The 98,515-nt window shown below is 65.2% G+C and carries 99 protein-coding genes, 6 tRNA genes and 3 rRNA genes (2 of these 108 running past the window's edge); 100 read left to right on the top strand and 8 right to left on the bottom strand.

Going from position 1 to position 98,515, the window contains the following annotated elements:
* The 24 genes from RALTA_RS14500 to rpsJ all read left to right on the top strand — a co-directional run.
* Positions 1 to 101 (top strand): 16S ribosomal RNA (locus RALTA_RS14500); it begins 1,433 nt to the left of the window's first position.
* 62 nt (positions 102 to 163) lie between these two features.
* Positions 164 to 240: transfer RNA gene (locus tag RALTA_RS14495), tRNA-Ile, on the top strand.
* Between the two features lie 10 nt (positions 241 to 250).
* Positions 251 to 326, top strand: a tRNA-Ala gene (locus RALTA_RS14490).
* A 299-nt stretch (positions 327 to 625) separates the two neighbouring features.
* Positions 626 to 3,504, top strand: a 23S ribosomal RNA gene (locus tag RALTA_RS14485).
* Positions 3,505 to 3,618: 114 nt separating this feature from the next.
* Positions 3,619 to 3,732, top strand: a 5S ribosomal RNA gene (rrf, locus tag RALTA_RS14480).
* The 16S, 23S and 5S rRNA genes sit together here with 5 tRNA genes alongside, the layout of an rRNA operon.
* Positions 3,733 to 4,025: 293 nt before the next feature.
* Positions 4,026 to 4,111, top strand: a tRNA-Tyr gene (locus RALTA_RS14475).
* A 51-nt stretch (positions 4,112 to 4,162) separates the two neighbouring features.
* Positions 4,163 to 4,236, top strand: a tRNA-Gly gene (locus RALTA_RS14470).
* Positions 4,237 to 4,275: 39 nt separating this feature from the next.
* Positions 4,276 to 4,350, top strand: a tRNA-Thr gene (locus RALTA_RS14465).
* Between the two features lie 45 nt (positions 4,351 to 4,395).
* Complete coding sequence (tuf, locus tag RALTA_RS14460; RefSeq protein ID WP_012354145.1) at positions 4,396 to 5,586, top strand: elongation factor Tu; 1,191 nt, start codon at positions 4,396 to 4,398, stop codon at positions 5,584 to 5,586.
* Between the two features lie 83 nt (positions 5,587 to 5,669).
* Positions 5,670 to 5,745, top strand: a tRNA-Trp gene (locus RALTA_RS14455).
* Positions 5,746 to 5,804: 59 nt separating this feature from the next.
* Positions 5,805 to 6,185, top strand: coding sequence for a preprotein translocase subunit SecE (gene secE / locus RALTA_RS14450; RefSeq protein WP_012354155.1), 381 nt, complete (start codon positions 5,805 to 5,807; stop codon positions 6,183 to 6,185).
* 10 nt (positions 6,186 to 6,195) lie between these two features.
* Complete coding sequence (nusG, locus tag RALTA_RS14445) at positions 6,196 to 6,777, top strand: transcription termination/antitermination protein NusG (RefSeq protein ID WP_012354154.1); 582 nt, start codon at positions 6,196 to 6,198, stop codon at positions 6,775 to 6,777.
* Between the two features lie 162 nt (positions 6,778 to 6,939).
* Positions 6,940 to 7,371: a 50S ribosomal protein L11 gene (gene rplK / locus RALTA_RS14440; RefSeq protein WP_010810467.1), complete on the top strand. Its 432-nt coding sequence runs from the start codon at positions 6,940 to 6,942 to the stop codon at positions 7,369 to 7,371.
* Positions 7,372 to 8,067, top strand: coding sequence for a 50S ribosomal protein L1 (gene rplA, locus RALTA_RS14435; protein ID WP_012354153.1), 696 nt, complete (start codon positions 7,372 to 7,374; stop codon positions 8,065 to 8,067).
* A 409-nt stretch (positions 8,068 to 8,476) separates the two neighbouring features.
* Positions 8,477 to 9,004 (top strand): 50S ribosomal protein L10, encoded by a 528-nt coding sequence (gene rplJ, locus RALTA_RS14430; protein WP_012354152.1) that lies wholly within the window; start codon positions 8,477 to 8,479, stop codon positions 9,002 to 9,004.
* 69 nt (positions 9,005 to 9,073) lie between these two features.
* Entirely contained in the window at positions 9,074 to 9,448 is a 375-nt protein-coding gene (gene rplL, locus RALTA_RS14425) for a 50S ribosomal protein L7/L12 (RefSeq protein WP_012354151.1), read from the top strand.
* Positions 9,449 to 9,876: 428 nt separating this feature from the next.
* Positions 9,877 to 13,983, top strand: a complete 4,107-nt coding sequence (gene rpoB / locus RALTA_RS14420) for a DNA-directed RNA polymerase subunit beta (protein ID WP_012354150.1) — start codon at positions 9,877 to 9,879, stop codon at positions 13,981 to 13,983.
* A 114-nt stretch (positions 13,984 to 14,097) separates the two neighbouring features.
* On the top strand, positions 14,098 to 18,342 hold the full coding sequence (gene rpoC, locus RALTA_RS14415; protein ID WP_012354149.1) for a DNA-directed RNA polymerase subunit beta': 4,245 nt from the start codon (positions 14,098 to 14,100) through the stop codon (positions 18,340 to 18,342).
* Between the two features lie 185 nt (positions 18,343 to 18,527).
* Positions 18,528 to 20,375, top strand: coding sequence for a DNA helicase RecQ (gene recQ, locus RALTA_RS14410; RefSeq protein ID WP_012354148.1), 1,848 nt, complete (start codon positions 18,528 to 18,530; stop codon positions 20,373 to 20,375).
* 345 nt (positions 20,376 to 20,720) lie between these two features.
* A complete protein-coding gene (gene rpsL / locus RALTA_RS14405; protein WP_010810460.1) occupies positions 20,721 to 21,098 on the top strand; it encodes a 30S ribosomal protein S12 in 378 nt (125 codons plus the stop codon).
* 224 nt (positions 21,099 to 21,322) lie between these two features.
* On the top strand, positions 21,323 to 21,793 hold the full coding sequence (gene rpsG / locus RALTA_RS14400; protein WP_012354147.1) for a 30S ribosomal protein S7: 471 nt from the start codon (positions 21,323 to 21,325) through the stop codon (positions 21,791 to 21,793).
* Between the two features lie 117 nt (positions 21,794 to 21,910).
* Positions 21,911 to 24,019, top strand: a complete 2,109-nt coding sequence (gene fusA / locus RALTA_RS14395) for an elongation factor G (protein ID WP_012354146.1) — start codon at positions 21,911 to 21,913, stop codon at positions 24,017 to 24,019.
* 83 nt (positions 24,020 to 24,102) lie between these two features.
* Positions 24,103 to 25,293 carry an elongation factor Tu gene (gene tuf, locus RALTA_RS14390; protein ID WP_012354145.1) on the top strand — a complete coding sequence of 397 codons (1,191 nt, stop codon included), beginning with the start codon at positions 24,103 to 24,105 and terminating at the stop codon, positions 25,291 to 25,293.
* A gap of 77 nt (positions 25,294 to 25,370) precedes the next feature.
* Positions 25,371 to 25,679 carry a 30S ribosomal protein S10 gene (gene rpsJ, locus RALTA_RS14385; protein WP_006160488.1) on the top strand — a complete coding sequence of 103 codons (309 nt, stop codon included), beginning with the start codon at positions 25,371 to 25,373 and terminating at the stop codon, positions 25,677 to 25,679.
* Between the two features lie 97 nt (positions 25,680 to 25,776).
* On the opposite strand, the gene RALTA_RS14380 is transcribed toward rpsJ, so the two are convergent.
* Complete coding sequence (locus RALTA_RS14380; protein WP_041232219.1) at positions 25,777 to 26,790, bottom strand: AraC family transcriptional regulator; 1,014 nt, start codon at positions 26,788 to 26,790, stop codon at positions 25,777 to 25,779.
* Between the two features lie 279 nt (positions 26,791 to 27,069).
* Here RALTA_RS14380 and RALTA_RS14375 point away from each other — a divergent pair, with 279 nt between their 5' ends.
* From RALTA_RS14375 to dsbD, 34 genes are all read left to right on the top strand, one after another.
* The gene (locus tag RALTA_RS14375) at positions 27,070 to 28,299 is read left to right on the top strand and encodes a dienelactone hydrolase family protein (protein ID WP_012354143.1); all 1,230 of its coding nucleotides are present in this window, start codon (positions 27,070 to 27,072) and stop codon (positions 28,297 to 28,299) included.
* 75 nt (positions 28,300 to 28,374) lie between these two features.
* Positions 28,375 to 29,163, top strand: a complete 789-nt coding sequence (locus RALTA_RS14370) for an SDR family oxidoreductase (RefSeq protein WP_012354142.1) — start codon at positions 28,375 to 28,377, stop codon at positions 29,161 to 29,163.
* Between the two features lie 33 nt (positions 29,164 to 29,196).
* A complete protein-coding gene (locus RALTA_RS14365) occupies positions 29,197 to 30,438 on the top strand; it encodes a styrene monooxygenase/indole monooxygenase family protein (protein ID WP_012354141.1) in 1,242 nt (413 codons plus the stop codon).
* A 1-nt stretch (position 30,439) separates the two neighbouring features.
* On the top strand, positions 30,440 to 30,940 hold the full coding sequence (locus tag RALTA_RS14360) for a flavin reductase family protein (protein WP_012354140.1): 501 nt from the start codon (positions 30,440 to 30,442) through the stop codon (positions 30,938 to 30,940).
* 290 nt (positions 30,941 to 31,230) lie between these two features.
* A complete protein-coding gene (gene rplC, locus RALTA_RS14355; RefSeq protein ID WP_010812397.1) occupies positions 31,231 to 31,881 on the top strand; it encodes a 50S ribosomal protein L3 in 651 nt (216 codons plus the stop codon).
* A gap of 12 nt (positions 31,882 to 31,893) precedes the next feature.
* Positions 31,894 to 32,514, top strand: a complete 621-nt coding sequence (gene rplD / locus RALTA_RS14350) for a 50S ribosomal protein L4 (protein ID WP_011299311.1) — start codon at positions 31,894 to 31,896, stop codon at positions 32,512 to 32,514.
* The gene (rplW, locus tag RALTA_RS14345; RefSeq protein WP_006576245.1) at positions 32,511 to 32,825 is read left to right on the top strand and encodes a 50S ribosomal protein L23; all 315 of its coding nucleotides are present in this window, start codon (positions 32,511 to 32,513) and stop codon (positions 32,823 to 32,825) included. Before rplD ends, rplW begins: the two co-directional genes overlap by 4 nt.
* Before the next feature lie 2 nt (positions 32,826 to 32,827).
* Positions 32,828 to 33,658 (top strand): 50S ribosomal protein L2, encoded by an 831-nt coding sequence (gene rplB, locus RALTA_RS14340; RefSeq protein WP_012354139.1) that lies wholly within the window; start codon positions 32,828 to 32,830, stop codon positions 33,656 to 33,658.
* Between the two features lie 22 nt (positions 33,659 to 33,680).
* Positions 33,681 to 33,956, top strand: coding sequence for a 30S ribosomal protein S19 (rpsS, locus tag RALTA_RS14335; protein ID WP_012354138.1), 276 nt, complete (start codon positions 33,681 to 33,683; stop codon positions 33,954 to 33,956).
* A 9-nt stretch (positions 33,957 to 33,965) separates the two neighbouring features.
* Positions 33,966 to 34,295, top strand: a complete 330-nt coding sequence (gene rplV / locus RALTA_RS14330; protein WP_003271370.1) for a 50S ribosomal protein L22 — start codon at positions 33,966 to 33,968, stop codon at positions 34,293 to 34,295.
* Between the two features lie 9 nt (positions 34,296 to 34,304).
* A complete protein-coding gene (gene rpsC / locus RALTA_RS14325; RefSeq protein ID WP_010812392.1) occupies positions 34,305 to 35,102 on the top strand; it encodes a 30S ribosomal protein S3 in 798 nt (265 codons plus the stop codon).
* 2 nt (positions 35,103 to 35,104) lie between these two features.
* Positions 35,105 to 35,521, top strand: a complete 417-nt coding sequence (gene rplP, locus RALTA_RS14320; protein WP_010812391.1) for a 50S ribosomal protein L16 — start codon at positions 35,105 to 35,107, stop codon at positions 35,519 to 35,521.
* Between the two features lie 11 nt (positions 35,522 to 35,532).
* Complete coding sequence (gene rpmC, locus RALTA_RS14315; RefSeq protein WP_008642937.1) at positions 35,533 to 35,727, top strand: 50S ribosomal protein L29; 195 nt, start codon at positions 35,533 to 35,535, stop codon at positions 35,725 to 35,727.
* Entirely contained in the window at positions 35,724 to 36,002 is a 279-nt protein-coding gene (gene rpsQ, locus RALTA_RS14310; RefSeq protein ID WP_010812389.1) for a 30S ribosomal protein S17, read from the top strand. The genes rpmC and rpsQ overlap by 4 nt, the downstream gene beginning before the upstream one ends.
* A gap of 282 nt (positions 36,003 to 36,284) precedes the next feature.
* A complete protein-coding gene (rplN, locus tag RALTA_RS14305; protein WP_010812388.1) occupies positions 36,285 to 36,653 on the top strand; it encodes a 50S ribosomal protein L14 in 369 nt (122 codons plus the stop codon).
* A 9-nt stretch (positions 36,654 to 36,662) separates the two neighbouring features.
* Entirely contained in the window at positions 36,663 to 36,971 is a 309-nt protein-coding gene (gene rplX / locus RALTA_RS14300) for a 50S ribosomal protein L24 (RefSeq protein WP_010812387.1), read from the top strand.
* 25 nt (positions 36,972 to 36,996) lie between these two features.
* Positions 36,997 to 37,539 (top strand): 50S ribosomal protein L5, encoded by a 543-nt coding sequence (gene rplE, locus RALTA_RS14295; protein WP_010812386.1) that lies wholly within the window; start codon positions 36,997 to 36,999, stop codon positions 37,537 to 37,539.
* A gap of 9 nt (positions 37,540 to 37,548) precedes the next feature.
* Positions 37,549 to 37,854, top strand: coding sequence for a 30S ribosomal protein S14 (gene rpsN / locus RALTA_RS14290; RefSeq protein WP_010812385.1), 306 nt, complete (start codon positions 37,549 to 37,551; stop codon positions 37,852 to 37,854).
* Between the two features lie 27 nt (positions 37,855 to 37,881).
* Complete coding sequence (gene rpsH, locus RALTA_RS14285) at positions 37,882 to 38,277, top strand: 30S ribosomal protein S8 (protein WP_010812384.1); 396 nt, start codon at positions 37,882 to 37,884, stop codon at positions 38,275 to 38,277.
* Positions 38,278 to 38,287: 10 nt separating this feature from the next.
* The gene (rplF, locus tag RALTA_RS14280; protein WP_012354137.1) at positions 38,288 to 38,821 is read left to right on the top strand and encodes a 50S ribosomal protein L6; all 534 of its coding nucleotides are present in this window, start codon (positions 38,288 to 38,290) and stop codon (positions 38,819 to 38,821) included.
* An 11-nt stretch (positions 38,822 to 38,832) separates the two neighbouring features.
* Positions 38,833 to 39,189 (top strand): 50S ribosomal protein L18, encoded by a 357-nt coding sequence (gene rplR, locus RALTA_RS14275; RefSeq protein ID WP_025585851.1) that lies wholly within the window; start codon positions 38,833 to 38,835, stop codon positions 39,187 to 39,189.
* A 21-nt stretch (positions 39,190 to 39,210) separates the two neighbouring features.
* Positions 39,211 to 39,729, top strand: a complete 519-nt coding sequence (gene rpsE, locus RALTA_RS14270) for a 30S ribosomal protein S5 (RefSeq protein ID WP_006160449.1) — start codon at positions 39,211 to 39,213, stop codon at positions 39,727 to 39,729.
* Between the two features lie 10 nt (positions 39,730 to 39,739).
* Complete coding sequence (rpmD, locus tag RALTA_RS14265) at positions 39,740 to 39,922, top strand: 50S ribosomal protein L30 (RefSeq protein ID WP_010812381.1); 183 nt, start codon at positions 39,740 to 39,742, stop codon at positions 39,920 to 39,922.
* Positions 39,923 to 39,941: 19 nt separating this feature from the next.
* On the top strand, positions 39,942 to 40,376 hold the full coding sequence (gene rplO, locus RALTA_RS14260) for a 50S ribosomal protein L15 (protein WP_012354135.1): 435 nt from the start codon (positions 39,942 to 39,944) through the stop codon (positions 40,374 to 40,376).
* A 47-nt stretch (positions 40,377 to 40,423) separates the two neighbouring features.
* On the top strand, positions 40,424 to 41,767 hold the full coding sequence (gene secY, locus RALTA_RS14255) for a preprotein translocase subunit SecY (protein WP_012354134.1): 1,344 nt from the start codon (positions 40,424 to 40,426) through the stop codon (positions 41,765 to 41,767).
* Between the two features lie 23 nt (positions 41,768 to 41,790).
* Complete coding sequence (gene infA, locus RALTA_RS14250) at positions 41,791 to 42,009, top strand: translation initiation factor IF-1 (RefSeq protein WP_010812378.1); 219 nt, start codon at positions 41,791 to 41,793, stop codon at positions 42,007 to 42,009.
* 30 nt (positions 42,010 to 42,039) lie between these two features.
* Positions 42,040 to 42,156 carry a 50S ribosomal protein L36 gene (rpmJ, locus tag RALTA_RS14245; protein WP_008642959.1) on the top strand — a complete coding sequence of 39 codons (117 nt, stop codon included), beginning with the start codon at positions 42,040 to 42,042 and terminating at the stop codon, positions 42,154 to 42,156.
* 19 nt (positions 42,157 to 42,175) lie between these two features.
* A complete protein-coding gene (gene rpsM / locus RALTA_RS14240) occupies positions 42,176 to 42,541 on the top strand; it encodes a 30S ribosomal protein S13 (RefSeq protein ID WP_008642961.1) in 366 nt (121 codons plus the stop codon).
* Positions 42,542 to 42,565: 24 nt separating this feature from the next.
* On the top strand, positions 42,566 to 42,964 hold the full coding sequence (gene rpsK / locus RALTA_RS14235) for a 30S ribosomal protein S11 (RefSeq protein ID WP_010812376.1): 399 nt from the start codon (positions 42,566 to 42,568) through the stop codon (positions 42,962 to 42,964).
* A 302-nt stretch (positions 42,965 to 43,266) separates the two neighbouring features.
* The gene (rpsD, locus tag RALTA_RS14230) at positions 43,267 to 43,890 is read left to right on the top strand and encodes a 30S ribosomal protein S4 (RefSeq protein WP_012354133.1); all 624 of its coding nucleotides are present in this window, start codon (positions 43,267 to 43,269) and stop codon (positions 43,888 to 43,890) included.
* A gap of 165 nt (positions 43,891 to 44,055) precedes the next feature.
* Entirely contained in the window at positions 44,056 to 45,036 is a 981-nt protein-coding gene (locus tag RALTA_RS14225) for a DNA-directed RNA polymerase subunit alpha (protein ID WP_010812374.1), read from the top strand.
* A gap of 135 nt (positions 45,037 to 45,171) precedes the next feature.
* Complete coding sequence (gene rplQ, locus RALTA_RS14220; RefSeq protein WP_010812373.1) at positions 45,172 to 45,567, top strand: 50S ribosomal protein L17; 396 nt, start codon at positions 45,172 to 45,174, stop codon at positions 45,565 to 45,567.
* Between the two features lie 125 nt (positions 45,568 to 45,692).
* Positions 45,693 to 46,103: a divalent-cation tolerance protein CutA gene (gene cutA / locus RALTA_RS14215; protein ID WP_012354132.1), complete on the top strand. Its 411-nt coding sequence runs from the start codon at positions 45,693 to 45,695 to the stop codon at positions 46,101 to 46,103.
* Positions 46,100 to 48,016, top strand: coding sequence for a protein-disulfide reductase DsbD (dsbD, locus tag RALTA_RS14210; RefSeq protein WP_012354131.1), 1,917 nt, complete (start codon positions 46,100 to 46,102; stop codon positions 48,014 to 48,016). The genes cutA and dsbD overlap by 4 nt, the downstream gene beginning before the upstream one ends.
* A 30-nt stretch (positions 48,017 to 48,046) precedes the next feature.
* On the opposite strand, the gene RALTA_RS14205 is transcribed toward dsbD, so the two are convergent.
* The 3 genes from RALTA_RS14205 to yihA all read right to left on the bottom strand — a co-directional run bounded on the left by RALTA_RS14205 (position 48,047) and on the right by yihA (position 51,244).
* Complete coding sequence (locus RALTA_RS14205) at positions 48,047 to 49,270, bottom strand: magnesium transporter CorA family protein (protein WP_012354130.1); 1,224 nt, start codon at positions 49,268 to 49,270, stop codon at positions 48,047 to 48,049.
* A 16-nt stretch (positions 49,271 to 49,286) separates the two neighbouring features.
* Positions 49,287 to 50,279, bottom strand: coding sequence for a porphobilinogen synthase (gene hemB, locus RALTA_RS14200; protein WP_012354129.1), 993 nt, complete (start codon positions 50,277 to 50,279; stop codon positions 49,287 to 49,289).
* 251 nt (positions 50,280 to 50,530) lie between these two features.
* Positions 50,531 to 51,244: a ribosome biogenesis GTP-binding protein YihA/YsxC gene (gene yihA / locus RALTA_RS14195; RefSeq protein ID WP_012354128.1), complete on the bottom strand. Its 714-nt coding sequence runs from the start codon at positions 51,242 to 51,244 to the stop codon at positions 50,531 to 50,533.
* A gap of 497 nt (positions 51,245 to 51,741) precedes the next feature.
* On the opposite strand from yihA, the gene RALTA_RS14190 reads away from it, so the two are divergent.
* From RALTA_RS14190 to msrQ, 8 genes are all read left to right on the top strand, one after another.
* Positions 51,742 to 52,401 (top strand): c-type cytochrome, encoded by a 660-nt coding sequence (locus RALTA_RS14190; RefSeq protein WP_012354127.1) that lies wholly within the window; start codon positions 51,742 to 51,744, stop codon positions 52,399 to 52,401.
* Positions 52,402 to 52,589: 188 nt separating this feature from the next.
* Positions 52,590 to 54,797, top strand: coding sequence for a cytochrome c biogenesis protein ResB (locus RALTA_RS14185; RefSeq protein ID WP_012354126.1), 2,208 nt, complete (start codon positions 52,590 to 52,592; stop codon positions 54,795 to 54,797).
* A 49-nt stretch (positions 54,798 to 54,846) separates the two neighbouring features.
* Positions 54,847 to 56,013, top strand: coding sequence for a c-type cytochrome biogenesis protein CcsB (gene ccsB / locus RALTA_RS14180; RefSeq protein WP_085960205.1), 1,167 nt, complete (start codon positions 54,847 to 54,849; stop codon positions 56,011 to 56,013).
* A gap of 161 nt (positions 56,014 to 56,174) precedes the next feature.
* Positions 56,175 to 56,612, top strand: coding sequence for a COG4315 family predicted lipoprotein (locus tag RALTA_RS14175; RefSeq protein ID WP_012354124.1), 438 nt, complete (start codon positions 56,175 to 56,177; stop codon positions 56,610 to 56,612).
* A gap of 51 nt (positions 56,613 to 56,663) precedes the next feature.
* Positions 56,664 to 57,203, top strand: coding sequence for an RNA polymerase sigma factor (locus RALTA_RS14170; RefSeq protein WP_012354123.1), 540 nt, complete (start codon positions 56,664 to 56,666; stop codon positions 57,201 to 57,203).
* A complete protein-coding gene (locus tag RALTA_RS14165) occupies positions 57,200 to 58,063 on the top strand; it encodes an anti-sigma factor family protein (protein WP_012354122.1) in 864 nt (287 codons plus the stop codon). The genes RALTA_RS14170 and RALTA_RS14165 overlap by 4 nt, the downstream gene beginning before the upstream one ends.
* Before the next feature lie 176 nt (positions 58,064 to 58,239).
* Positions 58,240 to 59,241: a protein-methionine-sulfoxide reductase catalytic subunit MsrP gene (gene msrP, locus RALTA_RS14160; protein ID WP_012354121.1), complete on the top strand. Its 1,002-nt coding sequence runs from the start codon at positions 58,240 to 58,242 to the stop codon at positions 59,239 to 59,241.
* A complete protein-coding gene (msrQ, locus tag RALTA_RS14155; RefSeq protein WP_041232218.1) occupies positions 59,241 to 59,939 on the top strand; it encodes a protein-methionine-sulfoxide reductase heme-binding subunit MsrQ in 699 nt (232 codons plus the stop codon). Before msrP ends, msrQ begins: the two co-directional genes overlap by 1 nt.
* 26 nt (positions 59,940 to 59,965) lie before the next feature.
* Here the strand turns inward: msrQ and lysA are convergent, their stop codons facing one another.
* Positions 59,966 to 61,225, bottom strand: coding sequence for a diaminopimelate decarboxylase (gene lysA / locus RALTA_RS14150; protein WP_012354119.1), 1,260 nt, complete (start codon positions 61,223 to 61,225; stop codon positions 59,966 to 59,968).
* Between the two features lie 2 nt (positions 61,226 to 61,227).
* Positions 61,228 to 61,449 (bottom strand): hypothetical protein, encoded by a 222-nt coding sequence (locus RALTA_RS14145; protein WP_012354118.1) that lies wholly within the window; start codon positions 61,447 to 61,449, stop codon positions 61,228 to 61,230.
* Positions 61,450 to 61,594: 145 nt separating this feature from the next.
* Between RALTA_RS14145 and cyaY the strand changes: the two genes are divergently transcribed.
* Positions 61,595 to 61,930, top strand: a complete 336-nt coding sequence (gene cyaY, locus RALTA_RS14140; protein WP_012354117.1) for an iron donor protein CyaY — start codon at positions 61,595 to 61,597, stop codon at positions 61,928 to 61,930.
* An 81-nt stretch (positions 61,931 to 62,011) separates the two neighbouring features.
* Here the strand turns inward: cyaY and RALTA_RS14135 are convergent, their stop codons facing one another.
* Entirely contained in the window at positions 62,012 to 64,387 is a 2,376-nt protein-coding gene (locus RALTA_RS14135; protein WP_012354116.1) for a penicillin-binding protein 1A, read from the bottom strand.
* 399 nt (positions 64,388 to 64,786) lie between these two features.
* On the opposite strand from RALTA_RS14135, the gene pilM reads away from it, so the two are divergent.
* From pilM to RALTA_RS14080, 11 genes are all read left to right on the top strand, one after another.
* A complete protein-coding gene (gene pilM / locus RALTA_RS14130) occupies positions 64,787 to 65,857 on the top strand; it encodes a type IV pilus assembly protein PilM (RefSeq protein WP_012354115.1) in 1,071 nt (356 codons plus the stop codon).
* 17 nt (positions 65,858 to 65,874) lie between these two features.
* On the top strand, positions 65,875 to 66,540 hold the full coding sequence (locus tag RALTA_RS14125; protein WP_012354114.1) for a PilN domain-containing protein: 666 nt from the start codon (positions 65,875 to 65,877) through the stop codon (positions 66,538 to 66,540).
* Between the two features lie 2 nt (positions 66,541 to 66,542).
* A complete protein-coding gene (locus RALTA_RS14120) occupies positions 66,543 to 67,214 on the top strand; it encodes a type IV pilus inner membrane component PilO (RefSeq protein ID WP_012354113.1) in 672 nt (223 codons plus the stop codon).
* Positions 67,211 to 67,759, top strand: coding sequence for a pilus assembly protein PilP (locus RALTA_RS14115; RefSeq protein WP_012354112.1), 549 nt, complete (start codon positions 67,211 to 67,213; stop codon positions 67,757 to 67,759). Before RALTA_RS14120 ends, RALTA_RS14115 begins: the two co-directional genes overlap by 4 nt.
* Positions 67,756 to 69,888 carry a type IV pilus secretin PilQ gene (gene pilQ / locus RALTA_RS14110; RefSeq protein WP_012354111.1) on the top strand — a complete coding sequence of 711 codons (2,133 nt, stop codon included), beginning with the start codon at positions 67,756 to 67,758 and terminating at the stop codon, positions 69,886 to 69,888. The genes RALTA_RS14115 and pilQ overlap by 4 nt, the downstream gene beginning before the upstream one ends.
* 165 nt (positions 69,889 to 70,053) lie before the next feature.
* Complete coding sequence (locus RALTA_RS14105; RefSeq protein ID WP_407637495.1) at positions 70,054 to 70,794, top strand: shikimate kinase; 741 nt, start codon at positions 70,054 to 70,056, stop codon at positions 70,792 to 70,794.
* Positions 70,791 to 71,897: a 3-dehydroquinate synthase gene (aroB, locus tag RALTA_RS14100; protein ID WP_012354109.1), complete on the top strand. Its 1,107-nt coding sequence runs from the start codon at positions 70,791 to 70,793 to the stop codon at positions 71,895 to 71,897. Before RALTA_RS14105 ends, aroB begins: the two co-directional genes overlap by 4 nt.
* 48 nt (positions 71,898 to 71,945) lie before the next feature.
* Positions 71,946 to 73,088 (top strand): deoxyguanosinetriphosphate triphosphohydrolase, encoded by a 1,143-nt coding sequence (locus RALTA_RS14095; protein ID WP_012354108.1) that lies wholly within the window; start codon positions 71,946 to 71,948, stop codon positions 73,086 to 73,088.
* Between the two features lie 54 nt (positions 73,089 to 73,142).
* Complete coding sequence (locus RALTA_RS14090) at positions 73,143 to 73,862, top strand: transposase (protein WP_012354107.1); 720 nt, start codon at positions 73,143 to 73,145, stop codon at positions 73,860 to 73,862.
* Positions 73,863 to 74,249: 387 nt separating this feature from the next.
* Complete coding sequence (locus RALTA_RS14085) at positions 74,250 to 78,959, top strand: glutamate synthase-related protein (protein WP_157877169.1); 4,710 nt, start codon at positions 74,250 to 74,252, stop codon at positions 78,957 to 78,959.
* Between the two features lie 129 nt (positions 78,960 to 79,088).
* A complete protein-coding gene (locus RALTA_RS14080; protein WP_012354105.1) occupies positions 79,089 to 80,552 on the top strand; it encodes a glutamate synthase subunit beta in 1,464 nt (487 codons plus the stop codon).
* Positions 80,553 to 80,633: 81 nt separating this feature from the next.
* Here the strand turns inward: RALTA_RS14080 and RALTA_RS14075 are convergent, their stop codons facing one another.
* On the bottom strand, positions 80,634 to 81,173 hold the full coding sequence (locus tag RALTA_RS14075; RefSeq protein ID WP_012354104.1) for a GNAT family N-acetyltransferase: 540 nt from the start codon (positions 81,171 to 81,173) through the stop codon (positions 80,634 to 80,636).
* A gap of 219 nt (positions 81,174 to 81,392) precedes the next feature.
* Between RALTA_RS14075 and RALTA_RS14070 the strand changes: the two genes are divergently transcribed.
* The 22 genes from RALTA_RS14070 to RALTA_RS13965 all read left to right on the top strand — a co-directional run.
* On the top strand, positions 81,393 to 82,484 hold the full coding sequence (locus RALTA_RS14070) for a tripartite tricarboxylate transporter substrate binding protein (RefSeq protein WP_012354103.1): 1,092 nt from the start codon (positions 81,393 to 81,395) through the stop codon (positions 82,482 to 82,484).
* 178 nt (positions 82,485 to 82,662) lie between these two features.
* Positions 82,663 to 83,481, top strand: coding sequence for an ABC transporter ATP-binding protein (locus RALTA_RS14065; RefSeq protein ID WP_012354102.1), 819 nt, complete (start codon positions 82,663 to 82,665; stop codon positions 83,479 to 83,481).
* An 8-nt stretch (positions 83,482 to 83,489) separates the two neighbouring features.
* Positions 83,490 to 84,269: a lipid asymmetry maintenance ABC transporter permease subunit MlaE gene (mlaE, locus tag RALTA_RS14060; protein WP_012354101.1), complete on the top strand. Its 780-nt coding sequence runs from the start codon at positions 83,490 to 83,492 to the stop codon at positions 84,267 to 84,269.
* A gap of 93 nt (positions 84,270 to 84,362) precedes the next feature.
* Positions 84,363 to 84,875 carry an outer membrane lipid asymmetry maintenance protein MlaD gene (gene mlaD, locus RALTA_RS14055; protein WP_012354100.1) on the top strand — a complete coding sequence of 171 codons (513 nt, stop codon included), beginning with the start codon at positions 84,363 to 84,365 and terminating at the stop codon, positions 84,873 to 84,875.
* Positions 84,872 to 85,795 (top strand): MlaA family lipoprotein, encoded by a 924-nt coding sequence (locus RALTA_RS14050; protein ID WP_012354099.1) that lies wholly within the window; start codon positions 84,872 to 84,874, stop codon positions 85,793 to 85,795. Before mlaD ends, RALTA_RS14050 begins: the two co-directional genes overlap by 4 nt.
* A 199-nt stretch (positions 85,796 to 85,994) precedes the next feature.
* Entirely contained in the window at positions 85,995 to 86,624 is a 630-nt protein-coding gene (locus RALTA_RS14045) for an MlaC/ttg2D family ABC transporter substrate-binding protein (protein WP_012354098.1), read from the top strand.
* 145 nt (positions 86,625 to 86,769) lie between these two features.
* Positions 86,770 to 87,078 (top strand): STAS domain-containing protein, encoded by a 309-nt coding sequence (locus RALTA_RS14040; protein ID WP_012354097.1) that lies wholly within the window; start codon positions 86,770 to 86,772, stop codon positions 87,076 to 87,078.
* 260 nt (positions 87,079 to 87,338) lie between these two features.
* Positions 87,339 to 88,289, top strand: coding sequence for an ABC transporter ATP-binding protein (locus tag RALTA_RS14035; protein WP_012354096.1), 951 nt, complete (start codon positions 87,339 to 87,341; stop codon positions 88,287 to 88,289).
* On the top strand, positions 88,286 to 89,107 hold the full coding sequence (locus RALTA_RS14030) for an ABC transporter permease (RefSeq protein ID WP_012354095.1): 822 nt from the start codon (positions 88,286 to 88,288) through the stop codon (positions 89,105 to 89,107). Before RALTA_RS14035 ends, RALTA_RS14030 begins: the two co-directional genes overlap by 4 nt.
* Positions 89,108 to 89,158: 51 nt before the next feature.
* Positions 89,159 to 89,407 (top strand): BolA family protein, encoded by a 249-nt coding sequence (locus RALTA_RS14025; RefSeq protein ID WP_012354094.1) that lies wholly within the window; start codon positions 89,159 to 89,161, stop codon positions 89,405 to 89,407.
* A 74-nt stretch (positions 89,408 to 89,481) separates the two neighbouring features.
* A complete protein-coding gene (gene murA, locus RALTA_RS14020) occupies positions 89,482 to 90,732 on the top strand; it encodes a UDP-N-acetylglucosamine 1-carboxyvinyltransferase (RefSeq protein ID WP_012354093.1) in 1,251 nt (416 codons plus the stop codon).
* A 20-nt stretch (positions 90,733 to 90,752) separates the two neighbouring features.
* Positions 90,753 to 91,427, top strand: a complete 675-nt coding sequence (hisG, locus tag RALTA_RS14015; RefSeq protein ID WP_012354092.1) for an ATP phosphoribosyltransferase — start codon at positions 90,753 to 90,755, stop codon at positions 91,425 to 91,427.
* Between the two features lie 31 nt (positions 91,428 to 91,458).
* On the top strand, positions 91,459 to 92,796 hold the full coding sequence (gene hisD, locus RALTA_RS14010; RefSeq protein ID WP_012354091.1) for a histidinol dehydrogenase: 1,338 nt from the start codon (positions 91,459 to 91,461) through the stop codon (positions 92,794 to 92,796).
* 28 nt (positions 92,797 to 92,824) lie between these two features.
* Positions 92,825 to 93,925, top strand: a complete 1,101-nt coding sequence (gene hisC, locus RALTA_RS14005; protein ID WP_012354090.1) for a histidinol-phosphate transaminase — start codon at positions 92,825 to 92,827, stop codon at positions 93,923 to 93,925.
* 4 nt (positions 93,926 to 93,929) lie between these two features.
* Positions 93,930 to 94,517 (top strand): imidazoleglycerol-phosphate dehydratase HisB, encoded by a 588-nt coding sequence (gene hisB / locus RALTA_RS14000; RefSeq protein ID WP_010812330.1) that lies wholly within the window; start codon positions 93,930 to 93,932, stop codon positions 94,515 to 94,517.
* A gap of 92 nt (positions 94,518 to 94,609) precedes the next feature.
* Positions 94,610 to 95,233: a YchE family NAAT transporter gene (locus RALTA_RS13995; RefSeq protein WP_012354089.1), complete on the top strand. Its 624-nt coding sequence runs from the start codon at positions 94,610 to 94,612 to the stop codon at positions 95,231 to 95,233.
* Positions 95,230 to 95,883: an imidazole glycerol phosphate synthase subunit HisH gene (gene hisH / locus RALTA_RS13990; protein ID WP_012354088.1), complete on the top strand. Its 654-nt coding sequence runs from the start codon at positions 95,230 to 95,232 to the stop codon at positions 95,881 to 95,883. Before RALTA_RS13995 ends, hisH begins: the two co-directional genes overlap by 4 nt.
* A gap of 157 nt (positions 95,884 to 96,040) precedes the next feature.
* Positions 96,041 to 96,787 carry a 1-(5-phosphoribosyl)-5-[(5-phosphoribosylamino)methylideneamino]imidazole-4-carboxamide isomerase gene (hisA, locus tag RALTA_RS13985; protein ID WP_012354087.1) on the top strand — a complete coding sequence of 249 codons (747 nt, stop codon included), beginning with the start codon at positions 96,041 to 96,043 and terminating at the stop codon, positions 96,785 to 96,787.
* Positions 96,788 to 96,856: 69 nt separating this feature from the next.
* Complete coding sequence (gene hisF / locus RALTA_RS13980) at positions 96,857 to 97,627, top strand: imidazole glycerol phosphate synthase subunit HisF (protein ID WP_012354086.1); 771 nt, start codon at positions 96,857 to 96,859, stop codon at positions 97,625 to 97,627.
* Positions 97,628 to 97,629: 2 nt separating this feature from the next.
* Complete coding sequence (gene hisI, locus RALTA_RS13975; protein WP_012354085.1) at positions 97,630 to 98,034, top strand: phosphoribosyl-AMP cyclohydrolase; 405 nt, start codon at positions 97,630 to 97,632, stop codon at positions 98,032 to 98,034.
* Complete coding sequence (locus RALTA_RS13970) at positions 98,031 to 98,402, top strand: phosphoribosyl-ATP diphosphatase (RefSeq protein ID WP_012354084.1); 372 nt, start codon at positions 98,031 to 98,033, stop codon at positions 98,400 to 98,402. The genes hisI and RALTA_RS13970 overlap by 4 nt, the downstream gene beginning before the upstream one ends.
* Before the next feature lie 59 nt (positions 98,403 to 98,461).
* A protein-coding gene (locus RALTA_RS13965; RefSeq protein ID WP_012354083.1) for a DUF4870 family protein crosses the window boundary here: on the top strand, positions 98,462 to 98,515 show its 5' end (the start). 339 nt of this gene lie beyond the right edge of the window; the window shows 54 of its 393 coding nt (coding positions 1–54); the start codon lies at positions 98,462 to 98,464; its stop codon lies beyond the right edge, outside the window.

Here is a 98,515-nt window from a genome sequence, read left to right as displayed (position 1 = left end):
GCCTAACCGCAAGGAGGGCGATTACCACGGCAGGGTTCATGACTGGGGTGAAGTCGTAACAAGGTAGCCGTATCGGAAGGTGCGGCTGGATCACCTCCTTTCCAGAGGCTTGTGTCTCAAGCCTAGCGTTCACACTTATCGGTTTGTTTGCTGTTACAGCCAAGGGTCTGTAGCTCAGGTGGTTAGAGCACCGTCTTGATAAGGCGGGGGTCGTAGGTTCAAGTCCTACCAGACCCACCAAGTTATCCGAGGGGGATTAGCTCAGCTGGGAGAGCACCTGCTTTGCAAGCAGGGGGTCGTCGGTTCGATCCCGTCATCCTCCACCACCGCTTACGAGCGGTGCGAAACGCCTGGTACCTTGGATTGGTTGTCAAAGGAAAGCGCTTACGGAGTGCTTTCCTTTGGCATTGCCAAGCGATCTAACGATCGGCTGTTCTTTAACAATATGGGATGTAGTAAAGGTGTCGCGGTGCTTTGATGAGAAGCACAGTAGTTGAACGCGATACCGGGTTGTGATTGTATCAACCAAGTGTATTTTAAAGTGATCGAAAGATGACTTGGAATACGGCACAAATGCGAGAACTCAACCTGTAGTGAGCGTGTCGATGAGACACACTTGTTATAGGGTCAAGCGAACAAGTGCATGTGGTGGATGCCTTGGCGATCACAGGCGATGAAGGACGCGGTAGCCTGCGAAAAGCTTCGGGGAGCTGGCAAACGAGCTTTGATCCGGAGATGTCCGAATGGGGAAACCCGGCCCGAATGGGTCATCCCTTGCTGAATACATAGGCAAGGGAAGCGAACGCGGCGAACTGAAACATCTAAGTAGCTGCAGGAACAGAAATCAACCGAGATTCCCAAAGTAGTGGCGAACGAAATGGGAAGAGCCTTGTACTCTTTAGCAGTGGTGTTAGCAGAACGGGATGGAAAGCCCGGCCATAGCAGGTGATAGCCCTGTATGCGAAAACACGATTGTGGAACTAGGTGTACGACAAGTAGGGCGGGACACGTGAAATCCTGTCTGAAGATGGGGGGACCATCCTCCAAGGCTAAATACTCGTGATCGACCGATAGTGAACCAGTACCGTGAGGGAAAGGCGAAAAGAACCCCGGGAGGGGAGTGAAATAGATCCTGAAACCGCATGCATACAAACAGTCGGAGCCCTTTCGGGGGTGACGGCGTACCTTTTGTATAATGGGTCAGCGACTTACATTCAGTGGCAAGCTTAACCGATTAGGGAAGGCGTAGCGAAAGCGAGTCCGAACAGGGCGTTGAGTCGCTGGGTGTAGACCCGAAACCAGATGATCTATCCATGGCCAGGTTGAAGGTGCGGTAACACGTACTGGAGGACCGAACCCACTAACGTTGAAAAGTTAGGGGATGAGCTGTGGATAGGGGTGAAAGGCTAAACAAATCTGGAAATAGCTGGTTCTCTCCGAAAACTATTTAGGTAGTGCCTCGTGTCTCACCTTCGGGGGTAGAGCACTGTCATGGTTGGGGGGTCTATTGCTGATTACCCCGCCATAGCAAACTCCGAATACCGAAGAGTGCAATCACGGGAGACAGACATCGGGTGCTAACGTCCGGTGTCAAGAGGGAAACAACCCAGACCGCCAGCTAAGGTCCCCAAATATGGCTAAGTGGGAAACGAAGTGGGAAGGCTAAAACAGTCAGGAGGTTGGCTTAGAAGCAGCCACCCTTTAAAGAAAGCGTAATAGCTCACTGATCGAGTCGTCCTGCGCGGAAGATGTAACGGGGCTAAGCCATATACCGAAGCTGCGGACGCACGCAAGTGCGTGGTAGGAGAGCGTTCTGTAAGCCTGTGAAGGTGTCTTGTAAAGGATGCTGGAGGTATCAGAAGTGCGAATGCTGACATGAGTAGCGATAAAGGGGGTGAAAGGCCCCCTCGCCGTAAGCCCAAGGTTTCCTACGCAACGTTCATCGGCGTAGGGTGAGTCGGCCCCTAAGGCGAGGCAGAGATGCGTAGCTGATGGGAAGCAGGTTAATATTCCTGCACCGTCGTATGATGCGATGGGGGGACGGATCGCGGAAGGTTGTCCGGGTGTTGGAAGTCCCGGTCCCTGCATTGGAGAAGGCGCTCAGGCAAATCCGGGCGCGGAATTCAAGGATGTGGGGCGAGCGGCCTAGTGCTGCGAAGCAATTGGAAGTGGTTCCAAGAAAAGCCTCTAAGCTTCAGTCATACGAGACCGTACCGCAAACCGACACAGGTGGGCGAGATGAGTATTCTAAGGCGCTTGAGAGAACTCGGGAGAAGGAACTCGGCAAATTGGTACCGTAACTTCGGGATAAGGTACGCCCTGGTAGCTTGACTGGCCTGCGCCAGAAGGGTGAAGGGGTTGCAATAAAATGGTGGCTGCGACTGTTTAATAAAAACACAGCACTCTGCAAACACGAAAGTGGACGTATAGGGTGTGACGCCTGCCCGGTGCCGGAAGATTAAATGATGGGGTGCAAGCTCTTGATTGAAGTCCCGGTAAACGGCGGCCGTAACTATAACGGTCCTAAGGTAGCGAAATTCCTTGTCGGGTAAGTTCCGACCTGCACGAATGGCGTAACGATGGCCACACTGTCTCCTCCCGAGACTCAGCGAAGTTGAAGTGTTTGTGATGATGCAATCTCCCCGCGGCTAGACGGAAAGACCCCATGAACCTTTACTGTAGCTTTGCATTGGACTTTGAACCGATCTGTGTAGGATAGGTGGGAGGCTTTGAAGCGTGGACGCCAGTTCACGTGGAGCCGTCCTTGAAATACCACCCTGGTTTGTTTGAGGTTCTAACCTTGGCCCGTGAATCCGGGTCGGGGACAGTGCATGGTAGGCAGTTTGACTGGGGCGGTCTCCTCCCAAAGTGTAACGGAGGAGTTCGAAGGTACGCTTGGTACGGTCGGACATCGTACCTAAAGTGCAATGGCAAAAGCGTGCTTAACTGCGAGACCGACAAGTCGAGCAGGTGCGAAAGCAGGACATAGTGATCCGGTGGTTCTGAATGGAAGGGCCATCGCTCAACGGATAAAAGGTACTCTGGGGATAACAGGCTGATACCGCCCAAGAGTTCATATCGACGGCGGTGTTTGGCACCTCGATGTCGGCTCATCTCATCCTGGGGCTGTAGCCGGTCCCAAGGGTATGGCTGTTCGCCATTTAAAGAGGTACGTGAGCTGGGTTTAAAACGTCGTGAGACAGTTTGGTCCCTATCTGCCGTGGGCGTTGGAATCTTGACGGGGGCTGCTCCTAGTACGAGAGGACCGGAGTGGACGTACCGCTGGTGTACCTGTTGTCTCGCCAGAGGCATCGCAGGGTAGCTATGTACGGAAGAGATAACCGCTGAAAGCATCTAAGCGGGAAACTCGCCTGAAGATGAGGATTCCCTGGAGGCTTGACCTCCTTGAAGGGTCGTTCGAGACCAGGACGTTGATAGGCTGGGTGTGGAAGCGCAGTAATGCGTTAAGCTAACCAGTACTAATTGCCCGTAAGGCTTGATCCTATAACCAGTGTGTTTCACCTGGTGAGTCGATCGCCTTGTGCCTCGATACACACAACCAACACTACATCCCGATTCGTGACGCTGGCTTCAACCCCAGCGCCACAACCCCTCATGCCTGGTGACCATAGCGAGTTGGAACCACCCCTTCCCATCCCGAACAGGTCCGTGAAACGACTCCGCGCCGATGATAGTGCGGATTACCCGTGTGAAAGTAGGTCATCGCCAGGCTCTTATTGTGCAAAACCCCTCGACAGCGTGTGCTGCGAGGGGTTTTTGCTTTTCCGCCGCCCGTTCGAAACCGCCTCAAGCAGCCCCGCCAGGCCGCTCCTGACGCGCCAGGAGCCGTCCGGCAAAGCCCCTATAGGGTGAGAACGCAGAAATCTAAACTGCGCTTGTGGGAGCGGTCAGGCAGCGCCAGACGCCACGCCGGAACGCCCTCCCGATTCCTTGGCAGCACAGCATCCGCAACGGAAAGTGCTTGACAGGAGCGGCGAGGAAGCCCATAATCGATAGTTCTCTGCGGAGAGGTGCCCGAGTGGCTAAAGGGGGCAGACTGTAAATCTGTTGGCTTACGCCTACGCTGGTTCGAATCCAGCCCTCTCCACCAGAATGCAAGACAGCAGCCGGCAACGCCGGTGAAGAAGCAGGAAAGACCCAGGCGGGTGTAGCTCAATGGTAGAGCAGAAGCCTTCCAAGCTTACGACGAGGGTTCGATTCCCTTCACCCGCTCCAGTCGCGCGGTTGCTGTCATAAAGTAGTACGTCTAGTTTCGCCCATGTGGCTCAGTGGTAGAGCACTCCCTTGGTAAGGGAGAGGTCGGCAGTTCGATCCTGCCCATGGGCACCAAATACCACGCACTGGCAATATCGCTACCGAGACAGGAGTCGCGAAATGGCAAAGGAAAAGTTCGAGCGGACCAAGCCGCACGTGAACGTTGGTACGATTGGTCACGTTGACCACGGCAAGACCACGCTGACCGCAGCGATCGCCACGGTGCTGGCTTCGAAGTTCGGCGGTGCCGCCAAGAAGTACGACGAAATCGACGCAGCGCCGGAAGAAAAGGCACGCGGTATTACCATCAACACCGCGCACGTCGAATACGAGACGGCCAACCGCCACTACGCGCACGTTGACTGCCCGGGCCACGCCGACTACGTGAAGAACATGATCACGGGTGCCGCCCAGATGGACGGCGCGATCCTGGTGTGCTCGGCCGCTGACGGCCCGATGCCGCAGACCCGCGAGCACATCCTGCTGGCCCGTCAGGTTGGCGTGCCGTACATCATCGTGTTCCTGAACAAGTGCGACATGGTGGACGACGCCGAACTGCTCGAGCTGGTCGAGATGGAAGTTCGCGAGCTGCTGAGCAAGTACGAATTCCCCGGCGACGACACCCCGATCATCAAGGGTTCGGCCAAGCTGGCGCTGGAAGGCGACAAGGGCGACCTGGGCGAAGAAGCCATCATGCGCCTGGCCGACGCGCTGGACACCTACATCCCGACGCCGGAGCGTGCCGTTGACGGTACCTTCCTGATGCCGGTGGAAGACGTGTTCTCGATCTCGGGTCGCGGCACCGTGGTGACCGGCCGTATCGAGCGCGGCGTGATCAAGGTCGGCGAGGAAATCGAAATCGTCGGTATCAAGCCGACCGTGAAGACCACCTGCACCGGCGTGGAAATGTTCCGCAAGCTGCTGGACCAGGGTCAGGCTGGCGACAACGTCGGTCTGCTGCTGCGCGGCACCAAGCGTGAAGACGTCGAGCGCGGCCAGGTGCTGTGCAAGCCGGGTTCGATCAAGCCGCACACCCACTTCACCGGCGAGGTGTACATCCTGTCGAAGGACGAAGGCGGCCGTCACACCCCGTTCTTCAACAACTACCGCCCGCAGTTCTACTTCCGTACCACCGACGTGACCGGCTCGATCGAGCTGCCGAAGGACAAGGAAATGGTCATGCCGGGTGACAACGTGTCGATCACCGTCAAGCTGATCGCCCCGATCGCCATGGAAGAAGGCCTGCGCTTCGCTATCCGCGAAGGTGGCCGTACCGTCGGCGCCGGCGTCGTGGCAAAGATCCTCGACTAAGCTGTTCGATAGCGAATGCGGCACCAACCGGCCGCATTCGTTGCCAGAGGGGTTGGCGCAAGCGTCGACCCCGAAGTTGTTTTAGGGGTATAGCTCAACTGGCAGAGCGTCGGTCTCCAAAACCGAAGGTTGGGGGTTCGATTCCCTCTGCCCCTGCCAAATCAATCAGCCGCGTCGCGAGGAGCAATCGTGACGCGGCTTAGTCTCGTTTGCGAAACATGGCCAATCCCAATGTTGAAACCGTGAACGCCAGCAGCGGCAAGTGGATGCTTGGCGTAGCGGTGCTGCTGGTGGTTGCGGGCGTCATCGGTTTCTATGCACTGGCACAGCAACCGTCTTATGTACGTGGCGCCGCACTGTTCGGTGGTATTGCACTGGGTATCGTGGTTGCGCTGGTGTCGGCACCGGGCAAGGACTTTATCGGGTTCGCCAAGGAATCGTATCGGGAAGTTCGCAAGGTCGTCTGGCCGACGCGCAAGGAAGCCGGACAGATGACGGGACTGGTTTTTGTCTTTGTCGTTGTCATGGCCCTGTTCCTGTGGTCGGCGGACAAGCTCATCGAGTGGGTCGTGTTCTCGCTCGTGCTGGGCTGGAAATAAGAGGTAGCACATGACGGATAACGCCCAGCAGGAAACCGCCGCGCCGGAATCGCCTTCGTCGAAGAAGCGCTGGTATGTGGTGCATGCCTACTCCGGCATGGAGAAGAGCGTGCAACGCGCGCTGCAGGAGCGCATCGAGCGCGCCGAGATGCAGGACAAGTTTGGCCGCATCCTGGTGCCGTCCGAAGAAGTGGTGGAAATCAAGGGTGGCCACAAGTCGGTCACCGAGCGTCGTTTCTTCCCCGGCTACGTGCTGGTGGAAATGGAAATGACCGACGAGACCTGGCACCTGGTGAAGAACACCAGCAAGGTCACGGGTTTCGTGGGCGGCGCCCGCAACCGCCCGAGCCCGATTTCGCAGCGTGAAGTCGACAAGATCATGACCCAGATGCAGGAAGGGGTCGAGAAGCCGCGTCCCAAGACGCTGTTCGAAGTGGGCGAAATGGTGCGCGTCAAGGACGGCCCGTTCACCGACTTCAACGGCAACGTCGAAGAGGTGAACTACGAGAAATCGCGCCTGCGCGTCTCGGTCACCATCTTCGGACGTGCCACGCCGGTCGAGCTCGAGTTCGGCCAGGTCGAGAAGGTCTAAGGAATTTGCCGGTTGTCGGCCGAGAGGTCGGCAACGGGCAACGGCGGTGCCCCAGGGCATTGCCAAAGAGGAGCGTGAGGCCGTGCCACCGGTGCGGCGACAGCGCGTTACGACTCAACAGGATCGTCTTCCGCGAGTGGAGCGATCCGGATTGGAGTAGAGATGGCCAAGAAGATCATTGGCTTTATCAAGCTGCAGATTCCGGCTGGTAAGGCAAATCCCTCCCCGCCCGTTGGTCCCGCACTGGGTCAGCGTGGTCTGAACATCATGGAGTTCTGCAAGGCGTTCAACGCCCAGACCCAGGGCATGGAACCCGGTCTGCCGGTGCCGGTGGTGATTACCGCCTTCGCCGACAAGAGCTTCACCTTCGTGATGAAGTCGCCGCCGGCGACCGTGCTGATCAAGAAGGCAGCCGGCATCACCAAGGGTTCGCCGAAGCCCCACACCGACAAGGTTGGCAAGATCACCCGCGCCCAGGCTGAAGAAATCGCCAAGGCCAAGAACGCTGACCTGACCGCCGCCGACCTGGACGCTGCCGTGCGTACCATCGCCGGTTCGGCTCGTTCGATGGGCATCACCGTGGAGGGTCTGTAAATGGCTAAGGTTTCCAAGCGCGTCGCCGCCAACAAGGCGAAGATCGAGCGTACCAAGTTCTACCCGATCGACGAGGCCCTGGGCCTGGTGAAGGGCTGCGCCTCGGCGAAGTTCGACGAGTCGATCGACGTGGCCGTGCAACTTGGCATCGACGCCAAGAAGTCGGACCAGGTGGTTCGTGGCTCCGTGGTGCTGCCCGCCGGTACCGGCAAGTCGGTGCGCGTGGCTGTGTTCGCCCAGGGCGACAAGGCCGAGGCCGCCAAGGCTGCCGGTGCCGACATCGTCGGCATGGAAGACCTGGCTGAGCAAGTCAAGGCCGGCAACCTGAACTTCGACGTCGTGATCGCCTCGCCGGACACGATGCGTATCGTCGGTACGCTGGGCCAGATCCTGGGCCCGCGCGGCCTGATGCCGAACCCGAAGGTCGGTACCGTGACCCCCGATGTGGCCCAGGCCGTGAAGAACGCCAAGGCCGGTCAGGTCCAGTTCCGTGTCGACAAGGCCGGTATCATCCACGCCACCATCGGCCGCCGTTCGTTCGAGGACGCCGCGCTGAAGAGCAACCTGGCGGCGCTGCTGGACGCGCTGGTCAAGGCCAAGCCGGCCACCAGCAAGGGCGTGTACCTGCGCAAGGTCGCGGTCTCGTCGACCATGGGCGTGGGCGTGCGTGTCGACCAGGCTACGCTGGCCGCCTGAGCTGACGGCAACTTGCTGACCGGAACCCGATAACACCGGTCGGCAAGCGAGAATTGAAGACCCTGGCCAGTGGCGAGGGTCGTCTCCGGACCGCAAGGAAAGGAGCAAGGCTTTGGGCAGTGGTGCCGTGTTCGATGCGCAAGCGTCGGGCGGCACCGCTGGTTATCAAAGACCGCTGGTGTCCTTGTCCGCGGCAGCAAAGCGGAAGGGGCTTAATCGGTTGGAGCATGAGCGAAGGCTTTACGCCTGAGCCAGGTCTTCCGGCCAGCCAGCGCAGATGGCGCACCCGAAGGGATTGATGAAGCCGGGCCTCGACCCGGATGATTCGGGCCAATCGGACGCCGTTCGTTTGTGCTGACGTGAAGGCTCCGGTATTGCCGGAGACACAGCGTCATTTTGGAGCTTAACCGTGCCACTCAATATTGAAGATAAGAAGGCCGTCGTTGCTGAGGTCTCGGCGCAAGTCGCCAAGGCCCAGACCATCGTCGTCGCCGAATATCGCGGCATTGCGGTTGGCGATCTGACCAAGCTGCGTGCTGCCGCTCGCCAGCAAGGCGTGTACCTGCGCGTTCTGAAGAACACGCTGGCTCGCCGTGCCGTCGAAGGTACGCCGTTTGCAGGCCTCGCAGAGCAGATGACCGGTCCGCTGATCTACGGTATTTCCGAAGATGCAGTGGCCTCGGCCAAGGTTCTGAACGACTTCGCCAAGACCAACGACAAGCTGGTCCTGCGCGCCGGGTCGTATGACGGCAAGGTTCTCGACGCTGCCGCCGTGAAGGCGCTGGCCTCGATCCCGAGCCGCGACGAACTGATTGCTCAGCTGCTGGGCGTGATGCAGGCACCGGTGTCGGGCTTCGCCCGTCTGCTGGCTGCTCTGGCCGCCAAGAAGGCAGAAGGCGCTGCTCCCGCGGAAGCGGAAGCTGCTGCCGAAGCCTAAGGCAATCCAGGCCGCGCATCGAAAGATCGCATTACCGATACCGAATCAAATCTAGTAGGAGTATTTCAAATGGCAATCACCAAAGACGACATCCTGGAAGCCGTTGGCGCGATGTCCGTGATGGAACTGAACGACCTGGTCAAGGCGTTCGAAGAGAAGTTTGGCGTGTCGGCCGCTGCCATGGCCGTGGCTGCTGCTCCGGGCGCTGCCGGTGCTGCTGCTGCCGAAGAGCAGACCGAGTTCAACGTGATCCTGGCCGAAGTCGGCGCCAACAAGGTTGGCGTGATTAAGGCTGTTCGCGAAATCACCGGCCTGGGCCTGAAGGAAGCCAAGGACCTGGTCGATGGCGCACCGAAGCCCGTCAAGGAAGGCGTGGACAAGGCCGCTGCTGCCGAAGCCAAGAAGAAGCTGGAAGACGCCGGCGCCAAGGTCGACGTCAAGTAATGCTGTACTCGCGTGCCCTCGCGGCACGCGAACGGGGCTGGCAAAGGGAAATTCCCGGCGCCAGCCTTTTTGCGCTTGTGCGATTGTGTTTTAGTCACCACTCGGCACAGCAATAACGCGTTAGAAGTGATGTTTGCGGCTCGCGGCAAGGGTGCTTTTGCCAGCGATTCAGCAGAGGCCAAACATCAGTGGCACACTAAGTGGTTGCTGCTGATGTTTGTCTTCTGAACCGACTGCAGAAGACAAGTTTGGTCGGGTGTCCCCCGGGCGAGTACAGGCGTTGCGCTGAAGCGACGACCACACCGCCCGCAGCGTGCGGACACCGTCAGCCAGAGGTTGGTAGCGGCCAACCGCCAAATCCCCTCCCAGTCGCTGAACACCTCAGGTCCGGCCAGGTCCAGCCAGCCCTGCGATGATTCGGAGATCCCATGGCGTACAGCTTCACCGAAAAGAAGCGCATTCGCAAAAGCTTTGCGAAGCGCGCGACGGTACATCAGGTTCCATTCCTGCTTGCCACCCAGATTGAATCCTACACCCAGTTCTTGCAAGCGGATACGCCACCCGCACGTCGCAAGACCGAAGGCCTCCAGGCCGCTTTCAACGCGATTTTCCCGATCTCCTCGCATAACGGGCTCGCCCGTATGGAGTTCGTCTCGTATCACCTGTCCAACCCGCCGTTCGACGTCAAGGAATGCCAGCAGCGTGGCCTGACGTTCCATTCGGCGCTGCGTGCCAAGGTTCGCCTGATCATCAACGATCGCGAGAACCCGGGCAAGGTCAAGGAAGTGAAGGAGCAGGAAGTCTACATGGGCGAGATTCCGCTCATGACTTCCACGGGTTCGTTCGTCATCAACGGCACCGAGCGTGTCATCGTCTCGCAGCTGCACCGCTCGCCGGGCGTGTTCTTCGAGCACGACAAGGGCAAGACCCACAGCTCGGGCAAGCTGCTGTTCTCGGCGCGCATCATTCCCTACCGCGGTTCGTGGCTGGACTTCGAATTCGATCCGAAGGACATCCTGTACTTCCGCGTCGACCGCCGCCGCAAGATGCCGGTGACGATCCTGCTGAAGTCCATCGGCCTGACGCCGGAACAGATCCTGGCGCACTTCTTCGTGTTCGATAACTTCACGCTGCAGTCGGAAGGCGCGCAGCTGGAGTTCGTGCCCGAGCGCCTGCGCGGTGAAGTCGCGCGCTTCGACATCGCCGACAAGAACGGCCGCGTGGTGGTCGAGAAGGACAAGCGGATCAACGCCAAGCACATCCGCGACCTGGACTCGGCCGGCACCAAGCTGATCAGCGTGCCGGAAGACTACCTGCTGGGCCGCGTGCTGGCCAAGAACATCATCGACCCGGATACCGGCGAGGTGATCGCCAACGCCAACGACGAGCTGACCGAAGCGCTGCTGGAAAACCTGCGCGAAGCCGGCGTCAAGCAGATCCAGACCCTGTACACCAACGACCTGGATCAAGGCCCGTACATGTCGCAGACCCTGCGCGTGGACGAGACCGCCGACCAGACCGCTGCGCGTATCGCGATCTACCGCATGATGCGCCCCGGCGAGCCGCCGACCGAAGAAGCCGTGGAAGCGCTGTTCCAGCGCCTGTTCTACAGCGAAGAGTCGTACGACCTGTCGCGCGTGGGCCGCATGAAGGTCAACAGCCGCCTGGGCCGCCCCAGCGGCGAAGGCGCCATGGTGCTGCAGGACGAGGACATCCTCGAGACCATCAAGATCCTGGTCAACCTGCGCAACGGCAAGGGCGAGGTCGATGACATCGACCACCTGGGCAACCGTCGCGTGCGTTGCGTCGGCGAGCTGGCCGAGAACCAGTTCCGCGCCGGCCTGTCGCGCGTGGAGCGTGCCGTCAAGGAACGTCTGGGCCAGGCCGAGACCGAGAACCTGATGCCGCACGACCTGATCAACTCGAAGCCGATCTCGTCGGCGATCCGCGAGTTCTTCGGTTCGTCGCAGCTGTCGCAGTTCATGGACCAGACCAACCCGCTGTCGGAGATCACGCACAAGCGCCGCGTCTCCGCACTGGGCCCGGGCGGCCTGACGCGCGAGCGCGCCGGCTTTGAAGTCCGCGACGTGCACCCGACCCACTATGGCCGCGTGTGCCCGATCGAAACGCCGGAAGGTCCGAACATTGGTCTGATCAACTCGCTGGCACTGTATGCCCGCCTGAACGAATACGGCTTCCTGGAAACGCCGTACCGCAAGGTGGTCGACAGCAAGCTGACCGACGAGGTCGACTACCTGTCGGCGATCGAGGAAGGCAAGTACGTGGTGGCGCAGGCCAACGCGACCGTCGATGCCGACGGCAACCTGACCGACGAACTGGTGTCGGCGCGTGAAGGCTCCGAGCGTGAAACCCGCATGGTGACGCCGGACCGCGTGCAGTACATCGACGTGGCGCCGTCGCAGATCGTTTCGGCCGCTGCCTCGCTGGTGCCGTTCCTGGAACACGATGACGCGAACCGTGCACTGATGGGCGCGAACATGCAGCGTCAGGCCGTGCCTTGCCTGCGTCCGGACAAGCCGCTGGTCGGCACCGGCATCGAGCGTACCGTGGCGGTCGACTCGGGCACCGCGGTGCAGGCCATGCGCGGTGGCGTGGTCGATTACGTCGACGCGATGCGTATCGTGATCCGCGTGAACGACGACGAAGCCGTGGCCGGTGAAGTCGGCGTGGACATCTACAACCTGATCAAGTACACGCGCTCGAACCAGAACACCAACATCAACCAGCGTCCGATGGTCAAGGTGGGCGACCACGTGGCCCGCGGCGACGTCATCGCCGACGGCGCCTCGACCGACCTGGGCGAACTGGCACTGGGCCAGAACATGCTGGTGGCGTTCATGCCGTGGAACGGCTACAACTTCGAGGATTCGATCCTGATCTCGGAGCGTGTGGTGGCCGAAGACCGCTATACCTCGATCCACATCGAGGAACTGTCGGTCGTCGCCCGCGACACCAAGCTGGGACCGGAAGAAATCACGCGCGATATCTCGAACCTGGCCGAGGCCCAGCTGGCTCGCCTGGACGAGTCGGGCATCACCTACATCGGCGCGGAAGTCGAAGCCGGCGACGTGCTGGTGGGCAAGGTCACGCCGAAGGGCGAGACCCAGCTGACGCCGGAAGAGAAGCTGCTGCGCGCGATCTTCGGCGAGAAGGCATCGGACGTGAAGGACACCTCGCTGCGCGTGCCGTCGGGCATGAGCGGCATCGTGATCGACGTCCAGGTCTTCACCCGCGAAGGCGTGACGCGCGACAAGCGTGCCCAGTCGATCATCGACGACGAACTGAAGCGCTACCGCCTGGACCTGAACGACCAGCTGCGTATCGTCGAAGGCGACGCGTTCCAGCGTCTGGAGCGCCTGCTGGTCGACAAGACCGTCAACGGCGGCCCGAAGAAGCTGGCCAAGGGTGCCAAGATCACCAAGGAGTACCTGGCGGACATCGACAAGTACCACTGGTTCGACATCCGTCCGGCCGACGAGGAACTGGCTGCGCAGCTGGAAGCCGTCAAGGAAGCCATCGAGCAGAAGCGTCACGAGTTCGACCTGGCCTTCGAAGAGAAGCGCAAGAAGCTGACGCAGGGCGACGAACTGCCGCCGGGCGTGATCAAGATGGTCAAGGTCTACCTGGCCGTCAAGCGCCGCCTGCAGCCTGGCGACAAGATGGCCGGCCGTCACGGTAACAAGGGTGTGGTGTCGAAGATCGTGCCGATCGAGGACATGCCGTACATGGCGGACGGTACCCCGGCCGACATCGTGCTGAACCCGCTGGGCGTGCCGTCGCGGATGAACGTGGGCCAGATCCTGGAAACCCACCTGGGCTGGGCCGCGCGCGGCCTGGGCCAGCGCATCGGCGACATGCTCAAGGCGCAAGCCAAGGCGCAGGAACTGCGTACGCTGCTCTCGCAGATCTACAACGAGAGCGGCAAGCCGGAAGACCTGGACAGCCTCTCCGATGCCGAAGTGCTGGAACTGGCGAACAACCTGAAGAAGGGCGTGCCGTTTGCGACCCCGGTGTTCGACGGTGCCCACGAGGACGAAATCCGCCGCATGCTGGACCTGGCCTACCCGGACGACGTCGCCCGCGAAAAGGGCCTGACGGCTTCCAAGCAGCAGGTCACGCTGTTCGACGGCCGCACCGGCGAAGCGTTCGAGCGTCCGGTCACGCTGGGTGTGATGCACATGCTGAAGCTGCACCACCTGGTCGACGACAAGATGCACGCGCGTTCCACCGGCCCGTACTCGCTGGTGACGCAGCAGCCGCTGGGCGGTAAAGCCCAGTTCGGTGGCCAGCGTTTCGGTGAGATGGAAGTGTGGGCACTGGAAGCCTACGGCGCGTCGTACGTGCTGCAGGAAATGCTGACGGTCAAGTCCGATGACGTGAACGGCCGTACCAAGGTGTACGAGAACATCGTCAAGGGCGAGCACTCGATCGATGCCGGCATGCCGGAATCGTTCAACGTGCTGGTGAAGGAAATCCGCTCGCTGGGTATCGACATCGACCTCGATCGCTACTGATCGAGACGATGCGGGTGCCGGCCACGGCGGGCACCCACCAGCGAAGGATTTCCCACAGGATGAATGCCATCGACCCGGACAGACTCCGGGACGGTGGCGAAACAAGGAGTTGCAATGAAAGCATTGCTCGATCTCTTTAAGCAGGTACAGCAGGAAGAGCAGTTCGACGCGATCAAGATCGGCCTGGCCTCGCCCGAGAAGATCCGTTCGTGGTCGTACGGCGAAGTGAAGAAGCCGGAAACGATCAACTACCGTACGTTCAAGCCGGAACGCGACGGCCTGTTCTGCGCCAAGATCTTTGGCCCGATCAAGGACTACGAGTGCCTGTGCGGCAAGTACAAGCGCCTGAAGCACCGTGGCGTGATCTGCGAGAAGTGCGGCGTTGAAGTGACGCTGGCCAAGGTGCGCCGCGAGCGCATGGGCCATATCGAACTGGCCGCGCCGACCGCGCACATCTGGTTCCTGAAGTCGCTGCCGTCGCGCCTGGGCATGGTCCTGGACATGACGCTGCGCGACATCGAGCGCGTGCTGTACTTCGAAGCATTCGTGGTGATCGAACCCGGCATGACTCCGCTCAAGAAGAGCCAGATCATGTCCGAAGACGACTACCTGGCGAAGTGCGACGAGTACGGCGAGGGCGAATTCGTCGCCATGATGGGTGCCGAGGGCATCCGTGAGCTGCTGCGCGGCATCGACATCGAGAAGCAGATCGAACAGATCCGCGCCGAGCTGCAGGCCACCGGTTCCGAAGCCAAGATCAAGAAGTTCGCCAAGCGCCTGAAGGTGCTCGAGGCCTTCCAGCGTTCGGGCATCAAGCCCGAGTGGATGATCCTCGAGGTGCTGCCGGTGCTGCCGCCCGAGCTGCGCCCGCTGGTGCCGCTGGACGGCGGCCGCTTCGCGACCTCGGACCTGAACGACCTGTACCGCCGCGTCATCAACCGTAACAACCGCCTGAAGCGCCTGCTGGAGCTGAAGGCCCCCGAGATCATCGTGCGCAACGAAAAGCGCATGCTGCAGGAAGCGGTTGACTCGCTGCTGGACAACGGCCGTCGCGGCAAGGCGATGACCGGCGCCAACAAGCGTCCGCTGAAGTCCCTGGCCGAAATGATCAAGGGCAAGGGCGGTCGTTTCCGTCAGAACCTGCTGGGCAAGCGCGTGGACTACTCGGGCCGTTCGGTCATCGTGGTGGGCCCGACGCTGAAGCTGCACCAGTGCGGCCTGCCCAAGCTGATGGCGCTCGAGCTGTTCAAGCCGTTCATCTTCCACAAGCTGGAAACGATGGGCATCGCCACCACCATCAAGGCGGCGAAGAAGGAAGTCGAAAGCCAGACCCCGGTGGTGTGGGACATCCTCGAAGAGGTGATCCGCGAGCACCCGGTGATGCTGAACCGTGCGCCGACGCTGCACCGCCTGGGCATCCAGGCGTTCGAGCCGGTGCTGATCGAAGGCAAGGCCATCCAGCTGCACCCGCTGGTCTGCGCGGCATTCAACGCCGACTTCGACGGTGACCAGATGGCTGTCCACGTCCCGCTGTCGCTGGAAGCGCAGATGGAAGCCCGCACCCTGATGCTGGCCTCCAACAACGTGCTGTTCCCGGCCAACGGCGACCCGTCGATCGTGCCGTCGCAGGACGTGGTGCTGGGCCTGTACTACACCACCCGCGACAAGATCAACGGCAAGGGCGAGGGCATGACCTTCGCCGACATCAGCGAAGTGATCCGCGCCTACGAGAACAAGGAAGTCGAGCTGGCTTCCCGCGTGAACGTGCGTATCACCGAGTATGAGCTGGTCGACAAGGACGCCGAAGGCGACGCCCGTTTCGCACCCAAGGTCACGCTGCAGGCCACCACGGTCGGCCGCGCGATCCTGTCCGAGATCCTGCCCAAGGGCCTGCCGTTCTCGGTGCTGAACAAGCCGCTGAAGAAGAAGGAAATCTCGCGCCTGATCAACACGGCGTTCCGCCGCTGCGGCCTGCGCGAGACCGTGATCTTCGCCGACAAGCTGCTGCAGTCGGGCTTCCGCCTGGCAACCCGCGCCGGTATCTCGATCGCGATCGACGATATGCTGGTGCCGCCGGCGAAGGAAAAGATCATCGCCGAGGCCTCGGCCAAGGTGAAGGAATACGACAAGCAGTACATGTCGGGTCTGGTGACCGACCAGGAACGCTACAACAACGTCGTGGACATCTGGGGCGCCGCCGGCGACCAGGTGGGCAAGGCGATGATGGAGCAGCTGCAGCACGAGGACGTGGTCGACCGCGAAGGCAAGACCGTGAAGCAAGAGTCGTTCAACTCCATCTACATGATGGCCGACTCGGGCGCACGGGGTTCCGCCGCGCAGATCCGCCAGCTGGCCGGCATGCGTGGCCTGATGGCCAAGCCGGATGGCTCGATCATTGAAACGCCGATTACGGCGAACTTCCGTGAAGGCCTGAACGTTCTGCAGTACTTCATCTCGACCCACGGCGCCCGTAAGGGCCTGGCCGATACGGCACTGAAGACCGCGAACTCGGGTTACCTGACCCGTCGTCTGGTCGACGTGACGCAGGATCTGGTCGTGGTCGAAGACGATTGCGGCACCTCCAACGGCGTGGCCATGAAGGCCCTGGTCGAAGGCGGTGAAGTCATCGAAGCCCTGCGCGACCGTATCCTCGGCCGCGTGACCGTGGCCGACGTGGTGAATCCGGAAACCCAGGAAACCGCGATCGAAGCCGGCACGCTGCTGGACGAAGACCTGGTCGAGCTGATCGACAACATCGGCGTGGATGAAGTCAAGGTCCGCACCCCGCTGTCGTGCGACACGCGCTACGGCCTGTGCGCCAAGTGCTACGGCCGCGACCTGGGCCGCGGCGTGCTGGTGAACTCGGGCGAAGCGGTGGGCGTGATTGCCGCGCAGTCGATCGGTGAGCCGGGCACGCAGCTGACCATGCGTACGTTCCACATCGGTGGCGCGGCATCGCGTGCGGCAGTGGCCTCGAGCGTGGAAGCGAAGGCGACCGGTACGGTCCGCTTCACCGCGACCATGCGCTACGTGACCAACGCCAAGGGCGAGCTGATCGTGATCTCGCGTTCCGGCGAGGCGCTGATCACCGACGACCACGGCCGCGAGCGCGAGCGCCACAAGATCCCGTACGGCGCCACGCTGCTGGTGCAGGACGGCCAGGCGATCAAGGCTGGCACGCAACTGGCGACCTGGGACGCGCTGACGCGCCCGATCGTTTCGGAGTACTCGGGCACGATCAAGTTCGAGAATGTCGAAGAAGGCGTGACCGTCGCCAAGCAGATGGACGAAGTGACGGGCCTGTCGACCCTGGTGGTAATCGACGCCAAGCGCCGCACGGCTGCAACCAAGGGTATCCGCCCGCAGGTGAAGCTGCTCGACGCCAACGGCCAGGAAGTGAAGATCCCGGGCACGGACCACTCCGTGACCATCGGCTTCCAGGTCGGCGCGCTGATTACCGTGAAGGACGGCCAGCAGGTGCACGTGGGTGAAGTGCTCGCGCGTATCCCGACCGAATCGCAGAAGACCCGCGACATTACCGGTGGTCTGCCGCGTGTGGCCGAACTGTTCGAAGCACGTTCGCCGAAGGACGCCGCCGTGCTGGCGGAAGTCACCGGCACGACTTCGTTCGGCAAGGACACCAAGGGCAAGCAGCGCCTGGTCATCACCGACCTGGACGGCAATGCCCACGAGTTCCTGATCGCGAAGGAAAAGCAGGTGCTGGTGCACGACGGCCAGGTGGTGAACAAGGGCGAAATGATCGTGGAAGGTCCGGCGGACCCGCACGACATCCTGCGCCTGAAGGGCATCGAAGAGCTGGCGCACTACATCGTCGACGAAGTGCAGGACGTGTACCGTCTGCAGGGCGTGAAGATCAACGACAAGCACATCGAGGTGATCGTTCGCCAGATGCTGCGCCGTGTTCAGATCGTCGATGTGGGCGACACCAAGTTCATCCCGGGTGAACAGGTGGAGCGTTCGGAACTGCTCGACGAGAACGATCGCGTGATCGCCGAAGGCAAGCGTCCGGCGACCTACGAGAACCTGCTGCTGGGTATTACCAAGGCGTCGCTGTCGACCGACAGCTTCATCTCGGCGGCATCGTTCCAGGAAACCACGCGCGTGCTGACCGAAGCTGCGATCATGGGCAAGACCGACGACCTGCGTGGCCTGAAGGAAAACGTGATCGTCGGCCGTCTGATCCCGGCCGGTACCGGCCTGGCCTACCACCGCGCCCGCAAGGCGCGCGAGGCCTCCGAGCGCGAACGCGCCCAGGCGATCGCCGAAGAAGAGCAGTCGCTCTTCATCGAGCCGCCGGTGGTGCAGGCGACGACCGAAGGCGAAGGCGACAACGTCTGATCGCAGTAAGCTGTTTGCCGCCGCAAGGCGGCCCGAAAGCCCGGCTGATCCAGCCGGGCTTTTTTTCGTCTGCACGCGGCGATTGCTTTCGTGAGAAACGTCGGAGAGTTTGCGCTGCGGTCGCGGAAGCGGGGTCCCTTAGTGGTATGGTTACGGCTTTTCCGGCTTCAGCAATTCCGTTGTCCATGTCGCAAGCACTGGCGATCCTCAAGGATGTCTTCGGCTACCACGCCTTCCGCGGGCGCCAGGCCGAGATCATCGATCACGTCGCGACCGGCGGCGACTGCCTGGTGCTGATGCCGACCGGCGGCGGCAAGTCGCTGTGCTACCAGATCCCGGCGCTGCTGCGCCAGCGCGCCGGCGATGGCGTGGGCATCGTGGTGTCGCCGCTGATCGCGCTGATGCAGGACCAGGTCGCGGCGCTGACCGAGGCCGGCGTGCGCGCCGCGGTGCTCAACTCGACGCTGACCGGCGCCGAGGCCTCGGCGGTCGAGCGCGACCTGCTGGCCGGGCGCATCGAGATCCTCTACGTGGCGCCGGAACGGCTGATGACGCCGCGCTTCCTTGACCTGCTGGAGCGCACCCGCGTCGGCCTGTTCGCCATCGACGAAGCCCACTGCGTGTCGCAATGGGGCCATGACTTTCGGCCCGAGTACATCCAGCTGTCGGTGCTGCACGAGCGCTTCCCGTACGTGCCGCGCATCGCGCTGACCGCGACCGCCGACGCGCTGACGCGCGACGAGATCGTCGAGCGGCTGGCACTGCACGATGCGCGCATCTTCATCTCCAGCTTCGACCGGCCCAACATCCGCTACCGCATCGTCGAGAAGGACAATGCGCGCCAGCAGCTGCTGGCCTTTATCAAGGCCGAACATACCGCGGCCGACGGCACCCACGACAGCGGCATTGTCTATTGCCTGTCGCGCAAGAAGGTCGAGGACACCGCGCAGTGGCTGAGCGGCCAGGGCATCAACGCGCTCGCCTACCATGCCGGCATGGACGCCCAGGTGCGGCAGCACCACCAGGCGCGCTTCCGCGAAGAGGAGGGTCTGGTGATGGTGGCGACGATCGCCTTCGGCATGGGCATCGACAAGCCCGACGTGCGCTTTGTCGCCCACCTGGACCTGCCCAAGAGCATGGAGGGCTATTACCAGGAAACCGGCCGCGCCGGCCGCGACGGGCTGCCCGCCAATGCCTGGATGGCCTACGGCCTGGGCGACGTGGTGCAGCAGAAGCGCATGATCGACGAATCCGAGGCGGACGAGGCCTTCAAGCGCGTGTCGTCGTCCAAGCTCGATGCGCTGCTGGGTTTGTGCGAAACCGCCGGCTGCCGGCGCCAGCGCATCCTCGCGTACTTCAATGAAGCCAGCGAGCCCTGCGGCAACTGCGATACCTGCCTGGAGCCGCCGGCCACCTGGGACGGCACGCGCGAGGCGCAGATGGCGCTGTCGTGCGTGTACCGCACCGCGCAGGCCAGCCGCGTTCACTTCGGCGCGACCCATCTGATCGACGTGCTGCGCGGCAATGCCTCGGAGAAGATCAAGCAATGGGGCCATGACAAGGTCTCGACCTTCGGCATCGGCAAGGACCGTTCGGTGCATGAGTGGCACACCGTTTTCCGCCAGTTGATCGCCCAGGGTTTGCTGATGATCGACCACGGCGGCCACGGCGCGCTGCTGCTGGGTGAACGCGCGCGTGAGGTGCTCAAGGGCGAGCGCCAGATCATCCTGCGGCGCCAGGCTGCCAGGCCGGGCAAGTCCGGCGAGCGCGCGGCACGCGGCACGCGCATCGACCATACCGCCGACATGGACGCCGATACGCTGGCCAACTGGGAGGCGCTGCGTCGCTGGCGCACCGAGGCCGCGCGCGAGCATGGCGTGCCGGCCTATGTCATCTTTCACGACGCCACCCTGGCGGAACTGGCCCGGACCGCGCCGGACTCGCTGTCCGCCATGCAGGGCATCCCCGGCATTGGCGCTTCCAAGCTGGAGCGCTACGGGCAGTCGATCCTGGCAGCGCTGCGCACGGTCTGATCCGGCCGGGGCGCCACCCCGTTCCAGTCGGGTATACGGCTTGACGGTATACGATTCCGCTGCTAGGATGCCAGATTCGAGTTTTTGGCTTTGGATTTCGCTCGCCCGTCGGATAAGTGGCCCTCAGGTCGCTGCCGGCAAGCCTACCGGACTGGGTTTCCATGGACGGGTGGCGGCAGACGCGGGATCCGGGTGCCGGCTCGCGCTCTTTGGCATGCTGTTACCGCACAGTCCCGTCTCCAGAGCGCCCGCTCACCTCTCCCGCCCAAAACCCGTAGTTGCCTCTCCCGCCTGGCGCATGCCGGCACGAGGGGCGTTTTTCGTAAAACCAAGCTGGATTGAACAATGCCAACTATCAACCAACTGGTTCGCAAGCCGCGCGTCTCGGAAGTCGTCAAGAGCAAGAGCCCGGCGCTTGAGAACTGCCCCCAGCGCCGTGGCGTGTGCACCCGCGTGTACACCACGACGCCGAAGAAGCCGAACTCGGCACTGCGTAAGGTCGCCAAGGTGCGCCTGACCAACGGTTTCGAAGTCATTTCGTACATCGGCGGTGAAGGCCACAACCTGCAGGAACACTCGGTCGTGCTGATCCGCGGCGGCCGTGTGAAGGATCTGCCGGGTGTGCGTTACCACATCGTCCGTGGTTCGCTGGACCTGCAAGGCGTGAAGGACCGCAAGCAGGCCCGTTCGAAGTACGGCGCGAAGCGTCCGAAGGCAGCTTAAGTTTTGGCAGCCTGGGCCCGCAAGGCCCGAAGCAACAGTCGATAGCCTGTGGCGCGAGTCATGGTGCTGTCACCAGGCGGCGGTACAACGGAGCGCCTTTTTGGCAACCGTGCCGTCGAGTAAGTGGTCACCCGGCGAATTTGCTGTCTCTGCATGCAAGCTAGTTGGTGGCCGGAGAGCGGGAAACTTTGACCGCGCTCTCAACTGAATCTAAAGGAAAGAAGATGCCACGTCGTCGTGAAGTCCCGAAGCGGGACGTTCTGCCTGATCCGAAGTTCGGCAACGTTGAAGTTGCCAAGTTCATGAACGTGCTGATGCTGGATGGCAAGAAGTCGGTTGCCGAACGCATCGTGTACGGCGCGTTCGACCAGATCGAAAAGAAGGCAGGCAAGGCCCCCATCGAAGTGTTCTCCGTTGCCATCAACAACGTGAAGCCGGTGGTGGAAGTGAAGAGCCGTCGCGTGGGCGGCGCCAACTATCAGGTTCCGGTCGAAGTCCGTCCGTCGCGTCGTTTGGCATTGGCGATGCGCTGGCTGCGTGAGGCCGCGAAGAAACGCAGCGAGAAGTCGATGGCGCTGCGCCTGGCAGGTGAGCTGCTGGAAGCTGCTGAAGGCCGTGGTGGCGCGATGAAGAAGCGCGACGAAGTGCACCGCATGGCCGAAGCCAACAAGGCGTTCTCGCACTTCCGCTTCTAAAGCGAGCGAAAACATTGTTGGTTGCCGGGCGGGCTGTGTTTTTACACATCTCGCCCGTTTGTGTTAGGGGCGCTGGCCATGAGATGCCAGCGCCTCACGGACGAATAGAGGATTAAAGTGGCTCGTAAGACTCCCATCGAGCGTTACCGCAACATCGGTATTTCGGCTCACATTGACGCGGGTAAAACCACCACGACCGAGCGCATCCTGTTCTACACCGGTGTGAACCACAAGATCGGTGAAGTGCACGACGGCGCCGCCACCATGGACTGGATGGAGCAGGAACAGGAGCGTGGCATCACCATCACCTCCGCTGCGACCACCGCCTTCTGGAAGGGCATGGCCGGCAACTACCCCGAGCACCGCTTCAACATCATCGACACCCCGGGCCACGTGGACTTCACCATCGAGGTGGAGCGTTCCATGCGCGTGCTGGACGGCGCCTGCATGGTCTACTGCGCAGTGGGTGGCGTGCAGCCGCAGTCCGAAACCGTGTGGCGTCAGGCCAACAAGTACGGCGTGCCGCGTCTGGCGTTCGTCAACAAGATGGACCGTACCGGCGCGAACTTCTTCAAGGTCTACGACCAGCTGAAGACCCGCCTGAAGGCCAACCCGGTGCCCGTCGTGGTGCCGATCGGCGCGGAAGACGGCTTCCAGGGCGTGATCGACCTGCTGGAAATGAAGGCGATCATCTGGGACGAAGCCAGCCAGGGCGTGAAGTTCGAGTACAAGGACATCCCGGCCGAGCTGCAAGCCACCGCTGACGAATGGCGCGAGAAGATGGTCGAGTCGGCCGCCGAAGCCAGCGAAGAGCTGATGGAAAAGTACCTGGGCGGCGAAGAGCTGACCCGCGCCGAGATCGTCAAGGCGCTGCGTGACCGTACCATCGCCTGCGAAATCCAGCCGATGCTGTGCGGCACCGCGTTCAAGAACAAGGGCGTGCAGCGCATGCTCGACGCCGTGATCGACTTCCTGCCGTCGCCGGTCGATATTCCGCCGGTCAAGGGCGTGGACGAAAGCGACGACGAGAAGAAGCTCGAGCGCAAGGCCGACGACAACGAGAAGTTCTCGGCGCTGGCGTTCAAGATCATGACCGACCCGTTCGTCGGCCAGCTGATCTTCTTCCGCGTCTACTCGGGCAAGATCAATTCGGGCGACACCGTGTACAACCCGGTGAAGCAGAAGAAGGAGCGTCTGGGCCGTATTCTGCAGATGCACGCCAACCAGCGCGAAGAAATCAAGGAAGTGCTGGCCGGCGACATCGCCGCCGCGGTGGGCCTGAAGGACGCCACCACGGGCGATACGCTGTGCGATCCGGCTGCCCCGATCGTGCTCGAGCGCATGGTGTTCCCGGAGCCGGTGATCTCGCAGGCTGTCGAGCCGAAGACCAAGGCCGACCAGGAAAAGATGGGCATCGCCCTGAACCGCCTGGCCGCCGAAGATCCGTCGTTCCGCGTGCGTACCGATGAAGAATCGGGCCAGACCATCATTTCGGGCATGGGCGAGCTCCACCTCGAAATTCTGGTCGACCGCATGAAGCGCGAATTCGGCGTGGAAGCCAACATCGGCGCGCCGCAGGTGGCCTACCGCGAAACCATTCGCAAGAAGGCCGAGGACGTCGAAGGCAAGTTCGTCAAGCAGTCGGGCGGCCGCGGCCAGTATGGTCACGCCGTGATCACGCTGGAACCGCAAGAGCCGGGCAAGGGCTTCGAGTTCATCGACGCCATCAAGGGCGGTGTGATTCCTCGCGAATACATCCCGGCGGTCGAAAAGGGTATCGTCGACACGCTGCCGAACGGTATCCTCGCTGGCTTCCCGGTGGTGGACGTGAAGGTCACGCTGACGTTCGGTTCGTACCACGACGTGGACTCGAACGAAAACGCGTTCCGCATGGCCGGCTCGATGGCTTTCAAGGAAGCCATGCGCAAGGCCAGCCCGGTTCTGCTCGAGCCGATGATGGCCGTGGAAGTGGAAACGCCGGAAGACTACACCGGTACCGTGATGGGCGACCTGTCGTCCCGCCGCGGCATCGTGCAGGGCATGGACGACATGGTTGGCGGCGGCAAGATCATCAAGGCCGAAGTCCCGCTGTCGGAAATGTTCGGTTATTCGACCGCGCTGCGCTCGGCCACGCAAGGCCGCGCCACGTACACCATGGAATTCAAGCACTACGCCGAGGCGCCGAAGAACATCGCCGAAGCAGTGATGGCGGCCAAGGGCAAGTAAATAAGCTGTATGCCGCCGCGACCCACCCGGGCGCGGCGGCGTGATGAATCGACAAGACTGCATTCCATTAGGAGCTGAAAAAAATGGCAAAGGAAAAGTTCGAGCGGACCAAGCCGCACGTGAACGTTGGTACGATTGGTCACGTTGACCACGGCAAGACCACGCTGACCGCAGCGATCGCCACGGTGCTGGCTTCGAAGTTCGGCGGTGCCGCCAAGAAGTACGACGAAATCGACGCAGCGCCGGAAGAAAAGGCACGCGGCATTACCATCAACACCGCGCACGTCGAGTACGAGACGGCCAACCGCCACTACGCGCACGTTGACTGCCCGGGCCACGCCGACTACGTGAAGAACATGATCACGGGTGCCGCCCAGATGGACGGCGCGATCCTGGTGTGCTCGGCCGCTGACGGCCCGATGCCGCAGACCCGCGAGCACATCCTGCTGGCCCGTCAGGTTGGCGTGCCGTACATCATCGTGTTCCTGAACAAGTGCGACATGGTGGACGACGCCGAACTGCTCGAGCTGGTCGAGATGGAAGTTCGCGAGCTGCTGAGCAAGTACGAGTTCCCCGGCGACGACACCCCGATCATCAAGGGTTCGGCCAAGCTGGCGCTGGAAGGCGACAAGGGCGACCTGGGCGAAGAAGCCATCATGCGCCTGGCCGACGCGCTGGACACCTACATCCCGACGCCGGAGCGTGCCGTTGACGGTACCTTCCTGATGCCGGTGGAAGACGTGTTCTCGATCTCGGGTCGCGGCACCGTGGTGACCGGCCGTATCGAGCGCGGCGTGATCAAGGTCGGCGAGGAAATCGAAATCGTCGGTATCAAGCCGACCGTGAAGACCACCTGCACCGGCGTGGAAATGTTCCGCAAGCTGCTGGACCAGGGCCAGGCTGGCGACAACGTCGGTCTGCTGCTGCGCGGCACCAAGCGTGAAGACGTCGAGCGCGGCCAGGTGCTGTGCAAGCCGGGTTCGATCAAGCCGCACACCCACTTCACCGGCGAGGTGTACATCCTGTCGAAGGACGAAGGCGGCCGTCACACCCCGTTCTTCAACAACTACCGCCCGCAGTTCTACTTCCGTACCACCGACGTGACCGGCTCGATCGAGCTGCCGAAGGACAAGGAAATGGTCATGCCGGGTGACAACGTGTCGATCACCGTCAAGCTGATCGCCCCGATCGCCATGGAAGAAGGCCTGCGCTTCGCTATCCGCGAAGGTGGCCGTACCGTCGGCGCCGGCGTCGTGGCAAAGATCCTCGACTAAGCACTTCCTGGGACATGCCCGCGGGCATGTCCCCATTCAACGGGCAGCTTGCCCAATCGCTCTTTTAAGGAAATATCATGCAGAACCAGAAGATCCGTATCCGCCTGAAGGCTTTCGACTATCGCCTGATCGACCAGTCGGCCGCCGAGATCGTGGATACCGCCAAGCGTACCGGCGCGATCGTCAAGGGCCCGGTGCCCCTGCCGACCCGCATCCAGCGCTTCGACATCCTGCGTTCGCCGCACGTCAACAAGACCAGCCGCGATCAGTTCGAGATCCGCACTCACCAGCGCCTGATGGACATCGTCGACCCGACCGACAAGACGGTTGACGCGCTGATGAAGCTCGACCTGCCGGCCGGCGTGGACGTCGAGATCAAGGTGTAACGATGTTTCGGGCCGCATGCGCGGCTTGATGCAGCAAAACGGCGAACCTCGGTTCGCCGTTTTTGTTTGGTGGCGCGCCGCACGGCAGCGCCCGCAACTACACGCTGCCGCGCCGGCGCAGCGTCTCCGCCGGACACTCGCCGAACGCGCGCCGGTATTCGGCGCTGAAGCGCCCCAGGTGGGTAAAGCCCCAGCGCAGCGCGGCGCCGGTCACCGACGACAGCGCCGCATCGTTGAGCAGATCGTGCCGTACCCGGTCCAGCCGGATCGTGCGCAGGTAGGCCATCGGGCTCAGCCCGCGATGCTCGCGGAATCCCGCATACAGGCTGCGCAGGCTGACCCCCGCGATTTCCGCCAGCAGCGCCGGCGTCAGCGCGGCGGCGGCATGGGCGTGGATATACTCCTCGACCACTTTCACATGGCGCGGCGCCAGCGGCTTGCCGTGCCGCTGCAGCGCCTCCGACAGGCTGTGCGGCTGCAGTGTCAGCAGCGCGCCGATCACCAGCTGCTCGAGCTGGCACGCCGTCAGCGGATGGCGTGCCGTTGCCGGCGCCGCCGACAGCATCTGCACCAGATACTCCATCAATGCATACCAGCCGGCGCTGCGCCAGGCCATGCCGAGCTGGAAGCGCAGCGGCAGGGCCGGGCGATGGCCGAGATAGGCGGCGCACACGCGCTCCAGCGCGTTGCGCTCGACGCGCACGATCAGCTGGTCGTTGTCCGCGCTCCAGCGCATCAGCAGCGGATCGCTGGGCGTCAGCACGGACGCGCACTCCGGTGTCGACACGATCTGCTGCGCGCCGCAACGGATTTCGGCGTGGCCGCTGAGCGGCATCTGCACCAGCAGGAAGTCGCCGAGCGGGCCCGGGTCGATCGTGACATCGGCCCCGTAGGCGAGCCGGTTCAGCGACACCGCCCCCAGCGGGGCGTGATGCATGCGGGCCGACAGGCTGGTCCCGCGGATATCGAGCCGGTGAGGCTTGAAGACCTTGCCCACGGCCGCGCGCGTCTGCCCGAGGTCGGTCGAGGCGAACACCTGCCGCCCGGCATCGTGCAGCAGGGCATGCGCCAGCGGTGCCGGCGCGCGGGCAGTCGGGGGCAGCTGCATCATGGTCTCGCTCCTCTGGCGTGGCCGCGGCGCTGGCTGGCGTCCACGGCGGCGGGCCGGGGCGCCATGCGCGCAGCATGGTCCACGCAACCACTATAGCGGATCGATCCGCGCGACCCCGGCCTTGCGTTGACCGAAGCCTGACTTTCCTGCACTAATCGGATAGCCGCTGCAGCCAGCGGCTAGTTTGCTGCGGTGCGGAGCCACCATCATGGGATCCAGCACGGCAGCGCAACCCTTCACCAGCTGTCAGCCAACAGAGAACGACAAGGAGCGCAGGCCATGGGCCAGACCATCCAGATCCAGACCCCCGAAGGCAGTTTCAGCGGCTATCTCGCTACCCCGGCGGCAGGCAAGGGCCCCGGCATCGTGCTGTGCCAGGAGATCTTCGGCGTCAATGCCACCATGCGGCAGGTCGCCGACTATTACGCTGAAGAGGGTTACACGGTGCTGGTTCCCGACCTGTTCTGGCGCCTCGCGCCCGGCATCGAACTGACCGATCGCGGCGAGGACTTCCAGCGCGCGCTCGGCCTCTATCAGCAATTCGACGAAGCGAAGGGCGTGCAGGATGTGGGCGCTGCGTTGGAAACGTTGCGTGCGCGGCCCGAATGCGCCGGGCAGACCGGCGTGCTGGGCTTCTGCCTGGGCGGCAAGCTGGCCTACCTGGCGGCCTGCCGCCTGCCCGACGTGGCCTGCGCGGTGGCGTACTACGGCGTCGGCATCGAGCATGCCCTGGAGGAAGCCGGCAACGTGCGCGGCCGCCTCGTGCTGCATATCGCCGAAAAGGACGGCTTCTGCCCGCCGCAGGCGCAGGCGGCGATTCGCGAAGCCCTGGCCGGCCGCGACAACATCGAGGTCTATGTCTACCCCGGCGTCGATCACGCCTTCGCGCGTGCCGGCGGCGAGCACTTCGACAAGCCCTCGGCACTGATGGCGCATCAGCGCGCGATCGCCGCGCTGCGGCGCGAGATGGGGCCGCACTACGACTTTTCGGCGCTGTGGGACAAGCACTGCGAATATGAATTCGCCACCCGCGATGTCGATGCGACCATGGCGACGATGGTGGCGCAGCCTTACGTGAACCATATCCCGACCATGACCGGCGGTGTCGGCCACGCGCAGCTGCGTCGCTTCTACCAGCACCACTTCGTGCACAGCAATCCGCCGGACACGACGCTGATTCCGCTGTCGCGCACGGTCGGCGCCACGCAGATCGTCGACGAGCTGCTGTTCTGCTTCACCCATACCTGCGAAATCGACTGGATGCTGCCCGGCGTGCCGCCGACCGGCAAGCGCGTGGAGATTCCGCTGATTGCCATCGTCAAGTTCCGCGGCGACAAGCTTTATCACGAACACATCTACTGGGACCAGGCCAGCGTGCTGGTGCAGATCGGCAAGCTGGATCCGGCAGGCTTGCCGGTGGCAGGGGTTGAGACCGCGCGCAAGCTGCTGGACGAGACCCTGCCGTCGAACACGCTGATGGCGCGCTGGCCGCAGAGCGAAGGCAAGTAAGCCAGGCGGCATACACCGGAGCGGGCCCACAGAGGCCTGTCCGGACGGACACCGGTGACCAACGAGGAGACAACCATGAAGGGATTGCAGGACAAGGTGGCCATCGTCACCGGCGGCGCCACGCTGATTGGCGCAGGCGTGGCGCGGGCTTTCGTCGAGGCCGGCGCGCGCGTGGCGATCTTCGATATCGACGCCGCCAATGGCGAGCGCGTTGCCGCGGATCTGGGCAAGGACGCGCTGTTCATCGCGGCGGACATCACGCGGGACGAGCAGGTGCGCGATGCGGTGAGCCAGGTAGCGCAGCGCTTTGGCGGCGTCGATTGCCTGGTCAACCTGGCCTGCACCTATCTCGACGACGGCTTTCGCTCCAGCCGTGCCGACTGGCTGGCGGCGCTCGACGTCAATGTGGTCTCCGGCGTGATGCTGGCGCAGGCGGTGCAGCCGCTGATGCGCGCGCGCGGCGGCGGCGCCATCGTCAATTTCACCAGCATCTCGTCCAAGGTGGCGCAGACCGGGCGCTGGCTCTATCCGGTATCGAAGGCGGCCATCGCGCAGCTGACGCGCAACATGGCGATGGATCTGGCGCCGGACCGCATCCGCGTGAATTCGGTGTCGCCCGGCTGGACCTGGTGCCGGCTGATGGACGAGGTCAGCGGCGGCAACCGTGCCCGGACCGATGCCGTCGCCGCGCCGTTCCACCTGCTGGGCCGCGTGGGCGAGCCCGGCGAGGTCGCGCAGGTAGCGCTGTTCCTGTGCTCCGACCATGCCAGCTTCGTCACCGGCGCGGATTACGCCGTTGACGGCGGCTACAGCGCCATGGGCCCGGAGCAGAACGTTCCGGCCATCGGCAAGCTGGCCGGCTGAACCCATCCCGCATCCAAACCAGGAGACAACATCATGCGCCAACGCATCGCCATCGTCGGGGCCGGCCAGTCCGGCCTGCAAATGGCCCTCGGGTTGCAGGCGGCGGGCTACCAGGTCACGCTGCTGTCCAACCGCACGCCCGAGCAGGTCCGGGCCGGCAAGGTCATGTCGAGCCAGTGCATGTTCAACCGCGCGCTGCAGACCGAGCGCGAACTCGGGCTGAACTGGTGGGAAGACACCTGCCCGCCGGTCGAGGGCATCGGCCTGGCCGTGCCGCATCCCGAGCAGCCCGGCGCGAAGGTCATCGACTGGGCCGCGCCGCTGGACCGGCCGGCGCAGGCGGTCGACCAGCGCCTGAAGATGCCGGCGTGGATGGAGGCCTTCGTGGCGCGCGGCGGCGACCTGCGCATCGTCGATGTCGGCATCGACGAGCTGGAGGACCTGACGCGCGAGCATGACCTGGTGCTGCTGGCCGCCGGCAAGGGCGAGATCGTCAGCCGCTTCGAGCGCGATGCCCAGCGCAGCCCGTTCGACAAGCCGCAACGCGCGCTGGCCCTGACCTATGTGACCGGCATGCTGCCGCGCGAGCCGTTCTCGCGGGTTTGCTTCAACCTGATCCCGGGCGTGGGCGAGTACTTCGTATTTCCCGCGCTGACGCTGTCGGGGCCGTGCGAGATCATGGTGTTCGAGGGCATCCCTGGCGGCCCGATGGACCGCTGGGCCGAGGCGCGCACGCCAGACCAGCACCTCGCGGAAAGCCTGCGCATCCTGCGCACCTATGCGCCCTGGGAAGCCGAGCGCTGCGAGCACGTGGCGCTGACCGACGACAACGGCATCCTGTCAGGCCGCTTCGCACCGACGGTGCGCAAGCCGGTGCTGACGCTGCCGTCGGGGCGGCTGGTATTCGGCATGGCCGATGCCGTGGTGGTCAACGATCCGATTACCGGGCAAGGTTCGAACAACGCCGCCAAATGCTGCAAGGTCTACCTCGACGCGATCCTCGCCCATGGCGAGCGGCCGTTCGACCGTGACTGGATGGAGCAGACTTTCGCCAGCTACTGGCATTACGCCGGCGATGTGGTGGCCTGGACCAACTCGCTGCTGACTCCGCCGCCGCCCCATATCCTGGCGCTGCTGGGCGCGGCGGGGCAATCGCCGGCGCTGGCCGCGCGCATCGCCAATGGCTTCGACAATCCGCCTGACTACTTCCCGTGGTGGCTGGATCCGCAGGCCTGCCACCAGCTGATCGACCACTACCTGCCCCGGGCCGCCTGACATGGACACCACCAGCCATGCCGCCCCCTCGCTCGATCCGCGCGAATTGCGCCGGGTTTGCGGTCGCTACGCGACCGGCGTGGCGGTCATCGGTGCCTGCACGGCGCAACGGCGTCCGGTCGGCATCACCGTCAACTCGTTTGCGTCGCTGTCGCTGGCGCCGCCGCTGATCCTGTGGAGCCTGGCATCGCACTCGCCCAACGCCGGGCTGTTCGAGCCGGGCCGACCGTTCGGCGTCAGCATCCTGCGCGCCGGCCATGGCGACCTGGCGCGCCGCTTTGCCACCCCCGCCGCGGACAAGTTCGCCGGCGTGCGCCACACCCGCTGCCCTCAGGGCGTTCCCTACCTGGACGAGGCGCTCGCCACACTGGCCTGCCGCGTCGAGCGGGCTGATCCGGTGGGCGACCACCTGCTGATCGTGGGCGCGGTCGAATCCATCGCGGCGCACGAGGGCGAGCCGCTGGTCTTCTATGGCGGCGGCTTCGTGCGCGTCGCGGCCTGAGTCTCCCGTGCCGGAGGCGGCACTCCCCAGCGACCGCGCCGCCTTCGTGCCAGCTTTTGCGCACATCTGCCTGAATCCTGCCTACAACACCCGCTGGCGAATCGCAATTGCTTATTGCCCTTTCCTCGGGGAAGGGTTATAGTGTAAGGCTACCCGTGTCTCCGGGTAGTGGGTTGGCCGTTTTGGCCGGGCGCAGTCTTCTTTAGCGCAGCCCATCGGCGCACAAGCGCAAGCACAGTTTTCGTGTATCAATCAGCCCCGGCCAATCGCAGCTGGGAATGGAGCAAACCATGAGCCTTGGCCTTGTAGGTCGCAAGGTTGGCATGACCCGTATTTTCACGGACGACGGTGAAGCGATTCCCGTGACCGTGGTCGAGGTCGGCGACAACCGCGTGACGCAAATCAAGACGGACGAGACCGACGGTTACACCGCGGTTCAAGTCACCTTCGGCGCACGACGCGCAAGCCGCGTTACCAAGCCGCTGGCGGGTCACCTCGCCAAAGCCGGCGTGGAAGCCGGCGAAATCATCCGCGAATTCCGTATCGACGCAGCCAAGGCTGCCGAACTGCAAGCTGGCGGTTCGCTGTCGGTCGATCTGTTCGAAGTCGGTCAGAAGATCGACGTGCAGGGCGTGACCATCGGTAAGGGCTACGCCGGTACCATCAAGCGCTACCACTTCGCCTCCGGCCGTGCCACCCACGGTAACTCGCGCTCGCACAACGTGCCGGGCTCGATCGGTATGGCGCAGGATCCGGGCCGCGTGTTCCCGGGCAAGCGCATGACCGGTCACCTGGGCGATGTCACCCGCACCGTGCAGAACCTGGAGATCGCCAAGATCGACGCAGAGCGCAAGCTGCTGCTGGTCAAGGGCGCCATCCCTGGCTCCAAGAACGGCAAGGTCATCGTTACCCCGGCCGTCAAGGCCAAAGCCAAAGCTTAAGGAGCGCATGTAATGGAACTCAAGCTCCTCCAGGACAATGGCCAAGTCGGTGCAGGCGTCGCAGCCTCGCCCGAAGTGTTCGGCCGTGACTACAACGAAGCCCTCGTTCACCAGATCGTCGTCGCTTACCAGGCCAACGCTCGCAGCGGTAACCGTAAGCAGAAGGATCGTGAAGAGGTCAAGCACACGACCAAGAAGCCGTGGCGCCAGAAGGGTACGGGCCGTGCTCGTGCCGGTATGTCCTCGTCGCCGCTGTGGCGCGGGGGTGGCCGTATCTTCCCGAATTCGCCGGAAGAGAACTTCAGCCAGAAGGTCAACAAGAAGATGTTCCGTGCCGGCATGCGCTCGATTTACTCGCAGCTCGCACGTGAAGGTCGTATCAACGTGGTGGACGGTTTCACTGTCGACGCGCCCAAGACCAAGCTCTTGGCCGACAAGTTCAAGGCCATGGGCCTGGACTCGGTGCTGATCATCACCGACAGCCTCGACGAAAACCTCTACCTGGCTTCGCGCAACCTGCCGCACGTGGCAGTTGTCGAGCCGCGCCAGGCTGATCCGCTGTCGCTCGTGCACTACAAGAAGGTGCTGGTGACCAAGGCAGCCGTCGCGCAGATCGAGGAGTTGCTGAAATGACGCAAGTAGCCAAGAACGATCATCGTTTGATGCAGGTGCTGCTCGCGCCGGTGGTTTCCGAAAAGGCAACCCTGGTCGCCGACAAGAATGAACAAGTCGTGTTCGAAGTGGCTCGCGATGCCAACAAGGCAGAAGTGAAGGCCGCCGTCGAACTGCTGTTCAAGGTCGAGGTGCAGTCCGTTCAGATCCTGAACCAGAAGGGCAAGCAGAAGCGCTTCGGCCGTTTCATGGGCCGTCGCAACCACGTGAAGAAAGCTTACGTGTCGCTGAAGCCGGGTCAGGAAATCAATTTTGAAGCGGAGGCCAAGTAATCATGGCACTCGTCAAGACCAAGCCGACTTCCCCGGGTCGTCGCTCGATGGTGAAGGTGGTCAACAAGGACCTTCACAAGGGCACCCCGTACGCGCCGCTGCTGGAAAAGCAATTCCAGAAGTCGGGCCGTAACAACAATGGTCATATCACCACCCGCCACAAGGGCGGTGGTCATAAGCACCACTACCGCGTGGTCGACTTCAAGCGCAACGACAAGGACGGCATCCCCGCCAAGGTCGAGCGCCTGGAATACGATCCGAACCGCAGCGCCAATATCGCGCTGGTCGTGTTCGCCGACGGCGAGCGCCGCTACATCATCGCCACCAAGGGCATGGTTGCCGGTCAGCAGCTGCTGAACGGCTCGGAAGCGCCGATCAAGGCCGGTAACAACCTGCCGATCCGCAACATTCCGGTCGGTACCACGATCAACAACGTGGAAATGCTGCCGGGCAAGGGCGCCCAGATCGCCCGCGCTGCTGGCGGTTCCGCCGTGCTGCTGGCCCGTGAAGGCCTGTACGCCCAGGTTCGCCTGCGCTCCGGCGAAGTGCGCCGCGTGCACATCGAGTGCCGCGCCACTGTTGGTGAAGTGGGCAACGAAGAGCACAGCCTGCGCGTCATCGGCAAGGCCGGTGCGACCCGCTGGCGCGGTATCCGCCCGACGGTCCGCGGCGTGGTGATGAACCCGGTCGACCACCCGCACGGTGGTGGCGAGGGCAAGACCGCTGCTGGCCGCGATCCGGTGTCGCCGTGGGGTACCCCGACCAAGGGCTACCGCACCCGCAGCAACAAGCGCACGGACAGCATGATCGTCCAGAAGCGCCACAAGCGTTAATCGGTAGGTAGGAGCTAAAGATATGACTCGTTCCGCTAAAAAGGGTCCGTTCTGCGACGCCCACCTGCTGAAGAAGGTGGAAGTTGCAACGAGCGGCAAGGACAAGAAGCCCATCAAGACGTGGTCGCGCCGCTCGACCATTCTGCCGGAGTTCATCGGCCTGACGATCGCCGTTCACAACGGCCGTCAACACGTGCCGGTGTACGTGACGGAAAACATGGTTGGCCACAAGCTCGGCGAATTTGCGATCACCCGCACGTTCAAGGGCCACGCGGCTGACAAGAAAGCGAAGAGGTAAGGTGCCATCATGGAAGTGAAAGCGATTCATCGCGGTGCCCGCATCTCCGCCCAGAAGACGCGCCTGGTCGCTGACCAGATCCGTGGTCTGCCGATCGAGCGCGCGCTCAATGTCCTGACGTTCAGCCCGAAAAAGGCTGCCGGGATCGTGAAGAAGGTGGTCGAATCGGCCATCGCCAACGCTGAGCACAACGAAGGCGCCGACATCGACGAACTCAAGGTCAAATCGATCTACGTCGACAAGGCGACCTCGCTCAAGCGCTTCACCGCACGGGCGAAGGGCCGCGGCAACCGCATCGAGAAACAAACCTGTCACATCACTGTGACGCTCGGCAACTAAGGAGTCACGATGGGACAGAAGATTCATCCGACTGGCTTCCGTCTGGCTGTCAGCCGTAATTGGGCTTCGCGCTGGTACGCCAGCAACACGAAGTTCGCCGGCATGCTGAAGGAAGACATCGAAGTTCGCGACTTCCTGAAGAAGAAGCTGAAGAACGCATCGGTTGGCCGCGTCGTCATCGAGCGCCCCGCCCGCAATGCCCGCATCACCATTTACAGCTCGCGTCCGGGCGTGGTGATCGGCAAGAAGGGTGAGGACATCGAACTGCTGAAGGCCGAACTGCAGCGTCGCATGGGCGTGCCCGTGCACGTGAACATCGAGGAAATCCGCAAGCCGGAAACCGATGCTCAGCTGATCGCCGACTCGATCACCCAGCAGCTCGAGCGCCGCATCATGTTCCGCCGCGCCATGAAGCGCGCCATGCAGAACGCGATGCGCCTGGGCGCCCAGGGTATCAAGATCATGAGCGCCGGCCGTCTGAACGGTATCGAAATCGCCCGTACCGAGTGGTACCGCGAAGGCCGTGTGCCCCTGCACACCCTGCGCGCCGACATCGACTACGGCTTCTCCGAAGCAGAAACCACCTACGGCATCATCGGTGTCAAGGTGTGGGTCTACAAGGGGGATCACCTCGGCCGCAATGACGCGCCGGTGGTGGAAGAGCCGCAGGACGACCGTCGTCGTCGCCCGGGTCGTCCGGAAGGCCGCCGCCGTGAAGGCGAAGGCCGTCCGGGTGGCAACCGCCGCGGCGGTGCCGGTGCCGGTCGCCGCGCTGCGCCTGGCGCAGATGCGAAGAGTGGAGAATAACGATGCTGCAACCTAAGCGCAGAAAATACCGCAAGGAGCAGAAAGGCCGCAACACGGGTAAGGCTACCCGTGGTAACGCCGTGTCTTTCGGCGAATTCGGCCTGAAGGCCATGGGCCGTGGCCGCCTGACGGCTCGTCAGATCGAGTCGGCACGTCGTGCGATGACCCGCCACATCAAGCGTGGCGGCCGCATCTGGATCCGGATCTTCCCGGACAAGCCGATCTCGAAGAAGCCCGCCGAAGTCCGTATGGGTAACGGCAAGGGCAATCCGGAGTACTACGTGGCTGAAATCCAGCCGGGCAAGATGCTGTACGAAATGGATGGTGTGAGCGAAGACCTGGCACGTGAGGCGTTCCGCCTCGCGGCTGCCAAGCTGCCGATCGCCACCAATTTCGTGGTGCGCCAGGTCGGGACGTAAGGAGAGCAGGGATGAAAGCATCCGAACTTCGCGGCAAGGACGCCGCAGGCCTGAACCAGGAGCTCTCCGAGCTGCTGAAGGCCCAATTTAGCCTGCGCATGCAAAAGGCAACCCAACAGCTGCAGAACACCAGCCAGCTGAAGAAGGTTCGCAAGGACATCGCGCGCGTGCAAACCGTGCTGACTGAAAAGGCGAACGCGAAATGACTGAAGCTGCACAAACGGAAAAGTCGCTTCGCCGCACCCTGGTCGGCCGTGTCGTGAGCGACAAGATGGACAAGACCGTTACGGTCTTGGTGGAAAACCGCGTCAAGCATCCCCTGTACGGCAAGTACGTGCTGCGTTCCAAGAAGTACCACGCACACGACGAAGCCAACCAGTACAAGGAAGGCGACAAGGTCGAAATCCAGGAAGGCCGTCCGCTGTCGCGGACCAAGTCCTGGGTGGTTTCCCGGCTGGTAGAGGCTGCGCGCGTCATCTAAGAACAACACGTTCTTAGCTTGACTTGCAAGTCCAGGATTATGTAGCTATAATCCTGGACTTCCGCTTTATTGCGTTCGCCTTAGCTGTACCACCCGGGCGGGCCTGTTGAGCGAGCCAGGGCCAGGCGGCTCCGATGTTTTTCCGTCGGAAATTGCCGGGCTCCTACCGACTTCAAAGTTGATCAACCCATACGGTGCTGGCGCAAGGCCGGAACCGACGGGACCAAGACTGACCGACGGGCGCTATCGCACCTGGCGGATTAAGTTGGGAAGACAAACACCATGATTCAGACAGAAAGCCGGCTCGAAGTGGCCGATAACACTGGTGCGCGCGAAGTGCTGTGCATCAAGGTGCTGGGTGGCTCCAAGCGCCGCTACGCAAGCGTTGGCGACATCATCAAGGTGACCGTCAAGGACGCAGCGCCGCGCGGTCGCGTCAAGAAGGGCGACATCTACAACGCCGTCGTCGTGCGTACCGCCAAGGGCGTGCGCCGCGCTGACGGTTCGCTGATCAAGTTCGACGGCAACGCCGCCGTCCTGCTGAACAACAAGCTCGAGCCGATCGGCACCCGTATCTTCGGGCCGGTGACTCGTGAACTCCGTACCGAGCGCTTCATGAAGATCGTGTCGCTCGCTCCGGAAGTGCTGTAAGGAGCCGCCATGAACAAGATTCGCAAAGGCGACGAAGTCATCGTGCTGACCGGCAAGGACAAGGGCAAGCGCGGTACCGTGCAAGCCGTCCTCGGCGACAAGGTTGCGGTGCAAGGCGTGAACATCGCCAAAAAGCATGCCCGCCCGAACCCGATGCTGGGCACTACCGGTGGTGTGGTCGACAAGGTCATGCCGCTGCATATTTCCAACGTTGCGCTCGTGGATGCCAATGGCAAGCCGTCGCGCGTCGGCATCAAGGTGGAAGACGGCAAGCGCGTGCGCGTGCTGAAGACCACCGGCGCCGTCGTGGCAGCTTGATTCTGGGCACGTATAGGAGTTGAGCATGGCAGCACGTCTGCAAGAGTTTTACAAAGAACAGGTTGTGCCGAAGCTGATCGAGCAGTTCGGCTACAAGTCGGTCATGGAAGTGCCGCGCATCACCAAGATCACCCTGAACATGGGTCTTGGCGAAGCCATCAATGACAAGAAGATCATTGAAAACGCCGTGGGCGACCTGACCAAGATCGCCGGTCAGAAGCCGGTCGTGACGAAGGCCAAGAAGGCCATCGCCGGCTTCAAGATCCGCCAGGGCTACCCCATCGGTGCGATGGTGACCCTGCGCGGCGAGCGCATGTTCGAATTCCTCGATCGTTTCGTCACCGTGGCCCTGCCGCGCGTGCGTGACTTCCGTGGTGTGTCGGGCCGTTCGTTCGACGGTCGTGGCAACTACAACATCGGTGTGAAAGAGCAGATCATTTTCCCCGAAATCGAGTACGACAAGATCGACGCACTGCGTGGTCTGAACATCAGCATCACGACGACGGCAAAGAACGACGAGGAAGCCAAGGCCCTCCTCGGTGCGTTCAAGTTCCCGTTCCGCAATTAAGGGGTAACCGTGGCTAAACTGGCTCTGATTGAACGTGAGAAGAAGCGCGCCAAGCTGGTGGCAAAGTATGCCGCCAAGCGCGCCAACCTCAAGGCCATTATCGACGACCAAGAAAAGTCGGAAGAAGAGCGTTACAGCGCGCGTCTCGAGCTGCAGCAGCTCCCGCGCAACGCGAACCCGACTCGCCAGCGCAACCGCTGCGCGATCACCGGTCGTCCCCGCGGTACCTTCCGCAAGTTTGGCCTGGCGCGTAACAAGATCCGCGAAATCGCCTTCAAGGGCGAAATCCCGGGTCTGACGAAAGCCAGCTGGTAATTACGCACAGGCTACAGGAGAAACAGTATGAGCATGAGCGATCCTATCGCCGATATGCTGACGCGCATCCGCAACGCCCAGGGCGTGCAGAAGGCGTCGGTTGTCATGCCGTCGTCGAAGCTGAAAGTGGCAATCGCCAAGGTCCTGAAGGACGAAGGCTACATCGACGACTACGCCGTCCAGGAAGATGGCGGCAAGGCACAACTGAGCATCGGTCTCAAGTACTACGCCGGCCGTCCGGTGATCGAGCGCATCGAGCGCGTCTCGAAGCCCGGCCTGCGCGTGTACAAGGGCCGCAGCGACATTCCGCAAGTGATGAACGGCCTGGGTGTGGCGATCATCTCGACCCCGCAGGGTCTGATGACCGACCGCAAGGCTCGCGCCACCGGCGTGGGCGGCGAAGTTCTCTGCTACGTCGCTTAAGGAGAGAACCATGTCCCGTGTAGGTAAGGCTCCCATCGCGCTCCCCAAGGGCGCGGAAGTGAACGTGGCAGCTGGCGTGCTCTCCGTGAAGGGCCCGCTGGGTACGCTGTCCCAGCCGATTCACAGCCTGGTCAAGGTCAATGTCGAGAACGACACGCTGACCTTCGCACCGGCTGACGAGTCGCGTGAAGCAAACGCCCTGCAAGGCACCATGCGCGCCCTGGCGGCGAACATGGTCAAGGGCGTGACCACCGGTTTCGAGCGCAAGCTGAACCTCGTCGGCGTGGGCTATCGTGCCCAGCTGCAAGGCACTGCGCTGAAGCTCCAGCTTGGTTTCTCGCACGACGTGATCCATGAGATGCCGGAAGGCGTGAAGGCGGAAACGCCGACGCAGACCGAAATCCTGATCAAGGGTGCGGACAAGCAGAAAGTCGGTCAGGTTGCCGCGGAAGTCCGCGCGTACCGTCCGCCCGAGCCCTACAAGGGCAAGGGTGTGCGTTACAGCGACGAGCGCGTCATCCTGAAGGAAACCAAGAAGAAGTAAGGGGTGCAATGATGAACAAGAAAGACGCTCGTTTGCGCCGTGCACGTCAGACCCGCGCCAAGATCGCGGAGCTGAAAGTCAATCGTCTGACCGTGTTCCGTACGAATTCGAACATTTACGCCCAGGTCTTCTCCGAGTGCGGCACCAAGGTGCTGGCTTCGGCTTCGACCGTCGAGGCAGAAGTGCGCAAGGAACTGGAAGGCAAGGGCGCTACCGCCGCTGCCGCTACCGTCGTGGGCAAGCGCATCGCCGAGAAGGCGAAGGCTGCCGGCGTGGAAACCGTCGCCTTCGATCGCGCCGGCTTCCGTTTCCATGGCCGCGTGAAGGCCCTGGCAGACGCCGCCCGCGAAGCCGGCCTGAAGTTCTAAGCGCATAAAGAGAGATACGTCATGGCAAAGATGCAAGCAAAAGTCCAACAGGACGAACGCGACGACGGCCTCCGCGAGAAGATGATCTCGGTCAACCGTGTCACCAAGGTGGTGAAGGGTGGCCGGATTCTCGGTTTCGCTGCGCTGACCGTGGTTGGTGACGGCGATGGCCGCATCGGCATGGGCAAGGGCAAGGCCAAGGAAGTGCCGGTCGCCGTTCAGAAGGCAATGGACGAAGCCCGTCGCAAGATGGTCAAGGTCTCGCTGAAGAACGGCACGCTGCAACACGAAGTCGTTGGCAAGCACGGCGCCGCCAAGGTGCTGATGATGCCCGCCAAGGAAGGTACCGGCGTGATCGCCGGCGGCCCGATGCGCGCGATCTTCGAAGTGATGGGTGTCACCAACGTGGTGACCAAGTCGCACGGCTCCACCAACCCGTACAACATGGTTCGCGCCACGCTGGACGGCCTTCAGAAGATGAGCACGCCGGGCGAAATCGCCGCCAAGCGTGGCAAGTCGGTCGAAGACATCCTGGGTTAAGGTGAACGCAATGTCGCAGAAAACCGTAAAAGTGCAACTCGTGCGCAGCCTGATCGGCACGCGCGAGGATCATCGCGCCACCGTTCGTGGCCTGGGCCTGCGCCGCATCAACTCGGTGTCGGAGCTGCAGGACACGCCCGCCGTGCGCGGCATGATCAACAAGGTCTCGTACCTGGTCAAGGTTCTGGCCTGATCGGGACTTGGAGAGCAAGATGCAACTGAACAACCTGAAACCGGCTGCCGGTTCGAAGCACGCCAAGCGTCGCGTCGGCCGCGGTATCGGCTCCGGCCTGGGCAAGACCGCCGGTCGCGGTCACAAGGGTCAGAAGTCGCGTTCGGGCGGCTTCCACAAGGTGGGCTTCGAAGGCGGCCAGATGCCGCTGTATCGTCGCCTGCCGAAGCGCGGCTTCACCTCGCTGACCAAGGCGTTCACCGCCGAAGTCACGCTGCGTGACATCGAGCGCCTGGAAGCGGCCGAAGTCGACCTGCTGGTCCTGAAGCAGGCTGGCCTGGTCGGCGACCTGGTCAAGAGCGCCAAGGTCATCAAGGCCGGCGAGCTGACCCGCAAGGTGACGATCAAGGGTCTGGGCGCCACCGCTGGCGCCAAGGCCGCGATCGAAGCCGCCGGCGGCCAGATCGCAGCCTGATACGGCAGCATTCATCGCAGCATAGGCAGTCATAGTCGGAGCATCGTTTGGCCACGGCGAAACCCAATGCAAGCGCGCAAGCCAGGAACACGGCGAAGTACGGCGACCTCAAGCGCCGGCTGATGTTCCTGGTGCTGGCCCTGATCGTGTACCGCATCGGCGCTCATATTCCGGTGCCCGGTATCGATCCGGAGCAGCTTGCGAAGCTTTTCCAGAGTCAGTCGGGTGGCATCCTCGGGATGTTCAACCTGTTCTCGGGCGGGGCGCTGTCGCGCTTTACCGTCTTCGCGCTCGGCATCATGCCGTACATCTCGGCGTCGATCATCATGCAGTTGCTGACGATCGTGCTGCCGCAGCTGGAGTCGCTGAAGAAGGAAGGGCAGGCAGGGCAGCGCAAGATCACGCAGTACACGCGCTACGGCACCGTGGTTCTGGCCACGTTCCAGGCGCTGTCGATCGCGGTCGCGCTGGAGTCGCAGCCGGGGCTGGTGCTGGATCCGGGCCTGATGTTCCGGGCCACGGCGGTGATCACGCTGGTGACCGGCACGATGTTCCTGATGTGGCTGGGTGAGCAGATTACCGAGCGCGGTCTGGGCAACGGCATCTCGATCATCATCTTCGGCGGTATCGCGGCGGGCCTGCCCAATGCGATCGGCGGACTGTTCGAACTGGTCCGCACGGGTTCCATGAGCATCATCGCGGCGATCTTCATCGTGGCGATCGTGATCGGTGTGACCTTCGCCGTGGTGTTCGTCGAGCGTGGCCAGCGCAAGATCCTGGTGAACTATGCCAAGCGTCAGGTCGGCAACAAGGTGTACGGCGGCCAGTCGTCGCACCTGCCGCTGAAGCTGAACATGGCAGGGGTGATTCCGCCGATCTTCGCATCGTCGATCATCCTGTTCCCGGCGACGATCGCGGGCTGGTTTACGTCTGACTCGACGGGTGCGGTCGGCCGGTTCATCAAGGACCTGGCTGCCACGCTGTCGCCGGGCCAGCCGGTCTACATCCTGCTGTACGCTGCTGCGATTGTATTTTTCTGCTTCTTCTACACGGCTCTGGTGTACAACAGCCGTGAAGTGGCAGACAACCTGAAGAAAAGCGGTGCCTTCATTCCGGGCATTCGTCCGGGCGAGCAGACGACGCGCTATATCGACAAGATCCTGGTGCGTCTGACGTTGGCTGGTGCGATCTACATCACACTGGTCTGCCTGTTGCCGGAATTCCTGGTGCTGCGCTGGAACGTTCCGTTCTATTTCGGCGGAACCTCCCTGCTGATCATCGTGGTCGTCACGATGGACTTCATGGCCCAGGTTCAGTCCTATGTCATGTCGCAGCAGTATGAGTCGCTGCTGAAGAAGGCGAATTTCAAGGGCAATCTGACCTTGCGCTGACTTCGGATCGGTACAGGCTAGGTATGGCTAAAGACGACGTCATCCAGATGCAGGGCGAGGTCCTGGAAAACCTGCCCAATGCGACGTTCCGAGTCAAGCTGGAGAATGGCCATGTGGTGCTGGGCCATATCTCCGGCAAGATGAGAATGAACTACATCCGGATTCTTCCGGGTGACAAGGTGACGGTCGAGCTGACCCCATATGATCTGTCGCGCGCACGAATCGTCTTCCGGACGAAGTGAGCGAACAGGAATTGAAGGAAGAGGAAAATTATGAAAGTGCTGGCTTCTGTTAAGCGCATTTGCCGCAACTGCAAAATCATCAAGCGCAACGGTGTCGTGCGCGTGATCTGCTCGTCGGATCCCCGCCACAAGCAACGCCAAGGCTAATCGGAAAGAGGATTGACGAATGGCACGTATCGCAGGGGTTAACATCCCGAACCACAAGCATACCGAAATCGGCCTGACGGCTATTTACGGTATCGGCCGCTCGCGCGCCCGCAAGATTTGCGAGGCCACCGGTGTACCGTTTGACAAGAAGGTCAAGGACCTGACCGACGCCGACCTGGAAAAGCTTCGTGACGAAGTGGGCAAGGTCACGGTCGAGGGTGACCTGCGTCGTGAAACCACGATGAACATCAAGCGTCTGATGGACCTTGGTTGCTATCGTGGCATGCGTCACCGCAAGGGCCTGCCGATGCGCGGCCAGCGTACGCGCACCAACGCCCGTACCCGCAAGGGTCCGCGCAAGGCCGGCGTGGCTCTGAAGAAGTAAAGCCGAAGGCAGAGGAAGAAACTAATGGCAAAAGGTCCGAATAACGCCGCTCGCGCGCGTAAGAAGGTCAAGAAGAACGTTGCCGACGGCATTGCGCACGTCCACGCTTCGTTCAACAACACCATCATCACGATCACCGATCGCCAGGGCAACGCCCTGTCGTGGGCGACCGCCGGTGGCCAGGGCTTCAAGGGTTCGCGCAAGTCGACCCCGTTCGCTGCCCAGGTTGCTGCCGAGAACGCCGGCCGCGTGGCGCAAGACCAGGGCATCAAGAACCTGGAAGTGCGTATCAAGGGTCCCGGCCCGGGTCGTGAATCGGCTGTCCGCGCGCTGAACGCGCTGGGCATCAAGATCGCGATCATCGAAGACGTCACGCCGATTCCGCACAACGGCTGCCGTCCGCCGAAGCGCCGCCGCATCTGATGCGTTGGCGTGTCCGGGCCCGGCGGGTTTACCTGCCGGTTTCGGATATGGTAGCATCGCGCGTTGACCTGCTGCATTTTAATGCGGCAGGTTTTCGTTTTGCGTCGGGGTAGTGCTTTTCGAGGCACATTGAACTACCGGCGTATTAGTAAATGCTTGCAGCGACGCCTCCCCACGGAGCGCGCTTAATAAGCCCACCGTCCGTCACGGTCCGGCGTGTGCCCTGTTGCACTGCGCCGGCACTGCGTTGGCGGACTCGCGGCGCGTCCTGAAGGCGCCGTGATCGATCAAAGGAAGACAACGTGGCACGTTATACCGGCCCGAAGGCCAAACTTTCCCGCCGTGAAGGCACCGACCTGTTCCTGAAGAGCTCGCGCCGCTCGCTGGCCGACAAGTGCAAGCTGGACAGCAAGCCGGGCCAGCATGGCCGCACCTCGGGTGCCCGCACCTCCGACTACGGCAACCAGCTGCGCGAAAAGCAGAAGGTCAAGCGCATCTACGGCGTGCTCGAGCGCCAGTTCCGCCGCTACTTCGCCGAAGCCGACCGTCGCAAGGGCAACACCGGCGAAAACCTGCTGCAACTGCTGGAATCGCGCCTGGACAACGTGGTGTACCGCATGGGCTTCGGCTCGACCCGCGCTGAAGCGCGCCAGCTGGTGTCGCACAAGGCGATCCTGGTGAACGGCCAGACCCTGAACGTGCCGTCGGCACAGATCAAGTCGGGCGACGTCATCACCATCCGCGAGCAGTCGAAGAAGCAGGTCCGTATCGCCGAAGCGCTGTCGCTGGCCGAGCAGTCGGGCTTCCCGACCTGGGTCGCCGTGGATGCCAAGAAGTTCGAAGGCACCTTCAAGCAAGTCCCGGATCGCGCCGATATCTCGGGCGACATCAACGAAAGCCTGATCGTCGAACTGTACTCGCGTTAATCCGCGAGCATCCGGCCCAGAGCTTGCGTTCGTCGCAAAGCTTCTCCTTCAGCCCGACGCGCTTCGCGCGCGTCGGGCTTCGCCCATCGTTACGATGGGATTTCCAGGTTCCAAACGTCAGCCTTATCGGTGTAACGAGCCGAGGGTATTGAAAAGGACAACCTAATGCAAACAGCACTCCTCAAGCCAAAAATCATCGCCGTCGAGCCTCTGGGCGACCATCACGCCAAAGTCGTGATGGAGCCGTTCGAGCGCGGCTACGGCCATACGCTCGGTAACGCCCTGCGTCGCGTGCTGCTGTCGTCGATGGTCGGTTATGCCCCGACCGAAGTCACGATCGCTGGGGTGGTCCACGAGTATTCCACCATCGACGGCGTGCAGGAAGACGTCGTCAACCTGCTGCTCAACCTGAAGGGCGTGGTGTTCAAGCTGCACAACCGCGACGAAGTCACGGTGTCGCTGCGCAAGGATGGCGAAGGCGTGGTCACGGCAGCCGATATCGAGCTGCCGCACGACGTCGAGATCATCAACCCGAACCACGTGATCGCCCATCTGTCGGCCGGCGGCAAGCTGGACATGCAGATCAAGGTCGAGCAGGGCCGCGGCTATGTGCCGGGCAACGTGCGCAAGTTCGGCGACGAATCCGGCAAGGTCATCGGCCGCATCGTGCTGGACGCCTCGTTCTCGCCGGTGCGCCGCGTGTCGTACGCGGTTGAATCCGCTCGCGTGGAGCAGCGTACCGACCTCGACAAGCTGGTGATGAACATCGAAACCGACGGCGTGATCTCGCCCGAGGAAGCGATCCGCCAGTCGGCCCGCATCCTGGTCGACCAGCTGTCCGTGTTCGCCGCGCTGGAAGGCACCGAGTCGGCCGCCGAGGCCGCTTCGAGCCGCACGCCGCAGATCGACCCGATCCTGCTGCGCCCGGTCGACGACCTGGAGCTGACGGTGCGCTCGGCCAACTGCCTGAAGGCCGAGAACATCTACTACATCGGCGACCTGATCCAGCGTACCGAGAACGAGCTGCTCAAGACCCCGAACCTGGGTCGCAAGTCGCTCAACGAGATCAAGGAAGTCCTCGCCTCGCGTGGCCTGACCCTCGGCATGAAGCTCGAGAACTGGCCGCCCGCAGGTCTGGAGAAGTAATCGTGGCGCGGGGCATCGGTCCCGCACCGCAGCAACCGCCCCGGCTCCGGCCGGGGCATGTATGACTACCGGCCCGCGTCCCGCCGCATCGGACGATAGAAGAGCTGGTCAAACACTTAACTGAAAGGAATCATCATGCGTCACCGTCATGGTCTGCGGAAACTGAACCGCACCTCGTCGCACCGTCTCGCGATGCTGCGCAACATGTCCAACTCGCTGTTCCAGCACGAGCTGATCAAGACCACCGTGCCCAAGGCCAAGGAACTGCGCAAGGTCGTCGAGCCGCTGATCACGCTGGCCAAGAAGGACACCGTTGCCAACCGCCGCCTGGCCTTCGCCCGCCTGCGCGACCGCGACATGGTCACCAAGCTGTTCACCGAACTGGGCCCGCGCTACGCCACCCGTCCGGGCGGCTACACCCGCATCCTGAAGTTCGGCTTCCGTCAGGGCGACAACGCGCCGATGGCGCTGGTCGAGCTGGTGGATCGTCCGGAAATCACCGAAGCCCCGGCCGAAGAAGCCGCGGAATAAGTGCGTTTCCTGCCCGTTGCCGTCGCGCGACGGTTGCGGGCACACCGCTTACAATCGAGCCAGGCATCCGCCTGGCTCTTTTGTTTTGTGCGGGTCGGCGGCGGCCGGCCGCGGGGAGAGTGTCGATGCAAAGCCATACTGACCAAGTTGCCGATCCGGACGAGGTGCTCGTCGTCGTCACCAACGCACCCGACGCCGACACCGCGGCGGGCTTGTCGCGGGCCGTGCTGCAGGCGCGCGCCGCCGCCTGCGTGAACCGTCTGGCGCCGGTTGAATCCGAGTACTGGTGGCAGGGCAAGCTCGAGCAGGCGCAGGAATGGCCGCTGCTGATCAAGACCACGCGCGCACGCTACGCTGCGCTCGAGGCCGTGATCCGGCAACATCACCCCTATGACGTGCCGGAGCTGCTCGCGTGGCCCGTGTCGGCGGGCTACGGGCCCTACCTGGCATGGGTGCGCAGCGAGACCGCCGGCGTGCCGGCGCAGGCAGGTACGGCAGCACCCCAGAAACAAGACCAACAGGAATCGGCTTCATGAACATCGGTTTGGCACGGCGGGCGGGCACGCCCGGGCAGATGTGGGCGCGGCATATTGCCGCAGCGCTGCTGGCGGCGCTGGCCTGGCTGTGCCTGGCGGGCAGCCTCCACGCCGCCACCGAGGACGACTTCCTGCCGCCCGAGCAAGCCTTTCGCTTCGCCGCCAGCCAGCCTGACGACAAGACCATCGAAGTCCGCTTTGACGTCGCGCCGGGCTACTACATGTACCGCGAGCGCTTTTCCTTCGCCGCGCAGCCGGCCGGCGTGAAACTGGGCGCGCCGGCCTACCCGCAGGGCAAGGTGAAGTTCGACGAGACCTTCGGCAAGGAGATGGAGACCTACCGCGACAGCGTGGTCATCCGCATCCCGGTGGAGGCAGCGCCCGCCGACGGCAAATGGACGCTGACGGTGACGTCCCAGGGCTGCGCCGACAAGGGCCTGTGCTATCCGCCGATGGAAAGCGTCCACAAGGTCGGGGGCAGTGCCCTGGCCGACCTGTTCGGCAAGCGCGGCCGCAGCGACGCTCCGGCGGCCGAGCGGGCTCCGGCACCCGCCGCACCCGCCATGCCGGGCGCAGCCACGACTCTGCGCGCCGACGACAGCGACCGCATCGCCGGCGCACTGGCCAGCCGCAACCTGGGCCTGATCGCCGCGCTGTTCTTCGGCCTGGGCCTGCTGCTGACCTTTACGCCGTGCGTGCTGCCGATGGTGCCGATCCTGTCGTCGATCGTGGTCGGCGAGCACGTCACGCGCAGCCGCGCGCTGCTGGTGTCGCTGGCCTATGTGCTGGGCATGGCGGTGGTGTACACCGCGGTCGGCGTGGCCGCGGGGCTGCTGGGCGAGGGGCTCTCCGCCGCGCTGCAGAAGCCCTGGGTGCTGGGTGCCTTCGCGGCGCTGATGGTGGCGCTGGCGCTGTCGATGTTCGGCCTGTACGAGCTGCAGCTGCCGCAGCGCTGGCAGACCCGGCTCGCGGAATCCTCCAACCGCCGCCAGGGCGGCCAGATTGCCGGCGCCGCGGCGATGGGGGCGATCTCCGCGCTGATCGTCGGGCCTTGCGTGACGGCACCGCTGGCGGGCGCGCTGGCCTATATCGCGCAGAGCCGCGATGCCGTGACCGGCGGCGCCGCGCTGTTCGCGATGGCGCTTGGCATGGGCGTCCCGCTGGTGCTGGTGGGTGTGGGCGCTGGCAACCTGCTGCCGCGCGCCGGCCGCTGGATGGAGGTGACCAAGCGCTTCTTCGGCTTCCTGCTGCTGGGTGTGGCGCTGTGGATGCTGGGGCCGGTGCTGCCGGCGTGGGCCACGATGCTGTTGCTGGCGGCGCTGCTGCTGGTGGCGGCGGTGTTCCTGGGCGCCTTCGACGGGCTGGGGCCGGATCCGCGCAACCTGGTGCGGGTGGGCAAGGGCGTGGGCGTGCTGTTTGCCATCGCCGCCGCGATCGTGCTGATCGGCGTGGCCTCGGGCGGACGCGATCCGCTGCAGCCGCTGTCGCACCTCAGCGTGGCGCGGACTGTCGGCGAAAACGCCGGCGGTGCGCAGACGGTGCGCTTCGAGCGCGTGCGCAGCGTCGCCGAACTCGACGCCCGCGTGGCGCAGGCCGCCGCCGCGGGCAAGCCCGTGCTGCTGGATTTCTATGCCGACTGGTGCGTCAGCTGCAAGGAAATGGAGCGCATGACCTTCGTCGACCCGCGCGTGCGCGCGCGGCTGTCGGAAATCGTGCTGCTGCAGGCGGATGTGACCGCCAACAATGCCGACGACAAGGCCCTGCTCAAGCGCTTCGGCCTGTTCGGGCCGCCCGGCATCATCCTGTTCGGGCCGGACGGGCGCGAGCGCCCGGTGCGCGTGATCGGCTACCAGTCGGCCAACCGCTTCCTGGAAAGCCTGGAGCGCGCTTTCGGCACGCGCACGCGCACCTGACTTGCACGTGAGGCGTACCCAGCCCTGCGGCTAGCGCTCCAGCTGCCGCGCCAGTCCCCACAGCGCCGCCAGGACCACCGCCACGGCACCCATCAGGCCGATCGACCACCAGAAGCCCTGCGGCTCCTGCAGCCACGGCATGCGCTCGAAGTTCATGCCGAAGACGCCGGTGATCAGCGTCAGCGGCATGAACAGCGCCGTGATCAGCGTCAGCGCGCGCATGGTGCGGTTGGTGCGGTGCGCGACCGCCGAGAAGTGGATCTGCACCGCCGATTCGATCGAATCCTCCAGCCGGCGCGCATGCGCCAGCACCCGCTGGATATGCTCCATCACGTCGTTGATGCGCACCAGCAGCACTTCGTCGCGCCCCGGCGCATTGGCCGCGCCGCCGGGCTGGTCGCTGCTGTAGCGGTTGTCGAGCAGGCTGTCGCGGAATTCCTGCAGCGCGTCGCGCTGCTCCTCGCTCAGGTGTTCCAGCTTGCGCAGCTGGATGCGGGCATCGAGCAGGCCTTCCCAGCTGGAGAAGCTGCGGCGCGAGTTCAGCAGCGCGCGCTGCCAGCGGTCGAGCTGGCGCGTCAGCGGCGCGCGCAGCTCCAGGTAGCGGTCGACCATGGCGTTGAGCAGACGCAGCATCAGGTCCTCGGGCCGGCTCGGCGGACGGATGCCATGCAGCAGCGACTGGCCGTTGCCACGCGCAGGCACGGCTTGCGGACGCGGCGCCTGGCACAGCTCGAGCAGCCGCTGGCGCACCTGGTCGATGGTGCGCGACGGCCCGGAGCGCACCGTGACCAGCACGGTGTCGAACATGAAGAACGTGACCGGCTGGGTATCGATCTTGGCCAGTGCCGGCAGGAAGCCAGGCGCATGACGCTTCTGGCGGGCCGCTGCCTCGGCCGCGGGCGGCTTGGTGAGACTAGCGCCGCCGGCCGCCGCATCCTGCGGCTCGGCCCCGACAATGGCGCGGCTGGTTTCGAAGGTGAGCTTGCGGAAGATCACCATGTCGTACGCATGGGTCGTATCGAAGTACGACGGATGCGCGGCGTTGGTGGCGTCGGCCATGTGCAGGTCGAGGATGGGCGCGCCGGCCAGCTGGCGCACCTGCTCGCGCCACGCGTCGGGCGCCGCGGTGACCTCTTCGGTGGAGAAGTCCGCCCACACGAACAGCGACGCGGCATTGCCTGACAGGAAACTGCCCGCCTCGGTGAGCGAGGCGAGCGGGTGTACCTGGCTCGCTGAGAAACCTAGCAACTCCATGCGCGGTCGGTCGGCGTCAGGCCTGCAGCAGCCGCGCGGCGTCGCGCGCGAAATACGTCAGGATGCCGTCGGCGCCGGCGCGGCGGAAGGCCAGCAGCGATTCCATCATCACCTTGTCGTGGTCCAGCCAGCCGTTCTGCGCGGCGGCCTTGAGCATCGCGTACTCGCCGCTGACCTGGTACACGTAGGTCGGGAAGCGGAACTCGTCCTTGACCCGGCGCACGATGTCCAGGTACGGCATGCCGGGCTTGACCATCACCATGTCGGCGCCTTCCAGGATGTCCTGCGCCACTTCGCGCAGCGCCTCGTCGGTATTGGCCGGGTCCATCTGGTAGGTCATCTTGTTGCCCTTGCCCAGGTTGGCGGCCGAGCCCACCGCGTCGCGGAACGGGCCGTAGAACGCCGACGCGTACTTGGCCGAGTACGCCATGATGCGGGTATGGATATGGCCGTTGTCTTCCAGCGCGGTGCGCACCGCGCCGATGCGGCCGTCCATCATGTCGGACGGGGCAACGATGTCGACCCCGGCCTCGGCCTGCGCCAGCGCCTGGCGCACCAGGATCTCCACCGTCGCATCGTTGATCACGTAGCCGTTGTCGTCGAGCACGCCATCCTGGCCATGGCTGGTGTACGGGTCGAGGGCCACGTCGCACAGCACGCCCAGTTCGGGGAAGCGGTCCTTGAGCGCGCGCACGGCGCGCGGCACCAGTCCGTCCGGGTTGGTGGCCTCGATGCCGTCGGGCGTCTTCAGCGACGGGTCGATCACCGGGAACAGCGCCAGCACCGGGATGCCGAGCTTGACGCAGTCTTCGGCCACCGGCATCAGCAGGTCGACCGATACGCGCTCAACGCCGGGCATCGACGCCACGGCCTGGCGCTGGTTCTGGCCGTCGAGGATGAAGACCGGGTAGATCAGGTTGTCCGGGGACAGGCGATGCTCGCGCATCATGCGGCGGGAGAAATCATCGCGGCGCATGCGGCGCGGGCGGAACTCGGGGAAGGTGGACATGGCGGCTTCTTGGCGGAAGAGGACGAAATGCAGGGCCGGCAAGTACGGCGCGCGCAGCGCCATGCGGCCGGCCGAAGAAAAACTAAACTTTTGTGCGTGCCCGACATCATACTCGCGGACACTTTGCGTTGCGCGCTGCGCGGCGCGGTGTCCCCCGCTACTCCTCCCTGAGCGGGTACCCGCCTCACCGGCGGGAAAGTTTGTCCCCGTTGCTTGCGACGGGGCTTTTTTTTGCGCGCCCGCTGCCGGAATCACGCGGCCGGATCGGACGCAGGGGGCACCGCGGGGGGCACGCTATTCGCGGCGGCCGGCTCGCGTTCCGCCTTGCGCGCTTCCGGCAAGTTGAGCCAGCCGGCGATCACAGCCTGCGCCTCTTCGATGCCGCGGCGCTTCAGGCTGGAGAACAGCTGCGCCGTCATCGGCACCGGCGTCTCCAGCTGTTCGGCATAGCCTTGCAGCATCTTGCGGGTTTCGCGCAGGGCCTTGGCATTTTCGCTGTTGGTGAGCTTGTCGGCCTTGGTCAACAGCACGTGGATGGGCCGCCCGGTGGGCAGGAACCACTCGACCATCTGGCAATCGAGGTCCGTGAACGGCCGGCGCGCGTCCATCATCAGGATCAGGCCGGCCAGTTGCTGGCGGGTCTGCACGTAATCGCTCAGCAGGCCCTGCCAGTGGTACTTGGCGGAACCCGAGACCTCGGCATAGCCGTAGCCGGGCAGATCGACCAGGAACGCCAGCGGATCGGGCGCCTTGACCGGCGCCACCGAGAAATAGTTGATGTGCTGGGTGCGCCCGGGCGTGCGGGACGAGAAGGCCAGCCGCTTCTGGTTGCACAGGATGTTGATGGCGGTGGACTTCCCCGCGTTGGAACGCCCGGCGAACGCCACCTCGGGCACGGCCGTGGCTGGCAGGTCGCGCAGGTGGTTCACGGTGATGAAGAAGCGGGCCTGGTGAAGAAGGGACATGCGCTAGAGCGGTGGGGCGGGACGCGGAAGCCGCGCGCAGCGCGGGCGGGGCCGGGGTCTCGCCAGGGTGGGATGGCTGCGGCTTGTGGCCGCCCGCCGGGGTTGATCTGGCGCAGCCCGAAGCGGGCACGACACGGCGCAAGGCATCAATCCGGCACATAACTTATTGTACAATACGCCGGTTTACGGTCTCCTGAGCGGGTGACGCGTGGCATCCATGCCGCGTGCCTCGGCTGCCGTCGTCCGGGCGGGAAGCCTAGTGTGTCGTTCCATCGTGGGCAAGGCCTTGCCCCGCATTGCGCGTTGCACCGGACGGTGCGGCGGCAGCGGGCGCGGGCTGGCGGGGTCTGCCGCCACGGCCAGCGTTGCGCGGATCGGTCAGCCGCTCGCGGGTCGCCACGATTCCCAGCCTTTTGCACCGGCGCGTCCTCACCGCCGGCAAAGCGCCGGACCGGCACGCATCACGGTATCCAAAACAATTCAGAGAAGGTGTGCGAATGAACCGCATTGCGAAGATTCTGGGTGTCCTGGCTCTGGCCGTTCCTGCCGCCGCCCTTTCCGGTCTGGCATCTGCCGCAGAGCAGGCCGCCGCAAAGGCGGACCCCGCCAAGGGTGAAACGCTGTACACGCAAGGTGCCCCCGATCGCAATGTGCCCGCCTGCCTGAGCTGCCACGGTGCCGCCGGCAACAGCGCGGCCGCCGCCAATCCCAAGCTGGCCGCGCAGCATCCCGAGTACGTCCACAAGCAACTCGCCGACTTCAAGGCCAAGGCCCGCAACAACGCGATCATGGTGCCGATGGCGTCGGTGCTGACCGACGAGGAAATGCGCAACCTCGGCGCCTACCTGGCCAAGCAGCCGCTCAAGCCGGCCACCGCCAAGAACAAGGACAGCATCGAAGCCGGCCAGAAGATCTACCGCGCCGGCATCGCCGCCAAGGGCGTGCCGGCCTGCGCTGCCTGCCATGGCCCTGCCGGCGCAGGCATTCCGGCCCAGTATCCGCGCATCGGCGGCCAGTGGGCCGACTATACCGAGGCACAACTGGTGGCATTCCGCCAGGGCACCCGCAAGAACAACCCGGTCATGACGACCATCGCCGCCAAGATGTCGGATGCCGAGATCAAGGCGGTGGCGGACTACGTCGCCGGGGTTCGCTGACGATCCGGGATTCCGCGACGCTGGCGGCTCCGCGCGCCGGCGCATCGGTTGAGCGGCCGCCGCCGGAAGGCGCGGCCAGGCATGCAACCGAACGCGCTTGTCACAATCGAAAAGGGTGGCCTGCTTGCCAAAGCATGTCCACCCTTTATTCATTTCCAGGCCGTACGCTGTTTTAGGTTTCACTGCACATGTCGACCGCTTCCACTTCAGGGCTGCACCTGAAGACCTCTCACCGCGTGCTGCGCGACGCGGTCGAATTGTTGTCCTCGATGCGCTTTGCGATCGCGCTGCTGACGGTGATCTCCATCGCCAGCGTGATCGGCACCGTGCTCAAGCAGAACGAGCCGTATCCCAACTACGTCAACCAGTTCGGCCCGTTCTGGGCCGAGGTGTTCCATACGCTGTCGCTGCAGAAGGTCTACGGGTCGTGGTGGTTCCTGCTGATCCTGGCGTTCCTGGTGGTGTCCACCAGCCTGTGCCTGGTGCGCAACGCGCCGAAGATGATCGCCGACATGCGCTCGTGGAAGGACCATGTGCGCGAGCGCAGCCTGCGTGCCTTCCATCATCGCGGCGAGTTCGACGGCGCGCGTCCGCGCGCCGAGGCGGTCGGCCGGCTGTCGGCGTTGCTGCGCAACCGCGGCTACCGCATCAAGGCGGTCGAGCACGACGGCGCCACGCTGCTCGCCGCCAAGGCCGGTGCTGCCAACAAGGCCGGCTATATCCTGGCCCACACCGCCATCGTGGTGATCTGCCTCGGCGGCCTGCTCGACGGCGACCTGCTCATCCGCGCGCAGATGTGGCTGGGCGACAAGACGCCGATCCGCGGCAACGCGGTGATCAGCGAGATCCCGCCGCAGCACCGGCTGTCGGTGAACAATCCCGGTTTCCGCGGCAACGCCTACGTGCCCGAGGGCTCGACCGTCTCCACCGCCATCCTCAACATCGCCGACGGCGCGCTGGTGCAGGACCTGCCCTTCGCGATCACGCTCAAAAAGTTCAAGGTCGACTTCTACGAAACCGGCATGCCCAAGCTGTTTGCCTCGGACGTGGTCGTGACCGATCGCGCCACCGGCAAGCAGACCGAGGCCACCATCAAGGTGAACGAGCCGCTGATCGTCGACGGCATCGCCATCTACCAGTCCAGCTTCGAGGACGGCGGCTCGCGCCTGAAGTTCGTCGGCTATCCGATGCAGGGCAGCGCCCACGCCACCTTCAAGATCGATGGCGCGGTGGGCGGCAACAAGCCGCTGGCCGGCACCGGCACCAGCGCGGACAGCGACGGGCTCACGGTGGAGTTCAGCGACTTCCGGCTGATGAATATCGAGAACGTCACCGATGCCTCGGGCAAGCCCGATGCACGCGGCGTGGCGCGCAAGTCCTTCAACGAGACCCTGGACAAGCACCTGGGCGCCGCCGCCAGCACCGACCGCGCCAAGACGCTGCGCAATGTCGGCCCGTCGGTGCAGTACAAGCTGCGCGACCGCACCGGGCAGGCGCGCGAGTACAACAACTACATGGTGCCGGTGCAGATGGACGGCCAGTCGGTGTTCCTCGCCGGCATGCGCGAGTCCCCGAGCGAGCCGTTCCGCTACCTGCGCATTCCCGCCGACGACCAGGGCAGCGTGGCCGACTGGATGCGCGTGCGCGCCGCGCTGCAGGACCGCGCGCTGCGCGGCGAGGCCGCGCGCCGCTTCGCGCTGGCATCGATGCCTGGTGACGACAAGGCCGAGCTGCGCCGGCAGCTGGCCGAAAGCGCGCTGCGCGCGCTCGACCTGTTCGCGGGGGCGACGCGTCCCACGCCGGATTCGCCGCCGGGCGGCTTCACCGCCATCGCCGCCTTCCTGGAAAAATCGGTGCCGCCGGCCGAGCAGCAGAAGGCCGCCGACGTGCTGCTGAAGATCCTGAACGGCTCGATGTGGGAGCTGTGGCAGCTCGCTCGCGCGCAGGACCAGCTGCCGGCGGTGGCCAACAGTGCCCAGAGCGGCGCGTTCCTGCAGCAGGCCATCAACGCGCTGTCGGATAGTTTCTTCTATGGCGCCCCCGTGTTCCTGCAGCTCGACGACTTCCAGGAAATCAAGGCCAGCGTGTTCCAGTTGACCCGTGCGCCGGGCAAGAACATCGTGTATCTTGGCTGTCTACTGCTGGTGCTGGGCGTGTTCGCGATGTTCTATATCCGCGAGCGCCGGGTCTGGGTCTGGGTGAAGGAAAAGCCCGCCGACGCGTCCGCCACGGGCCACACCGGCGACGGCGATGCCGGCAGCCATGTGCTGATGGCGATGTCGACCCAGCGCCGCACCCTGGATTTCGAGAAGGAATTCACGGCGCTGCGCGACGACATCGGCCGCGCCGCAGGGGGCCAAAGCGCCGCCCAAGAGCCCGCCGGCACTCCCCACTGAATCGAGCAGGTACGCTATGTCTTCTAATGTGAACCAGGCCGGACCCGCCATGCGCGGCGCCACGCGCGGCGACACTGGCGCCGACGAGGCCTACCTCGAACCTTCCTTCTTGCGCCGCCTGAACTGGGTGGACTGGCTGTTCGCGCTGGCGCTGGCCGTGGGCGCCGGCGTGGCGCTGTCGCAATACGGGCAGTGGATGGACGGCTACGACAAGGCGGTGCTGATCGGCGCCGTGCCGACCTTCGCGCTGCTCGGCTGGCACTGGAAGCCGGTGCGGCTGCTGATGGTGGCGCTGGCGGTGCTGTCCCTGTTTGCCATCCAGCTCTACCAGGGCCAGCTCGCGCGCGCCGACCAGGCCTTCTTCCTCAAGTACTTCCTGTCGAGCCAGTCGGCCATCCTGTGGATGAGCGCGCTGGTGTTCCTGTCCACGCTGTTCTACTGGGTCGGGCTGGCGACGCGCTCGGGCACGGGCTACAGCCTGGGCAGCAAGCTGTGCTGGGGCGCGGTGGTGCTGGGCTTCACCGGCATGCTGGTGCGCTGGTACGAGTCCTACCTGCTTGGCACCGACATCGGCCACATCCCGATCTCGAACCTGTACGAAGTCTTCGTGCTGTTCACGCTGATCACCTCGCTGTTCTACCTGTACTACGAAGGCCGTTACGCCACGCGCGCGCTGGGGCCGTTCGTGATGCTGGTGGTGTCGGCCGCGGTCGGCTTCCTGCTGTGGTACACGGTCAGCCGCAACGCCCAGGAGATCCAGCCGCTGGTGCCGGCGCTGCAAAGCTGGTGGATGAAGATCCATGTGCCCGCCAACTTTATCGGCTACGGCACCTTTGCGCTGGCGGCGATGGTCGCGGTGGCCTACCTGCTCAAGCAGCGCGGCATCCTGGCCGAGCGCCTGCCGTCGCTGGAACTGCTCGACGACGTGATGTACAAGGCCATCGCGGTCGGCTTTGCCTTCTTCACCATCGCCACCATCCTGGGTGCACTGTGGGCGGCCGAGGCCTGGGGCGGCTACTGGAGCTGGGATCCCAAGGAAACCTGGGCGCTGATCGTCTGGCTGAACTACGCGGCCTGGCTGCATATGCGGCTGATGAAGGGGCTGCGCGGCACGGTGGCGGCCTGGTGGGCGCTGGTCGGCCTGCTGGTGACGACCTTTGCGTTCCTGGGCGTGAACATGTTCCTGTCGGGGCTGCACAGCTACGGTGAACTCTGACGCGCGCATGCTGCCATGCAAAAGACCTGCCTTCGGGCAGGTTTTTTTTTTTGACTTTTTTTCAATTTTTTTGGCCGCTGCGGGAATAAAGAGATCACATCCGGTGTTTACTGGAGGGACGGTGCCGGCTGGCGGCGCCGAATTGCATGGAGAACAAGATCATGGCAAGTCTGCGTCGTAACGCTGCTGCATCCCTGGTTCGTCCCGGCGCGCTCGCGCTCGGCTGCGCGGCCGTCCTGCTCGCCGGTTGTGCCGGCATGGGCATGGGCGGCGGCAGCGCCGGCAATCTGCCGCCCACGGTGAAGGTGACCGATGGCGTGCTGACCGATCCGCAGGGCCTGACGCTGTACACCTTTGACCGCGACACCGCCGGCAGCGGCAAGAGTGCCTGCAATGGCCCCTGCGCCACCAACTGGCCGCCGCTGATGGCGGCCCCGGGCACCAGCGGTTCGGGCCAGTACACCATCATCACACGCGATGACGGCAGCAAGCAGTGGGCCTACCGCGGCCAGCCGCTGTACCGCTTCGCCAAGGACGCCAAGCCGGGCGACCGCACCGGCGACAACGTCAACAACGTCTGGCACGTGGCCAAGCCCTGACGCGGCGGCAGCCACTACCTGAGCCACCCCGGTCACGACGGCCATCCCGGCATGGAAGGGTTTGACGGCCAGCTCGTTGCGCTGGCGCCGCGGCTGCGGCGCCATGCGCGCGGCCTTACCGGCGACGCGGCCCTGGCCGACGACCTGGTGCAGGACACGCTCGAGCGCGCGCTGCGCTACCGCTGGCGCTTCCGCCTGCGCCCCGGCGCCTGGTGGGGCGACGGTGCCGACGGCCTGCTGCCGTGGCTGCTGACGCTGATGCACCGCCTGCGCCTGAACGCCTTGCGCCGCAAGGACCTGGTGGTGGCCACCGATACCCTGCCCGAGGTCAGCGGCCCCGCCGAAGACCCGGGCCTTCGGCGCGACCTGTCGCAGGCGCTGGCGCAACTGCCCGAGCCGCAGCGCGCGGTGCTGCTGCTGGTCAGCCTGGAACAAATGACCTACGCCGAGGCCGCGCGCGTGCTCGACATCCCGCAGGGCACGGTGATGTCGCGGCTGGCGCGGGCACGCGAACAGATGCGGCGGCTGCTCGACGGCGCGGCCCCGACCCGGACTCCCACCGCCGCCAATCCGCTGCAACGGGTGAAATGATGGCGGGCATCCACGAAGCCGATCTCCACGCCTATGCCGACGGCCAGCTGACCGGCGCGCGCCGCGCCGCCGTCGAGGCCTACCTCGCGCAGCACCCGGACGCGGCGGCACAGGTGGCTGCCTGGCGCCGGCAGGCCGAGGCGCTGCATCGCTCGCTCGACCCGGTACTCAACGAACCGGTGCCGCTGGCGGCCTTGCCGCCGGGTTTGCACGGCGACCAGGGGCGCACCCGCGCCCGCGACGGCCGGCGCGACGGCACCCGGCCCCGGCCGCGCTGGACCATGGCCCTGGCGGCCACTTGCGCGTCGGTCGCGTTGCTGGCCGTCGGCGGTACGCTGGGGTGGCTGGCGCACGGCCGCCTCGGCGGCAGCAGGCTGGTGCTCGCGCCGGGCGAGCGCTTTGCGCGCGAGGCGCTGGCCACGCATGCGGTCTACGCCCCGGAGATGCGCCACCCGGTGGAAGTCGCCGCGACCGAAGAGGCCCACCTGGTCGCCTGGCTGTCCCGGCGCCTGGGCACGGCCCTGCAGGTGCCCGACCTGCGCGCGCAAGGCTTCCACCTGATCGGGGGCCGGCTGGGCGTGGCCGAGGGCGGCCCGTCGGCGATCCTGATGTATGAAGCCGACGACGGCACGCGACTGTCGCTGCAACTGCGGCGCATGGCGCAGGGCACGCCCGATACCGGCTTCCGCGTCGAGCGCATGACGGGAGAGGGCGCGCGGCGGCGAGTACCGGGCCGCGACCCGATGATGGCGTTCTACTGGATCGACCGCGACCTGGGCTTTGCGCTGGCGGGGCCGCTGGAGCGCGCCCGGCTGCTGACGCTGGCGCAGGTGGTGTACCAGCAATACCAGGGCGGATAGCGCACCGCGCCGCGCTTGCGGCACCTGGTACGCGAAGGTGCCGCTGCCGCGTCGTTTCGGCAGCATCACAAAAAAACTGTCAGGACTGGCCCGCACTCCGCGACCAAGCCCGGAGTCCAATCCTGCAAGCGCGCCAGCACTTCGGCGCGGGCACGACCAGGCAACCGAGGAAAACCATGCTGATTCCGTCCCCCAAATGGCTGCGCGGCGGCGACATTGCCGCCAGCGAAATCACCCCTCGCCATGTCTTCGAATCGCGCCGCCGCATGCTGGCGCTGGCCGCTGCCGGTGCCGCCGGCGGCACGCTGGCGCCGTGGTTCGCGCGCCAGGCCCTGGCGCAAGGGCAGCATGGCGCCCGGCTGCCCGCGACGCCCAACAACACCTACGTCATCACCGAAAAGCGCACGCCCTACGAGGAAGTGACCACCTATAACAACTTCTACGAGTTCGGCACCGACAAGTCCGATCCGGCGCGCCACGCCGGCACGCTGCGCCCGCGTCCGTGGCAGGTGGCGGTCGAAGGGCTGGTGAAGAAGCCGAAGGTCTATGACCTCGACGAACTGACCAAACTGGCGCCGATGGAGGAGCGCGTCTACCGGCTGCGCTGCGTCGAGGGCTGGTCGATGGTAATTCCCTGGATCGGCTATCCGCTGGCCGAGCTGATTCGCCGCGTCGAGCCACAGCCCGGGGCGAAGTACGTGCAGTTCATCACGCTGGCTGACAAGAAGCAGATGCCCGGCATCAGCAGCGGCGTGCTCGACTGGCCGTACAGCGAGGGCCTGCGCATGGATGAAGCCACGCATCCGCTGGCGCTGCTGACCTTCGGCCTCTACGGCGAGGTGCTGCCCAACCAGAACGGCGCGCCGGTGCGCATGGTGGTGCCGTGGAAATACGGCTTCAAGAGCGCCAAGTCGATCGTGAAGATCCGCTTTGTCGACAAGCAGCCCCCGACCAGCTGGAACCTGGCCGCGCCGCAGGAGTATGGTTTCTATTCGAACGTGAACCCGGACGTCGACCATCCGCGCTGGAGCCAGGCCACCGAGCGCCGCATCGGCGAAGAGCGCGGCAGCGGCTTTGGCGCGCTGTTCGCGCCCAAGCGCAAGACCCTGCCGTTCAATGGCTATGGCCAGCAGGTGGCAGCGCTGTACCAGGGCATGGACCTGAAGAAGTTCTTCTGATGCAAGGCGAGCGCATGGCTACCTCTTCCTCTGCCGCCGCGGCCGCCGTGCGCAAGCCGGCAGGCCTGGCGACGCTGGCGCCGCAGCGGGTGCGCGCGCTCAAGGTGCTGATCTGGGTACTGGCGCTGCTGCCGTTCGTGCGGCTGCTGTACCTGGGCGCGACCGGACAGTACGGCGCCAACCCGCTCGAATTCGTCACGCGTTCGACCGGCACCTGGACGCTGGTGATGCTGTGCCTGACGCTGGCGATCACGCCGCTGCGCCGCCTCACCGGCTGGAACTGGCTGATCCGGATGCGGCGCATGCTGGGTTTGTTTGCGTTCTTCTACGGCTTGCAGCACTTCCTGCTGTGGATCGGCGTGGATCGCGGCTTTGACGTGGCCTACATGATCAAGGACGTGTACAAGCGGCCCTTCATCACGGTTGGCTTTACCGCCTTCATGCTGATGGTGCCGCTGGCGCTGACCTCGACCAACGGCATGGTGCGCCGCCTCGGCGGCAAGCGCTGGCAGGCGCTGCACCGGCTGGTCTATGCCATCGCGGTGCTGGCCATCCTGCATTACTGGTGGCACAAGGCGGGCAAGAACGACTTCGGCGAGGTGTCGATCTACGCAGCGGTGGTGTTCGTGCTGCTGGGGATGCGGCTGTGGTGGCGGCTGCGCAAGCCAGCCGCGGGGACGCGCCAGCCCGCCGCGTAGGCAGCGGCGGGCCGGGCCTGGGGGACTCAGTCCTGCAGCAGGCGCTCGTCGCGGAACAGGTCTTCGACCAGCTCGCGCTCGCGCACCAGATGCACCCTGGCGCCGTCGACCATCACTTCGGCGGCGCGCGGGCGCGTGTTGTAGTTGGAACTCATGGTGAAGCCGTAGGCGCCGGCCGACATCACCGCCAGCAGGTCGCCAGGCTGCACGGCCAGCGCACGGTCGCGGCCGAGCCAGTCACCGGATTCGCACACCGGGCCGACGATGTCGTAGGTCACGGCCGCGCCGTCGCGCAGCGCCACCGGCTCGATGCGGTGGTAGGCCTCGTACATGGCCGGACGGGCCAGGTCGTTCATGGCGGCGTCGACGATGCAGAAGTTCTTGGCCGCGCCCGGCTTGAGGAATTCCACCTGCGTCAGCAGCACGCCGGCGTTGCCCACCAGCGAGCGGCCCGGCTCGAACAGCACCTCGCGGTGGCCGTGGCCGCGCGCGGCGACGCGCTCCAGCAGCGTGGTGGCGAAGCCGGTGATGTCCGGCGGGGTTTCGTCGGTGTAGGTGATGCCCAGGCCGCCGCCCACGTCGATGTGTTCCAGGCTGATGCCTTCGCGCTCGAGCGCCTCGACCACGTCCAGCACCTTGTCCAGCGCTTCCAGGTAGGGCTCGACCTCGGTGATCTGCGAACCGATATGGCAGTCGATGCCGGTCACCGCCAGGTGCGGCAGCGCGGCGGCGGCGCGGTAGGTCGGCAACACGTCCTCGAATGCAATGCCGAACTTGTTGCCCTTCAGGCCGGTGGAGATATAGGGATGGGTCCTGGCGTCGACGTCGGGGTTGATGCGCAGCGACACGCGCGCACGCTTGCCGACGCGGCCGGCCACTTCGTTCAGCCGGTCCAGCTCGGGGATCGACTCGACGTTGAAGCAGCGCACGTCCTGCGCCAGCGCCAGCTCCATTTCGGCCGCGCTCTTGCCCACGCCCGAGAACACCACCTTGCGCGGATCGCCACCGGCAGCCAGCACGCGTTTGAGTTCGCCGCCCGAGACGATGTCGAAGCCCGCGCCGAGGCGGGCGAACACCTGCAGCACCGCCAGGTTGGAGTTGGCCTTCATCGCGTACTGGACCTGCGCCTTGCGGCCCGCGCAGGCGGCGGCGTAGGCCTGATACGCGGCGGTCAGCGCCGCACGCGAATAGACATAGGTAGGCGTGCCGAACTCGGCGGCGATGCGCGCCAGCGGCACCTGCTCGACGGCAAGCGCGCCGTCCTGGCGATGGAAAAATGCGGTCATGGTTATCGGGTGGTGGGGGCGGCGGGGGACGATGCCGGTGCCGGCGTGGCCGCTGCAGGCGGCACGGCATCGGCACGGCCCAGGCCCGGATCCGGCACGGTCGGCGGGGTCGGCTCGGGCGGCACCTTGGGCAGGGTCAGCGGCCCGCGGATACCGCATCCGCCCAGCAGGGGCATCGCAAGGGCGGCGGCAAACGCCGATACAATCGCAACACGACGCAGCATCGGGTCGTCCTTTTGGCTTGTTGGCAAGGCGTTGGATGGCCCGGCGCGCTGGCCGGCCATCCGGAGGATTCTTAACAAAAAAAGCCGTTCTCGCCACGTACGCCCGGTCCGGGCAGCGGCGGCAACGGCGGTCTCGGAGTTTAGCATGCCCCCCTTGAGCGAAAGCGAGTTCCTGGCCCTGGCCACGCGCGAGCTGGACCGCATCGAAGCCGCTGTCGAGGCGGCCGCCGACGCGGCCGACGCCGACATTGAAATCAGCCGCACCGGCAACGTGATGGAACTGGAATTCGAGAACGGTTCCAAGATCATCATCAACAGCCAGGCGCCGATGCAGGAACTCTGGGTGGCCGCGCGCGCCGGCGGCTTCCACTTCCGCCGCGACGGCGAGCGCTGGATCGATACGCGCAACGGCGGCGAACTGTACGCGGCGCTGTCGGGCTATGTCAGCGAGCAGGCGGGCGCCAGTCTCAGCTTTCACTGACCCCGGCGTCCCGCGGCGCGCCTGGCGCACAAGAAGAAAAGCCGGCGTCGCGGCCGGCTTTTTGCTGTCTGGCGAGCGCCCTTAGGCGCCGCCGAACATCTCGAGGATCTTGCGTTTCTCTTGCTCGGTATCGGCCGGCGGGTTTGTCGATTCCTCCGGCTTGCCCGGCCACGGATCGCCCAGGCCCACCGACGCCACGCCGGCGCCGCCGGCGTTTTCTTCGAAGGTCCAGTCGCCGCCCACCATCAGCACGCCCTCGGGCGCGGGCCGTTCCGGCGACTCCGGCACGCCCTTGAGTGCCTTGCTCATGTAGCTGACCCAGATCGGCAGGGCCAGGCCGCCGCCGGTTTCGCGCACGCCCAGGCTCTTGGGCTGGTCGTAGCCCATCCAGGCGATCGCTACCAGGTTGGGGGTGTAGCCGGCGAACCAGGCATCGACCGCGTCGTTGGTGGTGCCGGTCTTGCCGGCCAGGTCATTGCGGCCCAGGCGCTGCTTGGCGCTGTTGGCCGTGCCGTAGCGGACCACGTCGCGCAGCATGGTGTCGGCGATAAAGGCCGTGCGCGCGTCGAGCACCCGCACGGCGTCGGTGCCGGCGCGTTGCGGACGGGTTTCAGAGATCACGTTGCCGCGCGCATCGACCACCTTCTGGATCAGGTAGGGGTTGACGCGGTAGCCGCCGTTGGCAAATACCGAATAGGCACCGGCCATCTGCAGCGGCGTCACCGCGCCCGAGCCCAGCGCCATCGGCAGGTAGGCCGGATGCTTGTCTGCCTCGAAGCCGAAGCGGGTGATGTAGTCCTGCGCGTACTGCGTGCCGATCGCGCGCAGGATCCGCACCGAAACCAGGTTCTTGGACTTGGCCAGCGCGCGGCGCATGGTCATCGGGCCCTCGAAGCGGCCGTCGTAGTTCTTGGGTTCCCACACCTGGCCGCCGGTATCGGGGCCGATCGTCAGCGGCGCGTCATTGATCACCGTGGCCGGGGAGAAGCCCTTTTCCAGCGCAGCCGAGTAGATGAAAGGCTTGAAGCTGGACCCAGGCTGCCGCCAGGCCTGGGTCACGCGGTTGAACTTGTTGCGGTTGAAGTCGAAGCCGCCCACCATCGAGCGGATCTCGCCATCCTGCGGGTTGATCGACACGAACGCCGCGGCCACTTCCGGCAGCTGCGTCACCGACCAGTTGTTCTTCTCGTCCTGCGTCACGCGAATCACCGCGCCGGGGCGCATCTTCATCTTGGGCTGCGCGTTGGCCGACAGCGACGGCGCGATAAAGCGCAGCGCCGCGCCTTCGATGGTCGCCACTTCGCCGGACAGCAGCGTCGCCTTGACCTGCTTGGGCGACACGCTGGTGACCACCGCCGAGCGCAGGTCGCCGCTGCCCGGATGCTCGACCAGCGCATCGTCGATGGCCTGCTCGCGCTCGCCGGGGTCGGAAGGCAGGTCGATAAAGGCTTCGGGACCGCGGTAGCCGTGCTTGCGCTCGTAGTTCATGATGCCGGCGCGCACGGCTTCATAGGCGGCGTCCTGGTCGGTCTTGGTCAGCGTGGTGTAGACCGTCAGGCCGCGCGTGTAGGTTTCCTCGCGGTACTGCGCGTACATGAGCTGGCGCACGATCTCGGCCACGTATTCGGCGTGCGTGGAGAACTCGTTGCCCTCGGTGCGCACCTTCAGCTCCGCGTGCACGGCCTCCTCATACTGCTCGGGGGTGATGTAGCGCAGGTCGCGCATGCGTTGCAGGATGTACTCCTGGCGCACCTTGGCGCGGCGCGGATTGACCACCGGGTTGTAGGCCGACGGCGCCTTCGGCAACCCGGCCAGCATCGCCGCTTCGGCCGGTGTCACATCGCGCACCGACTTGCCGAAGTAGACGCGCGCGGCGCTGTCGAAGCCGTAGGCGCGCTGGCCCAGGTAGATCTGGTTCATGTACAGCTCGAGGATCTGGTCCTTGCTCAGGTTGGCCTCGATCTTGTACGCCAGCAGCATCTCGTAGATCTTGCGGGTGTAGGTCTTCTCGCTGGACAGGAAGAAGTTGCGCGCCACCTGCATGGTGATGGTGGAGGCGCCCTGCGACAGCCCGCCGCGCAGGTTGGCCAGGCCGGCACGCATGACGCCGACGAAATCGACGCCGCCGTGCTCGTAGAAGCGGTCGTCCTCGATCGCCAGCACTGCCTTTTTCATCACGTCCGGAATTTCGGCGATGGGCACGAAGTTGCGCCGCTCCTCGCCGAATTCGCCGATCAGCACATTGTCGGCGGTGTAGATCCGCAGCGGGATCTTGGGCCGGTAGTCGGTGATGGTGTCCAGCGAAGGCAGGTTGGGCGCGGCCACCAGCAGCGCGTAGCCCAGCAGCAGCGCAAGCACGACGGCACCGGCGACAACCAGTCCGACCGCCCAGAACATGAGCCGCGTCCAGATCGAACGGCGGGCAGGGTGGGGCGGCTTGTGTTGTGCTGTGGCCATAAGGGAAATACCTAGTCAGGGGTGCCCGCGATTATATCTTCCGGCATCGGCCCGCCCGGGCGCACAGTGGCGGGGGCGCCGCTATCGCGCTGTTACAAGATGTAAGGCGGCGGATGCCGGCGTGCAGGGCGACGTTGGGGCGACCAGGGAGGGAAGCGCGCGGCACAGGCAGGCATGGAAGGGAACCCGACCACCGTGGGGTTTTGGCAACGGATTGATGAGGCCCTTCCTAAAAACAAGTTCGGCCCAGTTCGGCACATTGCCACCGATGCTGGATTTTGTGAGAATCGGCCAACATAAAAAGCACACGTTTCATTCAAGAAACTAGGCTCGCCCGATTAGAGCGTTCAAGCCAGGGGCGAGTTCAAAAGTCAGGGGGTCACCTTGCGTCGGGGCATTTTGTCGGGGCTTCTGCGCCGGACTACGGTCGGCGTGGATATCGGGTCGTCCAGCATCAAGGTAGTCGAGCTGTCCGTGGGGGGCAGCAGGCAAGACTACCGGCTGGAAAAATGCGCCAGCGAACTGCTGGACCGCAATGCCGTTGCCGATGGCAACGTCATCAACATCGAGGCAGTCGGGGTCGCGCTCAGGCGCGCGCTCGGCAAGGCTGGCATCCGCTCAAAGGACGTGGTGCTGGGCGTGCCCTCCATGCTGACCGAATCGCAGACGGTCAGCCTGCCGGACAACCTGTCCGAAGACGAGCTCTATTCCCAGGTCGAATCCGAGGCGCACCGGCTCTATCCGCCGTCGCAGGCGGTCAATTTCGATTTCGCCGTGATCGGCCCCAGCGAGACCGAGGGCGGCATCGGCGTGCGCGTCACCGCGGCCAACAGCGATCGCGTGCAGGAGCGCGTGACCGCGGCCGAAATGGCCGGCCTCAAGCCGCAGGTGATGGACGTCGAGGAATACGCGGTGCAGCGCTCGATCGTGCAGATGCTGGGCGTACCGCAGGAGATGTCCGAGGCCGACGCGCGCGCGCTGCCGGTGGTGGCGGTGGTCCATTTGGGCGGCAGCCGCTCCAAGGCCATCTTCTACCAGGGCTGGAAAGAACTCTACGAGCAACCGCTGAACAGCTACGGCGACCAGCTCACCCAAAGCGCGGCGCGCATGTTTACGCTCGATGCGCTCAAGGCCGAGATCAAGAAGCGCAAGAACACGCTGCCCGAGGCCTGGCGCGCCCAGCTGCTCAAGCCATCGCTCGATGCCCTGGCCATGGAGGTGCAGTCCGCGATCGGCAACTTTATCGCCAGTTCCAGCCTGGGCCGGGTCGACGAGATCCTGCTGTCCGGCGGGCATGCCTCGCTGTTCGGCGTGCAGGCGGCGATCCAGCACCAGACCAAGATCACCACCACGCTGGCGAATCCGTTCGCCAACATGGCGACCAACGCCAAGGTCAACGAGCGCTACCTGCAGCGCGACCTGCCGGCGTATATCGTCAGTGCCGGCCTGGCCCTGCGCGGCCTGCAATAACGCACCGGAGGCAAGAGATGTCAACGAACACACTGCCTTCGGTCAACCTGCTGCCTTACCACGAAGCCCGCAAGGCGGCGCGGCGCAAGAAGGTTTACACGATGCTGGGCGCCGCGGCCGCCGGCGGCGCGGCCGTGGTACTGCTGGGCGGCCTCTATATCGACGGGCGCATCGCCTCCGTGGTGGCGCTCAACCAGGTGCTGAGCGCGGAAAACGCCAGGCTCGACGGACAGATCCGCGAGGTCAACAGCCTGAAGAAGGACATCGACGCGCTGCTGCAGCGCCAGAAGGCCGTCGAAAGCCTGCAGACCGAGCGCAACCGCCCGGTGCAGCTGCTCGAGGAACTGGTGCGGCAGGTGCCGGAGGGCGTCTACCTGACCAGCCTGAAGCAGGCCGGCGAGGCCTTCACCATCGCCGGCGTGGCGCAGTCCAACGAACGGATTTCCGAGCTGCTGCGCAACCTGGGCAGCGTGGCTTGGCTCGACAAGGCCGAGCTGGTCGAGTCCAAGGCGGTCACCATGACCAACAACCTGCGCGAGCAGCGCCGGCTGTTCGATTTCTCGATGCGCTTTGCGTACCGCGCGCCGGAGGCCCCGGCCGACGGCAAGAAGGCTGCCCCGGGCGCATCGGCCCCTGCCGCCGCACCTGTTCCCGCACCCGCACCCGCGGCCGGAAAGGCCTGACCATGGCGCTCAATACCGAAATCAACCTGGCTGACCTGACCAGCCAGTTCCGCGGGCTTAACCTGAACGAGCCGGAGACCTGGCCGGCCGCGCCGCGCGTGCTGTTCGCAATCCTGGCCGCGGCAGTGGTGCTGCTGCTGGGCTGGCAGTTCTACTGGAGCGCAAAGTTCGACGAGCTCGAGCGCCAGCGCCAGGAGCAGGAAAGCCTGAAGCAGGCGTACCAGACCAAGGTGGCGCAGGTGGCCAATCTCGACGCGCTGCGCGAGCAGAAGAAGCAGGTCGAGCAGCGCGTGGCGCTGCTGGAGCGCCAGTTGCCCAACAAGACCGAAATGGACGCGCTGCTGGCCGACGTCAACCACGCCGGCGTGGCGCGCGGGCTGCAGTTCGAATTGTTCAAGCCGCAGGCGGCGGTGATCAAGCCGTACTTTGCCGAGATCCCCGTGAACCTGCGGGTGACCGGGCGCTATCACGAGGTGGCGCAGTTCAATGCCGATGTCGCGGCGTTGTCGCGCATCGTGTCGATGCAGAACCTGCAGCTGGCCAATACCAAGGAGGGCGGGCTGTCGATGGAGGCGGTGGCGATGGCCTATCGCGCGCTCGACGCGGAAGAACAGGCGGCGCAACGCAAGGCCGCCGCGGCGGCGGCGGCCGCCAAGGCGGGAGGTGCGAAATGAGCCGCACCGTTCGAACCCGCGCCCTCGCATGGACGGCGTCGCGGCGCACGCTGGCGGCGGCGCTGGCGCTCGGCTTGCTGGGCGCCTGCGGTGCCAGCGATGAAGATGCACTGCGCCAGTGGATGGAGACCACCCGCAACGCTCGCGCCAAGCCGCCCGAGCCGGTCCCCGACGCCCGGCCCTATGTGCCGCGCGAATACGCCGCGGCCAGTGCGCCCGAGCCGTTCGCGCAGGCCAAGATCGGCGAACTGAACAAGACGCTGGCGGATTCGCCGGAAGCCGGCCGGCGCCGTGAGCCGCTGGAAGACTATCCGCTCGAAAACTTCAAGATGCTCGGGATGATGAAGAAGCAGGGGGAAACCTTCGGCATCGTCCGTGTTGATAACAAGATCCACCATGTGAAGGTGGGTCAGTATCTCGGCCAGAGCTATGGCCGGGTGGTCCGCATCACCGATCAGGAGATCGTGTTGCGCGAATTGGTCCGGGAGGGGGTATCCGAGTGGAAAGAGAAAATGACCAGCCTGAAGCTGGACGCGGCGGCATGACCCCCGCGCGCTGGTATCGTGCGCGCGCGGGCGCCGTGATAAGGGCCATGGCCACCGCGCTGGCGCTATGGCTTGCGATCGCCGCACCGGCTGCGCTGGCGCAGGGCAACCGGATCAAGTCGGTTGACGTCAGCACGACCGGGGAACAGACCGTGCTCGTGGTCGAACTGGAACGGCCGCTGGCGCAGAAGCCGGCGGACTTCACCACGCAGAACCCGGCACGGCTCGCGATCGATTTCTTCGATACCGGCTTTGCCGAGCGCCGCGCGCAATATGAATACGGCGGCAAGCTGGTCAAGGCTGCCAATGTGATGCAGATCGGCGACCGCACGCGGGTGATCCTCGACCTGACGCGCAGCGCCACCTATCGCACCGACCAGCGCGGCAACGTCTTCGTGGTGTCGCTGGATAACGTCGCGCCCGCGGCCAAGAGCGCGGCGCCGACGTTTGCGCCGGCCGCCACCTCGGCGGGCGCGGCAGGGCGGCCGTCGGTGCGCAATATCGACTTCCGCCGCGGCGCCGACGGCGCGGGGCGCGTGGTGGTGGACCTGTCCTCGCGCGACTCGGGCATCAATATCGCGCAACAGGGCAAGAACGTGGTGGTCGATTTCCTCGGCACCACGCTGCCCGAGAACCTGCGGCGGCACTTCGACGTCAGCGACTATGGCTCGCCGGTGCAGGGCATGCGCGCCTCCGATGCCAACGGCAACGCGCGCCTGACCATCGAGCCGCGCGGCAACTGGGAATACAGCTCGTACCAGACCGACACCCAGTTCGTGGTCGAGGTCCGGCCGGTCAAGGAGGACCCGACCAAGCTGATCAGCGGCCCCGGCTACCGCGGCGAGCGCCTGTCGCTGAACTTCCAGAACATCGACATCCGTTCGCTGCTGCAGGTGTTCGCCGACTTCACCAACCTGAACATCATCACCAGCGAGAGCGTGCAAGGCAACCTGACGCTGCGGCTCAAGGACGTGCCTTGGGACCAGGCGCTGCAAATCGTGATGGATGCGAAGGGGCTGGCCTCGCGCCGCAACGGCAATGTGCTGTGGGTGGCGCCCAAGGCCGAGCTGCAGACCAAGGAGAAGCTGGAGCTCGAGTCGCAGCAGCAGATCAACGACCTCGAGCCGATTCGCAGCCAGGTGTTCCAGCTCAACTACCAGCGCGCCGAGGACGTGCGCAGGATGCTGCTGGGCATGGGCGCCGGCGGCGGCGCGGCCGCCCCAATCGGTGCCGCGGGCGCGGCGGGCGCCAGCACGCGCATGCTGTCCAAGCGCGGTTCGCTGACAGCCGATGCGCGCACCAACCAGCTGTTTGTGTCCGATATCGCCTCCAAGCTGGAAGAGGTGCAGAGCTTCATCGGCAAGATCGACATCCCGGTGCGCCAGGTCATCATCGAGGCGCGCATCGTCGAGGCCACCGATACCTTCAGCCGCAACCTGGGGGTGAAGCTGGGCTTTGCCGGGCAGTACAACAATGCCCGCGTCGGCAACACCTACAACAATGTGCTGCCCGGGGCGACCTCCGACAACGGGCCGTTCCTGAGCCTGCCGGCCGGTTCCATCAACGGCACCAACCCGGCCAATATCGCGGTGAGCCTGTTCAACAGCGCCGCCACGCGTTTCCTGGCGCTGGAACTGTCGGCGCTCGAGGCGGACGGCAAGGGCAAGATCATCTCCAGCCCGCGCGTGGTCACGGCCAACAACATCAAGGCGCTGATCGAGCAGGGCACCGAACTGCCTTACCAGGCGGCCACGTCCAGCGGCGCCACCTCGGTGCAGTTCCGCAAGGCCAACCTGAAGCTCGAGGTGACGCCGCAGATCACGCCCGAAGGCAATGTGCTGCTGGACGTCGACGTGAACAAGGACAGCGTGGGCATCCAGACCACATCCGGCTTTGCCATCGACACCAAGCACGTGCAGACCCAGGTGCTGGTCGAGAACGGCGGCACCGTGGTGATCGGCGGCATCTACACCCAGACCGAGTCCACCGATGTCGACAAGGTGCCGCTGCTGGGCGATATCCCGGTGCTCGGCTACCTGTTCAAGAACAACGCCAAGGTGCGCAACCGGACTGAGCTGCTGGTGTTCCTGACCCCGCGCATCCTCAACGAAAGCGTATCGCTCAGGTAGGGCCAGGGCGCGGGATACAGTAGACTGGCAGGCCGCATCGGCAGATGCGGCCTTTTTTTTTCGCCGCGCGACGCCATCCCGGGCCCGGCCAAATGCACGCGCCGCGGCGAGAAATGCGGGCTATGCCGCATTCGGCACTTGCCGGCCGCGCCACAACATAAGAAGATGATGCAGTTCCCAACCGGGGAGGACGGCCCGCATGCCGCGCTCCCGAACCACAGTCCCGTGACAGCCCAAGAGACCGGCCCGGCGGCACAGCGCCGGGCCCAGGATCGGCGCGATGCCGATCGATCTGACTCCGAGCGACCGGAATCCGATCGACCCAACCTCTTTTTCGTCGGCCTGATGGGCGCCGGCAAGACCACCGTGGGCCGCACGGTGGCGCGGCGCCTGCACTATCCGTTTTTCGATTCCGACCATGAGCTGGAGGCGCACTGCGGCGTGCGCATCCCGGTGATCTTCGAGCTCGAGGGCGAGGCCGGCTTCCGCGACCGCGAGGCCGCGATGATCCGCGAACTGGCGCAGCGCCAGGGCATCGTGCTGGCCACAGGCGGCGGTGCGGTGCTGCGCGCCGAAAACCGCGAGGTGCTGAAGGCCCGCGGCACGGTGGTGTACCTGCGCGCCAGCCCGCACGACCTGTGGCTGCGCACGCGGCATGACCGCAACCGACCGCTGCTGCAGACCGACGATCCCAAGGGCAAGCTCGAGGCGCTGTACGCCGAGCGCGATCCGCTCTACCGCGAAGTCGCCGATTTCATCATCGAAACCGGCAAGCCCTCGGTGGCGCAGCTTGCTAATATGGTGTTGATGCAACTTGAAATGGCCGGTTTCCGGATCGATCCCCCGCAGCCGGCGTCCCCGCCCGCGGACGATGCCGAACCCCCGGCGCAGGACCCCAATCCATGATTACCCTTGAAGTCGACCTGGGCGAGCGCAGCTACCCCATCCATATCGGCAGCGGCCTGCTCGACAACGCCGAGCTGCTGCGCCCGCACGTGCGCGGCCAGCACGCCGTCATCGTCACCAACGAAACCGTCGGGCCGCTCTATGCCGCGCGTGTCGAGCAGGCGCTGGCCGCGCTCGGCAAGACCGTGCGCACCGTCACGCTGCCGGACGGCGAGGCCTTCAAGCACTGGGAAACCCTGAACCGGATCTTCGACGCCCTGCTGCAGGCGGGCGCGGACCGAAAGACCACGCTGGTCGCGCTGGGCGGCGGGGTGGTGGGCGACATGACCGGGTTTGCCGCCGCCTGCTACATGCGAGGCGTGCCGTTCATCCAGATGCCGACCACGCTGCTGGCGCAGGTGGATTCGTCGGTGGGCGGCAAGACCGGCATCAACCATCCGCTGGGCAAGAACATGATCGGCGCGTTCCACCAGCCCAACGCGGTGATCGCCGACATCGACACGCTGCGCACGCTGCCGCCGCGCGAACTGGCCGCGGGCATGGCCGAGGTCATCAAGCACGGCGCCATTGCCGATGCCGATTACTTTGCCTGGATCGAGCGCAACATCCAGGCGCTGAACGCCTGCGACCCCGAGCTGATGGCCGTTGCCGTGCAGCGCTCGTGCGAGATCAAGGCGGGCGTGGTGGCGCAGGACGAGCGCGAGGGCGGGCTGCGCGCCATCCTCAATTTCGGCCATACCTTCGGCCATGCGATCGAGGCTGGCATGGGCTACGGCGCCTGGCTGCACGGCGAAGCCGTCGGCTGCGGCATGGTGATGGCCGCTGACCTGTCGCACCGGCTGGGCTTTATCGATATCGAGACGCTGGCGCGCGTGCGCACGCTGACGCAGGCGGCGATGCTGCCGGTGGTGGCGCCGGAACTGGGCGCCGACCGCTATATCGAACTGATGAAGGTCGACAAGAAGGCCGAGGCCGGCAGCATCAAGTTCATCCTGCTGAAAAAGCTCGGCGAGGCGTTCATCACCAGCGTGCCGGACGCGGACCTGCGCGCGACGCTGGCGCACGCCGTCCTGAAACCTCCCACCGAGGCACCGGTCGCCTGACCGATCGGTTATGCCTCGCCACCCCGACCCAGCCACCGGACGCGCTGCATGACCGACTTTGAAAGCCACCTCGCCCCGTACGCCGCCCGCTCCGCGCAGACGCGCGGGCGGGTGCATGCCGAACCCGCGTCGCTGTCGCGCAGCGAATTCCAGCGCGACCGCGACCGCGTGATCCACAGCACGGCGTTCCGGCGGCTCGAGTACAAGACCCAGGTCTTCGTCAACCACGAGGGCGACCTGTTCCGCACCCGGCTCACCCACAGCCTGGAAGTGGCGCAGATCGCCCGCTCGATCGCGCGCAACCTGCGCCTGAACGAGGACCTGGTCGAGGCCATCTCGCTGGCGCACGACCTGGGCCACACGCCGTTTGGCCATGCCGGCCAGGACGCGCTGAACCAGTGCATGAAGAACCACGGCGGCTTCGAGCACAACCTGCAGAGCCTGCTGGTGGTGGACGAGCTGGAAGAGCGCTACGGCGGCTTCAACGGCCTGAACCTGACCTTCGAGACGCGCGAGGGCATCCTCAAGCATTGCTCGCGCGTCAATGCCTCGGCGCTGGGAGAGCTGGGCCGGCGCTTCCTGGAAGGCACGCAACCGTCGCTGGAGGCGCAGCTGGCCAACCTTGCCGACGAGATCGCCTACAACAACCACGATATCGACGACGGCCTGCGGTCCGGGCTGCTCACGCTGGAGCAGCTCGACGAGGTGCCGATGTGGGGCCGCCACCGGGCCGAGGTGGCCGAGGCCTTCCCCGGCATCAACGGCCGGCGCGCCATCAACGAGACGGTCCGGCGCATGATCAACACGCTGATCGTCGACCTGATCGAAACCACCAGCCGCAATATCGCCGACGCCAACCCGCGCAATATCGACGCCGTGCGTGCCGCCGGGCCGCTGGTGGGCTTCAGCCCGCAGATCCACGAGGAAGCCGCCGCGCTCAAGCGCTTCCTGTTCCGGCACCTGTACCGGCATTACCTGGTGATGCGGATGTCGGCCAAGGCGCAGCGCATCGTCGGCGACCTGTTCCAGGCCTTCATGTCCGATCCGCGCCTGCTGCCGCCGCAGTACCAGGCCAGCCATGGCGGCGACCAGTCGCGGCTGATCTCGCATTACATTGCCGGCATGACCGACCGCTACGCCATCCGGGAGCATCGCCGCATCTTCGCGGTCAGCGAGGGAACGGCTCCCTGAAAATAGGGACGGATCAGGCTATGATGCGGGCATCCCAGCCCCGCACGACCCGTCATGGCCCGCCTTCCCCGTTTTTCCCCCACCGGACTGCCCGCGTTGGTGTTGCAACGCGGCAACAACCGCCAGCCTGTCTTCCTGGGCGCTGACGACTACCTGCATTACCTCGATTGCCTGCGCATGGCCGCGCGCGAGCACGACCTGGCCGTCCATGCCTATGCACTGCGGCCCAACCACGTGCACCTGGTCGCAACGCCAAAAAGTGAGGACGCGCTTAGCCTGACCATGCAGGCGGTCGGACGCCGTTACGCGCGGTACTTCAACCGCGTGGCGGGGCGCACCGGCACGCTGTGGGAGGGGCGCTTCCGCTCCGCCGTGTTCGATCCGGCCCAATGGATGCTGCCCGCCATGCTCTACGTCGAGGGCAACGCCGTGCGCGCGGGGGAGGCGGGCACCCCGGAGGCGGACCGCTGGAACAGCTACCGTCATCACGCGGGGATCGAGGCCAGCCCGTTTATCAGCGACCACGCCGCCTACTGGGAACTGGGCAATACCCCCTTCGAACGGCAGTCGAACTACCGCATGCTCAGCGCGGAAGGACTATCCGGCAAGACCCTGGAGGTGTTGCGTGCCCATGCGCATAGCGGCTGGCCGCTGGGAGACGACGCCTTCCTCGCCCAACTGGAGAGACATGGGACGCGACGGCTGCAACCGCTGCCAAAAGGACGCCCCAAAAAGGTGCAAAAGGAAGCTCATGAGGAGGCTTCTGCGGCATAAATTTGATGTGTCCCCATTTAATTGATTCACCGAAACGGTGCGTACATTAATGTGCTCTGACCCCATTTAATATTTTTGCGAGGCGCAGGCGATTCCCATATAGTTGCTCCACCCACAGTCATTGTGCGGCGCGTCACGCTCGTGTACGCCGCTGCGGCCCGCAGACAGCTTCGTCCCCATTTTCCTTCCGCCGGTCCACCGGTTTGGGCGGATCCAGAGAAAGCGCGCGGTCCCCGTTCCGGTAGTCCAGCAGTTCGCGCAGCCTTCACCGGAATTCAGCCCGTGGACCAAACGAAAAATCTTTCGGCCCAAGCGCAGACCAGCGAGCAAATCAGCGAGTCTTCCTCCGCCACAGACCTGCACGCCCTGCGTCCGCAGGCGCAAGGCATGTACGACCCGGCCAACGAGCATGACGCCTGCGGCGTCGGCATGGTCGCGCACATCAAGGGCAAGAAGTCGCACGAGATCATTTCCCAGGGCCTGAAGATCCTGGAGAACCTGGACCACCGCGGCGCGGTCGGCGCCGACCCGCTGATGGGCGACGGCGCCGGTATCCTGATCCAGATCCCGGACCAGTTCTACCGCGAAGAGATGGCGGCGCAGGGCGTGAGCCTGCCGCCCGCGGGCGAATACGGCGTGGGCATGATCTTCCTGCCGAAGGAGCACGCCTCGCGCCTGGCCTGCGAGCAGGAGCTGGAGCGCACGGTCCGCCTGGAAGGCCAGGTCGTGCTGGGCTGGCGCGACGTTCCCGTCGACGCCGCCATGCCGATGTCCCCCACGGTGCGCAAGACCGAGCCGGTGATCCGCCAGATCTTCATCGGTCGCGGCCGCGACATCATGACCACGGACGCGCTGGAACGTAAGCTCTACGTCATCCGCAAGACCGCCAGCCACGCCATCCAGGCGCTCAAGCTCAAGCACGGCAAGGAGTACTTCGTGCCGTCGATGTCGGCCCGCACCGTGGTGTACAAGGGCCTGCTGCTGGCCAACCAGGTCGGCGAGTACTACCTGGACCTGCAGGACCCGCGCGCCGTGTCGGCTCTGGCCCTGGTGCACCAGCGCTTCTCGACCAACACCTTCCCGGCCTGGGAACTGGCCCACCCGTACCGCATGGTCGCCCACAACGGCGAAATCAACACGGTCAAGGGCAACGTCAACTGGATCAACGCGCGTACCGGCGCAATCTCGTCGCCGGTGCTGGGCGACGACCTGCCCAAGCTGTGGCCGCTGATCTACCCGGGCCAGTCCGATACGGCATCGTTCGACAACTGCCTCGAACTGCTGACGATGGCCGGCTACCCGCTCGTCCACGCGATGATGATGATGATCCCGGAAGCCTGGGAACAGCACACGCTGATGGACGACAACCGTCGCGCCTTCTACGAGTACCACGCCGCCATGATGGAGCCGTGGGACGGCCCGGCCGCGATCTGCTTCACCGATGGCCGCCAGATCGGCGCCACGCTGGACCGCAACGGCCTGCGCCCGGCACGTTTCTACGTGACCGAGGACGACGTCGTGGTGCTGGCCTCGGAAGCGGGCGTGCTGCCGTTCCCCGAGTCGCGCATCGTGCAGAAGTGGCGCCTGCAGCCGGGCAAGATGTTCCTGATTGACATGGAGCAGGGCCGCATCATCGACGACAAGGAGCTCAAGGACAACCTGGCCAACGCCAAGCCGTACAAGAGCTGGATCGACGCCGTGCGCATCAAGCTGGACGAGATCGATGCCAAGCCGGAAGACGTTGCCGCCGAGAAGAAGCCCGTGGCCAAGCTGCTGGACCGCCAGCAGGCGTTCGGCTACACCCAGGAAGACGTCAAGTTCCTGATGGCGCCGATGGCGATGTCGGGCGAGGAAGCCACCGGCTCGATGGGCAATGACTCGCCGCTGGCCGTGCTGTCGTCCAAGAACAAGACGCTGTACCACTACTTCAAGCAGCTGTTCGCCCAGGTCACCAACCCGCCGATCGATCCGATCCGCGAGAACATGGTGATGTCGCTGGTGTCGTTCATCGGTCCGAAGCCGAACCTGCTGGAGCTGAACAACATCAACCCGCCGATGCGCCTCGAAGTGTCCCAGCCGGTGCTGGACTTCAAGGACATCGCCAAGATCCGCAACATCGAGCACTACACCGGCGGCAAGTTCCGTTCGTACGAACTGAACATCTGCTACCCGACCGCCTGGGGCAAGGAAGGCATCGAAGCGCGCCTGGCCTCGCTGTGCGCCGAGGCCGTGGATGCGGTGCGTTCGGGCTACAACATCCTGATCGTGACCGACCGCCCGGTCGATGCCGACCACGTCGCCATCCCGGCGCTGCTGGCCACCTCCGCGATCCACCACCACCTGGTGGAGAAGGGCCTGCGCACGTCCACCGGCCTGGTGGTCGAGACCGGCACCGCGCGTGAAGTCCACCACTTCGCGCTGCTGGCCGGCTACGGCGCGGAAGCCGTGCACCCGTACCTGGCGATGGAAACCCTGGCCGACATGTCCAGCGGCCTGTCGGGCGACCTGTCGCCCGAGAAGGCGGTCAAGAACTTCGTCAAGGCGATCGGCAAGGGCCTGTTCAAGGTGATGTCCAAGATGGGCATCTCCACCTACATGTCGTACACCGGCGCGCAGATCTTCGAGGCCATCGGCCTGTCGCGCGAGCTGGTGCAGAAGTACTTCCACGGCACGCCGTCGAACGTCGAGGGCATCGGCATCTTCGAAGTGGCCGAGGAAGCGCTGCGCCTGCACAAGGACGCCTTCGGCAACAGCCCGGTGCTGGAAAACATGCTGGACGCCGGCGGCGAGTACGCCTTCCGCATCCGCGGCGAAGAGCACATGTGGACCCCGGACTCGATCGCCAAGCTGCAGCACTCGGTGCGCGCAGACGACGGCAAGGGCGCCTACCAGACGTACAAGGAATACGCCAACATCATCAACGACCAGAGCAAGCGCCACATGACGCTGCGCGGCCTGTTTGAGTTCAAGGTCGATCCGGCCAAGGCGATTCCGCTGGAAGAAGTCGAGCCGGCCAAGGAGATCGTCAAGCGCTTCGCCACCGGTGCGATGTCGCTCGGCTCGATCTCGACCGAAGCCCACACCACGCTGGCGCTGGCGATGAACCGCATCGGCGGCAAGTCCAACACCGGCGAAGGCGGCGAGGACGAGAAGCGCTACCGCAACGAGCTGCGCGGCATCCCCATCAAGCAGGGCGACACCCTGAAGGGCGTGCTGGGCGACGGCGTGATCGAGAAGGACCTGGAACTGCAGGCCGGCGACTCGCTGCGTTCCAAGATCAAGCAAGTGGCATCGGGCCGTTTCGGCGTGACCGCCGAGTACCTGGCGTCGGCCGACCAGATCCAGATCAAGATGGCGCAGGGCGCCAAGCCGGGCGAAGGCGGCCAGCTGCCGGGCCACAAGGTCTCGGACTACATCGGCAAGCTGCGTTACTCGGTGCCGGGCGTGGGCCTGATCTCGCCGCCCCCGCACCATGACATCTACTCGATCGAGGACCTGGCGCAGCTGATCCACGACCTGAAGAACGTCAACCCGTCGTCGGATATCTCGGTCAAGCTGGTGTCCGAAGTGGGCGTCGGCACGGTGGCCGCGGGCGTGTCCAAGGCCAAGGCCGATCACGTCGTGATCGCCGGCCATGACGGCGGCACCGGCGCCTCGCCGTGGTCGTCGATCAAGCACGCCGGCACGCCGTGGGAGCTGGGCCTGGCCGAGACGCAGCAGACGCTGCTGCTCAACGGCCTGCGCAACCGCATCCGCGTGCAGGCCGACGGCCAGATGAAGACCGGCCGCGACGTCGTCATCGGCGCGCTGCTGGGTGCCGACGAGTTCGGCTTCGCCACGGCACCGCTGGTTGCCGAGGGCTGCATCATGATGCGCAAGTGCCACCTGAACACCTGCCCGGTGGGCGTGGCCACGCAGGATCCGCAGCTGCGCAAGAAATTCCAGGGCAAGCCGGAACACGTGGTGAACTTCTTCTTCTTCGTTGCCGAAGAAGCGCGCGAGATCATGGCCCAGCTGGGCATCCGCACCTTCGACGAGCTGATCGGCCGCGCCGACCTGCTCGACACCAAGGCCGGCATCGAGCACTGGAAGGCGCGCGGCCTGGATTTCAGCCGCATCTTCCACCAGGTGTCGCTGGGCGCGGACGTGCCGCTGTACCACACCGACGTGCAGGACCACGGCCTGTCGGCCGAGGCCGGCAAGGCGCTGGACCACGTGCTGATCGCCAAGGCCCGTCCAGCGATCGAGAAGGGCGAGCGTGTCTCGTTCATCCAGCCGGTCAAGAACGTCAACCGTACCGTCGGCGCGATGCTGTCGGGCGTGGTGGCCAGGCAGTACGGCCACGAAGGCCTGCCCGACGACACCATCCACATCCAGCTGCAAGGCACCGCCGGCCAGTCGTTCGGCGCGTTCCTGGCGCACGGCATCACGCTGGACCTGGTGGGCGATGGCAACGACTACGTCGGCAAGGGCCTGTCGGGCGGCCGCGTGATCGTGCGCGCTCCGCACGAGTTCCGCGGCGATCCGACCCGCAACATCATCGTCGGCAACACCGTGCTGTACGGTGCCATCGCCGGCGAAGCGTTCTTCAACGGCGTGGCCGGCGAGCGCTTCGCGGTGCGTAACTCCGGCGCCGTGGCAGTGGTGGAAGGCACCGGCGACCACGGTTGCGAGTACATGACCGGCGGCACGGTGGTGGTGCTGGGTGGCACCGGGCGCAACTTCGCGGCCGGCATGTCGGGCGGCGTGGCCTACGTCTATGACGAGGACGGCCTGTTCGACAAGCGCTGCAACACCTCGATGGTGGCGCTGGAAGCGGTGCTGGCCTCGGCCGACCAGGAGAAGGGGCAGCCCCAGGCTTCGTGGCACAAGGTCGACGGCAAGCGCGTGCTGGATGAAGTCATCCTGCGCAACCTGATCGAGCAGCACTTCCGCTACACCGGTTCCGAGCGCGCCAAGGCGCTGCTGGCTGACTGGACCACGGCACGCCGCAAGTTCGTCAAGGTCTTCCCGACCGAGTACAAGCGCGCGCTGGGCGAGATGTACGCCAAGGAACAGGCCGCCCGCGACAGCGACCGCGAGGCCATCGCGGCCTGAGCGAGACGAGCGCAGCAAAACCAACGTAGCGAAGGGCCGCGGCAAGCCGCCGCGGCCCTGACAAGATACTGACCCCACCGCGGGGCCGGCGAAGCCGCCGGTCCCGCGCAGCATGACCAAGGACGCAACATGGGTAAGGCGACTGGCTTTCTCGAATTTCCGCGCCAGAATGAGGGCTACGAACCGGTAGTCAAGCGCGTGAAGCACTACAAGGAATTCGTGTTCGCGCTGTCCGACAGCGAAGCGAAGCTCCAGGGTGCGCGCTGCATGGACTGCGGCATCCCGTTCTGCAACAACGGCTGCCCGGTCAACAACATCATCCCCGACTTCAACGACCTGGTGTACCGCCAGGACTGGAAGTCGGCGATCGAGGTGCTGCACCAGACCAACAACTTCCCCGAGTTCACCGGCCGCATCTGCCCGGCACCGTGCGAGGCCGCCTGCACGCTGGGCATCAACGAGCTGCCCGTGGGCATCAAGTCGATCGAGCACGCCATCATCGACAAGTCCTGGGAAGAGGGCTGGGTCAAGCCGCAGTTGCCGCGCCACAAGACCGGCAAGACCGTCGCCGTGGTCGGCTCCGGCCCCGCCGGCATGGCGGCCGCACAGCAGCTGGCACGCGCCGGCCATGACGTGACCGTGTTCGAGAAGAACGACCGCATCGGCGGCCTGCTGCGCTACGGCATCCCCGACTTCAAGATGGAGAAGTCGCTGATCGACCGCCGCATGGAACAGATGCAGGCCGAAGGCGTGACCTTCCGCGCCGGCGTGATGGTGACCGACGGCGAACTGCCGGCCGGCATCAAGAACTACGCGCGTGAAACCATCTCGGCCCAGGCCCTGATGGAACAGTTCGACGCCGTGGTGCTGGCGGGCGGCTCGGAAGTGCCGCGCGACCTGCCGGTACCGGGCCGCGACCTGAACGGCATCCACTTCGCGCTGGAATTCCTGATCCCGCAGAACAAGGAAGTGGCCGGCGACGGTGCCAACGAGATCCGCGCCGAGGGCAAGAACGTGATCGTGATCGGCGGCGGCGATACCGGCTCCGACTGCGTGGGCACGTCCAACCGCCACGGCGCCGCCTCGGTGACCCAGTTCGAACTGCTGCCGCAACCGCCGGAAGAAGAGAACAAGCCGCTGGTGTGGCCGTACTGGCCGATCAAGCTGCGCACCTCGTCGTCGCATGACGAAGGCTGCGAGCGCGACTGGTCGGTCGCGACCAAGGAATTCATCGGCGAGAACGGCAAGGTGACGGCACTGAAGGCCTGCCGCGTCGAATGGAAGGATGGCCGCATGCAGGAAGTCGAAGGCAGCGAGTTCATCCTGCCGGCCGACCTGGTGCTGCTGGCGATGGGCTTCACCAACCCGGTGGGCTCGATGCTGGAAGCCTTCGGCGTCGACACCGATGCGCGCAAGAACGCCAAGGCGTCGACCGAAGGCGAGCGTGCGTACCATACCAACGTGCCCAAGGTGTTCGCCGCCGGCGACGTGCGCCGTGGCCAGTCGCTGGTGGTATGGGCGATCCGCGAAGGCCGCCAGGCCGCGCGCTCGGTCGATGCGTTCCTGATGGGGCATACCGACCTGCCGCGCTGATCGCGCAGCACCGTCGCGACAAAAAGCCCGCCTGGCGCAAGCCGGCGGGCTTTTTTTCTTATGCCTGGGCGTCGCGGCGTGTCAGTCCGCCAGCGTCCGTTCCATCAGCACCGCGCCGGCGCCGTATGCCGCCAGCTTGCCGGCATGGCGGGCGGAAATCTGCGCCGGCACCGGCGCGTACCCGAGCCTGCGCCACCAGGGCGCCGCGGCCTGCACCGCAATCAGCCGCGAGCGCCCGAGCCCGGCGGCGACCGCCGCCGCCTGCGCCGCCGCGTACAGGCGCGGCGCCAGCCCCGTGCCGCGGCCGGCGGGTGCCACGGCCATGTCGTGCACGAACCAGGTCAGGGTGTCAGGGGCGGTATGCCGGCGCCAGCCATCGTCGAGCCGGCCGTCCAGCGGCGGCAGGCTGTCTTCGGGCCAGGCGTGGGTAAACAGGTAGGCGGCGAGGGTGCCGCGCTGCGCTGGGTCGTGCGCGACCCAGCAGGTGGCCGGGGCCAGCGCCAGCCGGCTTGCCAGAGCCGCCTCGCTTTCCAGCAGTGCTTCGGTATAGCAGCTGGCCTGTACAGCCAGCACGGCCGGGAGGTCGCTCCGGACCATCGGCCGCACGGTGAATTTCGTCATCGGCGGATTATATCCGGGCGTTGCACGGCAACCGCCGCGGGCGCATTTGGCAAGGCGCAGCAAGGCTTTCAGGGTTCTCCCGGCTATGGTTTACGTGCCTGTGGCGGCCCGGACATTGTCCTTACAATTTTCAAAAACAACTAACGGAAACTGCCTCGCCAATCCATTTTCCCCAGAACCTGTTTGCCGCCTCCTCAGGAGACGGGCCGGAGGAAAACGATGTCCGAAGTGCGCAATCTGTCGCGACTTTGGCGAGGTAAAGCGAAATGCGCGCCGCGCCTGCCCGCCGCGGCCGCCGCGCGGCGCTGGCTGCCGAGCCTGCTGTGCCTGGTCGCCCTGGGAGGTGCCACGCTGGCGTCTGCCGTGCCGGCCAGGCCCGCGCTTGCCGGCACGCAGCCGCTTGCGCGCAGCATGTCCTTTCCCGATCGCCCGATGCGCCTGATCGTGCCGTTCCCCGCCGGCGGCGTTGCCGATGCCGTGGCGCGGATGCTGGCCGAGCGCCTGTCGGCCAGGCTCGGCGTGCCGGTCGAGGTCGATAACCGTCCCGGCAGCGCCGGGACCATCGCCGGCGATGTCGTCGCCAAGGCCAGTTCCGACGGTCATACGCTGCTGTTCCACCAGGCCAACATGCTGATCCAGCCCGGCCTGGAGCCGGTGCCCTACGACGTCGTGCGCGATTTCACGCCGGTCGCGCGCGTCGCCACCACGCCGCTGTTCCTGGTGATCGACGCCCGGCTGCCGATGCGGACGCCGGACCAATGGATGACCGCGGTCAGGTCCAGCCCCGGCTCCTACAGCTACGGCTACGGCCAGCCCGGCAGTCCTTCGCACCTGTACGCCGAATACGCGGTGCGCGGCCTGCGCGGCGGCGTGCCGCTGGTCACCGGCAAGGGCGAGGCCGCGGTAGTGCAGGAGATGCTGGCCGGCCGGATCAGCGCCTGCTTCTGTTCGTTCGCGGCGGTCCAGGGCCAGGTCAAGAGCGGCGGGCTGCGGCTGATCGGCGTGACCGGCGTGGCGCGCTCCCCGCTGGCGCCGCTGGTGCCGACGCTGCAGGAATCCGGGCAGGACGGCTACGCGGCGGCGGCCTGGTTTGGCGTGATGGCGCCGGCCAAGACGCCGCGCGCCATCGTTGCGCGCCTGGCCGGTGAGCTGGACGGCGTGATGGCCGAGCGCGAGGTGCGCTCGCGCCTGCAGGCCGCCGGCCTGACGCCGCTGCGCGACTCGCCCGAGGCGTTTGCCACCGCGATTCGCTCCGAATCGATCCAGTGGCAGGTGATCCTCAGGGACGTGCCGATCGCGCAGGAGCCTTGAGCGCCACTGCGGCGTGGCGGGAAACTGGCCGCTTTCCAGCGGAAATCGGCCAGATTGCCCGGCGACCAGCAGATTCTGAGGCTCCACAGGCACGCTGCATGTGGCGCGGGAAACACGGGTGCCAGCAAGGGGTAGGTAGTACACCTTATAATGCGCCCCTGTCCCGACCGGTGCCAACGTGACCGATTCTGCTCAAAACCTTGTCGAACTGACTGCGGTGGATTTCGCCTACGCGGACCACGGCAAGCCGATCCTGTCCGGCCTGACCATGCAATTTCCGCGCGGGAAGGTGATCGCGGTGATGGGCGGCTCTGGCTGCGGCAAGACCACGGTGCTGCGGCTGATCGGTGGACAGGTGCGGCCGCAGTCGGGCTCGGTGCGCTTTGCCGGCACGGACATCCACCGGCTCGATACCGCCGGGCTCTACGCCGTGCGCCGGCAGATGGGCATGCTGTTCCAGTTCGGCGCGCTGTTTACCGACCTGTCGGTGTTCGACAATGTCGCCTTCCCGCTGCGCGAGCACACCGACCTGCCCGAGTCGATGATCCGCGACCTGGTGCTGATGAAGCTCAACGCAGTCGGCTTGCGCGGCGCGCGCGACCTGATGCCGTCGCAGATTTCCGGCGGCATGGCGCGGCGCGTGGCGCTGGCCCGCGCGATCGCGCTGGACCCGGCGCTGCTGATGTACGACGAACCCTTCGCCGGGCTGGACCCGATCTCGCTCGGCCTGACCGCGCGGCTGATCCGCAGCCTCAACGACGCGCTCGGCGCCACCACCATCATCGTCTCGCACGACGTGCACGAGACCTTCCAGATCGCCGACTACGTCTATTTCATTGCCGACGGGCGCATCGCCGCCGAAGGCACGCCCGAGGCCCTGCGCGCCTCCACCGATCCGTTCGTGCACCAGTTTGTCCATGCCGAGGCCGACGGCCCGGTGCCGTTCCACTACGCCGGACCGTCGCTGGCCGAGGATTTCGTCGGAGGGGCGCGATGACCGGGTGGGTGACGGGCTTCTTCAGCGCCATCGGTGCGGCCGTGCGCCGCAGCATTTCCGGGCTGGGCCACGCCACGCGCATGTTCCTGGCGGTGCTGGCGCTGTCGCCGGCGCTGCTGCGCCGCTTCCGGCTGGTGACCGACCAGGTCTTTTTTGTCGGCAACCTTTCGCTGGTGATCATCGCGGTGTCGGGCCTGTTTGTCGGCTTCGTGCTCGGCCTGCAGGGCTACTACACGCTCAACCGCTACGGCTCCGAGCAGGCGCTGGGGCTGCTGGTGGCGCTGTCGCTGGTGCGCGAACTGGGCCCGGTGGTGACCGCGCTGCTGTTCGCCGGCCGCGCCGGCACGTCGCTGACCGCCGAGATCGGGCTGATGAAGGCGGGCGAGCAGCTCACGGCCATGGAAATGATGGCGGTGAATCCGCTGCAGCGCGTGGTCGCGCCGCGCTTCTGGGCGGGCGTGATCGCCATGCCGGTGCTGGCCGCGATCTTCAGCGCGGTGGGCATCCTGGGTGGCTACGTGGTCGGGGTGCAACTGATCGGCGTCGACGCCGGTGCCTTCTGGTCGCAGATGCAGGGCGGCGTGGACGTGCGCGCCGATGTGCTCAATGGCGTGATCAAGAGCTTTATCTTTGGCATCGCGGTGACGTTCATTGCGCTGTACCAGGGTTTCGAAGCCAGGCCCACCCCGGAAGGCGTCTCGCGCGCGACCACCCGCACCGTGGTCATCGCGTCGCTGGCGGTGCTGGGGCTGGATTTCCTGCTCACCGCGCTGATGTTCAGCAACTGAGGCGGGCGGCCGAGACCATGCGCGAAGTACGATGACAGGGCAGCGACAACAAGGCAGCGACACGACACTACGGGGTTGAAGAAAGAGATTCCAATGAGAAAAAACACACTCGATTTCTGGGTGGGGCTGTTTGTGGCGGCAGGGTTCGTCGCCTTGCTCTTCCTCGCCCTCAAGGCGGGAAACATGAGCGCCTTCAGCTTCCAGGACACCTATACCGTGCAGGCCCGCTTCGACAATATCGGCGGGCTCAAGCCGCGCGCGCCGGTCAAGAGCGCGGGCGTGGTGGTCGGCCGGGTCGCGGCGATCCGCTTCGACGACAAGACCTACCAGGCCACCGTCGAGATGAGCCTGGAGACGCGTTACCAGTTTCCGAAGGACACCTCGGCCAAGATCCTGACCTCGGGCCTGCTGGGGGAGCAGTACATCGGCCTGGAAGCCGGCGGCGATACGGCCATGCTGGCCGACGGCGCGCGCATCACCATGACGCAGTCCGCGGTCGTGCTCGAAAACCTGATCGGGCAGTTCCTGTACAACAAGGCCGCCGATGCCGGCGGCGGCTCGTCCACCGGCGCCAGTGCGCCGGCGCCGGCTGGAGATCTCAAGTGAACGCCGCCCGCCCCATCCGCAACCTCCTGGCCACGGCCGCCGCCGCAGCGGCGCTTGCCGGTTGCGCCACGGGCCCCACCGCCAATCCGAAGGATCCGCTGGAGCCGTTCAACCGAGAGGTCTCGAAGATCAACGAGGACTTCGACAAGGGCATCCTGCGCCCGGTGGCCGAGCTCTATGCCGACTACATGCCGACGCCGGTGCAGCGCGCGGTGGAGAATTTCTTCTCCAACGTCAGCGATGTCTATTCGGCGGTGAACAACCTGCTGCAGGGCAAGCCCACGCGCGCGGCCGAAGACACCATGCGCGTGGCGATGAACACCGTGCTGGGCATCGGCGGCCTGATCGACATCGCCACCCCGGCCGGCCTGCCGAAGTACAAGGAAGACTTCGGCCAGACGCTGGGCGTGTGGGGCGTGCCGGCCGGTCCGTACCTGGTGCTGCCGCTGTTCGGCCCCAGCACCTTCCGCGACACCGCCGGCATGCTGGTGGACCGCCAGGCGGACCCGTCGGCGTATTTCTACCCGGTTTCGCTGCGCAACTCGCTGGTCGGCGTGCGCATCGTCGCCGGCCGCGCCCAGCTGCTGGGGGCCAGCAGCCTGCTGGAACAGGCGGCGCTGGACAAGTACTCGTTCCTGCGCGATTCCTACCTGCAGCGGCGCCAGTACCTGATCTACGACGGCAATCCGCCGGGTAGCGACGACGAAGCCGAGGCGGAAGGCGCAGCGCCGGCGCCCGCCGCGACGGACGCCAGTGCCGTACCAGCACCAGCACCGGCGCCGGCTCCGTCGGCGGACGGCGCTTCCGCCCCGGCCGCCGAGCCGCCCAAGCCGGGCGCAGCGGGCGAGACTCAGCCGGAAGGCCAGAGCATGCCGTTGCCGCCGGTGCTGCCGGGTATGCCGGGAGTGCGCTTCCGCTGAGGCGGCGAACACGGCACTGGCGCTGTGAATGCGCTGTGACCGCTGAAACAAATTGTTTGAAGGTGGCGTCCGATGCGCTTTTGATGGCAATGCGCGCGACGCCGCTATGTTCCAATCCGAAAGGGCCCATGGCCGGCCGGCGTGCATCGAAGCCCCGGCATGCGGGTCACGACCTCTTTGATAAAGAAGGAAATCTCACATGCTCAAGCGACTGTTGCTCCCCCTCCTGACGGCGGTTGCCTTCGCGGGGACCGCGCAGGCCCAGGTATCGGCTCAGGACGCCGCCACCCCGGACGGGCTGGTCAAGGCCGTGGTCAATGACGTGATGTCGACCGTGAAGGCCGACAAGGACATGCAGGCCGGCAATATCGGCAAGATCACCGCGCTGGTCGAACAGAAGATCATCCCTAACGCCAACTTCCAGAAGACCACGCAGATCGCCATGGGCCGCAACTGGTCCAAGGCCACGCCCGAGCAGCAGAAGCAGATCACCGAGGAATTCAAGACCCTGCTGATCCGCACCTACGCCGGTGCCATCGCGCAGATCCGCGACCAGACCGTGCAATACCGTCCGTACCGCGGCACCGCCGACGATACCGATGCCACCATCCGCACCCAGGTCATCAACAAGGGCGAGCCGATCCAGATGGACTACCGCCTGGAAAAGACCGCGCAGGGCTGGAAGGTCTATGACATCAACGTGCTGGGCGCATGGCTGACCGAGGCCTACAAGGGCAGCTTCAACACCATCGTCGGCCAGCAGGGCGTCGAGGGCGTGATCAAGACGCTGCAGGACCGCAACCGCCAGCTCGCCAACGCCAAGAGCTAAGCTGCGCTGGCGTCGCGTCGCTGCTATGCAGCACGGCGCGCCGAAGTTGCACTACAATGGCCGTTCGCGGCACAGGCTCCCGCCCCGCGCGGGAGCTTTTGTTTCAGATCCCTTTTCTTCTTTCCGCATCCAGGCCACTGACGCCATGCTTTCGCCGGGTAACTCGCTGACCAACCAGAATGCCGCCGCGGTGCTGCGCGACGGGCTGGCGCGCGTGGCCCAGGGCGACCTCGAGGTCGACTGCACGGGCCTGGCGCAGGTGGACTCGGCTGCCGTCGCCGTGCTGCTGGCGTGGCACCGGGCCGCGGTGGCGCGCGGCCAGGCGCTGGTGCTGCGCGGGGTGCCGGCGCAACTGGCGCAACTGGCCAGCCTGTACGGCGTCGACGGCCTGCTTGGCCTGGCCGGCGCGGCGGCGCCTGCCGCTGCCTCACCGGGACACCACCACCGACATTGATCCGGCATCGCCGGTCGCCAGCCAGGCGGCCGCACGCGATGCCGCGGCGACCGCTGGTGCGGCCGCCGAGCCCCCGGGGCGGATCCGGCGGGGATCAAGCGGGACCAACCCCGCATCCCCTATAATTCCGGGTTATTCGCCCATCCCCCCGCCTGTTGCCGGCCCAATCCATGCCGGACCAGGAATATCCGGGCACGCTTTGCTCCCCATTTCCTGGCGGCCAGCCCTGAAAGAGCCGGACCCGCCACAAACAATCGGCCATGAAAGCCATTGAAATCCACGACGTTCGCAAGCGCTACCGCAACCTGCAGGCGCTCAAGGGCGTCAGCTTCACCGTCGAACGCGGCGAATTTTTCGGGCTGCTCGGGCCCAACGGCGCCGGCAAGACCACGCTGATCTCGATCCTCGCCGGTTTGAACCGGGCCGATTCCGGCCGCGTCAGTGTGCTGGGGCACGATGTCGTCGCCGATTACCGGATGGCGCGGCGTATGCTGGGCGTGGTGCCGCAGGAGCTGGTGTTCGATCCGTTCTTCACGGTGCGCGAGACGCTGCGGCTGCAGTCCGGCTATTTCGGCCTGACCCGCAATGACGACTGGATCGACGAGATCATGGCCAACCTGGACCTGACCGGGAAGGCCGATGCCAATATGCGCCAGCTGTCCGGCGGCATGAAGCGGCGCGTGCTGGTGGCGCAGGCGCTGGTGCACCGCCCGCCGGTGATCGTGCTCGACGAGCCCACTGCCGGCGTCGACGTGGAGTTGCGGCAAACGCTGTGGAAGTTCATCTCGCGCCTGAACCGCGAAGGGCACACCATCATCCTGACCACGCATTACCTCGAAGAGGCGGAGGCCCTGTGCGACCGCATCGCCATGCTCAAGTTCGGCGAAGTGGTGGCGCTGGACCGCACCAGCAACCTGCTGACGCAGTTTGCCGGCCTGCAGCTGGTGCTGACCTTCGCGCGCGGCGGCCTGCCGTCTGCGCTGGAGCCGCTGCGCATGCCGGCCAACCCCGGCGAGCGCGCCGTGCGGCTGCGGCTGTCGGGCTACCAGGCGGTGGAACCGATCCTGGCCGCCTGCCGCGAAGCGGGCTGTGACATCGAAGACATGGAAATCAACAAGGCCGACCTCGAGGACGTATTCGTGCAGATCATGCGCCGCGAGGGGCATATGCCCGGCGTGCTGCCCGACCCGGCGATGGAGGCCGCGGCATGAAGCAGCCTGGCGACATCGAAGTCCTGGACGACGCCCGCCTCGGTCCGATGGCCGTCGGCGGCCTGGTGGGGTTCCGCACCCTGCTGTACAAGGAAGTGCTGCGCTTCTGGAAGGTGAGCTTCCAGACCGTGGCCGCGCCGGTGCTGACCGCGGTGCTGTACCTGCTGATCTTCGGCCATGTGCTGGAAGACCGGGTCAAGGTCTATGACCAGATCAGCTACACCGCCTTCCTGGTGCCCGGGCTGGTGATGATGAGCGTGCTGCAGAACGCGTTCGCCAACAGCTCTTCGTCGCTGATCCAGTCCAAGATCACCGGCAACCTGGTGTTCGTGCTGCTGCCGCCGCTGTCGCACTGGGAGATGTTCGGCGCCTACGTGGTGGCCTCGGTGATCCGCGGGCTGACCGTCGGCCTGGGCGTGCTGCTGGTGACGGCGTGGTTTGCCAACCTGCATTTCGCCAACGTCGGCTGGATCCTGGTATTCGCGCTGCTGGGCGCGGGCATCCTGGGCACGCTCGGCCTGATCGCAGGCATCTGGGCCGAGAAGTTCGACCAGCTGGCCGCGTTCCAGAACTTCCTGATCATGCCGGCGACCTTCCTGTCCGGCGTGTTCTATTCGATCCATTCGCTGCCGGCCTTCTGGCAGGCGGTGTCCCATGCCAATCCGTTCTTCTACATGATCGACGGCTTCCGCTATGGCTTCTTCGGCGTCTCGGACGTGTCGCCGCTGTTCAGCCTGGCGGTGGTCGGATCGGCATTCGTGGTGCTGGCCGCGCTGGCGCTGCGCCTGTTGAAGTCCGGATACAAGCTGCGCCACTGAGCCGCGGCCGGCCCTGTTGAATCAAGCTGAATCACGCGGAAGACAACCCCCATGCTGCCTACACCGGAACAAGTCAGGGATTACATTGCCCAAGGACTGCCCTGCGAACATCTGCAAGTCGAGGGCGATGGCCAGCATTTCTTTGCCACCATCGTCAGCAACGAATTCGAAGGCAAGCGGCTGATCCAGCGCCACCAGCGTGTCTACGCGGCGCTGGGCGACCGCATGCGCGCCGAGATCCATGCGCTGTCGATGAAGACCCTGACCCCCGCGGAGTGGCAGGCGGGCGCAGGCAAGTAAAGCACAACGCGCCGCGCCTGCGCGCGGCTCCAGAACAATGATGCCGGGCGCGTGCCCGGCCCAGACCATAGAACATGGACAAATTCCAGATTCACGGCAACGGCCCGCTCAAGGGTGAAATCCGCGTCTCGGGCGCCAAGAACGCCGCCCTGCCGATCCTGTGCGCGGGCCTGCTGACGGCCGACACCGTCGCGCTGGACAATGTGCCGAACCTGCAGGACGTGCGCACCACGCTCAAGCTGCTGCGCCTGATGGGCATGCAGGCGGAATTCGACGGCGCCCGCGTGACGCTGAACGGCGCCGACGTCAATGTGCTCGAGGCCCCGTACGAGCTGGTCAAGACCATGCGCGCCTCGATCCTGGTGCTGGGTCCGCTGGTGGCGCGCTTCGGCGAGGCCCGCGTGTCGCTGCCGGGCGGCTGCGGCATCGGCGCACGGCCGGTCGACCAGCACATCAAGGGCCTGCAGGCGATGGGCGCCGAGATCACCATCGAACACGGCTTCATCCATGCCCGCGCCAAACGCCTGAAGGGCGCGCGCGTGGTGACCGACATGATCACCGTGACCGGCACCGAGAACCTGCTGATGGCCGCCACGCTGGCCGAAGGCGAGACCGTGCTGGAAAACGCCGCGCGCGAGCCCGAGGTGACCGACCTGGCGCACCTGCTGGTCAAGATGGGCGCGAAGATCGACGGCATCGGCACTGACCGCTTGGTGGTGCACGGCGTCGAGCGCCTGCATGGGGCCAGCCACAGCGTTATCGCCGACCGCATCGAGGCCGGCACCTTCCTGTGCGCGGCGGCCGCCACGCTGGGCGACCTGGTGCTGCGCGGCGTGCAGCCCGACATCCTCGACACCGTGCTCGACAAGCTGCGCGAAGCCGGCGCAAGGCTCGAGACCGGCGACGACTGGATCCGCCTGGCGATGCCGCACCGCGCGAAGGCCGTGAGCTTCCGCACCTCGGAATACCCCGCCTTCCCGACCGACATGCAGGCCCAGTTCATGGCCCTGAACGCCGTGGCCGAAGGCACCGCGCGCGTCACCGAGACCATCTTCGAAAACCGCTTCATGCACGTGCAGGAGCTGAACCGCCTGGGCGCCGACATTACCGTCGAAGGCAACACCGCGGTGGTCAACGGCGTGCCGCGCCTGTCGGGCGCCAACGTGATGGCGACCGACCTGCGCGCCTCGGCCAGCCTGGTGATCGCCGGCCTGGTGGCCGACGGCGAGACCGTGATCGACCGCATCTACCACCTGGATCGCGGCTACGACCGCATGGAAGACAAGCTGTCGGCAGTGGGCGCGAAGATCCGCCGCATTGCCTGAGCACCAAGGACTGAAGCCCGATGAGCCCCGCTTTCAATGCATCGCCCAACCAGCTGACGCTGGCGCTGTCCAAGGGCCGCATCTTCACCGAGACGCTGCCGCTGCTGGAAGCGGCCGGCATCCGCGTCACCGAGGACCCCGAGACCTCGCGCAAGCTGATCCTGCCGACCTCCGACCCGGCGGTGCGCGTGGTGATCGTGCGCGCCTCGGACGTGCCGACCTACGTGCAGTACGGCGCGGCCGACTTTGGCGTGGCCGGCAAGGACGTGCTGATGGAAAACGGCATGGCCGGACTGTACGCGCCGATCGACCTGAACATCGCGCGCTGCCGCATGTCGGTGGCGGTGCCGGCCGGGTTTGACTATGCCAATGCCGTGCGCCAGGGCGCGCGCCTGGCCGTGGCAACCAAGTACGTGCAGACCGCGCGCGAGCATTTTGCGAAGAAGGGCGTTCACGTCGACCTGATCAAGCTGTACGGTTCGATGGAACTGGGCCCGCTGGTGGGCCTGTCCGACGCCATCGTCGACCTGGTCAGCACCGGCAGCACGCTGCGCGCCAACAATCTTGTGGAAGTGGAAGAGATCGTGCAGATCTCGTCGCGGCTGGTGGTGAACCAGGCCGCGCTCAAACTCAAGCGCGAGCGGCTGGCACCGATCCTCGACGCCTTCGAACGCGCTTCAGCGGCGCTGGCCTGAGGCCGGTCGCCGCCTGACAGGAACAGAAGTCATGAACCCAACCGAAATGGAAAGCCTGCCGATCCGCCGGCTCGATTCCAGCGAGCCGGGCTTTGCCGAGGCACTGCGCCAGGTGCTGGCCTTCGAGGCCGGCGAAGATGAGGCCATCGACCGCGCCGCGGCGCAGATCCTGGCCGACGTGAAAGCGCGCGGCGATGCCGCGGTGCTGGAATACACGCGCCGCTTCGACCGCGTCGAGGCGGCGTCGATGGGCGCGCTGGAGGTATCGCAGCAGCAGCTGGAGGCCGCGCTCGAAGACCTCGAGCCCAAGCGCCGCGCCGCGCTGGAGGCCGCCGCCGCGCGCGTGCGCGCCTACCACGAGAAGCAGAAGATCGAATGCGGCAGCCACAGCTGGGAATACACCGAGGCCGACGGCACCATGCTGGGCCAGAAGGTGACCCCGCTGGACCGCGTCGGCATCTACGTGCCGGGCGGCAAGGCCGCTTACCCGTCGTCGGTGCTGATGAACGCGATCCCCGCGCGCGTGTCGGGCGTGAAGGAAATCATCATGGTCGTGCCCACGCCCGGCGGCGTGCGCAATGAACTGGTGCTGGCGGCGGCGCAGATCGCCGGCGTGGATCGCGTATTCACCATTGGCGGCGCGCAGGCCGTGGGTGCGCTCGCCTACGGCACGGCGACGCTGCCGCAGGTCGACAAGATCGTCGGCCCGGGCAATGCCTACGTCGCCGCGGCCAAGCGCCGCGTGTTCGGCACCGTCGGCATCGACATGATCGCCGGCCCTTCCGAGATCCTGGTGATCTGCGACGGCACCACCGACCCCGACTGGGTGGCGATGGACCTGTTCTCGCAGGCCGAGCACGACGAACTGGCGCAGTCGATCCTGCTGTGCCCGGACGCGGACTATATCGCCCGCGTCGAAGCCAGCATCCAGCGCCAGCTTGGCACCATGCCGCGCCGCGACGTGATTGCCGCGTCGATCTCCGGCCGCGGCGCGCTGATCAAGGTGCGGGACATGGAAGAGGCCTGCGAGATCGCCAATGCGATCGCGCCGGAGCACCTCGAGATCTCGGCCGAGAACCCGCGCCAGTGGAGCGAGAAGATCCGCCACGCCGGCGCCATCTTCCTGGGCCGCTATACCAGCGAGTCGCTGGGCGACTACTGCGCCGGCCCCAACCACGTGCTGCCGACCTCGCGCACCGCGCGCTTCTCGTCGCCGCTGGGCGTCTATGACTTCCAGAAGCGCTCGAGCCTGATCGAGGTAAGCGAGGGCGGGGCGCAGATGCTGGGCCAGATCGCCGCAGAGCTGGCCTATGGAGAAGGCCTGCAGGCCCACGCCCGCAGCGCGGAATATCGTTTCAAGCGTAGCTGAACCCTGACTCAACCCAACTGGAGCTTCCATGTCAGCCGTAGAGCCCTCCCTGATCGAACGCATCATCCGTGACGACGTGCGCGCCATGGGCGCCTACCACGTGCCGGATTCGCACGGTCTGGTCAAGCTCGACGCGATGGAAAATCCGTACCGCCTGCCGCCCGCGCTGCGCCGGCAACTGGCCGAGCGGCTGGGCGAGGTGGCGCTGAACCGCTACCCGGTGCCGAGCAGCGAAGCGTTGCGCGCCGCGCTCAAGCGCGTGATGCAGGTGCCGGCCGGCATGGACGTGCTGCTCGGCAACGGCTCGGACGAGCTCATCAGCATGCTGGCGCTGGCCGCGGCCAGGCCAGGTGCAAAGGTGATGGCACCGGTGCCGGGCTTCGTCATGTACGCGATGTCCGCGCAGTTTGCCGGCCTGCAGTTCGTCGGCGTGCCGCTGCGCGACGATTTCACGCTGGACCGCGCCGCGATGCTGGCGGCGATGGCCGCGCAGCAGCCCGCCATCATCTACCTGGCCTATCCGAACAACCCCACCGGCAACCTGTTCGACGCCGCCGACATGGAGGCCATCATCCGCGCCGCCCAGGGCGAGGTCTGCAACAGCCTGGTGGTGGTCGACGAGGCCTACCAGCCGTTCGCCCAGCACAGCTGGATGCCGCGGTTGACGGACTTCGGCAACCTGCTGGTGATGCGCACCGTATCGAAGCTGGGCCTGGCCGGCATCCGCCTGGGCTACCTGGCCGGCGCGCCGGAATGGCTGTCGCAGCTCGACAAGGTGCGCCCGCCCTATAACGTCAACGTGCTGACCGAGGCGGCCGCGCTGTTCGCGCTGGAGCATGTGTCGGTGCTGGACGAACAGGCCGCGCAATTGCGTGCCGAACGCACCCGCGTGGCAGACGGCATGGCCGCGCAGCCCGGGGTCACCGTGTTCCCCAGCGCGGCCAATTTCCTGCTGGTGCGCGTGCCGGATGCCGCACAGACCTTCGAGCGCCTGCTGGCTCGCAAGGTATTGATCAAGAACGTGAGTAAAATGCACCCGTTGCTGGCCAATTGTCTGCGCGTCACGGTCAGCACGCCCGAAGAAAACGCGCAGTTCCTTGAGGCATTCGCAGCGTCGCTGCAGGATTAACACCATGCGTGTTGCAGAGGTCACCCGCAATACTTCGGAAACGCAGATTCGCGTTTCCCTGAATCTCGACGGCAGCGGCCGCCAGAAGCTGGCGTCGGGCGTGCCGTTCCTCGACCACATGCTCGACCAGATCGCCCGGCATGGCATGTTCGACCTGGAGGTCGAAGCCACCGGCGACACGCATATCGACGACCACCATACGGTGGAAGACGTTGGCATCACGCTCGGCCAGGCAGTGGCCCGGGCCATTGGCGACAAGAAGGGCATCACCCGCTACGGCCACAGCTACGTGCCGCTGGACGAATGCCTGTCGCGCGTGGTGATCGATTTCTCCGGCCGTCCGGGCCTGGAATTCCATGTCCCCTTCACGCGTGCGCGCGTGGGCAGCTTCGACGTCGACCTGACCATCGAGTTCTTCCGCGGCTTCGTCAACCATGCCGGCGTCACGCTGCATATCGACAACCTGCGCGGCATCAATGCCCACCATCAGTGCGAAACCGTGTTCAAGGCCTTTGGCCGGGCCCTGCGCATGGCGGTAGAACTGGACCCGCGCGCGGCCAACACGATCCCTTCGACCAAGGGTACGCTCTGAGCAGCCTGAACCCGTAGGCGTGCCGGCTGGTTGCGGCGCCCGCCCACATCTCTCTAGCCAATACGGCCAGCGATGCTGGCAAACCGCAACCGATGGATACGCTCAAGTCGTTTATCTCGCTGCTGGCGCTGATCAACCCGATCGGGGCGATCCCGTTCTTCATCAGCCTGACCAGCCAGCAGACGGAAGCGGAAAAGCTGCGTACCATCAAGATCGCGTCGATCTCGGTGGCGATCGTGGTAGCGGTGTCGGCGCTGCTGGGCCAGCAGATCATCGAGTTCTTCAATATCTCGGTGGCATCGCTGCAGGTGGGCGGCGGGCTCATCATGATCATGATGGCCATGAACATGCTGAATGCGCAAACCAGCCGCACCAAGGCCACGCCGGAAGAAGAGGACGAGGCAGAAGTAAAGTCGAGCATTGCGGTGGTGCCGCTGGCGCTGCCGCTGCTGACCGGGCCGGGCTCGATCAGCACGGTGATCGTCTATGCCGGCAAGACCCAGCACTGGTACCAGTTGCTGATCCTGGTCGGACTTGGCGCGTTGCTGGGCTCGGTGGTGTACCTGGTATTCCGCGCGGCGGACCCGATCGCCCGGGTAATCGGGCGCACCGGCATCAATATCGGCACGCGCCTGATGGGCCTGATCCTGTCGGCACTGGCCGTGGAATTCATCGTGGACGGGCTGAAGACATTGTTGCCTGTTTTGAAATCATGACTACCATAGCAATTGTGGATTACGGCATGGGCAACCTGCGCTCGGTGGCGCAGGCGTTGCGTGCCGCGGCACCGGAGGCCGATGTCCGGGTGGTGGATGCGCCCGAAGGCATCCGCTCGGCGGACCGCGTGGTGCTGCCGGGCCAGGGCGCGATGCCGGACTGCATGTCGGCGCTGGGCGCGTCAGGGCTGCAGGAAGCGGTGGTCGAGGCCGCCGCGAGCAAGCCGATGCTGGGCGTGTGCGTGGGCGAGCAGATGCTGTTCGAGTTCAGCACCGAAAGCCGCGCCGGCACGGACCGCACCCCGGCGCTGGGACTGATGCCCGGACAGGTGGTGCGCTTTGCGCTGGACGGCATGACGCAGCCGGATGGCTCGCGCTACAAGGTGCCGCAGATGGGCTGGAACCGGGTGCGCCAGGCCAGGCCGCACCCGCTGTGGAGCGGCATCCCGGACGACAGCTGGTTCTATTTCGTCCACAGCTACTATGTGCAGGCGCAGGATCCGGCCCATATTGCCGGCGAAACGGAATACGGAGTCGTGTTTACCAGCGCGGTAGCCCGCGATAATATTTTCGCGACGCAGTTCCACCCCGAGAAAAGCGCGGCCCTGGGCCTGCAGCTGTACCGGAACTTCGTTCACTGGAATCCCTGAAGCGCAGCCTTGCCGATTCGCGATTCGCTTGTTTATCCGATGCTCGACCGCTAACCGACCCGGCACCTGACCCGTTTCCGATCGACTATCGACCCGACCTGACCGGCCCGCGCCGGTCTCGCTCAATCTCACTCACTCAACCACGCTCGTCACGCATATGTTGCTCATTCCGGCCATCGACCTGAAGGACGGTCAGTGTGTACGCCTCAAACAAGGCGACATGGACCAGGCCACCGTCTTTTCCGAAGATCCCGCCGCCATGGCACGCCACTGGGTGGAGCAGGGCGCCCGCCGCCTGCACCTGGTGGACCTGAACGGCGCGTTCGTGGGCAAGCCCCGCAACGAGGCCGCCATCAAGTCCATCATCGCCGAGGTCGGCGACGAGATCCCGGTGCAGCTGGGCGGCGGCATCCGCGACCTGAACACCATCGAGCGCTGGCTGGACGACGGGCTCTCGTACGTGATCATCGGCACCGCGGCGGTGAAGAACCCCGGGTTCCTGAAGGACGCCTGCTCGGCCTTCGGCGGCCATATCATCGTCGGGCTCGATGCGAAGGACGGCAAGGTCGCGACCGACGGCTGGAGCAAGCTGACCGGCCACGAGGTGGCGGACCTGGCGCGCAAGTACGAAGACTACGGCGTCGAGGCGATCATCTACACCGACATCGGGCGCGACGGCATGCTGCAGGGGATCAACATCGATGCCACCGTCAAGCTGGCGCAGTCGATGTCGATCCCCGTGATCGCCAGCGGCGGGTTGTCCAACCTGGCCGATATCGACAATCTGTGCGCGGTGGAGGGCGAGGGCGTGGAAGGGGTCATCTGCGGCCGCGCGATCTACTCCGGCGACCTCAACTTTGCCGACGCGCAGGCGCGCGCCGACAAGCTGCGCGACGGGCAATAAGGCAACGGCGCCGCGGGCGCGGCCGCCCGGCCGCTGCCGGCACGGCAGCGGTGGCGGACAAGGAATCTCATGCTAGCCAAACGTATCATCCCCTGCCTGGACGTGACCAACGGGCGGGTGGTCAAGGGCGTCAACTTTGTCGAGCTGCGCGACGCGGGCGATCCCGTGGAAATCGCGCGCCGCTATGACGAGCAGGGCGCCGATGAAATCACATTCCTCGACATCACCGCGACCAGCGACGGGCGCGACCTGATGCTGCATATCATCGAGGATGTCGCTTCGCAGGTATTCATCCCGCTGACGGTGGGCGGCGGCGTGCGCACCGTCGAAGACGTGCGCCGGCTGCTCAACGCCGGGGCGGACAAGATCAGCGTCAACTCGTCGGCGATTGCCAACCCGCAGCTGGTGTCGGATGCGACGGCGCGCTATGGCTCGCAGTGCATCGTGGTGGCGATCGACGCCAAGCGCAGCTCCGCTCCGGGGGAAGCGCCGCGCTGGGAGGTCTTCACCCACGGCGGGCGCAAGGCAACGGGGCTGGACGCCGTGCAATGGGCCCGTGAAATGGCTACGCGCGGCGCCGGCGAAATCCTGCTCACCAGCATGGACCGCGATGGCACCAAGAGCGGCTTCGACCTCGAACTGACCCGCGCGGTCAGCGATGCGGTGCCGGTGCCGGTGATCGCCTCGGGCGGCGTCGGCGGCCTGCAGGACCTGGCCGACGGCATCACCCGGGGCCGCGCCGATGCGGTGCTGGCCGCCAGCATCTTCCACTACGGCCAGCACACCGTGGGCGAAGCCAAGGCATTCATGGCCCGTGAGGGCATTCCCGTGCGGATCTGATCATGGCAAAGAAGTGGCTCAACAAGGTCAAGTGGGACGATAACGGCCTGGTGCCGGTGATCGTGCAGGAAGCCGGCTCGAACGACGTGCTGATGTTCGCGTTCATGAACCGTGACGCGCTGCTGCGCACCGTGGAGCTGGGCGAGGCCGTGTTCTGGTCGCGTTCGCGCAAGCGCCTGTGGCACAAGGGCGAAGAGTCGGGCCATGTGCAGAAGGTGCACGAGATCCGCCTGGACTGCGATGAAGACGTGGTGCTGCTGAAGGTCACTCAGGTCGACAGCATCGCCTGCCACACCGGGCGCCATTCCTGCTTCTTCCAGAAATTCGACGGCGATGCGGATACCGGCGACTGGCAGACGGTCGAACCGGTGCTGAAGGACCCTGCCCAGATCTACACCAAGCCATGAGCGACAACGCACTCAGCAGCAACGATGTCCTGGCGCGCCTGGCCGAGGTGCTGGAATCGCGCAAGCCCGCCAACGGCGGCGACCCCGACAAGTCCTACGTCGCGCGCCTGTTCAGCAAGGGCGACGACGCGATCCTGAAGAAGATCGGCGAGGAAGCCACCGAGACCGTGATGGCCGCCAAGGACGCGCGCGCCGCCGGGGAAAGCGGCGCCGCGGCCGGCAAGGTGGTCTATGAAGTCGCCGACCTGTGGTTCCACAGCATGGTGCTGCTGGCAAACTTTGGCCTGACGCCGGCTGACGTGGTCAACGAGCTGGCGCGGCGCGAAGGGCTGTCTGGCCTGGAAGAGAAGGCCCGGCGCAAGGACTAGCCGGCGCGCGTGCCGGCCGGTCTCCCGCCTGCCGCGAGGCAGGCTTCCAACCGAGGGCGATGATGGCGAACGACTACACCGGGCAGGTCACCACCCCCAGTGGCGAACAGCTG

It is taken from the genome of Cupriavidus taiwanensis LMG 19424, assembly GCF_000069785.1.
GTDB lineage: Bacteria > Pseudomonadota > Gammaproteobacteria > Burkholderiales > Burkholderiaceae > Cupriavidus > Cupriavidus taiwanensis.
Note: the sequence above shows the minus strand (reverse complement) of the source record. Positions and strands in the feature narration are given on the sequence as shown.

Bases quoted from the DNA above. Each gene is read 5' to 3' on its own strand.
- tuf (WP_012354145.1), top strand. From the start codon at position 4,396: ATGGCAAAGGAAAAGTTCGAGCGGACCAAGCCGCACGTGAACGTTGGT.
- secE (WP_012354155.1), top strand. From the start codon at position 5,805: ATGGCCAATCCCAATGTTGAAACCGTGAACGCCAGCAGCGGCAAGTGG.
- nusG (WP_012354154.1), top strand. From the start codon at position 6,196: ATGACGGATAACGCCCAGCAGGAAACCGCCGCGCCGGAATCGCCTTCG.
- rplK (WP_010810467.1), top strand. From the start codon at position 6,940: ATGGCCAAGAAGATCATTGGCTTTATCAAGCTGCAGATTCCGGCTGGT.
- rplA (WP_012354153.1), top strand. From the start codon at position 7,372: ATGGCTAAGGTTTCCAAGCGCGTCGCCGCCAACAAGGCGAAGATCGAG.
- rplL (WP_012354151.1), top strand. From the start codon at position 9,074: ATGGCAATCACCAAAGACGACATCCTGGAAGCCGTTGGCGCGATGTCC.
- rpoB (WP_012354150.1), top strand. From the start codon at position 9,877: ATGGCGTACAGCTTCACCGAAAAGAAGCGCATTCGCAAAAGCTTTGCG.
- rpoC (WP_012354149.1), top strand. From the start codon at position 14,098: ATGAAAGCATTGCTCGATCTCTTTAAGCAGGTACAGCAGGAAGAGCAG.
- recQ (WP_012354148.1), top strand. From the start codon at position 18,528: ATGTCGCAAGCACTGGCGATCCTCAAGGATGTCTTCGGCTACCACGCC.
- rpsL (WP_010810460.1), top strand. From the start codon at position 20,721: ATGCCAACTATCAACCAACTGGTTCGCAAGCCGCGCGTCTCGGAAGTC.
- rpsG (WP_012354147.1), top strand. From the start codon at position 21,323: ATGCCACGTCGTCGTGAAGTCCCGAAGCGGGACGTTCTGCCTGATCCG.
- tuf (WP_012354145.1), top strand. From the start codon at position 24,103: ATGGCAAAGGAAAAGTTCGAGCGGACCAAGCCGCACGTGAACGTTGGT.
- rpsJ (WP_006160488.1), top strand. From the start codon at position 25,371: ATGCAGAACCAGAAGATCCGTATCCGCCTGAAGGCTTTCGACTATCGC.
- RALTA_RS14380 (WP_041232219.1), bottom strand. From the start codon at position 26,790: ATGATGCAGCTGCCCCCGACTGCCCGCGCGCCGGCACCGCTGGCGCAT.
- RALTA_RS14375 (WP_012354143.1), top strand. From the start codon at position 27,070: ATGGGCCAGACCATCCAGATCCAGACCCCCGAAGGCAGTTTCAGCGGC.
- RALTA_RS14370 (WP_012354142.1), top strand. From the start codon at position 28,375: ATGAAGGGATTGCAGGACAAGGTGGCCATCGTCACCGGCGGCGCCACG.
- RALTA_RS14365 (WP_012354141.1), top strand. From the start codon at position 29,197: ATGCGCCAACGCATCGCCATCGTCGGGGCCGGCCAGTCCGGCCTGCAA.
- RALTA_RS14360 (WP_012354140.1), top strand. From the start codon at position 30,440: ATGGACACCACCAGCCATGCCGCCCCCTCGCTCGATCCGCGCGAATTG.
- rplC (WP_010812397.1), top strand. From the start codon at position 31,231: ATGAGCCTTGGCCTTGTAGGTCGCAAGGTTGGCATGACCCGTATTTTC.
- rplD (WP_011299311.1), top strand. From the start codon at position 31,894: ATGGAACTCAAGCTCCTCCAGGACAATGGCCAAGTCGGTGCAGGCGTC.
- rplW (WP_006576245.1), top strand. From the start codon at position 32,511: ATGACGCAAGTAGCCAAGAACGATCATCGTTTGATGCAGGTGCTGCTC.
- rplB (WP_012354139.1), top strand. From the start codon at position 32,828: ATGGCACTCGTCAAGACCAAGCCGACTTCCCCGGGTCGTCGCTCGATG.
- rpsS (WP_012354138.1), top strand. From the start codon at position 33,681: ATGACTCGTTCCGCTAAAAAGGGTCCGTTCTGCGACGCCCACCTGCTG.
- rplV (WP_003271370.1), top strand. From the start codon at position 33,966: ATGGAAGTGAAAGCGATTCATCGCGGTGCCCGCATCTCCGCCCAGAAG.
- rpsC (WP_010812392.1), top strand. From the start codon at position 34,305: ATGGGACAGAAGATTCATCCGACTGGCTTCCGTCTGGCTGTCAGCCGT.
- rplP (WP_010812391.1), top strand. From the start codon at position 35,105: ATGCTGCAACCTAAGCGCAGAAAATACCGCAAGGAGCAGAAAGGCCGC.
- rpmC (WP_008642937.1), top strand. From the start codon at position 35,533: ATGAAAGCATCCGAACTTCGCGGCAAGGACGCCGCAGGCCTGAACCAG.
- rpsQ (WP_010812389.1), top strand. From the start codon at position 35,724: ATGACTGAAGCTGCACAAACGGAAAAGTCGCTTCGCCGCACCCTGGTC.
- rplN (WP_010812388.1), top strand. From the start codon at position 36,285: ATGATTCAGACAGAAAGCCGGCTCGAAGTGGCCGATAACACTGGTGCG.
- rplX (WP_010812387.1), top strand. From the start codon at position 36,663: ATGAACAAGATTCGCAAAGGCGACGAAGTCATCGTGCTGACCGGCAAG.
- rplE (WP_010812386.1), top strand. From the start codon at position 36,997: ATGGCAGCACGTCTGCAAGAGTTTTACAAAGAACAGGTTGTGCCGAAG.
- rpsH (WP_010812384.1), top strand. From the start codon at position 37,882: ATGAGCATGAGCGATCCTATCGCCGATATGCTGACGCGCATCCGCAAC.
- rplF (WP_012354137.1), top strand. From the start codon at position 38,288: ATGTCCCGTGTAGGTAAGGCTCCCATCGCGCTCCCCAAGGGCGCGGAA.
- rplR (WP_025585851.1), top strand. From the start codon at position 38,833: ATGAACAAGAAAGACGCTCGTTTGCGCCGTGCACGTCAGACCCGCGCC.
- rpsE (WP_006160449.1), top strand. From the start codon at position 39,211: ATGGCAAAGATGCAAGCAAAAGTCCAACAGGACGAACGCGACGACGGC.
- rpmD (WP_010812381.1), top strand. From the start codon at position 39,740: ATGTCGCAGAAAACCGTAAAAGTGCAACTCGTGCGCAGCCTGATCGGC.
- rplO (WP_012354135.1), top strand. From the start codon at position 39,942: ATGCAACTGAACAACCTGAAACCGGCTGCCGGTTCGAAGCACGCCAAG.
- infA (WP_010812378.1), top strand. From the start codon at position 41,791: ATGGCTAAAGACGACGTCATCCAGATGCAGGGCGAGGTCCTGGAAAAC.
- rpmJ (WP_008642959.1), top strand. From the start codon at position 42,040: ATGAAAGTGCTGGCTTCTGTTAAGCGCATTTGCCGCAACTGCAAAATC.
- rpsM (WP_008642961.1), top strand. From the start codon at position 42,176: ATGGCACGTATCGCAGGGGTTAACATCCCGAACCACAAGCATACCGAA.
- rpsK (WP_010812376.1), top strand. From the start codon at position 42,566: ATGGCAAAAGGTCCGAATAACGCCGCTCGCGCGCGTAAGAAGGTCAAG.
- RALTA_RS14225 (WP_010812374.1), top strand. From the start codon at position 44,056: ATGCAAACAGCACTCCTCAAGCCAAAAATCATCGCCGTCGAGCCTCTG.
- rplQ (WP_010812373.1), top strand. From the start codon at position 45,172: ATGCGTCACCGTCATGGTCTGCGGAAACTGAACCGCACCTCGTCGCAC.
- cutA (WP_012354132.1), top strand. From the start codon at position 45,693: ATGCAAAGCCATACTGACCAAGTTGCCGATCCGGACGAGGTGCTCGTC.
- dsbD (WP_012354131.1), top strand. From the start codon at position 46,100: ATGAACATCGGTTTGGCACGGCGGGCGGGCACGCCCGGGCAGATGTGG.
- RALTA_RS14205 (WP_012354130.1), bottom strand. From the start codon at position 49,270: ATGGAGTTGCTAGGTTTCTCAGCGAGCCAGGTACACCCGCTCGCCTCG.
- hemB (WP_012354129.1), bottom strand. From the start codon at position 50,279: ATGTCCACCTTCCCCGAGTTCCGCCCGCGCCGCATGCGCCGCGATGAT.
- yihA (WP_012354128.1), bottom strand. From the start codon at position 51,244: ATGTCCCTTCTTCACCAGGCCCGCTTCTTCATCACCGTGAACCACCTG.
- RALTA_RS14190 (WP_012354127.1), top strand. From the start codon at position 51,742: ATGAACCGCATTGCGAAGATTCTGGGTGTCCTGGCTCTGGCCGTTCCT.
- RALTA_RS14185 (WP_012354126.1), top strand. From the start codon at position 52,590: ATGTCGACCGCTTCCACTTCAGGGCTGCACCTGAAGACCTCTCACCGC.
- ccsB (WP_085960205.1), top strand. From the start codon at position 54,847: ATGCGCGGCGCCACGCGCGGCGACACTGGCGCCGACGAGGCCTACCTC.
- RALTA_RS14175 (WP_012354124.1), top strand. From the start codon at position 56,175: ATGGCAAGTCTGCGTCGTAACGCTGCTGCATCCCTGGTTCGTCCCGGC.
- RALTA_RS14170 (WP_012354123.1), top strand. From the start codon at position 56,664: ATGGAAGGGTTTGACGGCCAGCTCGTTGCGCTGGCGCCGCGGCTGCGG.
- RALTA_RS14165 (WP_012354122.1), top strand. From the start codon at position 57,200: ATGATGGCGGGCATCCACGAAGCCGATCTCCACGCCTATGCCGACGGC.
- msrP (WP_012354121.1), top strand. From the start codon at position 58,240: ATGCTGATTCCGTCCCCCAAATGGCTGCGCGGCGGCGACATTGCCGCC.
- msrQ (WP_041232218.1), top strand. From the start codon at position 59,241: ATGCAAGGCGAGCGCATGGCTACCTCTTCCTCTGCCGCCGCGGCCGCC.
- lysA (WP_012354119.1), bottom strand. From the start codon at position 61,225: ATGACCGCATTTTTCCATCGCCAGGACGGCGCGCTTGCCGTCGAGCAG.
- RALTA_RS14145 (WP_012354118.1), bottom strand. From the start codon at position 61,449: ATGCTGCGTCGTGTTGCGATTGTATCGGCGTTTGCCGCCGCCCTTGCG.
- cyaY (WP_012354117.1), top strand. From the start codon at position 61,595: ATGCCCCCCTTGAGCGAAAGCGAGTTCCTGGCCCTGGCCACGCGCGAG.
- RALTA_RS14135 (WP_012354116.1), bottom strand. From the start codon at position 64,387: ATGGCCACAGCACAACACAAGCCGCCCCACCCTGCCCGCCGTTCGATC.
- RALTA_RS14125 (WP_012354114.1), top strand. From the start codon at position 65,875: ATGTCAACGAACACACTGCCTTCGGTCAACCTGCTGCCTTACCACGAA.
- RALTA_RS14120 (WP_012354113.1), top strand. From the start codon at position 66,543: ATGGCGCTCAATACCGAAATCAACCTGGCTGACCTGACCAGCCAGTTC.
- RALTA_RS14115 (WP_012354112.1), top strand. From the start codon at position 67,211: ATGAGCCGCACCGTTCGAACCCGCGCCCTCGCATGGACGGCGTCGCGG.
- pilQ (WP_012354111.1), top strand. From the start codon at position 67,756: ATGACCCCCGCGCGCTGGTATCGTGCGCGCGCGGGCGCCGTGATAAGG.
- RALTA_RS14105 (WP_407637495.1), top strand. From the start codon at position 70,054: ATGATGCAGTTCCCAACCGGGGAGGACGGCCCGCATGCCGCGCTCCCG.
- aroB (WP_012354109.1), top strand. From the start codon at position 70,791: ATGATTACCCTTGAAGTCGACCTGGGCGAGCGCAGCTACCCCATCCAT.
- RALTA_RS14095 (WP_012354108.1), top strand. From the start codon at position 71,946: ATGACCGACTTTGAAAGCCACCTCGCCCCGTACGCCGCCCGCTCCGCG.
- RALTA_RS14090 (WP_012354107.1), top strand. From the start codon at position 73,143: ATGGCCCGCCTTCCCCGTTTTTCCCCCACCGGACTGCCCGCGTTGGTG.
- RALTA_RS14085 (WP_157877169.1), top strand. From the start codon at position 74,250: ATGTACGACCCGGCCAACGAGCATGACGCCTGCGGCGTCGGCATGGTC.
- RALTA_RS14080 (WP_012354105.1), top strand. From the start codon at position 79,089: ATGGGTAAGGCGACTGGCTTTCTCGAATTTCCGCGCCAGAATGAGGGC.
- RALTA_RS14075 (WP_012354104.1), bottom strand. From the start codon at position 81,173: ATGACGAAATTCACCGTGCGGCCGATGGTCCGGAGCGACCTCCCGGCC.
- RALTA_RS14070 (WP_012354103.1), top strand. From the start codon at position 81,393: ATGTCCGAAGTGCGCAATCTGTCGCGACTTTGGCGAGGTAAAGCGAAA.
- mlaD (WP_012354100.1), top strand. From the start codon at position 84,363: ATGAGAAAAAACACACTCGATTTCTGGGTGGGGCTGTTTGTGGCGGCA.
- RALTA_RS14045 (WP_012354098.1), top strand. From the start codon at position 85,995: ATGCTCAAGCGACTGTTGCTCCCCCTCCTGACGGCGGTTGCCTTCGCG.
- RALTA_RS14040 (WP_012354097.1), top strand. From the start codon at position 86,770: ATGCTTTCGCCGGGTAACTCGCTGACCAACCAGAATGCCGCCGCGGTG.
- RALTA_RS14035 (WP_012354096.1), top strand. From the start codon at position 87,339: ATGAAAGCCATTGAAATCCACGACGTTCGCAAGCGCTACCGCAACCTG.
- RALTA_RS14030 (WP_012354095.1), top strand. From the start codon at position 88,286: ATGAAGCAGCCTGGCGACATCGAAGTCCTGGACGACGCCCGCCTCGGT.
- RALTA_RS14025 (WP_012354094.1), top strand. From the start codon at position 89,159: ATGCTGCCTACACCGGAACAAGTCAGGGATTACATTGCCCAAGGACTG.
- murA (WP_012354093.1), top strand. From the start codon at position 89,482: ATGGACAAATTCCAGATTCACGGCAACGGCCCGCTCAAGGGTGAAATC.
- hisG (WP_012354092.1), top strand. From the start codon at position 90,753: ATGAGCCCCGCTTTCAATGCATCGCCCAACCAGCTGACGCTGGCGCTG.
- hisD (WP_012354091.1), top strand. From the start codon at position 91,459: ATGAACCCAACCGAAATGGAAAGCCTGCCGATCCGCCGGCTCGATTCC.
- hisC (WP_012354090.1), top strand. From the start codon at position 92,825: ATGTCAGCCGTAGAGCCCTCCCTGATCGAACGCATCATCCGTGACGAC.
- hisB (WP_010812330.1), top strand. From the start codon at position 93,930: ATGCGTGTTGCAGAGGTCACCCGCAATACTTCGGAAACGCAGATTCGC.
- RALTA_RS13995 (WP_012354089.1), top strand. From the start codon at position 94,610: ATGGATACGCTCAAGTCGTTTATCTCGCTGCTGGCGCTGATCAACCCG.
- hisH (WP_012354088.1), top strand. From the start codon at position 95,230: ATGACTACCATAGCAATTGTGGATTACGGCATGGGCAACCTGCGCTCG.
- hisA (WP_012354087.1), top strand. From the start codon at position 96,041: ATGTTGCTCATTCCGGCCATCGACCTGAAGGACGGTCAGTGTGTACGC.
- hisF (WP_012354086.1), top strand. From the start codon at position 96,857: ATGCTAGCCAAACGTATCATCCCCTGCCTGGACGTGACCAACGGGCGG.
- hisI (WP_012354085.1), top strand. From the start codon at position 97,630: ATGGCAAAGAAGTGGCTCAACAAGGTCAAGTGGGACGATAACGGCCTG.
- RALTA_RS13970 (WP_012354084.1), top strand. From the start codon at position 98,031: ATGAGCGACAACGCACTCAGCAGCAACGATGTCCTGGCGCGCCTGGCC.